Annotated in this window: 115 protein-coding genes, 1 tRNA gene and 1 riboswitch (1 of these 117 cut by a window edge); of the genes, 48 read left to right on the top strand and 68 right to left on the bottom strand. The window is 70.5% G+C overall.

Features of this window, described 5'->3' with window-relative positions; translation table 11 throughout:
- Positions 1 to 4: 4 nt before the first annotated feature.
- On the top strand, positions 5 to 1,141 hold the full coding sequence (locus C9J87_RS10970; RefSeq protein WP_010832423.1) for an AI-2E family transporter: 1,137 nt from the start codon (positions 5 to 7) through the stop codon (positions 1,139 to 1,141).
- On the opposite strand, the gene C9J87_RS10975 is transcribed toward C9J87_RS10970, so the two are convergent.
- Positions 1,119 to 2,117: an EamA family transporter gene (locus C9J87_RS10975; RefSeq protein WP_107705545.1), complete on the bottom strand. Its 999-nt coding sequence runs from the start codon at positions 2,115 to 2,117 to the stop codon at positions 1,119 to 1,121. The genes C9J87_RS10970 and C9J87_RS10975 overlap by 23 nt on opposite strands.
- Positions 2,118 to 2,155: 38 nt before the next feature.
- Between C9J87_RS10975 and C9J87_RS10980 the strand changes: the two genes are divergently transcribed.
- Entirely contained in the window at positions 2,156 to 2,689 is a 534-nt protein-coding gene (locus tag C9J87_RS10980) for a CGNR zinc finger domain-containing protein (protein ID WP_010832421.1), read from the top strand.
- A gap of 1 nt (position 2,690) precedes the next feature.
- Here C9J87_RS10980 and C9J87_RS10985 read toward each other — a convergent pair whose 3' ends face one another.
- A complete protein-coding gene (locus tag C9J87_RS10985; RefSeq protein ID WP_010832420.1) occupies positions 2,691 to 3,467 on the bottom strand; it encodes an alpha/beta fold hydrolase in 777 nt (258 codons plus the stop codon).
- Positions 3,468 to 3,514: 47 nt separating this feature from the next.
- Positions 3,515 to 4,276, bottom strand: a complete 762-nt coding sequence (locus tag C9J87_RS10990; RefSeq protein ID WP_107705546.1) for a hypothetical protein — start codon at positions 4,274 to 4,276, stop codon at positions 3,515 to 3,517.
- A 64-nt stretch (positions 4,277 to 4,340) separates the two neighbouring features.
- On the opposite strand from C9J87_RS10990, the gene C9J87_RS10995 reads away from it, so the two are divergent.
- Positions 4,341 to 4,835, top strand: coding sequence for an SRPBCC family protein (locus C9J87_RS10995; protein ID WP_010832417.1), 495 nt, complete (start codon positions 4,341 to 4,343; stop codon positions 4,833 to 4,835).
- On the opposite strand, the gene C9J87_RS11000 is transcribed toward C9J87_RS10995, so the two are convergent.
- Entirely contained in the window at positions 4,811 to 5,764 is a 954-nt protein-coding gene (locus C9J87_RS11000) for a helix-turn-helix transcriptional regulator (protein ID WP_010832416.1), read from the bottom strand. The two genes, C9J87_RS10995 and C9J87_RS11000, sit on opposite strands and share 25 nt — an antisense overlap.
- A 235-nt stretch (positions 5,765 to 5,999) precedes the next feature.
- Here C9J87_RS11000 and C9J87_RS11005 point away from each other — a divergent pair, with 235 nt between their 5' ends.
- A complete protein-coding gene (locus tag C9J87_RS11005) occupies positions 6,000 to 8,423 on the top strand; it encodes a helix-turn-helix domain-containing protein (RefSeq protein ID WP_157953176.1) in 2,424 nt (807 codons plus the stop codon).
- 4 nt (positions 8,424 to 8,427) lie between these two features.
- Positions 8,428 to 9,297 carry a DUF6910 family protein gene (locus tag C9J87_RS11010; RefSeq protein WP_107705548.1) on the top strand — a complete coding sequence of 290 codons (870 nt, stop codon included), beginning with the start codon at positions 8,428 to 8,430 and terminating at the stop codon, positions 9,295 to 9,297.
- Here the strand turns inward: C9J87_RS11010 and C9J87_RS11015 are convergent, their stop codons facing one another.
- Complete coding sequence (locus C9J87_RS11015) at positions 9,298 to 11,103, bottom strand: 3-hydroxyacyl-CoA dehydrogenase family protein (protein ID WP_107705549.1); 1,806 nt, start codon at positions 11,101 to 11,103, stop codon at positions 9,298 to 9,300.
- A gap of 88 nt (positions 11,104 to 11,191) precedes the next feature.
- Entirely contained in the window at positions 11,192 to 12,364 is a 1,173-nt protein-coding gene (locus tag C9J87_RS11020) for a 3-hydroxyacyl-CoA dehydrogenase family protein (RefSeq protein ID WP_107705550.1), read from the bottom strand.
- Between the two features lie 108 nt (positions 12,365 to 12,472).
- Between C9J87_RS11020 and nucS the strand changes: the two genes are divergently transcribed.
- From nucS to C9J87_RS11040, 4 genes are all read left to right on the top strand, one after another.
- Positions 12,473 to 13,159, top strand: a complete 687-nt coding sequence (gene nucS, locus C9J87_RS11025; protein WP_010832411.1) for an endonuclease NucS — start codon at positions 12,473 to 12,475, stop codon at positions 13,157 to 13,159.
- A 154-nt stretch (positions 13,160 to 13,313) separates the two neighbouring features.
- Positions 13,314 to 13,850, top strand: a complete 537-nt coding sequence (locus C9J87_RS11030) for a DUF952 domain-containing protein (RefSeq protein ID WP_198652334.1) — start codon at positions 13,314 to 13,316, stop codon at positions 13,848 to 13,850.
- Positions 13,851 to 13,915: 65 nt separating this feature from the next.
- Positions 13,916 to 15,775: a right-handed parallel beta-helix repeat-containing protein gene (locus C9J87_RS11035; RefSeq protein WP_107705551.1), complete on the top strand. Its 1,860-nt coding sequence runs from the start codon at positions 13,916 to 13,918 to the stop codon at positions 15,773 to 15,775.
- Positions 15,756 to 16,316 (top strand): hypothetical protein, encoded by a 561-nt coding sequence (locus C9J87_RS11040; protein WP_010832408.1) that lies wholly within the window; start codon positions 15,756 to 15,758, stop codon positions 16,314 to 16,316. The genes C9J87_RS11035 and C9J87_RS11040 overlap by 20 nt, the downstream gene beginning before the upstream one ends.
- A 1-nt stretch (position 16,317) precedes the next feature.
- Here C9J87_RS11040 and C9J87_RS11045 read toward each other — a convergent pair whose 3' ends face one another.
- From C9J87_RS11045 to C9J87_RS11060, 4 genes are all read right to left on the bottom strand, one after another.
- Positions 16,318 to 16,512, bottom strand: a complete 195-nt coding sequence (locus tag C9J87_RS11045) for a hypothetical protein (protein ID WP_036490460.1) — start codon at positions 16,510 to 16,512, stop codon at positions 16,318 to 16,320.
- Positions 16,513 to 16,563: 51 nt separating this feature from the next.
- Positions 16,564 to 17,178 (bottom strand): histidine phosphatase family protein, encoded by a 615-nt coding sequence (locus C9J87_RS11050; protein WP_107705552.1) that lies wholly within the window; start codon positions 17,176 to 17,178, stop codon positions 16,564 to 16,566.
- A 17-nt stretch (positions 17,179 to 17,195) separates the two neighbouring features.
- Positions 17,196 to 19,235, bottom strand: a complete 2,040-nt coding sequence (locus C9J87_RS11055) for a protein meaA (RefSeq protein WP_107705613.1) — start codon at positions 19,233 to 19,235, stop codon at positions 17,196 to 17,198.
- A 65-nt stretch (positions 19,236 to 19,300) separates the two neighbouring features.
- Positions 19,301 to 19,609, bottom strand: coding sequence for an STAS domain-containing protein (locus tag C9J87_RS11060; RefSeq protein WP_010832405.1), 309 nt, complete (start codon positions 19,607 to 19,609; stop codon positions 19,301 to 19,303).
- Positions 19,610 to 19,774: 165 nt separating this feature from the next.
- Between C9J87_RS11060 and C9J87_RS11065 the strand changes: the two genes are divergently transcribed.
- Positions 19,775 to 20,356: a cob(I)yrinic acid a,c-diamide adenosyltransferase gene (locus C9J87_RS11065; protein ID WP_010832404.1), complete on the top strand. Its 582-nt coding sequence runs from the start codon at positions 19,775 to 19,777 to the stop codon at positions 20,354 to 20,356.
- Between the two features lie 50 nt (positions 20,357 to 20,406).
- Here the strand turns inward: C9J87_RS11065 and C9J87_RS11070 are convergent, their stop codons facing one another.
- From C9J87_RS11070 to argS, 23 genes are all read right to left on the bottom strand, one after another.
- Positions 20,407 to 21,573, bottom strand: a complete 1,167-nt coding sequence (locus C9J87_RS11070; protein ID WP_107705553.1) for an MFS transporter — start codon at positions 21,571 to 21,573, stop codon at positions 20,407 to 20,409.
- A complete protein-coding gene (locus C9J87_RS11075; protein WP_010832402.1) occupies positions 21,573 to 21,986 on the bottom strand; it encodes a DUF2550 domain-containing protein in 414 nt (137 codons plus the stop codon). Before C9J87_RS11075 ends, C9J87_RS11070 begins: the two co-directional genes overlap by 1 nt.
- Positions 21,987 to 22,124: 138 nt before the next feature.
- On the bottom strand, positions 22,125 to 22,529 hold the full coding sequence (locus C9J87_RS11080) for a F0F1 ATP synthase subunit epsilon (protein ID WP_010832401.1): 405 nt from the start codon (positions 22,527 to 22,529) through the stop codon (positions 22,125 to 22,127).
- Positions 22,529 to 23,986, bottom strand: a complete 1,458-nt coding sequence (gene atpD, locus C9J87_RS11085; RefSeq protein ID WP_036490456.1) for a F0F1 ATP synthase subunit beta — start codon at positions 23,984 to 23,986, stop codon at positions 22,529 to 22,531. The genes C9J87_RS11080 and atpD overlap by 1 nt, the downstream gene beginning before the upstream one ends.
- A 5-nt stretch (positions 23,987 to 23,991) precedes the next feature.
- Positions 23,992 to 24,924, bottom strand: a complete 933-nt coding sequence (locus tag C9J87_RS11090) for a F0F1 ATP synthase subunit gamma (RefSeq protein WP_010832399.1) — start codon at positions 24,922 to 24,924, stop codon at positions 23,992 to 23,994.
- 2 nt (positions 24,925 to 24,926) lie between these two features.
- A complete protein-coding gene (gene atpA, locus C9J87_RS11095; RefSeq protein WP_010832398.1) occupies positions 24,927 to 26,570 on the bottom strand; it encodes a F0F1 ATP synthase subunit alpha in 1,644 nt (547 codons plus the stop codon).
- Between the two features lie 72 nt (positions 26,571 to 26,642).
- Positions 26,643 to 27,458, bottom strand: coding sequence for a F0F1 ATP synthase subunit delta (locus C9J87_RS11100; protein WP_010832397.1), 816 nt, complete (start codon positions 27,456 to 27,458; stop codon positions 26,643 to 26,645).
- On the bottom strand, positions 27,458 to 28,015 hold the full coding sequence (locus C9J87_RS11105) for a F0F1 ATP synthase subunit B (protein ID WP_010832396.1): 558 nt from the start codon (positions 28,013 to 28,015) through the stop codon (positions 27,458 to 27,460). The genes C9J87_RS11100 and C9J87_RS11105 overlap by 1 nt, the downstream gene beginning before the upstream one ends.
- A gap of 29 nt (positions 28,016 to 28,044) precedes the next feature.
- Positions 28,045 to 28,236, bottom strand: a complete 192-nt coding sequence (gene atpE, locus C9J87_RS11110; protein ID WP_166318585.1) for an ATP synthase F0 subunit C — start codon at positions 28,234 to 28,236, stop codon at positions 28,045 to 28,047.
- 83 nt (positions 28,237 to 28,319) lie between these two features.
- Positions 28,320 to 29,117 carry a F0F1 ATP synthase subunit A gene (atpB, locus tag C9J87_RS11115; protein ID WP_232211588.1) on the bottom strand — a complete coding sequence of 266 codons (798 nt, stop codon included), beginning with the start codon at positions 29,115 to 29,117 and terminating at the stop codon, positions 28,320 to 28,322.
- Positions 29,104 to 29,385 carry an AtpZ/AtpI family protein gene (locus C9J87_RS11120; RefSeq protein ID WP_010832394.1) on the bottom strand — a complete coding sequence of 94 codons (282 nt, stop codon included), beginning with the start codon at positions 29,383 to 29,385 and terminating at the stop codon, positions 29,104 to 29,106. Before C9J87_RS11120 ends, atpB begins: the two co-directional genes overlap by 14 nt.
- A gap of 30 nt (positions 29,386 to 29,415) precedes the next feature.
- The gene (locus C9J87_RS11125) at positions 29,416 to 29,859 is read right to left on the bottom strand and encodes a hypothetical protein (protein WP_010832393.1); all 444 of its coding nucleotides are present in this window, start codon (positions 29,857 to 29,859) and stop codon (positions 29,416 to 29,418) included.
- Positions 29,860 to 29,951: 92 nt separating this feature from the next.
- Positions 29,952 to 31,097 (bottom strand): MraY family glycosyltransferase, encoded by a 1,146-nt coding sequence (locus C9J87_RS11130; RefSeq protein WP_010832392.1) that lies wholly within the window; start codon positions 31,095 to 31,097, stop codon positions 29,952 to 29,954.
- A complete protein-coding gene (locus C9J87_RS11135; protein WP_051204141.1) occupies positions 31,097 to 31,753 on the bottom strand; it encodes an L-threonylcarbamoyladenylate synthase in 657 nt (218 codons plus the stop codon). Before C9J87_RS11135 ends, C9J87_RS11130 begins: the two co-directional genes overlap by 1 nt.
- 4 nt (positions 31,754 to 31,757) lie before the next feature.
- Positions 31,758 to 32,621 (bottom strand): peptide chain release factor N(5)-glutamine methyltransferase, encoded by an 864-nt coding sequence (gene prmC, locus C9J87_RS11140; RefSeq protein ID WP_107705554.1) that lies wholly within the window; start codon positions 32,619 to 32,621, stop codon positions 31,758 to 31,760.
- A gap of 10 nt (positions 32,622 to 32,631) precedes the next feature.
- Positions 32,632 to 33,705 (bottom strand): peptide chain release factor 1, encoded by a 1,074-nt coding sequence (gene prfA / locus C9J87_RS11145; RefSeq protein WP_010832389.1) that lies wholly within the window; start codon positions 33,703 to 33,705, stop codon positions 32,632 to 32,634.
- Between the two features lie 98 nt (positions 33,706 to 33,803).
- Positions 33,804 to 34,061 (bottom strand): 50S ribosomal protein L31, encoded by a 258-nt coding sequence (rpmE, locus tag C9J87_RS11150; RefSeq protein ID WP_010832388.1) that lies wholly within the window; start codon positions 34,059 to 34,061, stop codon positions 33,804 to 33,806.
- A gap of 136 nt (positions 34,062 to 34,197) precedes the next feature.
- Complete coding sequence (rho, locus tag C9J87_RS11155) at positions 34,198 to 36,114, bottom strand: transcription termination factor Rho (RefSeq protein ID WP_107705555.1); 1,917 nt, start codon at positions 36,112 to 36,114, stop codon at positions 34,198 to 34,200.
- Positions 36,115 to 36,296: 182 nt separating this feature from the next.
- On the bottom strand, positions 36,297 to 37,196 hold the full coding sequence (thrB, locus tag C9J87_RS11160) for a homoserine kinase (protein ID WP_107705556.1): 900 nt from the start codon (positions 37,194 to 37,196) through the stop codon (positions 36,297 to 36,299).
- A 2-nt stretch (positions 37,197 to 37,198) separates the two neighbouring features.
- On the bottom strand, positions 37,199 to 38,272 hold the full coding sequence (gene thrC, locus C9J87_RS11165) for a threonine synthase (RefSeq protein WP_010832385.1): 1,074 nt from the start codon (positions 38,270 to 38,272) through the stop codon (positions 37,199 to 37,201).
- The gene (locus C9J87_RS11170; protein ID WP_107705557.1) at positions 38,269 to 39,576 is read right to left on the bottom strand and encodes a homoserine dehydrogenase; all 1,308 of its coding nucleotides are present in this window, start codon (positions 39,574 to 39,576) and stop codon (positions 38,269 to 38,271) included. The genes thrC and C9J87_RS11170 overlap by 4 nt, the downstream gene beginning before the upstream one ends.
- Complete coding sequence (gene lysA / locus C9J87_RS11175; RefSeq protein ID WP_107705558.1) at positions 39,576 to 40,976, bottom strand: diaminopimelate decarboxylase; 1,401 nt, start codon at positions 40,974 to 40,976, stop codon at positions 39,576 to 39,578. The genes C9J87_RS11170 and lysA overlap by 1 nt, the downstream gene beginning before the upstream one ends.
- Positions 40,977 to 40,979: 3 nt before the next feature.
- A complete protein-coding gene (gene argS / locus C9J87_RS11180) occupies positions 40,980 to 42,635 on the bottom strand; it encodes an arginine--tRNA ligase (RefSeq protein WP_107705559.1) in 1,656 nt (551 codons plus the stop codon).
- 85 nt (positions 42,636 to 42,720) lie between these two features.
- On the opposite strand from argS, the gene C9J87_RS11185 reads away from it, so the two are divergent.
- Positions 42,721 to 42,793 (top strand) — tRNA-Arg (locus C9J87_RS11185).
- Between the two features lie 216 nt (positions 42,794 to 43,009).
- Positions 43,010 to 44,410 carry a hypothetical protein gene (locus C9J87_RS11190; protein WP_157953177.1) on the top strand — a complete coding sequence of 467 codons (1,401 nt, stop codon included), beginning with the start codon at positions 43,010 to 43,012 and terminating at the stop codon, positions 44,408 to 44,410.
- A 1-nt stretch (position 44,411) separates the two neighbouring features.
- Here the strand turns inward: C9J87_RS11190 and C9J87_RS11195 are convergent, their stop codons facing one another.
- Together C9J87_RS11195 and C9J87_RS11200 are read right to left on the bottom strand one after the other, a co-directional pair.
- On the bottom strand, positions 44,412 to 45,323 hold the full coding sequence (locus tag C9J87_RS11195) for an LCP family protein (RefSeq protein ID WP_232820029.1): 912 nt from the start codon (positions 45,321 to 45,323) through the stop codon (positions 44,412 to 44,414).
- The gene (locus C9J87_RS11200; protein ID WP_157953178.1) at positions 45,320 to 45,940 is read right to left on the bottom strand and encodes a hypothetical protein; all 621 of its coding nucleotides are present in this window, start codon (positions 45,938 to 45,940) and stop codon (positions 45,320 to 45,322) included. Before C9J87_RS11200 ends, C9J87_RS11195 begins: the two co-directional genes overlap by 4 nt.
- A gap of 165 nt (positions 45,941 to 46,105) precedes the next feature.
- Between C9J87_RS11200 and C9J87_RS11205 the strand changes: the two genes are divergently transcribed.
- Positions 46,106 to 49,864, top strand: coding sequence for a multifunctional oxoglutarate decarboxylase/oxoglutarate dehydrogenase thiamine pyrophosphate-binding subunit/dihydrolipoyllysine-residue succinyltransferase subunit (locus C9J87_RS11205; protein WP_408635549.1), 3,759 nt, complete (start codon positions 46,106 to 46,108; stop codon positions 49,862 to 49,864).
- A gap of 15 nt (positions 49,865 to 49,879) precedes the next feature.
- The gene (locus tag C9J87_RS19970; protein ID WP_198016959.1) at positions 49,880 to 50,056 is read left to right on the top strand and encodes a DUF6104 family protein; all 177 of its coding nucleotides are present in this window, start codon (positions 49,880 to 49,882) and stop codon (positions 50,054 to 50,056) included.
- An 86-nt stretch (positions 50,057 to 50,142) separates the two neighbouring features.
- Here the strand turns inward: C9J87_RS19970 and C9J87_RS11210 are convergent, their stop codons facing one another.
- From C9J87_RS11210 to C9J87_RS11220, 3 genes are read right to left on the bottom strand one after another with little or no spacing between them, the layout of a single operon-like run.
- A complete protein-coding gene (locus C9J87_RS11210; RefSeq protein WP_036492391.1) occupies positions 50,143 to 50,340 on the bottom strand; it encodes a hypothetical protein in 198 nt (65 codons plus the stop codon).
- A 10-nt stretch (positions 50,341 to 50,350) separates the two neighbouring features.
- Complete coding sequence (locus tag C9J87_RS11215; RefSeq protein ID WP_010832377.1) at positions 50,351 to 51,466, bottom strand: fatty acid desaturase family protein; 1,116 nt, start codon at positions 51,464 to 51,466, stop codon at positions 50,351 to 50,353.
- Positions 51,467 to 51,477: 11 nt separating this feature from the next.
- The gene (locus C9J87_RS11220) at positions 51,478 to 52,569 is read right to left on the bottom strand and encodes a ferredoxin reductase (RefSeq protein WP_107705562.1); all 1,092 of its coding nucleotides are present in this window, start codon (positions 52,567 to 52,569) and stop codon (positions 51,478 to 51,480) included.
- A 144-nt stretch (positions 52,570 to 52,713) separates the two neighbouring features.
- Here C9J87_RS11220 and C9J87_RS11225 point away from each other — a divergent pair, with 144 nt between their 5' ends.
- Entirely contained in the window at positions 52,714 to 53,343 is a 630-nt protein-coding gene (locus tag C9J87_RS11225; RefSeq protein WP_107705563.1) for a TetR family transcriptional regulator, read from the top strand.
- A gap of 20 nt (positions 53,344 to 53,363) precedes the next feature.
- Positions 53,364 to 53,891, top strand: a complete 528-nt coding sequence (locus C9J87_RS11230) for a nitroreductase family deazaflavin-dependent oxidoreductase (RefSeq protein WP_107705564.1) — start codon at positions 53,364 to 53,366, stop codon at positions 53,889 to 53,891.
- Here the strand turns inward: C9J87_RS11230 and C9J87_RS11235 are convergent.
- From C9J87_RS11235 to C9J87_RS11255, 5 genes are all read right to left on the bottom strand, one after another.
- Positions 53,860 to 54,552: an SDR family oxidoreductase gene (locus C9J87_RS11235; RefSeq protein WP_107705565.1), complete on the bottom strand. Its 693-nt coding sequence runs from the start codon at positions 54,550 to 54,552 to the stop codon at positions 53,860 to 53,862. The genes C9J87_RS11230 and C9J87_RS11235 overlap by 32 nt on opposite strands.
- A gap of 10 nt (positions 54,553 to 54,562) precedes the next feature.
- Entirely contained in the window at positions 54,563 to 55,531 is a 969-nt protein-coding gene (locus C9J87_RS11240) for a zinc-binding dehydrogenase (RefSeq protein ID WP_107705566.1), read from the bottom strand.
- A gap of 95 nt (positions 55,532 to 55,626) precedes the next feature.
- Positions 55,627 to 56,619, bottom strand: coding sequence for a serine hydrolase domain-containing protein (locus C9J87_RS11245; protein WP_157953179.1), 993 nt, complete (start codon positions 56,617 to 56,619; stop codon positions 55,627 to 55,629).
- Positions 56,620 to 56,621: 2 nt separating this feature from the next.
- The gene (locus C9J87_RS11250; protein WP_107705568.1) at positions 56,622 to 57,800 is read right to left on the bottom strand and encodes an NAD(P)-dependent malic enzyme; all 1,179 of its coding nucleotides are present in this window, start codon (positions 57,798 to 57,800) and stop codon (positions 56,622 to 56,624) included.
- A 52-nt stretch (positions 57,801 to 57,852) separates the two neighbouring features.
- Positions 57,853 to 58,203: a S26 family signal peptidase gene (locus tag C9J87_RS11255; RefSeq protein ID WP_232211587.1), complete on the bottom strand. Its 351-nt coding sequence runs from the start codon at positions 58,201 to 58,203 to the stop codon at positions 57,853 to 57,855.
- A 52-nt stretch (positions 58,204 to 58,255) separates the two neighbouring features.
- Here C9J87_RS11255 and sodN point away from each other — a divergent pair, with 52 nt between their 5' ends.
- The 3 genes from sodN to C9J87_RS11270 all read left to right on the top strand — a co-directional run bounded on the left by sodN (position 58,256) and on the right by C9J87_RS11270 (position 60,156).
- Positions 58,256 to 58,657, top strand: a complete 402-nt coding sequence (gene sodN, locus C9J87_RS11260; RefSeq protein WP_010832368.1) for a superoxide dismutase, Ni — start codon at positions 58,256 to 58,258, stop codon at positions 58,655 to 58,657.
- A gap of 202 nt (positions 58,658 to 58,859) precedes the next feature.
- Complete coding sequence (locus C9J87_RS11265) at positions 58,860 to 59,309, top strand: ATP-binding protein (RefSeq protein ID WP_107705569.1); 450 nt, start codon at positions 58,860 to 58,862, stop codon at positions 59,307 to 59,309.
- Between the two features lies 1 nt (position 59,310).
- Positions 59,311 to 60,156, top strand: coding sequence for an RNA polymerase sigma factor SigF (locus tag C9J87_RS11270; RefSeq protein ID WP_010832366.1), 846 nt, complete (start codon positions 59,311 to 59,313; stop codon positions 60,154 to 60,156).
- A 2-nt stretch (positions 60,157 to 60,158) separates the two neighbouring features.
- Here the strand turns inward: C9J87_RS11270 and C9J87_RS11275 are convergent, their stop codons facing one another.
- Positions 60,159 to 60,551, bottom strand: a complete 393-nt coding sequence (locus C9J87_RS11275) for a hypothetical protein (RefSeq protein ID WP_157953180.1) — start codon at positions 60,549 to 60,551, stop codon at positions 60,159 to 60,161.
- 221 nt (positions 60,552 to 60,772) lie between these two features.
- Between C9J87_RS11275 and C9J87_RS11280 the strand changes: the two genes are divergently transcribed.
- Entirely contained in the window at positions 60,773 to 61,024 is a 252-nt protein-coding gene (locus C9J87_RS11280) for a WhiB family transcriptional regulator (RefSeq protein WP_010832364.1), read from the top strand.
- Positions 61,025 to 61,041: 17 nt separating this feature from the next.
- On the opposite strand, the gene C9J87_RS11285 is transcribed toward C9J87_RS11280, so the two are convergent.
- Positions 61,042 to 62,535 (bottom strand): sensor histidine kinase, encoded by a 1,494-nt coding sequence (locus C9J87_RS11285; protein ID WP_107705617.1) that lies wholly within the window; start codon positions 62,533 to 62,535, stop codon positions 61,042 to 61,044.
- Between the two features lie 62 nt (positions 62,536 to 62,597).
- On the opposite strand from C9J87_RS11285, the gene C9J87_RS11290 reads away from it, so the two are divergent.
- Entirely contained in the window at positions 62,598 to 63,455 is an 858-nt protein-coding gene (locus C9J87_RS11290; protein ID WP_010832362.1) for a DUF2785 domain-containing protein, read from the top strand.
- A gap of 40 nt (positions 63,456 to 63,495) precedes the next feature.
- On the top strand, positions 63,496 to 65,154 hold the full coding sequence (locus C9J87_RS11295; RefSeq protein ID WP_107705571.1) for an acetolactate synthase: 1,659 nt from the start codon (positions 63,496 to 63,498) through the stop codon (positions 65,152 to 65,154).
- A 12-nt stretch (positions 65,155 to 65,166) separates the two neighbouring features.
- On the opposite strand, the gene C9J87_RS11300 is transcribed toward C9J87_RS11295, so the two are convergent.
- Positions 65,167 to 66,603 carry a hypothetical protein gene (locus C9J87_RS11300; RefSeq protein WP_107705572.1) on the bottom strand — a complete coding sequence of 479 codons (1,437 nt, stop codon included), beginning with the start codon at positions 66,601 to 66,603 and terminating at the stop codon, positions 65,167 to 65,169.
- Positions 66,600 to 67,121, bottom strand: a complete 522-nt coding sequence (locus C9J87_RS11305) for an RNA polymerase sigma factor (RefSeq protein WP_232820030.1) — start codon at positions 67,119 to 67,121, stop codon at positions 66,600 to 66,602. Before C9J87_RS11305 ends, C9J87_RS11300 begins: the two co-directional genes overlap by 4 nt.
- A 73-nt stretch (positions 67,122 to 67,194) precedes the next feature.
- On the opposite strand from C9J87_RS11305, the gene C9J87_RS11310 reads away from it, so the two are divergent.
- The gene (locus C9J87_RS11310; RefSeq protein WP_107705574.1) at positions 67,195 to 67,566 is read left to right on the top strand and encodes a thioesterase family protein; all 372 of its coding nucleotides are present in this window, start codon (positions 67,195 to 67,197) and stop codon (positions 67,564 to 67,566) included.
- A 58-nt stretch (positions 67,567 to 67,624) separates the two neighbouring features.
- On the opposite strand, the gene C9J87_RS20545 is transcribed toward C9J87_RS11310, so the two are convergent.
- The 5 genes from C9J87_RS20545 to C9J87_RS11330 form a co-directional block, all read right to left on the bottom strand.
- Positions 67,625 to 67,699, bottom strand: a complete 75-nt coding sequence (locus C9J87_RS20545; protein ID WP_397203189.1) for a 50S ribosomal protein bL37 — start codon at positions 67,697 to 67,699, stop codon at positions 67,625 to 67,627.
- An 87-nt stretch (positions 67,700 to 67,786) separates the two neighbouring features.
- On the bottom strand, positions 67,787 to 68,065 hold the full coding sequence (gene rsrA, locus C9J87_RS11315) for a mycothiol system anti-sigma-R factor (protein ID WP_036490430.1): 279 nt from the start codon (positions 68,063 to 68,065) through the stop codon (positions 67,787 to 67,789).
- On the bottom strand, positions 68,065 to 68,700 hold the full coding sequence (locus tag C9J87_RS11320; protein WP_036492383.1) for a sigma-70 family RNA polymerase sigma factor: 636 nt from the start codon (positions 68,698 to 68,700) through the stop codon (positions 68,065 to 68,067). The genes rsrA and C9J87_RS11320 overlap by 1 nt, the downstream gene beginning before the upstream one ends.
- A gap of 73 nt (positions 68,701 to 68,773) precedes the next feature.
- Positions 68,774 to 69,460: an alpha/beta hydrolase family protein gene (locus C9J87_RS11325; protein ID WP_010832355.1), complete on the bottom strand. Its 687-nt coding sequence runs from the start codon at positions 69,458 to 69,460 to the stop codon at positions 68,774 to 68,776.
- Positions 69,457 to 70,203, bottom strand: coding sequence for an SOS response-associated peptidase (locus C9J87_RS11330; protein WP_010832354.1), 747 nt, complete (start codon positions 70,201 to 70,203; stop codon positions 69,457 to 69,459). The genes C9J87_RS11325 and C9J87_RS11330 overlap by 4 nt, the downstream gene beginning before the upstream one ends.
- 132 nt (positions 70,204 to 70,335) lie before the next feature.
- On the opposite strand from C9J87_RS11330, the gene C9J87_RS11335 reads away from it, so the two are divergent.
- From C9J87_RS11335 to rsgA, 4 genes are read left to right on the top strand one after another with little or no spacing between them, the layout of a single operon-like run.
- Positions 70,336 to 72,066 (top strand): sigma-70 family RNA polymerase sigma factor, encoded by a 1,731-nt coding sequence (locus tag C9J87_RS11335; RefSeq protein ID WP_107705575.1) that lies wholly within the window; start codon positions 70,336 to 70,338, stop codon positions 72,064 to 72,066.
- Between the two features lie 47 nt (positions 72,067 to 72,113).
- Positions 72,114 to 72,644 carry a DoxX family protein gene (locus C9J87_RS11340; protein WP_036490428.1) on the top strand — a complete coding sequence of 177 codons (531 nt, stop codon included), beginning with the start codon at positions 72,114 to 72,116 and terminating at the stop codon, positions 72,642 to 72,644.
- A 23-nt stretch (positions 72,645 to 72,667) separates the two neighbouring features.
- Positions 72,668 to 73,960: a 3-phosphoshikimate 1-carboxyvinyltransferase gene (gene aroA / locus C9J87_RS11345; protein ID WP_107705576.1), complete on the top strand. Its 1,293-nt coding sequence runs from the start codon at positions 72,668 to 72,670 to the stop codon at positions 73,958 to 73,960.
- Entirely contained in the window at positions 73,957 to 74,949 is a 993-nt protein-coding gene (gene rsgA, locus C9J87_RS11350) for a ribosome small subunit-dependent GTPase A (protein WP_107705577.1), read from the top strand. The genes aroA and rsgA overlap by 4 nt, the downstream gene beginning before the upstream one ends.
- Here the strand turns inward: rsgA and C9J87_RS11355 are convergent.
- A complete protein-coding gene (locus tag C9J87_RS11355; RefSeq protein WP_107705578.1) occupies positions 74,943 to 75,413 on the bottom strand; it encodes a DUF2231 domain-containing protein in 471 nt (156 codons plus the stop codon). The genes rsgA and C9J87_RS11355 overlap by 7 nt on opposite strands.
- 42 nt (positions 75,414 to 75,455) lie before the next feature.
- Here C9J87_RS11355 and hisN point away from each other — a divergent pair, with 42 nt between their 5' ends.
- From hisN to C9J87_RS11370, 3 genes are read left to right on the top strand one after another with little or no spacing between them, the layout of a single operon-like run.
- Positions 75,456 to 76,355: a histidinol-phosphatase gene (gene hisN / locus C9J87_RS11360; RefSeq protein ID WP_107705579.1), complete on the top strand. Its 900-nt coding sequence runs from the start codon at positions 75,456 to 75,458 to the stop codon at positions 76,353 to 76,355.
- A gap of 34 nt (positions 76,356 to 76,389) precedes the next feature.
- Positions 76,390 to 76,821 carry a CBS domain-containing protein gene (locus tag C9J87_RS11365; protein ID WP_010832347.1) on the top strand — a complete coding sequence of 144 codons (432 nt, stop codon included), beginning with the start codon at positions 76,390 to 76,392 and terminating at the stop codon, positions 76,819 to 76,821.
- 24 nt (positions 76,822 to 76,845) lie between these two features.
- Positions 76,846 to 77,214, top strand: a complete 369-nt coding sequence (locus tag C9J87_RS11370; RefSeq protein ID WP_232211586.1) for an FKBP-type peptidyl-prolyl cis-trans isomerase — start codon at positions 76,846 to 76,848, stop codon at positions 77,212 to 77,214.
- Positions 77,215 to 77,217: 3 nt separating this feature from the next.
- On the opposite strand, the gene C9J87_RS11375 is transcribed toward C9J87_RS11370, so the two are convergent.
- The gene (locus C9J87_RS11375; RefSeq protein WP_107705580.1) at positions 77,218 to 77,463 is read right to left on the bottom strand and encodes an RNA-binding S4 domain-containing protein; all 246 of its coding nucleotides are present in this window, start codon (positions 77,461 to 77,463) and stop codon (positions 77,218 to 77,220) included.
- Positions 77,464 to 77,468: 5 nt separating this feature from the next.
- Entirely contained in the window at positions 77,469 to 78,740 is a 1,272-nt protein-coding gene (locus C9J87_RS11380) for a DUF445 domain-containing protein (RefSeq protein WP_010832344.1), read from the bottom strand.
- Positions 78,741 to 78,777: 37 nt separating this feature from the next.
- On the opposite strand from C9J87_RS11380, the gene C9J87_RS11385 reads away from it, so the two are divergent.
- From C9J87_RS11385 to C9J87_RS11395, 3 genes are all read left to right on the top strand, one after another.
- Positions 78,778 to 79,173, top strand: coding sequence for an adenylyltransferase/cytidyltransferase family protein (locus C9J87_RS11385; protein WP_107705581.1), 396 nt, complete (start codon positions 78,778 to 78,780; stop codon positions 79,171 to 79,173).
- Positions 79,173 to 80,636: an MXAN_6640 family putative metalloprotease gene (locus C9J87_RS11390; protein ID WP_107705582.1), complete on the top strand. Its 1,464-nt coding sequence runs from the start codon at positions 79,173 to 79,175 to the stop codon at positions 80,634 to 80,636. Before C9J87_RS11385 ends, C9J87_RS11390 begins: the two co-directional genes overlap by 1 nt.
- A gap of 63 nt (positions 80,637 to 80,699) precedes the next feature.
- Complete coding sequence (locus tag C9J87_RS11395) at positions 80,700 to 82,226, top strand: MXAN_6640 family putative metalloprotease (RefSeq protein WP_010832341.1); 1,527 nt, start codon at positions 80,700 to 80,702, stop codon at positions 82,224 to 82,226.
- Here the strand turns inward: C9J87_RS11395 and C9J87_RS11400 are convergent.
- On the bottom strand, positions 82,201 to 83,082 hold the full coding sequence (locus tag C9J87_RS11400; protein WP_010832340.1) for an aldo/keto reductase: 882 nt from the start codon (positions 83,080 to 83,082) through the stop codon (positions 82,201 to 82,203). The genes C9J87_RS11395 and C9J87_RS11400 overlap by 26 nt on opposite strands.
- Before the next feature lie 66 nt (positions 83,083 to 83,148).
- On the opposite strand from C9J87_RS11400, the gene C9J87_RS11405 reads away from it, so the two are divergent.
- Positions 83,149 to 84,645 carry a hypothetical protein gene (locus tag C9J87_RS11405; RefSeq protein WP_010832339.1) on the top strand — a complete coding sequence of 499 codons (1,497 nt, stop codon included), beginning with the start codon at positions 83,149 to 83,151 and terminating at the stop codon, positions 84,643 to 84,645.
- On the opposite strand, the gene C9J87_RS11410 is transcribed toward C9J87_RS11405, so the two are convergent.
- The 3 genes from C9J87_RS11410 to C9J87_RS11420 form a co-directional block, all read right to left on the bottom strand.
- Entirely contained in the window at positions 84,587 to 85,051 is a 465-nt protein-coding gene (locus tag C9J87_RS11410) for a VOC family protein (protein WP_036492374.1), read from the bottom strand. The genes C9J87_RS11405 and C9J87_RS11410 overlap by 59 nt on opposite strands.
- An 18-nt stretch (positions 85,052 to 85,069) precedes the next feature.
- A complete protein-coding gene (locus tag C9J87_RS11415) occupies positions 85,070 to 85,372 on the bottom strand; it encodes a hypothetical protein (protein WP_036490424.1) in 303 nt (100 codons plus the stop codon).
- 83 nt (positions 85,373 to 85,455) lie between these two features.
- On the bottom strand, positions 85,456 to 86,040 hold the full coding sequence (locus C9J87_RS11420; protein ID WP_010832337.1) for a TetR/AcrR family transcriptional regulator: 585 nt from the start codon (positions 86,038 to 86,040) through the stop codon (positions 85,456 to 85,458).
- A 40-nt stretch (positions 86,041 to 86,080) separates the two neighbouring features.
- Between C9J87_RS11420 and C9J87_RS11425 the strand changes: the two genes are divergently transcribed.
- The 5 genes from C9J87_RS11425 to C9J87_RS11445 are packed head-to-tail and all read left to right on the top strand — an operon-like array spanning position 86,081 to position 90,520.
- A complete protein-coding gene (locus C9J87_RS11425; protein WP_010832336.1) occupies positions 86,081 to 87,331 on the top strand; it encodes an acyl-CoA dehydrogenase family protein in 1,251 nt (416 codons plus the stop codon).
- On the top strand, positions 87,328 to 88,089 hold the full coding sequence (locus C9J87_RS11430; protein ID WP_010832335.1) for an SDR family NAD(P)-dependent oxidoreductase: 762 nt from the start codon (positions 87,328 to 87,330) through the stop codon (positions 88,087 to 88,089). Before C9J87_RS11425 ends, C9J87_RS11430 begins: the two co-directional genes overlap by 4 nt.
- Positions 88,086 to 89,126: a phosphotransferase family protein gene (locus tag C9J87_RS11435; protein WP_107705583.1), complete on the top strand. Its 1,041-nt coding sequence runs from the start codon at positions 88,086 to 88,088 to the stop codon at positions 89,124 to 89,126. Before C9J87_RS11430 ends, C9J87_RS11435 begins: the two co-directional genes overlap by 4 nt.
- Positions 89,123 to 89,776, top strand: a complete 654-nt coding sequence (locus C9J87_RS11440) for a histidine phosphatase family protein (protein WP_107705584.1) — start codon at positions 89,123 to 89,125, stop codon at positions 89,774 to 89,776. The genes C9J87_RS11435 and C9J87_RS11440 overlap by 4 nt, the downstream gene beginning before the upstream one ends.
- A gap of 9 nt (positions 89,777 to 89,785) precedes the next feature.
- On the top strand, positions 89,786 to 90,520 hold the full coding sequence (locus C9J87_RS11445) for an SDR family oxidoreductase (RefSeq protein ID WP_010832332.1): 735 nt from the start codon (positions 89,786 to 89,788) through the stop codon (positions 90,518 to 90,520).
- Between the two features lie 3 nt (positions 90,521 to 90,523).
- On the opposite strand, the gene C9J87_RS11450 is transcribed toward C9J87_RS11445, so the two are convergent.
- Positions 90,524 to 92,638: a DEAD/DEAH box helicase gene (locus C9J87_RS11450; RefSeq protein ID WP_107705585.1), complete on the bottom strand. Its 2,115-nt coding sequence runs from the start codon at positions 92,636 to 92,638 to the stop codon at positions 90,524 to 90,526.
- Positions 92,639 to 92,872: 234 nt separating this feature from the next.
- Here C9J87_RS11450 and C9J87_RS11455 point away from each other — a divergent pair, with 234 nt between their 5' ends.
- The gene (locus C9J87_RS11455) at positions 92,873 to 93,478 is read left to right on the top strand and encodes a TetR/AcrR family transcriptional regulator (protein ID WP_010832330.1); all 606 of its coding nucleotides are present in this window, start codon (positions 92,873 to 92,875) and stop codon (positions 93,476 to 93,478) included.
- Here the strand turns inward: C9J87_RS11455 and paaE are convergent.
- The 5 genes from paaE to paaA are packed head-to-tail and all read right to left on the bottom strand — an operon-like array spanning position 93,456 to position 97,155.
- Complete coding sequence (paaE, locus tag C9J87_RS11460) at positions 93,456 to 94,514, bottom strand: 1,2-phenylacetyl-CoA epoxidase subunit PaaE (protein WP_010832329.1); 1,059 nt, start codon at positions 94,512 to 94,514, stop codon at positions 93,456 to 93,458. The genes C9J87_RS11455 and paaE overlap by 23 nt on opposite strands.
- Positions 94,515 to 94,516: 2 nt before the next feature.
- Entirely contained in the window at positions 94,517 to 94,996 is a 480-nt protein-coding gene (gene paaD, locus C9J87_RS11465; protein ID WP_010832328.1) for a 1,2-phenylacetyl-CoA epoxidase subunit PaaD, read from the bottom strand.
- 4 nt (positions 94,997 to 95,000) lie between these two features.
- Positions 95,001 to 95,927, bottom strand: coding sequence for a 1,2-phenylacetyl-CoA epoxidase subunit PaaC (gene paaC / locus C9J87_RS11470; protein WP_107705586.1), 927 nt, complete (start codon positions 95,925 to 95,927; stop codon positions 95,001 to 95,003).
- 5 nt (positions 95,928 to 95,932) lie between these two features.
- Positions 95,933 to 96,223, bottom strand: coding sequence for a 1,2-phenylacetyl-CoA epoxidase subunit PaaB (gene paaB, locus C9J87_RS11475; RefSeq protein WP_010832326.1), 291 nt, complete (start codon positions 96,221 to 96,223; stop codon positions 95,933 to 95,935).
- Positions 96,223 to 97,155, bottom strand: coding sequence for a 1,2-phenylacetyl-CoA epoxidase subunit PaaA (gene paaA / locus C9J87_RS11480; protein WP_107705587.1), 933 nt, complete (start codon positions 97,153 to 97,155; stop codon positions 96,223 to 96,225). Before paaA ends, paaB begins: the two co-directional genes overlap by 1 nt.
- Positions 97,156 to 97,204: 49 nt before the next feature.
- Here paaA and paaZ point away from each other — a divergent pair, with 49 nt between their 5' ends.
- Together paaZ and C9J87_RS11490 are read left to right on the top strand one after the other, a co-directional pair.
- Positions 97,205 to 99,250 carry a phenylacetic acid degradation bifunctional protein PaaZ gene (paaZ, locus tag C9J87_RS11485; protein ID WP_232820031.1) on the top strand — a complete coding sequence of 682 codons (2,046 nt, stop codon included), beginning with the start codon at positions 97,205 to 97,207 and terminating at the stop codon, positions 99,248 to 99,250.
- A gap of 66 nt (positions 99,251 to 99,316) precedes the next feature.
- A complete protein-coding gene (locus tag C9J87_RS11490) occupies positions 99,317 to 99,958 on the top strand; it encodes a hypothetical protein (RefSeq protein WP_156887165.1) in 642 nt (213 codons plus the stop codon).
- A 3-nt stretch (positions 99,959 to 99,961) separates the two neighbouring features.
- Here the strand turns inward: C9J87_RS11490 and chrA are convergent, their stop codons facing one another.
- Together chrA and C9J87_RS11500 are read right to left on the bottom strand one after the other, a co-directional pair.
- Positions 99,962 to 101,317, bottom strand: coding sequence for a chromate efflux transporter (chrA, locus tag C9J87_RS11495; protein WP_107705589.1), 1,356 nt, complete (start codon positions 101,315 to 101,317; stop codon positions 99,962 to 99,964).
- Complete coding sequence (locus C9J87_RS11500; protein WP_010832321.1) at positions 101,314 to 101,868, bottom strand: histidine phosphatase family protein; 555 nt, start codon at positions 101,866 to 101,868, stop codon at positions 101,314 to 101,316. The genes chrA and C9J87_RS11500 overlap by 4 nt, the downstream gene beginning before the upstream one ends.
- A 16-nt stretch (positions 101,869 to 101,884) precedes the next feature.
- A riboswitch (cobalamin riboswitch) is annotated at positions 101,885 to 101,997 on the top strand.
- A 38-nt stretch (positions 101,998 to 102,035) separates the two neighbouring features.
- Here C9J87_RS11500 and cobN point away from each other — a divergent pair.
- Genes cobN through C9J87_RS11530 form a run of 6 tightly spaced genes read left to right on the top strand, consistent with a single transcriptional unit; the run spans position 102,036 to position 109,770 of the window.
- Positions 102,036 to 105,641, top strand: a complete 3,606-nt coding sequence (gene cobN / locus C9J87_RS11505; protein ID WP_107705590.1) for a cobaltochelatase subunit CobN — start codon at positions 102,036 to 102,038, stop codon at positions 105,639 to 105,641.
- Positions 105,638 to 106,357, top strand: a complete 720-nt coding sequence (gene cobF / locus C9J87_RS11510) for a precorrin-6A synthase (deacetylating) (RefSeq protein ID WP_107705591.1) — start codon at positions 105,638 to 105,640, stop codon at positions 106,355 to 106,357. Before cobN ends, cobF begins: the two co-directional genes overlap by 4 nt.
- Complete coding sequence (locus C9J87_RS11515) at positions 106,354 to 107,832, top strand: cobyric acid synthase (RefSeq protein ID WP_107705592.1); 1,479 nt, start codon at positions 106,354 to 106,356, stop codon at positions 107,830 to 107,832. Before cobF ends, C9J87_RS11515 begins: the two co-directional genes overlap by 4 nt.
- A complete protein-coding gene (locus tag C9J87_RS11520) occupies positions 107,829 to 108,563 on the top strand; it encodes a cobalt-precorrin-6A reductase (RefSeq protein ID WP_107705593.1) in 735 nt (244 codons plus the stop codon). Before C9J87_RS11515 ends, C9J87_RS11520 begins: the two co-directional genes overlap by 4 nt.
- Positions 108,560 to 109,078, top strand: coding sequence for a bifunctional adenosylcobinamide kinase/adenosylcobinamide-phosphate guanylyltransferase (locus C9J87_RS11525; protein ID WP_107705594.1), 519 nt, complete (start codon positions 108,560 to 108,562; stop codon positions 109,076 to 109,078). The genes C9J87_RS11520 and C9J87_RS11525 overlap by 4 nt, the downstream gene beginning before the upstream one ends.
- Complete coding sequence (locus C9J87_RS11530) at positions 109,075 to 109,770, top strand: (2Fe-2S) ferredoxin domain-containing protein (protein ID WP_232820032.1); 696 nt, start codon at positions 109,075 to 109,077, stop codon at positions 109,768 to 109,770. Before C9J87_RS11525 ends, C9J87_RS11530 begins: the two co-directional genes overlap by 4 nt.
- A 16-nt stretch (positions 109,771 to 109,786) precedes the next feature.
- Here C9J87_RS11530 and C9J87_RS11535 read toward each other — a convergent pair whose 3' ends face one another.
- Positions 109,787 to 110,400, bottom strand: the 3' portion of a protein-coding gene (locus C9J87_RS11535) for a CbtA family protein (protein WP_107705595.1). The gene runs 178 nt beyond the window's last position; 614 of the gene's 792 nt are visible here — the last part of the coding sequence; the start codon falls outside the window, past its right edge; the stop codon is at positions 109,787 to 109,789.

The raw sequence follows: 110,400 nt of genomic DNA on the forward strand, positions 1-110,400 counted from the left end.
CTCGGTGGCCGTCGCCGAGCGCATCGACGACGCGACCGACCTGGTCGTCGACGGCGCCAGCACAGCGGCGTACGCCGATCCCCCGGCCGTGCCCGCACCCGAGACGCCCTCGCTGCTGCGCCACTCTCCCTTCAACATCGGCTTCTTCGGGGCCCTCGGCGCGATCATCGCGGTGTTCTTGAGCCAGCAGCTGCTCAGCATCTCGTCGGTGCTGATCCTGCTCGTGATGGCGATGTTCCTGGCGATCGGCCTCAACCCCACCGTCGAGTGGTTCATGAAGCGCGGTGTGCGCCGCGGCATCTCCGTGCTGATCGTGCTGGCCGTCGTCATCAGCGTGATCGCGCTCTTCGTCATCGCCGTGGCGCCGGTGATCAGCGAGCAGATCGCCCAGATCACCGAGAACGCGCCCGGCTGGTTGCAGGACCTCCAGCGCAACCAGCGCGTCCAGCAGCTCGACGAGCGCTTCGCGGTCATCGACAAGCTGCAGGACTACGTCACCGAGGGCGACTTCGGCCAGCGGGTCTTCGGTGGCGCCCTGGGCGTCGGCCTGGCCGTGCTGTCGGCGCTCGCCAACGCGTTCATCGTGGTCGTGCTGATGGTCTACTTCCTGGCCTCGCTGCCGAGCATCAAGCACGCCGCCTACAACCTCGCGCCCGCCTCGCGCCGGGCCCGCGTCAGCGACCTGGGCGACCAGATCATCCGCTCCACCGGCTCCTACGTCGCCGGGGCCTTCCTCGTCGCGGTGTGCGCCGGTGTCAGCACGCTCATCTTCACGTTCGTCGTCGGCCTGCGCGACTACAGCTTCGCGCTCGCCTTCATCGTCGCGCTGCTGTCGCTCATCCCTGTCGTGGGTGCCGTCGTCTCCGGCATCATCATCACCCTGCTGGCGCTCACCGTCTCACCGACGGTGGCGATCATCTCGGCGATCTACTACGTCGCCTACCAGCAGGTGGAGTCCTACTTCATCTATCCGCGGATCATGAAGCGCTCGGTCGACATCCCGGGCTCCGTCACGGTGATCGCGGCACTCGTCGGCGGCTCGCTCATGGGCATCGTCGGCGCGCTCCTCGCCGTACCCGTCGCCGCCGCCCTGCTGCTGCTGCACCGAGAGGTGCTGCTCAAGAGGCAGGACGCTCGCTGAGGTCCTGCTCCTCCGGGAGCGGCTCGACCGCGAGAGCACTGGCGCCCTCGCCGAGCTTGACCACGACGACGCCGGCCAGCACCAGCACGCCGCCGAGCATCTGCACCGTGCGCGGCAGCTCGCCGAGCAGCACCCAGGCGAAGACCAGCGCCATCAACACCTCGAGCAGTGCCACGAAGGACGACAGGCGCGAGCCCAGGCGACGGCCGGCCGCGATGCCGGTGACATAGGCGAAGGCGGCGGTCACCAGGCCGAGCGCGAGCACCGGCACCCACCACACGACCACGCGCGAGTCGTAGACGACGTCCGCCGTCGTGGCCCGCATGGGCAGCACTCCGAGCCAGCCGGCCGCGAGCAGCACGACTCCCCCGACCACCAGTCCGGCGGCGGCGAGGCTGATCGGCGGCAGCCCGTTCTCGGTGTCGGCGCCGATGACGAAGTACGTCGCCGCGCCGACCATCGCACCGAGCGCCCAGAGCACTCCGGTGGTGCTGAGGTCGGCACCCGAGACGACGTCGAGCACGAGGACCAGCCCCAGGGCGGCGATGACCGCCCCGACGACGGTGAGCCGGGTGGGACGGCTGCCGTGGCGCAGCCACAGCCACATGACCACCGCAACCGGTGCGGTGTACTCGATGAGCAGCGCCACCCCGACCTGCATGTAGCTGACGGCGTAGAAGTAGCACAGCTGCGCGCCCGCGACCGCGGCGATGCCGTAGGTCAGCACGGTCAGGCGGCTGTCACGCACCAGGTGCCAGCGGCCGCGCAGCGCGAGGGCGCCCGGCACGACGAGCACCAGCGCGGCGATGGCGATGCGGGCCGACACCGCGGCGCCGGCCGTCCAGCCGGCGTCGAGCAACCCGCGGGCCAGCGCACCGGAGAGCCCGAACGAGACGGCCGACGCGACCGCGAAAGCCAGTCCGGTGGTCGTGCCGGAGCGGCCCGCCACCAGCCTGTCATGAGTCATGGTCGCCATGGGTCATGACGCTAGTCCGACATTGGTAAGGTGTCAATGTGGCTTTCACTCATGACACCGCGGCGGCTCTCCAGTCCGCCGTCGCCCTCGCCAACACGGCCCTGGAGCCGGACACCCTGACGACCGTCGAGGCGCTGTCGGAGTTCTATGCCGAGCACGAGTACTCCGGCGGGCACCAGCAGGACGAGGGCGAGCTGGAGGCCGTCCGCGCGATCCGCGACGCCCTGCGCGAGCTCCTCACCGCCGACCGCGCACGCTCCGTGGAGCTGGTCAACGCCATCCTCGCCGACGCCCGGGCCGTGCCCCGACTGGTGCGCCACGACCGACTCGACTGGCACATCCACGCCATCGACGACGAGGCCCCGCTCGCCCAGCGGGTGATGGTCGAGACCGCCATGGCGATGATAGACGTGATCCGCGCCGACGAGCACAACCGGCTCGACCTCTGCGCTGCCGACGACTGCAACGGTCTCGTGGTCGACCTGTCGCGCAACCGCTCGCGTCGCTACTGCTCGACGGCGTGCGGAAACCGCGAGGCCGTCGCGGCCTACCGCGCTCGGCAGAAGGCCTGACTCAGGCCGGCACGAACCGCTTCAGCACCTCGACGAACACCTCGGGCTGCTCGGAGTGCACCCAGTGCCCCGCGCCCTTGATCGTCACCCGGCGCACGCGCGGGAACAGCCCTTCCATCGCCGGGGCGTAGTCGTCGAGGACGTAGGGCGAGTTGGCTCCCCCGATCCACAGCACGGGCTTGTCGAAGACCCCCTCGACAGTCGGCCAGTCACCGAGCGCGCCGAGCTCGTCGCCGAGCAGCTCCAGGTTCAGCTGCCACTGCCAGGAGTCACCGTCCCGGCGCAGGTTCTGCAGGAGGAAGGAGCGCACCGTCGTGTTGGGTACGGCGCCGCGCAACGCCGCGTCGGCATCAGCCCGGCTCGAGAGCGAGCCCAGGTCGAGTGCCCGCATCTCCTCGATGTAGCCGGCGAACTCACGCCGCCCGGCGTCGTAGGCGACGGGCGAGACGTCCACCACGACGAGCTTCTCGACGAGCTCGGGGTGGCGCAGCGCCAGGGTCATCACGATCTTGCCGCCCATGGAGTGGCCGACCAGCGTCACCGGGTCGTCGGCGGAGAAGAGCGTGGCGACGGTGTCGGCCATGTCGGCGTACGAGAACTCCTCGGTCCACGCCGACCGACCGTGGTTGGGCATGTCGATCAGCAGCACCCGGTGGTCCGCGGCGAACGCCTTGGCGATCTGCGTCCAGTTCTTGCCCTGCCCGAAGAGGCCGTGGCAGAAGGCGATCTGGGGGCCCTGCTCCCCCAGCCGGGTCACGTTCAGCTGCGTCGCGCTCACCGGGTCAGTGTGTCAGCACGCAGCGATGCGCCAATCGGGAGGACCGACTAGAAGTCGAACCCGTCGAACATCCCGCCGATGCCGTCGCCGATGCTCCCGAACATGTCGCCGAGGCCCTCGCCCAACGCGCCGATGCCTTCGCCGAGGCCGTCGAAGCCACCGCCGAAGAGCATGCCCATGAACATCCAGTCCATCGGGCCGAAGCCGCCGAAGTAGCCCTGGGCGTAGGGCTGGTAGGCGCGACCGCCCTGCCAGTAGGGCACCCGCCGCGAGCCGACCATCACCTTGCGGATGTCGGGCTCTGCACCGACCCGCACCCGCTCGGCGTCGAGCTGGCAGGCCGGGACGTCACGCCGGGCGCCGCCGGGCGGGGTGTAGGGCACGTCCACCACGGACATGCCGTGGCGCGGGTCGAAGAAGCACGGCGGCCGCCGTGTCGGCAGCGGCCGGCCGTCGACGCGGGCGCGCACGCAGGCCATGGCATAGCGGCCGTCCTCGAGGATCTCGGTGACGTGGCGGATGTCGTCGGGCTTGCTCATCTTGGCGGCCGCGGTCTTGGACGACTCGTAGGCGTCCAGGGCGCGCTGGTAGTCGGCGTTCTCGCCGGCACCGAGGTCGCGACCAGCCATGTCGATGTCGAGGTCCTGCAGCTCCACGCCGAGGGCGGTGACGTCCTCCTCGGCCAACCGCTTGACCGGCTCGAGCTCCGCCTCGGCCTTGGCCAGCTGCCGCTTCTTCGCGGTCTGCCCGGCGGTCACAGCCGCCACCACGAGCCCACCCAGCACCACGAGCAGCAGCACGATCTCCATGCCCGCAGCCTACGCGGGCGCTCCACGTCGCGGCGGCGCACAGGCTGCCTGCCAGACTCCTCGCATGGCAACCGACGAGCGCTTCGAGGTCACCCGCTCCTTCCCTCATCCCCCAGCCGACGTGTTCGCGGTCCTGTGCGATCCTCAGGGCCACGTCGCCATCGACTCGTCGGGCATGCTCCAGGACGCCGAGGGCGATCCGGTCTCCGCCGTGGGCGACTCGTTCGTCGTCCACATGGATCGCGAGGCGCTCGGCGACTTCGACATGGGCCAGTACGACGTCACGGTGACGATCCGCACCTTCGAGGCCGACCGCGAGATCGCCTGGACGGTGCTCGGCCGCCTGCGGCCGCAGATCGGCCATGTCTTCGGCTACCGGATCGAGCCGACCGACGGCGGCGGCAGCCTGGTCACGTCCTACTACGACTGGTCCGACATCGCGCCGCACTGGCGGGAGGCCGGCATCTTCCCGGTGCTCTCCGAGAGCGCCCTGAAGGCGACGCTCGGCATCCTCGAGCGCACGGTGCGCCGCGGCTACCCGCTCGTGGCCGCCCGCTGAAGCCGCTCCCCCAGCTCGGCCGCGACGGTGGCCAGCTCGGGCGGTTGGAGGAACTCGCAGTCCAGGCCCGTCATCACGCAGTGGAACGCGAGGTACTCCAGTGAGTCGATGCCTGCCTCCAGCAGGGTCGTCGACTCGTCGATCGCCGTCAGGGTGACCCAGCGCGTGCTGACCTTCGCCGCCACCTCCTCGAGGCCCGCCAGCACGCGCACCTGGGCCTGGTTGCTGTACGGCGCCCGGCTGATCGCGTTCTGGACGTACTCCGACGGGTCGGGGTGCTCGCGGAGCGTGAACCGCCAGGTCGACGGCGTCACGGCGCGCATGCGGTCGAGCCGGAACGTCCGCCAGTCCTCCCGGTCGACGTCCCACGCCATGAGGTACCACCGCCGGCCGGTCGCGACCAGCCGCACGGGCTCCACCCAGCGCTCGCTCGCAGCGCCGTCGCGGGCGTCGTAGCCGAACCGCACCCGCAGCAGGTCGCGACAGGCCTTGGCCAGGGTCAGCAGCACGTCGCCGTCGACCAGGTCCGCGTTGCTGCTCAGCGTCTCGGTCGACTGGTGGATCGCCTTGACCTCCGAACGCAGCCGCGGCGGCATCACCTGGTCGAGCTTGGCGAGGGTGCTCAGGGCTGCCTCGCTCGCGCCCGTGACCGTGCCGCCGGCCGCGAGGCGCAGCGACACCGCGATGGCCACGGCCTCCTCGTCGTCGAGCAGCAGCGGTGGCAGGTCCTTGCCACGGCCGAGCTGGTAGCCGCCGCCGAGGCCCTGGGTCGCCAGCACCGGATAGCCGAGGTTGCGCAGGCGGTCGACGTCGCGCCGGATGCTGCGCGTCGTGACGCCAAGCCGCTCGGCCAGCTCGGGGCCGGTCCAGACCGGTCGCTGCTGGAGGAGGGACAGCAGGCTCAGCACCCGCTGGGTGGTGTCGCTCATGGCGTCATGCTGGCAGACAGGGCGGACAGATCCTGTCCGCGTCGCCAGCCGATCGGCACAAGCAGGCCGCGGGCTCACCCCCGCGAATCCCGCGGCCTGCTGTCTGCGCCGGCGGGTGGACTGTCCCCTGTGCGGTCCACACGCCTCGGCTGCAGGACTAGGTTCTCGCGCTCCGGAGGGCCCCGGCATCGGTAGTCCTACCTATTCAGTGGCGCATCACCGATAGATTCGCCCCGTGCTCACCCCATGTCTCGGTCGCGAGCAGACCCAGGCTCGTCTCGCGACGGCGTTGGCGGCCTCGCGCTGGGTCAGCATCGTCGGCCCGCCCGGCAGCGGAAAGACCCTGCTGGCACGACATGCGGCCGCCCGGGGCCACAGCACGTGGGTCAACGCGCGCGGGATGCTGCGCGCCGACGAGGTGCTCTCGGCCTGCCTGGACGCCCTCGACGTCCCGCCCACGCCCGGCGACTCCCCCGAAGGTGCCCTGTGCCGGGCGATGGACGGCCTCGACTCGCTGCTCGTCGTCGACGGCCTCGACCTCGATCCGGGTGTCCTGGGCCCGACCTTCCAGCAGGTCATGTCGTCCACCTCCGAGGCCCGGCTCGCCGTCACCTCGGTGACAATGGCCGGGCAACCGGCCGAACGCGTCGTGCGCGTCGCCCCGTTCATGGTCCCGCGCGACCACGAGCCCCTCTCGGGGCCGGCCGTCGACCTCTTCCTGCACCGCGTGGAGGCCGCCGGCGGACACCCCGTCGACCTCGAGGCGCACGCGGACGACGTACGTCGCCTGCTGCACGCCACCGGCGGGCTGCCGCTGCTCATCGAGCAGATCGCCGTGCAGATCGCGCTCGTCGGCGTCACCAACGTGGTGCCGACCGCCTCGCTGTCCGAGGCGGTGCACGGGTCCTACGAGCTGCTCGACGACGACCAGCAGCTCTGCTTCCGGCGACTGGCGCAGATGACCTCGCCGGTCTCCATCGACGTCGTCGCCGAGATCACTGGCGTCGACCGCGACCGGGCCAGCCTGCTCGCCGGCGGCCTGGTCCGCCGCAGCCTCCTGGAGCTGATGCCCGACGGCCGCTTCGACATGCTCACCCCGATCCGGCGCCACGGGCAGTTCCTCACCGCTTCCACCGACGACCGGGAGCGGGCCAACCGCGCACTCCTCTCGTGGGCCGATCGCATGGCCCCGGCCGACCACAACACCGGCGCCGCCGACGCAGGCTGGCTGGTCGACCTGCCGGTGATGCGGGCCGCGATCGCGGCGGCCTGCGCAGCGCCGGAGACCCGTGACCTCGGTTATGCCCTCGCCAACCGCATCTTCTCGTCCCTCTACACCTCGATGCGCGCCCGCGAAGCGGTGGAGATCCTGGAGGCCACCCTCGTCAGCGGGGACGGCCCGGCCGAGATCGGCGCCTCCGTGGCTCGCCGCGCCGGCATCGCCGCCTCCGAGGTCCGCGGCACCTACGAGGGACTGTGGCTGCTCGACCGCGCGGACGAGCACGCCCTCAGCGCCCCCGACCCCGACGACCAGCTGGCCAGGAACGCCTCCATCCGCGCCGAGATGCACCTCGACGCCGGCGCCCTCGTGAAGGCCGAGGCCGAGGCCCGCCGCGCCCTCGACCTCGGTGAGACCACCGTGATCACCCGGCAGGCCGCGCGCACCCTGGCCGATGTCCAGGTCTCGAGGGGTGCGTTCCGCGACGCGACCGTGACGCTCACCGACCTCCTCGCAGCGCGCGACCACAAGGACGAGCGCTGGATCTCGCTGTCGGCGCGCACGCTGCTCGCCCGCATCGCACTCGAGCAGGGACGCCCGACGGAGGCCACGTCCGCCGCCAGGGCGGTCGTGGCCGATGCCCGCGCGGTCGCCGAGGACCGGGTGGCGCTGATCGCCGAGACCCTCCTGCGTCACCTCGACCCGGACTTCACCCCGGTCGAGGTCGACCGCGAGTCGCTCCCCTGGGCCGTGCGCATCCCCGTGCTCGCGCAGGACGCGCGCGAGATGCTCCGCGACGGTGACCAGCAGCGCGCTGCCGGCCTGGCCGCCGACGTGGTCGTGCTGGCCGACAGCACCGGCCTGGGCCGCGACGCCGTCGAGGGCCGGCTCCTGCTCGCCCGGGCCCTGCTGGCCAGCGGTGACCAGGGACAGGCCATCACCACCTTCCTGGCCGCTCTCGACAGGGCGGCGGAGATGCCGATGCCGCTGCGCGTCGCCGACGCGCTCGACGGCCTCGCCTGGATCGGCCAGCAGCGCGATCTGCGCGACGCCCGCACCCTCGCCGCCGCCGCCGTTGCCCTGCGCGCACCCCGCCAGGCAGCGTCCTGGGGCTACGCCGCCGACCAGCCGCTGGGCGTCGGCCGCTCCGTTCCGACCGGCTGGATCGTGGACAACGACTTCACCCCGGCCGGCGTGGAGGCCGTCGTCGGCCTCTTCTCCGGGGCGACCGGTCCCGCGACCGGGAGCGTGCTCGACCTGCTCAGCAACGCCGAGCGCCAGGTCGCCGAGCGGGTTGCACTCGGGTTGACCAGCCGCCAGATCGCGGCCGACCTGTTCATCTCGCCGCGCACCGTGGACGCACACCTCACCCACATCTACCGCAAGCTCGACATCACCACTCGCGCCAAGCTGGCCGCTCTCGTCGTCGACCCGGGCTGAGCGCGTGCGCGTCGAGGTCACCGCGACCCGTCGACTCACCTTCGACGACGGGAGCCCGGTCCGCGCCGCGTCCGCGATCGTGTCGTACGGCGATGGCTGGCTGATCACCCAGGACGACTCGACGCTCGGGGCGCACTGGCGCCCGGGCAGCGTCCTCCCGCTCCGCCTGCTGGACCCCGTCGAGGGACTCGACACGTTCGCCTCGGCGGACGGGAGCAAGCACCTCAAGCCCGATCTCGAGGCAGCCTGCGTGCTGCCCGACGGCACCGTCCTGCTGCTCGGGTCGGGATCGACGCCCGCCCGGCGGCGCGGTGTCCGGCTCTCAGGGCAGGAGGCGGTCGTCGAGGACCTGACCGCCCTCCTCGGTCGGGTGGCCGTGGCCCTGGGTGTGCCGCACGACGTGCTCAACCTCGAAGGTGCCTGCCTGGTCGGTGACCGCCTGCGCTGGTTCCACCGCGGGCTGCCCGCGGCGGGATGGCCGAGCGCGAGCGTCGACCTGCCCCTCGACGTACCCCTGCACGAGGCGAGCCCGGACGGCGTCCTGCGCTACGACCTCGGCACCGTGGCCGGTGTCGGGCTCGCCGTCACCGATGCCGTGGCGCTCGGCGACGGGCTGGTGCTCGTCAGCGCGGCCGCGGAGGACTCCCCCAACACCTACGACGACGGACCGGTGGTCGCTTGCGCCCTGGTCCTGCTCGACGGCGACCGCGTGCTCGACCGCGCCCAGGTCCCCCTCGTCGACGACCGGATCGCGAAGATCGAGGGGCTGGCCGTCGTGGACGAGACAGGGTCGGGCGCACGGCTGGTGGCCACCATCGACGCCGACGACCACACGAGCCCGTCGCCGGTGCTGGAGCTCAGCGTCGGCTGGTGATCAGCGCCGGGTGTAGTCGCGGAAGCCGCGCTGGGTCTTGCGACCGAGGTAGCCCGCCGTGACGAGGTGCTCGAGCAGCGGGGCCGGGGCGAAGCCGGGCTCGCGGAACTCGAGGTAGAGCTCGCGCTGGATGGCCAGGGACACGTCGTTGCCGACGACGTCGAGCAGCTCGAACGGGCCCATCGGCAGCGCACAGCCCTGCTTCATGGCGGTGTCGATGTCGTCGGCCGTGGCGTAGTGGGCCTCCAGCATCTTCACCGCGTCGTTGAGGTAGGGGAAGAGCAGCGCGTTGACGATGAACCCCGCCCGGTCGCCGCAGGAGACGGCAACCTTGCCGACCTGGTCGCACAGGGCACGGACCGTCTCGGCGACGTCCTCGGCGGTGGCGACCGTGGAGACGACCTCGACCAGCTTCATGATCGGCGCCGGGTTGAAGAAGTGCATGCCGACGACGTCCTGCGGCCGCGCGGTGGCCTTGGCCAGCGCGATCACGGGCAGGGACGAGGTGGTGGTGGCCAGGATCGCGCCCGGCTTGCAGATCTCGTCGAGGTTCTCGAAGAGCGTGGTCTTGATCCGCAGGTCCTCGGCGATCGCCTCCACGACGAGGTCGACCGTGGCGAGGTCGTCGAGGGAGGTGCTGCCGGTGAGCCGGCCCAGCACCTCGGCCTTGGTGGCCTCCTCAAGCTTGCCGCGCTGTATCGCCTTGTCGAGCGAGCGCTCGATCGTGGCGCGCACGCCCTCGACCTTGGCGTCCGAGCGACCGACGTACACGACGTCCAGGCCGCTCTTGGCGAAGACCTCGACGATGCCGGCGGCCATGGTGCCGGTGCCGACGACGCCGACGGTGGCGATCGGGCGCCGGAGCTGGGGGACGTCGTCGGCCGACGGCGTGTGCACGTCGGCGACGACGGCGGAGCTGTCGACGCTCTCGTAGGTGTAGAAGCCCTTGCCGGTCTTGCGACCCAGCAGGCCCGCGGTCACCATCTGCTTCAGGATCGGCGCCGGGGCGTGCAGCCGGTCGCGGCCCTGCTTGTACATCGTGTCCAGGATCTCGTACGCCGTGTCGAGCCCGATCAGGTCCAGCAGCGCCAACGGACCCATCGGGTAGCCGCAGCCGAAGCGCATGGCAGCGTCGATGTCCTCGCGGCTGGCGTACTTCGTCTCGAACATCGAGGCGGCATGGTTGAGGTAGCCGAAGAGCAGCGTGTTGGCGATGAAGCCCGCCTTGTCGCCGCACACAACCGGGTTCTTGCCCAGGGTGCCGACCAGGCCCTCGACGTCGGCCAGCACGGCGGGCTCGGTGACGACGGTGCGGACGATCTCGACGAGGTTCTGCACCGGCGCGGGGTTGAAGAAGTGCACGCCCACGACCCGGCCCGGCCGCGTGTTGGCGGTGGAGATCTCGGTGACCGGCAGCGAGGAGGTGTTGGTGGCCAGGATCGCGTCGGGCTTGACGATGTCGTCGAGCCGGCGGAAGAGGTCCTTCTTGATCTCGAGCGACTCGATGACCGCCTCCACCACGAAGTCGGCCTCGGCGAGTGCCGACAGGTCGGTGGCGAAGGAGATGCGTCCGAGGATCTCGGCCTGGTCCGCCTCGGACATCTTGCCGCGCGACACCGCCCGGCCGGTGGAGTGCGCGAGGTGGCCGCGGCCGCGCTCGACCGCCTCATCGCTCAGCTCGACACCGATCACGCTGAAACCGTTGCGGGCGAAGACCTCGGCGATGCCGGCGCCCATGGTGCCGAGGCCGATGACCCCGATGGTGGTGAAGGTCCTCGGAGCGCGCTCAGATGATGCAGTCGTCATGCGGGCAGCATGCCATGCACGTACGGGCGCGCAACGAGGTCCCCTGGCCCGCACGGAGCGGGCCGAGGGGACCTCGAACGGCTACTTGTCAGTAGGTGCGGAAGCCCTCGCCGCTCTTGCGACCGAGCTTGCCCTCGGCCACCAGGGTCTCCAAGGTGGCCGCCGGCGCGAAGCCCTTCTCGCCGAACTCGGCGAAGAGCTCCTGCTGGATCGCCAGCGACACGTCGTTGCCGACGACGTCGAGCAGCGCGAAGGGTCCCATCGGGAAGCCGGCCTGCTCCTTGATCGCGTCGTCGATCTCGTCGATCGTCGCCGCGCCCGACTCGACCAGCTTGACCGCGTCGTTGAGGTAGGGGAACAGCAGGCAGTTGACGATGAAGCCCGACCGGTCGCCGCACGAGACCGCGACCTTGCCGACCTTGGCGCACAGCGCCAGCACGGTCTGGTTGACGTCGGCCGAGGTGGCCTCGGTCGTGACGACCTCGACCAGCTTCATGATCGTGGCCGGGTTGAAGAAGTGCATGCCGATGACGGCCTCGGGACGCGAGGTGACAGCGCCCAGGGCGGTGATGGGCATCGAGGACGTGGTGGTCGCCAGGATCGCACCGGGCTTGCAGATCCGGTCGAGGTCCTTGTAGAGGTCGGTCTTGATCGCGAGGTCCTCGGCGATCGCCTCGACGACGATGTCGACGTCCGCGAGCGCCTCGCGGTCGGTGGCACCGGTCAGGCGGGCAAGCGTGGCCGCCTTGGCGTCCTCGTCGATCCGGCCCTTCTCGACCAGCTTGGACAGGCCCTTGTCGATGAAGGCGACAACGCCGGCGATCTTGTCCTCGCCGCGACCCACGAAGACCACGTCGTAGCCGGCCTGGGCGAAGACCTGGACGATGCCGGAGGCCATGGTGCCGGTGCCGACGACGCCGACGGTGGTGATCTCCTGCTTCAGCTCGGGCGCGGCCGCGCCGGCCGCGTCACCGGACGCGGCAAAGGTGCCGTCCTCGGTCGCCAAGGTCGAGATCACCTGGGCCGGCTGGTGGAGCGGGTCACCCGAGTCGAGGAACCGAGCTGCCAGGCCCGCGCGCACGGCGGCGGCGCCCAGCTCGTCGACGACGGTCAGCGGTCCCTTCGGGTAGCCGCAGCCGAAACGCATGGCGTTGTCGATGTCGACGGCCGAGGCGTAGCCCGCCTCGAACATGCGGGCGGCGTGGTTGAGGTACGGAAGGACGAGCGTGTCGTGGATCTGCTCGTTGGTCAGCTCGGTCATGCGGCAAAGTGTGACATCGGTTTACACCGGCGGGTAACCCGTCCCACCTGAGACGTCGATCACCCGGGAGTCGGGAGCCGGCTCGAGGTGACTGTAGATTCACGCCCCGTGAGAATCGTCGTTGCGCGCTGCCAGGTCGACTACGCCGGGCGGCTGACCGCCCACCTGCCGATGGCGACCCGGGTGCTGATGATCAAGGCGGACGGTTCCGTGCTCGTCCACTCCGACGGCGGGTCCTACAAGCCGCTCAACTGGATGTCGCCCCCGGCGACCTTCCGCGAGGGCGCCACCGACGACGGGCAGGTCGAGTGGACCGTGACGGCGGCCAAGACCGACGACACCCTGCGCATCCTGATCGAGGAGATCCACAGCGACTCCAGCCACGACCTCGGCATCGACCCCGGCCTGCAGAAGGACGGCGTCGAGAAGCACCTCCAGGAGCTGCTCGCCGAGCATCCCGCCACCCTGTCCGACGGCCTGACCCTCGTCCGCCGGGAGTTCCCCACGGCGATCGGCCCGGTCGACCTCATGTGCCGCGACGACGCCGGCCTGAGCGTGGCCGTGGAGATCAAGCGCCGCGGCGACATCGACGGCGTGGAGCAGCTGACCCGCTACCTCGAGCTCCTCAACCGCGACCCGCTGCTCAACAGCAAGGGTCCCGTGCGCGGCATCTTCGCCGCCCAGGAGATCAAGCCGCAGGCCCGCGTGCTCGCCACCGACCGCGGGATCGCCTGTGCGCTCGTCGACTACGACCTGCTCCGCGGCATGGACGACTCCGAGCACCGGCTCTTCTGAGCCTCGCCAGAACTTCCACTCGCACGAGCGGAAGTTCATCCGCCGTCGAGCGTGCGGACACTGATCCCGGGCTGCATTTCCACTCGCACGAGTGGAAGTTCATCGGCGGCGAGGGCAGGGCCGCACGGCCCGGCCTGACCGCTACCCTCGCCCGGTGACCTCACCCCCAGACAGGCGGATCTACCACATCGCGACGCGCGCCGACTGGCTCGAGGCGAGGCGGACGGGCGCGTACACGACGTCCACCGCGGGTCGCACCCTCGACGAGGAGGGCTTCATCCACGCCTCGCGTCGCGAGCAGGTGCAGGCCGTCTTCGAGCGCTACTACGCCACGGCGGGCGAGCCGCTCGTCCTGCTCGTCATCGACCCCGCGCGACTCGAGTCCGAGGTCCGCGTCGAAGAGGTCGGCGACGACACCTACCCGCACGTCTACGGCCCGATCACGCCCGCAGCAGTGGTGGACGTGCTGCCGCTGGACAAGCGCGGGGGCACCGAGGCGCTCCTGGCCATCTATGCCCGCGAGATCGCCGTCCGGGTCGGCCTGGCCATCCTCGCGATGCTCATGGCGTACGGCGGAGCCGAGATCGGCGACGCCGTGTCGGACGCCGAGGGCGCCCCGCTCGTGGGAGCCGTCGCCGGGCTCGCGCTGGGGCTGGCGCTGATGGTCGTCGTGCTGCGCCGCAGGGCCTGATCACGTCGGACATAACCTGACGCCGAATCAGGTCGTTGACCCACCGACGAAAGGTCGGTCAACCGATGACGCGCTCCCAGCCCAGGTCAATTGCCATCGCGATCGCCGCGCTCCTGTGCCTGGCCGGTGGCCTGCTGGCGCTCTCGGGGGCACCCGCGTCGGCACACGAGGAGCGCCCGGCCGTCTTCCCCGACGGCTCGGGCTCGGTGCCGACTTTCCTGGGCCTGGACAATCCGCGACAGCGCGTGGTGTGTCGGCCCGACAGCGACGAACGCATCGCGCGCATGAAGGCGGGCGCGCTGAAGCGGCGCAACCAGTCGCTGCTGCGGCAGTGCGAGTTCCACTCCATCCAGGACGCCATCGACTCGATCAGCAAGCGTCGCACCTCGGTCTACGTCCTGCCCGGGCGCTACCTCGAGGCCAAGCACGCCTCCTCCGCTCGCAGCGACTACTGCTCGCACCTGCGGACCGAGTCGAACGACCCGCTGGACGTCTCGCAGTACATCGGCAGCATCGCCTCCAGCCTCTCCGCGGAGGAGGCGGCCGACGCCGGGGAGAGCAACCCGATCGCGCTGTCCTACGCAGACCAGCGGCGTTGCGCCCACAACCTCAACCTGATCGCGCTGTTCGGCGACCGCACACCCGCCGACGACGACATCGCCTGCGACAGCCACTTCTGCGGCACCCAGGTCGTGGGCACGGGACGCCGGATGACCGACGTGCTCGTGGACAATCGCTTCAGCAAGCTCAACGCGTTCCGCGCCGATCGAGCCGGCGGTGTCTACCTCCGCAACATGACGTTCCAGCAGGCCGAGTTCAACGCCGTCTACATCCTCGAGACCGACGGCTTCGTCGTGGACCGGGTGCTGACCCGCGGCAACGACGAGTACGGCGTGCTGGCGTTCGCGAGCGACCACGGCCTCATCAAGGACTCCGAGGCCTACTACAACGGTGACTCAGGGATCTACCCCGGCTCGGGCAGCGACCTGAACGGCGACAACCCCGACTTCGAGGTCTCCCGCTACGCCATCGAGATCCGCAACAACCGCAGCCACCACAACGCGCTGGGCTACTCCGGCACGGCCGGCAACTCGATCTGGGCCCACCACAACAAGTTCTACGCCAACGCCACCGGCATCGCGACCGACTCGCTGTTCCCCGGACACCCGGGCCTCCCCCAGGACCACGCGCGCTGGAACCGCAACGAGATCTACAGCAACAACATCAACTGGTACGAGAAGTTCGTCGACACCGGTGTCTGCGCGAAGCCGATGGAACAGCGCGGCTACCTCGACGGCACCGTCTGTCCGGTCATCCCGACGCCGGTCGGGACCGGCGTGCTCATCGCCGGAGGCAACTTCAACTCCACGGACCACAACTGGATCTACGACAACTGGCGCTACGGCACCATGCAGTTCTGGGTGCCCGCCCCGCTCCGTGACGAGTTCGACCCGCAGAAGCTCTTCGACACCTCGCACGGCAACCGCACCTTCGACAACCAGATGGGACTCGCGAAGGACGGCACCATCGCGCACAACGGCTCGGACCACTGGTGGGACGACCAGGGCACTGGCAACTGCTGGGAGGGCAACGCCTACTCCCGAGGCGCGCAGACCGACAACTTCACGATCCAGCCCCCCGGGTGCGCCGACGGCGGTTCGGTGCTCACGCCCGGGCTCCCGGTCAAGGACGCCGGGTTCTTGACCTGCAGCCAGTACGACCGCAACGACGAGGTCCTGCGTCACCCACCCGGCTGCGAATGGTTCGACACCCCCGCCAAGCCGACCGCGGCGGCGCCTGCGCGGGCCACGTCGCAGCCGGCCGGACGGAAGGTCGCGCCCGCGGCGCCGTACCTCGGGGTGCTCCCCGGGCTGCTGTTCGTCGCCGGGCTGGGGATGGTGCGCCGTGCCAGGCGTCGGTCGTAGGCGACTCGCCGGGCTGGTCGGCCTGCCGGCCGCGCTGCTGCTCGCGGGCGGCGTCGCCGTGGCGACCACCGGCAGCAGCGAGCCCGGTCACCTGCGGGCCATCGGGCCGGTCTCGGTGACCGGCACCGAGGGGACCGGCGTGTTCGAGATCGGCGACCGCACCATCCGCCAGGTCCGGTACGCCGACCGATCGGCGCTCGCCTACAGCTTCGTGCTGCACAACGGGACCGGCGACGACACGCACCTGCACTCCGACGCGGCAGACCAGACCGGCACCCGGCTGTTCCACTTCGCGGGGCTCACCGCCGACGGCGCGAACGCGTTCGTGGTGCCGGCCGGGGAGTCACGCAGCGTGACCCTGACGCTGACCATGAGTGGGTGCGAGACCCTCGCTGCGCGCTCTGGAAGCTTCTACGACACCGTGGTGCTGCGCACCGAGGACGGAACGGTCGAGCTCGACCTGCCCGAGGAACTGCACACGGGCTCACCGCGGGAGGCCGCGTGCCCCGACTCGACGGCCACGTCGCGACCGCAGGGATGACTCAGGCGGCCTTCTTGCCGGCCTTCTTCATCTTGGACTTCTTCACCTTCACGAGCTTGCGCTTGTGCACGGTGTAGCCGTCGGGCAGCGTGCCTTCCTTGAGCATGCGCAGGGGGCAGCGGTTGCACTTCGTCCTGGAGACGCAGCACTCCTTCTTCGGAAGCTTCGCGACCTTGCCGCTCTTGCCCTTGCCCATGATTGGCACGATACCCGAAGAAGGCTTGCCTTACCTAAGGTGTCCCGCACCTCACATCGGGAGCTGCTCGCCCGCCCAGGAGCGCACGATCCAGCCGTCCGCGTCCGCGGCGAGCTCGACCACGCCGCAGTTGGCCAGCGGTCGCGACAGCGGGAAGCGACGCTCGAGGTTGCGTGCGAGGTTGGGGATCGCCGTACAGATCGCGCCGCCGTGGCTGATCACGAGCACGGCCTCGCCGCGGTAGCGGTCGGCCGCCTCCTCCAGCACGCCGCACACCCGCGCCACCACCTCGGAGCCCGACTCACCCCCGGGGACCGGCGTGTCCAGCCTGCCGTCGATCCAGTCGTCGAAGACGGGCCGGAAGGGATCGGGGTCCGCCGGCTGTCCGGCGTGCGAACCGACTCCGAACTCGCGGAGGTCGTGCCGGACGGTGACCCCGACGCCAAGGCGCGCGGCGATGATCTCGCCCGTCTGCACGGCCCGCGACATCGAGCTCGTGTAGACGTGCGCGATCCGCTGCCCCGCGAGCGCGTCCGCCAGCCCCAGCGCCTGCTCGCGCCCGAGCAGGCTCAGGCTGCCGCCGGCGTCGGAGAGCAGCTCGGACTCGTAGTCGGCTTCACCGTGCCGGGCCACGAACACCCGGGCGGCACACTGCAGGTCACCCATGCAGGCGACCCTATCGATCAGGCGAGGTCGTTGGCCTTCCGGATGACGTCGACAATGCCACCCATGATCGCGGTCAGCCCGAAGTCCTTGGGCGTGTAGACGGCCGCGACGCCCTGCTCCATCAGGCGCTTGCCGTCGGACTCGGGGATGATGCCGCCGACGATCACCGGGATGTCGTCGAGACCCGCCTCACGCAGCCCGGCGAGCACGTCGGGCACCAGCTCCATGTGGGAGCCGGAGAGGATCGACAGGCCGACGCAGTGCACGTCCTCGGCGATGGCCGCCGCGACGATCTGCTCCGGCGTCAGGCGGATGCCCTGGTAGATGACCTCGAAGCCGGCGTCGCGGGCGCGGACGGCGACCTGCTCGGCACCGTTGCTGTGACCGTCGAGCCCGGGCTTGCCGACGAGCAGGCGGAGCCGACCACCGAGCTCCTCACCCGTGGCCGTGACCTTCTCGCGGACGGCGGTGAGCTCGGCACCGGCCTCGACCACGCCGACCGCGCCGGAGACACCGGTGGGAGCACGGAACTCGCCGAACACCTCGCGCAGCGTGCCGGCCCACTCCCCCGTGGTGGCGCCCGCGCGGGCCGCGGCCAAGGTGGCGTGCATCAGGTTCTTGTCGGTCTTGGCCTCCGCCGCCAGCGCCTCCAGCGCCGCGGTGACCGCAGCCTCGTCGCGCTGCTCCTTCCACGCCGTGACCGAGTCACGCGCCGTCTGCTCGGCCTTGGGGTCGGCAGCCATGATCGCGTCGTCGAGGTTCGCCGTCAGCGGCGACGGCTCGGTCGTGTCGAACTTGTTCACCCCGACGATGATCTCCTCGCCGGCCTCGATCCGGGCCCGGCGAGCCGCGTGGGCGCTGACCAGCGCCTGCTTCATGTAGCCGGACTCGACGGCCGCGATCGCGCCGCCCATGGCCTGCACGCGGTCGATCTCGGCCTTGGCACCCTCGACCAGCGAGGCCACCTTGGCGGCGATGACGTGCGAGCCGTCGAAGATGTCGTCGTACTCCAGCAGGTCGGACTCGAAGGCGAGCACCTGCTGCAGCCGCAGCGACCACTGCTGGTCCCACGGCCGCGGGAGGCCGAGGGCCTCGTTCCACGCCGGCAGCTGTACGGCGCGGGCGCGCGCGTTCTTCGACAGCGTGACGCCGAGCATCTCGAGCACGATGCGCTGCACGTTGTTCTCGGGCTGGGCCTCGGTGAGGCCGAGCGAGTTGACCTGGACGCCGTAGCGGAAGCGGCGCATCTTCTCGTCCTGCACGCCGTAGCGCTCGCGGGTGATCTCGTCCCACAGCTGCACGAAGGCCCGCATCTTGCAGGTCTCTTCGACGAAGCGGACACCGGCATTGACGAAGAAGGAGATCCGGCCGACGACCTTCTCGAAGTCGTCCTCGGAGACCTGCCCGGAGTTCCTGACCTGGTCGAGCACGGCGATCGCCGTGCACAACGCGTAGGCGAGCTCCTGGGTAGGCGTCGCGCCGGCCTCCTGGAGGTGGTAGCTGCAGATGTTGATCGGGTTCCACTTGGGGATCTCGTGGACCGTGTAGGCGATCATGTCGCTGATCAGGCGCAGAGAGTGCTCGGGCGGGAAGACGTAGGTCCCGCGCGAGAGGTATTCCTTGATGATGTCGTTCTGGGTCGTGCCGGCGAGCTGGGCGGCGACCTCACGAACGTCGACGCCGGGGTTCTGCTCCTCGGCGGCGACCTGGTACATCGCGAGCATCCACATCGCGGTGGCGTTGATCGTCATCGAGGTGTTCATCCCGGTCAACGGGATGTCCTCGAACAGGCGCCGCATCTCCCCGAGGTGCGGGATCGGCACGCCGACCTTGCCGACCTCGCCGCGGCTCAGCGGGGAGTCGGGGTCGTAGCCCGTCTGCGTGGGCAGGTCGAAGGCGACACTGAGGCCGGTCTGGCCCTTGGCCAGGTTGCCGCGGTAGAGCGCGTTGGACGCAGCGGCCGTGGAGTGGCCGGCATAGGTCCGCATCACCCACGGGCGATCCTTCTCGGGGCGTGCCGCCTCGGCGGGCGTGGCGTCGACCTGCTTGTCAGTCATGAGCACAGAGTATGGCCAGCGTTACCCATGAGTCACCGGATGGAAATGTGAAGAACCCCACCCGGTCAGGCGCTGGCGGCGGCCCGCTCGACCTCGAAGGAGTGCGCGAGCCGGGACAGGTGCATCATCCGTCGCACCGAGGGACCGCAGTTGCGCAGGGTGAGGTGGTGTCCCGCGCGAGTGGCCTGACGGGTCGCGACGGCCAGCACGCGCAGTGCTGTGACGTCGATGGTCCCCACCTCGGCCATGTCGACGACGACGTCCTGCTCGCAGCCCTCGAGCCGCTCGTAGATGGCGCTACGCACCACGAAGGTGCTGCGCACGTCGAAGTCTCCGTGCAGAACCAGTGTCATGCCGTCGAACGTGATGTCCATGGTGGTGCCCCTTGTGTCCCGAGATTGGACTTTGCCGTTCCCCCCGGAGCCGCGCAGCGGAGTGACCGTCGTCACGACTATGACGCAGTGATACCCGGAGGCGTTGCATTCATGCCACACCTTTTCGGTGTGTCTCACGGGCTGGGCCCCACTAGGCTCACCGTCATGGTCAACCTCACGCGCATCTACACCCGTACCGGCGACGCCGGCTCCACCCGCCTGGGTGACATGAGCGAGACCACGAAGAACGATCTCCGGCTCCACGCCTATGCCGATGTGGACGAGGCCAACGCCACCATCGGACTGGCACTGGCGCAGGGTCGGCTCGACGACGATGTCGTCAAGGTCCTCACCCACGTCCAGAACGACCTCTTCGACGTCGGCGCCGATTTCTGCACGCCGGTGGTCGAGGATCCCGAGTTCCCGCCGCTGCGGATCGAGCAGGACTACGTCGACCGGCTCGAGGCCTGGTGCGACCACTACAACGAGCATCTGCCCAACCTCCGCTCGTTCATCCTCAACGGCGGCACCGAGGGCGCGGCCCTGCTGCACGTCGCCCGCACCGTCATCCGCCGGGCCGAGCGGTCGGCCTGGGCGGCCTACGCCGAGCACGGCGAGTCCATGAACAAGCTGGCGATCACCTACCTCAACCGCCTCTCCGACCTCGTCTTCATCCTCGCGCGCCACGCCAACCGCGAGGACGGCGACGTGCTGTGGGTGCCGGGCGGCGAGCGCTCGACCGACTGACCTTTCCATTCCCGACCACCGCGAGACGCACTGCTGGTGCCTGCGCCTGGTCATGCGCCGGATGCTCGGTTGAGCTCCTGCTGCCTGGCTGCCGGCACGACCAGGGCCGCCGGGATCAGCAGTACGGCGACCACGAGCAGCGCCTTGAGGGTGCCGACCTCATCCCCGACGAACCCGAGCAGCGGTGGACCGGCCAGGAACGCGGCGTAGCCGATCGTGGAGACCACGCTGACGCGCGCGGCGGCACGCACCGGATCATCCGCAGCCGCGCTCATGCCGACCGGGAAGCCGAGGGACGCACCCGCTCCCCACAGCACGATGCCGACCACGACCAGCGCGGGGTGTGGGCCCAGGACGATCAGGACGACGCCGAGCCCGGCGACGGCCATCGTGCTCCACAACATCGCCACCCGGCCGAAGCGGTCGATCAGTGGGGTGCCGACCAGCCGACCCAGGGTCATGGCCGCGACGAAGACGGCGAAGCCGGCCACCCCGACCGCGTGCGAGGCACCGTGACCGTCGACCAGCGCGACGGCGAGCCAGTCGTTGGCCGTGCCCTCGGTGATCGCCAGTGCGAGCACCATCATGCCGATCAGCAGGGTGCGCGGCTCGAGCCACGCTTGGAGGGCGGACCCCGCGTGAGCCGGGTCGGTCCTGACGATCGGCAAGAAGGCGGGCGAGGTCAGCCACACGACCACCAGGGCCAGGACGGCCACGGCCGTCAGGTGCAACGAGGCTGGCACCGCCAGGTCGACCACGAGGGCACCCAGCAGTGCACCGACGACGGTGCCGCCGCTGAACCCCGCGTGGAAGCGCGGCATGATCGTGCGCCCCAGGCCGCGCTCGACCTCGGCGCCCTCGACGTTCATCGCGACGTCCCACACCCCGATGCCGACGCCGTAGAGGAACAGGCCGACCGTGGTGGCGGGCAGCAGGTCGCCGAGCCCGATCGCGGCCAGCACCAGGCCGACGGTGGCCGTCACCGCTCCGACGCGGACGACCCGCACGGTCCCCCACCGGTTGATCGCGGCCCCGGTCGTGGGCAGGGCGATCAGGGACCCGAGCGCGATCGCGAGCAGGAGCAGGCCGAGCTGGCCGTTGGACAGCGCGAAGGTCGACCGTGCCTCGGGGATGCGCGAGACCCAGCTGGCGAAGACCAGCCCGTTGAGGAAGAAGCTCAGCGCGACCGCGTTGCGAGCGGAGGTCAGCTCACGCATCAGGTGCGGTGACGGTCCCAGTCGGTGCCGGGCGGGCCGGCCTCCAGCCAGGACTGGAAGCCCGTCAGCGACGCCTCGCTCATGGCGAGCTCGACGGTTCCCTCCGGGGTGGTGCAGGTGACGATGACGTGGCCGGCATACAACGACATCTGCTCGGCGCCGTGGGCGTCGCGTCGACCCGCGTAGGAGAGGGACCGTCGCGACCAGACACGTCGCGGCTGGTGGGAGAGCGAGAAGATCCGGAACCACTCGAGCTGCTCACCGGTGTAGCGGCCCAGGCCGAGCAGCCAGCCGCGGCCGGGGTGGGCCGTGTGCAGGCGACAGCTGAGCTCGAAGGTGCCACCGTGACGCGACAGCACCCGACGGCGGACGATCAGCGCGAGCCCGTACAGCAGGGGAATGAGCAGGATCACGCCAGCAGACTCGAGAAGCCATTGCCAGACGGGCATCCACTCTCCTGCGTGATCGTTGCGGGTTGAGGCGGAAAACAGATGAGCGCACGAACCCAGGAGGTTCGTGCGCTCACCCTATCGGGCTGTGTGTGCAGGTGGTCAGGAAGCCCGTTCCACGGCACGGATCCGCGCCTCGGCGCGGCGTACGGCTTCTTCGGCATCGTCGTTGTTCTCGCCCGAGGCCTTGGCCCGTTCGAGGTCCTGACGGGCCTTCTCGAGGTCGATCTCGTGCGACATCTCAGCGTGCTCGGACAGGATCGAGACGCGGTCGTTGGCGACGGACAGGAAACCCGCGTCCACGGCCGCGACCCAGGTCTCGCCCTCCTCGGTCAGCACGTCGACGACACCCTCGATGATCACCGAGAGGATCGGCGCGTGCCCCGGCAGGATGCCGACGTCGCCTTCGGTCGTACGAGCGATCACGCGGCTCGCCGTACCGGACCAGACGAGCCGGTCCGCTGCGACGAGCTCCACCTGGAGGGTCGAGCCAGAGGTGCCAGCCATCAGAGGCTCTTCTGGATCTCGGCCCACTTGCGCTCGACGTCGTCGAGGCCACCGCACATGAAGAACGCCTGCTCGGCGACGTGGTCGTACTCGCCGTCGCAGATCTTGTTGAACGCCTCGATGGTCTCCGCAACGGGAACCGTCGAGCCCTCGATGCCGGTGAACTGCTTGGCAACGTAGGTGTTCTGCGAGAGGAAGCGCTGGATCCGGCGGGCCCGGGTGACGATGACCTTGTCCTCCTCGGACAGCTCGTCGACACCGAGGATCGCGATGATGTCCTGGAGCTCCTTGTTGCGCTGCAGGATCTGCTTGACGCGAACCGCGCAGTTGTAGTGCTCGGCACCGATGTACTGCGGGTCGAGGATCCGCGACGTCGAGGTCAGCGGGTCCACGGCCGGGTAGATACCGAGCGACGCGATCTCACGCGACAGCTCGGTGGTGGCGTCGAGGTGCGCGAAGGTGGTCGCCGGCGCCGGGTCGGTGTAGTCGTCGGCGGGGACGTAGATCGCCTGCAGCGAGGTGATCGAGCGACCACGCGTCGAGGTGATGCGCTCCTGCAGCTGACCCATCTCGTCGGCCAGGTTGGGCTGGTAACCCACGGCGGACGGCATGCGGCCGAGCAGCGTGGAGACCTCGGAACCGGCCTGCGTGAAGCGGAAGATGTTGTCGATGAAGAGCAGCACGTCCTGGTTCTGCACATCGCGGAAGTACTCCGCCATGGTCAGCGCGGACAGGGCGACGCGAAGACGCGTGCCCGGCGGCTCGTCCATCTGACCGAAGACCAGGGCGACCTTGTCGAAGACGCCGGCCTCCTGCATCTCGACGATGAGGTCGTTGCCCTCACGGGTGCGCTCGCCGACACCGGCGAACACCGACACACCACCGTGGTTCTTGGCGACGCGCGCGATCATCTCCTGGATGAGGACGGTCTTGCCGACACCGGCACCACCGAACAGGCCGATCTTTCCACCCGTGACGTAGGGGGTGAGCAGGTCGATGACCTTGATGCCGGTCTCGAACATCTGGGTCTTGGACTCCAGCTGGTCGAACTTCGGCGCCTTGCGGTGGATGCCCCACCGCTCCTGGACGTCGAGGGTCTCGCCCTCTTCGAGGTTCAGGCAGTCACCGGTCGTGTTGAAGACCTTGCCGAGGGTGACGTCACCCACGGGCACGGTGATGGACTCACCGGTGTCGACGATCTGGCCGCCACGGACCAGGCCGTCGGTCGGCTTCATCGAGATGGCGCGGACCATGCCGTCACCGATGTGCTGGGCGACCTCGAGGATGATCTTCTTGGTCTCACCCTCCAGCTCGAACTCGCAGGTGAGGGCGTTGTAGATGGGGGGCATCGCGTCGGACGGGAACTCGATGTCCACGACCGGGCCGATGACGCGGGCGATGCGGCCCACGCCGCCTGCAGACTTGGTCTCTGCGGACTCGTTGATGGTGGCAGTCATGTCTTTCACTCACTCCCGGCTTGGGCGTCGGCAAGGGCGTTCACGCCGCCGACAATCTCGCTGATTTCCTGGGTAATGCCAGCCTGGCGTGCCTGGTTGGCAATGCGCTTGTACTTCTTGATGAGCTCGTCGGCGTTGTCCGTCGCGGACTTCATCGCCTTCTGCCGGGCTGCCAGCTCGGAAGCGGCGGCCTGCAGGAGGGCGAAGAAGATCCGGCTCTGGACGTAGCGCGGCAGCAGCGAGTCGAGGACCTCACTCGGGGAGGGCTCGAACTCGTAGAGCGGGAGCAGGTCCTCCTCGGAGGGCTTCTCCTCACCTTCCACGACCTCCAGGGGCAGCAGCCGCACAGCGGTGGGCTCCTGGAGCAGCATCGAGCGGAACCGCGTGTAGACCACGTGGACCTCGTCGACACCCGGCGCGGTGCCGTCCTCCGCCGTCACGCCCGTCTCATTGAGGAACGCCGAGATCAGCGTCTCCCCGATGTCGCGAGCGACGTCGTAGGTCGGCTGGTCGCTGAAGCCGGTCCATGCCTGCACGATGGGGCGCTGACGGAACCTGAAGTAGCCCTCGCCCTTGCGGCCGGTGACGTAGATGTCAGCCGTCTTGCCCTCGCCCTTGAGCTTCTCGATGAGGCGCTCGGCCTCCTTGAGCACGCTCGAGGAGTAGGCACCCGCCAGACCACGGTCGGAGGTGACGATCAGGATCGCCGCCTTCTTCGGGTCCACGGGCTCGACCGTCAGTGCGTGGTCGACGTTGGAGAAGGTCGCCACGGCCGAGACCGCACGCGTGAGTTCACGCGCGTACGGTGCGGCCGCCTGGGCCCGCTGCTGCGCCTTGATGATGCGGGACGCGGCGATGAGCTCCATGGCACGCGTGATCTTCTTCATCGACTCCGTCGACTTGATCCGCGCGCGGTACTCGCGTACCGAGAGAGCCATCGTCAGCTCCGCTTCTGCTTGACGATCTGCTCCTGCTCGACGTCCGTGTCCTCGAGAGCGACGTGCTCTTCCTTGCCGGCCTTGATGCTCTGGCCGTCAGAGGTCTCGAACTGGTCGAGGAAGGAGTCGTACGCCTTGATGAGCTCGGACTCGGTGGAGTCCTCGAACTTCGACGTCTCGCGGATGCCCGCAAGGATGCCGGCGTGGCCGCGACGCAGGTAGTCCAGGAACTCGTTCTCGAAGCGCAGGACGTCGTCCGTCGGGACCTTGTCGAGGCGACCCGAGGTGCCGGTCCACAAGGAGACGGTCATCTCCTCGACGGGGTACGGCGAGTACTGCGGCTGCTTCAGCAGCGCCATCAGGCGCTGGCCACGGTCGAGCTGCTGGCGCGAGGCGGCGTCGAGGTCGGAGGCGAACATCGCGAAGGCCTCCATGGCGCGGAACTGCGCCAGGTCAACCTTGAGCGAACCCGTGACGGTCTTCATCGCCTTCGTCATGGCCGAACCACCCACGCGCGAGACCGAGACACCCACGTCGATGGCGGGGCGCTGGTTGGCGGCGAAGAGGTCGGACTGCAGGAAGATCTGACCGTCGGTGATCGAGATGACGTTGGTCGGGATGAACGCCGAGACGTCGTTGGCCTTCGTCTCAATGATCGGCAGACCCGTCATCGAGCCCTTGCCCATCTCGTCGGACAGCTTCGCGCAGCGCTCGAGCAGACGGCTGTGCAGGTAGAACACGTCACCCGGGTAGGCCTCACGGCCCGGCGGACGACGCAGCAGCAGCGACACGGCGCGGTAGGCCTCGGCCTGCTTGGTGAGGTCATCGAACACGATGAGGACGTGCTTGCCGTCGTACATCCAGTGCTGGCCGATGGCCGAGCCGGTGTAGGGGGCGAGGTACTTGAAGCCGGCCGAGTCGGACGCGGGAGACGCGACGATGGTCGTGTACTCGAGCGCGCCGGCCTCTTCCAGGGCGCCACGCACGGCGGCGATGGTCGAGCCCTTCTGACCGATGGCGACGTAGATGCAGCGAACCTGCTTGTCCGGGTCGCCGGACTCCCAGTTGGCCTTCTGGTTGATGATCGTGTCGATCGCGATCGTGGTCTTGCCGGTGGAGCGGTCACCGATGATCAGCTGGCGCTGGCCGCGGCCGATCGGCGTCAGGGCGTCGATCGCCTTGATGCCGGTGGCGAGCGGCTCGTGCACCGACTTGCGCACCATCACGCCGGGAGCCTGGAGCTCCAGCGCGCGGCGGCCCTCGAGGGGCGTGATCTCGCCGAGGCCGTCGATCGCGGTGCCGAGCGGGTCGACCACGCGTCCGAGGTAGCCGTCACCGACGGGGACCGAGAGGATCTCGCCGGTACGGCGAACCGACTGGCCTTCCTCGATCTTGTCGAAGTCACCGAGGACCACGACGCCGATCTCGCGGGTGTCGAGGTTCAGCGCAATGCCGAGGGTGCCGTCCTCGAACTCGAGCAGCTCGTTGGCCATGACCGAGGGCAGGCCGCTGACGCGGGCGATGCCGTCGGCTGCCTCAGCAACCGTGCCGACCTCTTCCTTGCTGGCCGCCTCGGGCTTGTAGTCGGACACGAAACGCTGAAGCGCGTCCCGGATCTCGTCCGGACGAATCGAAAGCTCCGTCATTTCCTCTTCCTCGTCTTCATCTGCTGCTGCTCGAAAGTAACTGTTGTCTGGGGGCGCTGGGTCATGGCCGAATCAGCCGGCCAGCTTGCGGCCGGCGTCGTCGATGCGGCTGGCCACGGTGCCGTCGATCACGTCGTCACCGATCTCGACGCGAATGCCGCCGATGACGCCCGGGTCGATGACCTCGTTGAGGTGGATCGGCCGGTCGTACTGGCGCGACAGTGCGTCGCTGAGCCGCTGCTTCTCGGCATCGGCCAGCGGGTGGGCGACCCGCACGGTGGCAACGCGCTCGCCGTGCACCTGGGCTGCCACCTGCTGGTAGTTCTTCAGGGCCACGGCCACGGTGCGGTAGGTGCCCAGGAGCGCCTGGAGGGCCAGCGTCACCGTTGCCGGCAGCGCCTTGCCCTCGAGGAGGCCGCGCACCAGCGTGGCCTTGTCGTCGAGGGACCGGGCGGGGTCGGACAGCGCGTCGCGCAGCGACGGGTTGTCGTTGACCGCCTGGGCGTAGGAGTGCAGCTCGTCCGCGAGGCGGGCCGAGTCGTCGCCGGCGGACCGGACGATCGCCACCTCACTGAGGTGCTCCAACACATCGCCGAGGTTGCGCGAGACGGTCCAGCGACGACCGACGGCCGACGCGAGGATGTCCAAGGAGACCTGGTCGAGCTTGCCACCGAAGATCTCGGTGACCAGCCCTGCCTTTGCCGTGGCGTCGACGGACACGTCCGTCGCCACCCGACGCAGGCCGGGCTCGGACCGCAGCAGCGTCGACACCGTGAACAGGTCGTCGCCGATGCGGCTCGCGTCCGCGCCTCCGCCCAGCTTGCTCTCCAGCTCGCTGGTGAGCGCGGCCAGGGCGTCGGCAGATGCTCCACGCAGGGCGATGGTCATCAGTTGACCCCGCTCCCGGTGGTGGTCGAGCCGTCGCTCTCGAGCTCGGCGAGGAAGCGCTCGACCACGCGGCTCTGGCGAGCCTCGTCGTCCAGGCTCTCGCCGACGATCCGACCGGCCAGACCGGTGGCGAGGGTGCCGACCTCGGCACGCAGGGAGGTGACCGCCTGCTGGCGCTCCGCCTCGATCTGCGTCTTGCCGTGCTCGACGATGCGCGTGGCTTCGGCCTGGGCCGACTCGCGCATCTCGGAGACGATCTGGGCGCCCTGCTCACGCGCTTCCTCACGGATGCGCGCAGCCTCGTGCCGGGCGTCGGCCAGCTGCTTCTCGAGCTCGGCGAGCTTGGCGTCGGCCTCAGCCTGCTTGGATTCAGCAGCGCTCAGGCCGCCCTCGATCGCCTGCGTGCGCTCGGCGAAGGTCTTCTCGAAGTTCGGCACGACGAACTTCTTGATCGCGAAGAACAAGATCGCGAAGACGATGAGCGCCAGCACGATCTCCGAAACGACCGGTACGAGAGGATTGTGGGCCTCTTCGGCCGCTTGGATAGCGGTGTTCACAGGTGATCTCCCTAATGCCGGGACGGTCGTCAGATGGGCAGGACGAACGCGAGCGCGACGGTGATGATGAAGAGCGCCTCAGCAAGGACGAAGCCAAGGATGGCGATCGACTGCAGGCGGCTCTGAGCCTCGGGCTGACGGGCAACGCCACTGATGAACGCGGCGAAGATCAGGCCGATACCGACACCGGGACCGATGGCGGAGAGGCCGAGGCCGATCATGTTGATAGAGCCTTCCACGGCTTTTCCTTTCGTCGGCGGCGCGCTTGTCGCACCGCTGTTTGGCGAAACTTGTGAGGGGTGGATCAGTGCTCGTCTGCGAGCGCTTCCCCGATGTACATCGAGCTGAGCAGGGTGAAGACGTAGGCCTGGAGGAACATCACGAGCATCTCCAGGAAGCTGACGCCGATTCCGAGGGCGAAGGACAAGATGCCCACGCCGCCGTACAACAGGTTGCCGCTGGTCAGGAGCGCGGCGCCGCCGGTGGCGAACAGGATCAGCAGCAGGTGGCCGGCGAACATGTTGCCGAACAGACGCAGCGTGAGCGTGACCGGGCGGACGAGGATGTTGGAGAAGAACTCCAGCGGGACCAGCAGGAGCAGGATCGGCCCGGAGACGCCGGAGGGCATCGTCGCGTGCTTGAGGTAGCCGAACAGGCCGTGCTTCCAGACACCGGTGCCGATGTAGACGAACCAGGAGATGATCGCCAGCGGGATCACGAAGCCGATGCGCGAGAAGCTCGAGAACTGCAGGAACGGGATGATCCCGTAGTAGTTGTTCACCAGGATGAACATGAACAGCGAGAACAGGTAGGGCACGAACTTCATGTAGTGCTCGCTGCCGATGTTGTCGCGCGCCAGCGTGTTGCGGACGAAGCCGTAGACGGCCTCGCCGGCGAACTGCAGGCGTCCCGGGACCAGCTGGCGCTTGCCCGATGCTGCGATCGTGAAGGCCAGGATCAGCACGGCCGAGAGGATCAGCAGCAGCATCGGCTTGGTCACGCCGAAGTCGGCGACGTGGAAGACCGGGGGGAGCTCGAAGCTGCCCGGACCGGGGGCGTGGAAACCGCCCTCAGCGGACTCTCCGCCCTCACTCAGACTCACGTGGAAGCTCATTCTCTCTCCTGCCTTCGCTCTGCTTGCCGTGACGCGAGGCAAGCCCGCCGAACCGTCCGAAAGTCATGTAGATCGCCAGCGCCACACCGAGCAGGATGCCGATGACGACGAGGTACTTCGTGCCCAGCCATCGATCGAGACCCCAGCCGATGAGGCCGTAGATCGTGGCACCCGAGACGAGGTAGGAAAACGCCAACCAGGGGTCGCCGTATGGGGGTTCGTCCGAGTGCTCCGAAGAGGCCTGCTGCTGAGCCATCGCGCCCCGGACAATAGCAGGCGTGTGAGGTCATCGCGCACCCGCCTCTGGCAGGTCGTAGATGGGGATCCGCGCCCGCACGTGGGCCACGATTTGGGCGATCATCCACGCCAGCGTGGCCACGGCCACGCCGCCGCCGAACCAGCGCCGGTCGAAGGTGCCGTCCATCATCCCGTTGCGCGCGAGCGTGAGCACCACTGCGGCGAGCACGACCAGCTGCAGCGTGTAGGTCACCAGCGCGACCAGCACGGTCGCGCTGGGCAGGATCGAGGCGACGACGTTGAGCACGTAGACGCCGAAGCCGATGACGGCCACGACGAGCAGGGTGCTGACCGCGACACTGCGGACGGCGGTCAGGTCGGAGACCAGCCACGCGACCAGGGCCATCACCAGGCCCGCCAGGAACGCCGCTCCAGCCGCACCGAGGAGCACGAAAGCACCGCGGCGGGTGTCCTGCTTCGACTCGGTCGTCATGTCGGCGGCCGTCCTGTGGAGGGGTCAGGTCGATGCGGTCGAAGTGCTGAATCCCTTGTTCTACGGGGCCTTCCGAGCGCTCGTGAAAACTATCACAAAGTCTGCGGCTGGTTCGAATCGGTCTTGCCGGAGTGCGGTCGGTGCATGATCGGGAGCACGAACGTCATCACTGCAGCCAGCACGAAGGCCGCTGCCAGCCCCACCCAGGTCGACGGCCCGCTGCGCAGGCTCACCAGCACCGATCCCCCGGCGACCAGCGCGGCCCACATCCACATGATGTAGACGGCACGGCGCTGGGAGTGACCGATCTCGAGCAGCCGGTGGTGCAGGTGCTGCTTGTCGGGCGCGAACGGCGACCTGCCGGCCCGCGTACGGCGTACGACCGCCAGCACCAGGTCGGCGACCGGCACCATCAGCAGCGAGGCCGGCAGCAGCACGGGCAGGAACGTGACCAGGATGCTGTTGCCGTCGGAGCTGATCTCGTTGCCGGCGAACTGCCCCGTCACCGTCAGCGCGCTGGCCGAGAGCACCAGCCCGATCAGCATCGAGCCGGAGTCGCCCATGAAGAGCCGGGCCGGGTGGAAGTTGTGCGGCAGGAAGCCGGCGCACGCGCCGGCCAGGCTGGCGGTGAGCAACGCCCCCGTCGTGGCGAGCGTGAGGTCGTTCTCGCTGGCCAGGAAGTAGCAGAAGAGGAAGAAGGCGACGGCGCCGATCCCGACCACGCCGGCCGCGAGGCCGTCGAGGCCGTCGACGAAGTTGACGGCGTTGATCGTCGCGATCACCACGACGACGCTCAGCAGCGCCCCCTGGGCCGGATCCAGGATGAACTGGCTGCTGCCGTCGAAGCCCGGGAAGTAGTAGAACCGCACCCCGAAGACCACCAGCAGCGAGGCAGCCAGCACCTGGCCTCCCAGCTTGGTGAGGGCGTCGATGTCGAAGATGTCGTCGAGCACCCCGACCGCGCACACGAGGGCCCCGGCGAGGAGCACGACCCCGGCATCCTGGAAGACGAATCCCTCGCTGCGCGAGAGGAACGGCAGCTCACGGGCGACGAAGTAGGCCGCCACGAGGCCACCGAGCATCGCGATGCCGCCGAGGTAGGGAATCGGCTCCGTGTGGACGTCGCGGTCACGCACGGCGGCGACCGCGCCGGTGCGCAGGGCGATCTCGCGGGCGATGACGGTCAGGAGGTAGGTGACGGTGCCGGCGACGAGGAAGACGAGGAGGTATTCGCGCATCAGTCGTCGTCCGTGATGCGGCTGCCCAGCGGCTCGAGGACGGCGTTCAGCGCGTCCAGCGAGATCGCCCCGAGCCGGAGGATGCGACCCTCGCTGCCGGTGCAGTCGACGATGGTCGAGGCGTCCGCCCCCAGCGTGGCGCCGGAGTCGACGATCACCTCGACGCTAGCTCCGAGCATCGACTCCGCCTCGTCGGCGGTGCGCGCGGCCGGGCGCCCCGACAGGTTGGCCGAGCTGACGGCCAGCGGGCCGGTCCGTTCGAGGACGGCCAGGGCGATCTCGTCGTCGGGCATGCGGACCGCGACGGTGCCGCGCGTCTCCCCCAGGTCCCACTGCAGCGAGGACTGCTGGCGGCACACGATGGTCAGCGCACCGGGCCAGAACTCCTCGACGAGGGCGCGCGCGTAGTCCGGGATGCCGATGGCGAGCGCGTCCAGCGTGGTCGGGGCGCTCACCAGGACCGGCGGCGGCATCTCGCGGCCACGGCCCTTCGCGGCGAGCAGCGACTGCACCGCCTCGGGCGAGAAGGCATCGGCGGCGATGCCGTAGACCGTGTCGGTCGGCAGCACGATCAATCGGCCCTGCCGGATCGCCATGGCTGCCGCCTCGATGGCGGCCTCCCGCTCGTCGGTGGTCGTCACGGGTAGGCGTTGCACCCGCCTATCGTGCCAGCCGCGCCGTCGTGAAGCGCGGACGACCTGCCAGATCGCGGTGGTCGACGATCTCGACCCAGCGGCCGGTCGCGGCGAACACGCCCGGAGCCGACTCCCCCTGCACGTCGGCGTGCTCCGCCCCGACCACTCCCCCGGGCCGCAGCAGGAGCGCCGCTCGCGCTGCCAGCACGCGGATCGCGTCGAGCCCGTCGTCGCCGGAGAAGAGCGCGAGGTGGGGGTCGTGGTCGCGCGCCTCGACCGCGACCGACTCCCACGCCTCGAGCGGGATGTACGGCGGGTTGCACACGACGACGTCCACGGTCCCGGCCAGGTCGTCGAAGGCCGTGCCCATGTCGCCGTGGCGGAGGTCGACGCCGGTGCCGGCGAGGTTGCGCTCGGCCCAGCCGTGGGCCGACTCGTCCAGCTCCACCGCGTGCACCTCGGCGCCGTCGACCTCGTCGGCGACGGACTTGGCGATCGCGCCGGAGCCGGTGCAGAGGTCGATGACGACCGGCGCCCGGCCGGCACCGTCGCCGACGGCGCGCGCGTGCTCGATCGCCCAGCCGGCCAGCAGCTCGGTCTCAGGTCGCGGAACGAAGACGCCGGGACCGACGGCGAGCTCGACATGGCGGAAGAACGCCGCGCCGGTCAGGTGCTGCAGCGGCTCGCGCGCGGCCCGCCGCTCGATCAGCGTGTCGAAGCGCGCGGCCAGGTCGTCGCCGACCGTGTCGATCCGGAACAGGTCGCGGCGCTCGAGGCCGTGCACGTGCGCGAGCAGCTCGGCGGCGTCGTGCTCCGGGCTCGCGACCCCGGCGGCGCGGAGCTGGTCGACGGCCGCTGCGAGGGCCGCGTGGCGGCGTACGGACGTCACGACTCCCTGCTCACGATTCCAAGGCGTCGAGGCGTGCGGCGAGGTCGGCGTCGACGCAGGACTGCACGACCGGGCCGAGCTCGCCGTCGAGGACGGTGTCGAGGTTGTAGGACTTGTAGCCCGTGCGGTGGTCGGAGATGCGGTTCTCCGGGAAGTTGTAGGTGCGGATGCGTTCGGAGCGGTCGACGGTGCGGATCTGGCTCTTGCGCGCGGCGCTGGCCTCGGCGTCGGCCTCCTCCTGGGCGGCCGCGAGCAGCCGGGCGCGCAGGATCCGCATGGCGGACTCCTTGTTCTGCAGCTGGCTCTTCTCGTTCTGGCAGCTCGCGACGATGCCGGTCGGCACGTGGGTGATGCGCACCGCCGAGTCGGTCGTGTTGACGCTCTGGCCGCCGGGCCCCGAGGAGCGGTAGACGTCGATGCGCAGGTCGCCGTCGTGGATCTCGACGTCGACGTCCTCCGCCTCGGGCATCACCAGGACACCGGCCGCGCTGGTGTGCACGCGTCCTTGCGACTCGGTCACCGGCACCCGCTGCACGCGGTGCACGCCGCCCTCGAACTTGAGCAGGGCGTACGGCGCCTCGCCGGGCTGTGCAATGCCCCTGGCCTTCACCGCGACGGTCACCGACTTGTAGCCGCCCAGGTCGGACTCGGTGGCGTCGATCACCTCCGTCGCCCAGCCGCGCTGCTCGGCGAAGCGGGTGTACATCCGCAGCAGGTCGCCGGCGAAGAGGGCCGACTCCTCGCCGCCCTCCCCCGACTTCACCTCGAGGATGGCGTCCTTGGCGTCCGTGGCGTCGCGTGGGACGAGCAGGTGGCGCAGTCGCTCGCGCGCCTTCTCCCGCTCGGTGCTCAGCTGGTCCGCCTCCGCCGCGAAGCTCGCGTCCTCGCCGGCCAGCTCGCGAGCGGCCTCGATGTCCTCACCGAGCTGCAACCAGTGGCGCCAGGTCGCGACGATGGCCGACAGCTCGGCGTAGCGCTGGTTGAGCTTCTTGGCCAGGCGCTGGTCGGCGTGCGTCTCCGGCTCCGCGAGGCGACTCTCGATGTCGGCATGCTCGGCGACGAGCCCTTCAACGGCCTCGAACACGGGCTCTCCTCAGGTGGTGGTGGAACGCGGCGGAGCAGGAGGGGAAATGCACAGCGCCGACCGCCCGCGCAGTGCGGGAGGTCGGCGCTGGAAGGGAGCTACTTGCTCTCGGCGGTCTCAGCCGTCTCGGCCGTCTCGGCCTTGTCAGCGGACTTCTTGGCGTAGCGGGCCTCGAAGCGGGCGACGCGGCCGCCGGTGTCGAGGATCTTCTGCTTGCCGGTGTAGAACGGGTGGCACTGCGAGCAGACGTCGGCCTTGAGGACGCCGGAGGTCGCGGTGCTGCGGGTCGTGAAGTTCGCGCCACAGGTGCAGGTGACCGTGGTCTCCACGTACTCGGGGTGGATGTCCTTCTTCATGGGGTGTCGTCCTTTCAAACGATGCTCCGGGTCGTCGATGCTTGGGTGCATCCACGTGAACCGGAGCCAGCGCACAATTGTGCCACTGTGCGCAACGCTGGTGTGAATCCGTGCATTCCCCTGCCGGGGCGGGCCGCTAGTTGCCGCGACCGGCGGCCGGCTTCTGCTGCTTGGTCAGGAACTCGATGTTGTTCTGCGCCTTGCGGATCTGGTCGAGGACCGCGCTCACCGACGCGATCGGCTCCGCCGACATCCGGCGCCGCAGCGACTGGACGATGCCGGCCTCCTGCTCGCTGGACAGCAGCGCCTCCTGGCGGGTGCCCGAGGCGACGATGTCGATCGCCGGGAACGTGTGGGCCTCGGCCAGCTCGCGGCGCAGCCGCAGCTCCATGTTGGCGGTGCCGCCGAGCTCCTCGAAGATCACCTCGTCGGTGGCCGAGCCGGTCTCGACGACGACCGTCGCCAGCACGGTCAGCGAGCCGCCGCCCTCGACCTTGCGGGCCGCGCCGAACAGCTGCTTGGGCGGGTGTACGGCGCCGGCGTCGACGCCCCCGGCCAGCGTGCGGCCGGTCGCCGGTGCGGACACGTTGTAGGCCCGGGCCAGGCTGGTCATGGAGTCGAGCAGCACGACGACGTCGTGGCCCAGCTCGACCAGGCGCTTGGCCCGCTCGATCGCGAGCTCGGCGAGCATGGTGTGGTCGCTGGCGGCCCGGTCGAAGGTCGAGGCGATGACCTCACCCTTGACGGCGCGCTGGAAGTCGGTGACCTCCTCGGGGCGCGCGTCGAGCAGCACCACCATGAGGTGGACCTCGGGATTGTTGCGCGAGACCGACTGCGCCACCGACTGGAGCAGGGTGGTGCGACCCGACTTCGGCGGGGCCACGATCAGGCCGCGCTGGCCCTTGCCGATCGGGGCGGCGATGTCGATGACGCGCCCGGTCAGGTTGGCCGCGTCGGTCTCGAGACGGAGCCGCTCGGTCGGGTGCACGGGCGTGAAGGTCTCGAACTCGAGCCGCTCGCGGGCGGCCTCGGGGTCGGTCCCGTTGACGCTGTCGATGCGCACCATCGGGTTGAACTTCTCCTTGCGCTCGCCCTCGCGGGGCTGGCGCACCTGGCCGACGACGGCGTCGCCGCGGCGCAGGCCGAACTTCCGCACCATCGACAGCGACAGGTAGACGTCGTCGGTGCCGGGGAGGTAGCCGGAGGTGCGCACGAAGGCGTAGTTGTCGAGGACGTCGAGGATGCCGGCCGCCGGCACGAGGACGTCGTCCTCGAGCACCGTGGTGTCCGGCTCGTTGCGCCCGCCCGGCACCCGGGTGGCCTGGCGCTCGCGGTCACGGCCACGGCGGCGGCGGTTGCGGCGGCTGCCGCCCTCGCCGTCGTCGTCGAAGTCGTCGAGCTGCTGCTGGCTGGCCTGCTGTCCGCCCTGCTGCTGGTTGCCTTGCTGCTGGTTGCGGTTCTGGGCCTGCTTGTTCTCGCCCTGCTTCTCGCCCTGCTTGTTGTCGGCCTGCTTCTCCGACTTCTCCGCCTGGCTGCCCTGCTTGGCGCCCTGCTTCTGCTCGGACTTCCGCTCGGGCTGCTCCGCCTTGCCGGACTTCTCCGACTGCTCGCCCTTCTCGGTCTTCTCCGGCTTGTCCGCCTGGGTGGCCTGCTGGCCGGCCTGCCGGTTGCGGTTGCGCTGACGGCTGGTGACCTCGACCGTCGGGGCAGCGGCCTTGGGCTCGGACGTGGGCTCGGACGTGGGCTCGGACGTGGCCTCGGCCTTGGGCGCGGACTCAGCCTTCGCCTGGGGCGCCGCCTCGGCGGGCTGCGCCTCGCGAGCCGGGGCGGTCCGCGGCGTACGCACCGTCGTCGTCACCTTGGGAGCCGTCGTGCTCGGGCCCGACTGGGCGGCCTTGATGGCCTCGACGAGCTGGGCCTTCTTCATCGATCCGGCGCCGGAGACACCCATGCCGCTGGCCATCGACTTGAGGTCGGCGAGCAGCATGGAGCCGAGGCCGCCGCCCTTCTTCTTGGCAGCGGAAGAGGCGGGAGCGTCAGTTGATTCAGTCACGTGAGTCCAACTCAGTTGTGGCGCCGCCGCTGCCACGAAGGTGGGCGGCGCGTGTCATCAGGACAGAGATCCGGCAACCAGACGGCCGGAGGAATGGAGTGGCACCCGTGCGGCGAAGCGCCGCGGATGCCCACGCCGTACGGCGCAGCGTGATGCTAACACCAGTGACACCGGCGCTCGCGTCACTCCCCGACGACGACGCCCGCGGCCTCGATGTCGAGCGCGTGGCAGGCCCACCCGCGCGGCGCACGCGCTCGCAGGTCGTGCCCGTTGCCGCCCGCGAACGCCAGCACCGTGGGCCCGGCGCCGCTGATCACGGCCGCGATGCCGTCGGCGCGCAGCGCGTGCACCAGCGCGAGCGACTCGGGCATGGCCGGCTCCCGCTGCTCCTGGTGGAGGTAGTCGCGGGTGGCGGCGAGGAGGTGCTCGGGCCGGCCGGCGAGGGCGGCCACGAGCAGCGCGGCGCGGCCGCTGTTGGCGGCGGCGTCCGCGTGCGGGACGACGTCAGGCAGCAGCCCCCGGGCGACCTTGGTCTCGACGGGGGTGGACGGCACGTAGACGACGGCGCTGACGCGCGGGTCGACACCGGCGGCCACGGCATACCACTGGTCGTCCTCGCGACCGGAGATCACGAACCCGCCGTAGAACGCGGGCGCGACGTTGTCGGGGTGGCCCTCGATGTCAGCGGCCAGCCGGAACAGCGCGTCGTCGTCGAGCAGCAGCTGGCCCCCGGCGACCAGCGCGCGTGCCAGCGTGACCCCGCCGACGATGGCAGCGGACGAGGAGCCGAGGCCGCGACCGTGCGGGATGACGTTGTCGCAGCGCAGGACCAGCCCGGCCGGCTCGGCGTCCATGGCGGCGAACGCTGCGCGCATCGACCGGACGACCAGGTGGGACTCGTCGCGGGGCACGTCCTCGGCACCGGCGCCGGTGACCTCGATCCGCAGGCCGCCCTCGGTGACCTCGGCCTCGAGGGAGTCACGCAGCGAGAGCGCGAGCCCGAGCGAGTCGAAGCCGGGGCCGAGGTTGGCCGACGTGGCCGGGACGGTGACCCGCACCGGGCCGGAGACGAAGGTCGCCATGCTCAGGCGAGACCGGCGGCCGTGGCCGCGGCGACGACATCGGCGTCGACGACGGTGTCGACGATGTCGGTGTGCGACTCCAGCGCCGTGGCGGTGTCCTTGAGCCCGTGGCCCGTGACGGTGATCGCGACCGTCGTGCCGGCATAGCTCTCGCCGGCGGCGAGCTCGGCGAGCAGGCCCGCGACACCGGCCGCGGACGCGGGCTCGACGAAGACGCCGTCACGTCGGGCCAGCTCGGCCTGCGCGGCCAGGATCTGGGCGTCGGAGACGGCCGCGAACCGGCCCTCGGACTCCTTCGCGGCCATCTCGGCCAGGTGCCAGGACGCGGGGTTGCCGACGCGGATCGCGGTGGCCTTCGTCTCGGGGTCCGGGAACGGCTCACCGGTCACCAGCGGAGCTGCACCCTCGGCCTGGAAGCCGCGCATGACGGGCAGCTTGGTGGCGCGGCCCAGCTCGGCGTACTGCTGGTAGCCCATCCAGTAGGCGGCGATGTTGCCGGCGTTGCCGACGGGGAGCAGGTGGTAGTCGGGGGCGTCACCGAGGAAGTCGCAGATCTCGAAGGAACCGGTCTTCTGCCCCTGGAGCCGGACCGGGTTGACCGAGTTGACCAGGGCGACGGGATAGTCCTTCGCCAGGCCGCGGGCGATGTCGAGGCAGTGGTCGAAGTTGCCGCGGACCATGATGATCTGGGCGCCGTGGACGACGGCCTGGGCCATCTTGCCGGCGGCGATCTTGCCCTCGGGGATGAGCACGAGCGGCTTGAGGCCGGCCTTGGCAGCGTAGGCCGCCATCGACGCGGACGTGTTGCCGGTGGAGGCGCAGACGACGGCCTCCGCACCCTCGTGCTTGGCCACGGAGATCGCGGCCGTCATGCCACGGTCCTTGAACGAGCCGGTGGGGTTGTTGGCCTCCACCTTGAGCCAGACCTCGGCGCCGGTCAGCGTCGAGAGCCAGTCGGAGTGCACGAGCGGCGTGCCGCCCTCGCGCAGCGTGACGGCCACCAGACCATCGGGCAGGTCGAGCAGGTCGCGGTACTCCTCGATGACACCGCGCCACTGACCGTTGGCCTGGCTCATTCGTCTCCTCCTTCAACGCGCATCACCGAGGTGACGTCGCGCACGATGTCCATGCTGCGCAGCTGCTGCACGGTTGCGCTGAGCGCGGCGTCGGTCGCCGCGTGGCTGACCACGACGAGCTGGGCGTCGGCACCGCGACCCTCCTGGCGGACGGTCTGGATCGAGACACCGTTGTCCGCGAACGCCGTCGCCACGGCGGCCAGCACCCCCGAGCGGTCGTCGACGTCCAGCGCCACGTGGTAGCGGGTGCGGGTCTCCCCCATCGGCAGGACCGCACGATCGGCGTACGCCGACTCGCCGGCGCCGCGCGTGTTGCTGAGCCGGTTGCGCGCGACCGTGACCAGGTCACCGAGCACGGCGCTGGCCGTCGGCGAGCCGCCGGCACCGGGGCCGTAGAACATCAGCTGGCCGGCGGCCTCGGACTCGACGAAGACGGCGTTGTAGGCGCCGCGCACGCTGGCGAGCGGGTGGCTGCGCGGGATCATCGCCGGGTGCACGCGCACGGCCACCTGGTCGTCGCCTCCGGGTCCGGGGCGCAGCTCGCAGATGGCGAGCAGCTTGACGACGGAGTCCATGTCGCGGGCCGACTGCACGTCGGCTGCCGTCACCTCGGAGATGCCCTCGCGGTAGACGTCCGAGGCGGTGACCCGGGAGTGGAACGCCAGGCTCGCCAGGATCGCGGCCTTGGCCGCGGCGTCGAAGCCCTCGACGTCGGCGGTCGGGTCGGCCTCGGCGTAGCCGAGGTCCTGGGCCTCCTCCAGCGCCTCGGAGAAGCCGGCTCCCGAGGAGTCCATCTTGTCCAGGATGAAGTTGGTGGTGCCGTTGACGATGCCGAGCACGCGGGTGACCTTGTCACCGGCGAGGGACTCGCGCAGCGGGCGCAGGATCGGGATCGCACCGGCCACGGCGGCCTCGTAGTAGAGGTCGCGCTCGGCCTTGGCGGCCGCCTCGAAGAGCGTGGGGCCGTCCTCGGCGAGGAGCGCCTTGTTGGCCGTGACGACGCTGGCGCCGTTGGCCAGGGCGCTGAGGATCAGCGACCGGGCGGGCTCGATGCCGCCGATCACCTCGACCACCACGTCGACGTCCTCGCGGGCGACGAGCCCGGCAGCATCCGTGGTCAGCAGGCCGGCCGGCACGTCCACGTCGCGCTGGGCGTCCAGGCGCCGGACCGCGACGCCGACCAGCTCGACCGGTGCACCCACCCGCGCCGTGAGGTCGTCGGCCTGCTCCATGAGCAGCCGCACCACCTGTGAACCCACAGAACCACAGCCCAGCACGGCGACCTTCAGTCGCTTGTTCTCCATCACGCACCCACGTCAGTAGCCAACAGGTCGTCTTCAGTCTCCCTGCGCAGCACGACGGAAATCTTCCCGTCCCGCACAGCGATCACCGGAGGTCGCAGCGCATGGTTGTAGTTGGACGCCATCGAGCGGCAATAAGCGCCCGTTCCCGGGACGGCGACGAGGTCGCCGGGAGCGATGTCGGAGGGCAGGAACTCGTCCTTGACCACGATGTCGCCGGCCTCGCAGTGCTTGCCGACCACGCGGGCCAGCGCCGGCCCCGCGGGCGAGACGCGGCTGGCCAGGGTCGCGGAGTAGTCGGCGTCGTAGAGCGCGGTGCGGATGTTGTCGCTCATCCCGCCGTCCACGCTGACATAGGTACGGCGGGCTCCGCCGTCGAGCGCGACCTCCTTGACGGTGCCGACGGTGTAGACCGTGCACATCGCCGGGCCGACGATCGCGCGGCCGGGCTCGATGCTCAGTCGCGGCTCGGGGATGCCGAGGGCCTTGCACTCGTGCTCGACGATCTTGGACATCTCGGTGGCGAGCTGCGCGGGGTCGCTCGGGTCGTCCTGGGTCGTGTAGGCGATGCCGAAGCCGCCGCCGAGGTCCATCTCCGGCATCTCGACGCCGATCTCCTCGCTGACGCGTGCGTGCAGCGCGAGCACGCGACGGGCCGCGACCTCGAAGCCGGAGGAGTCGAAGATCTGGCTGCCGATGTGGCTGTGCAGGCCGAGCAGGTCGATGCCTGCGGCGTCGTGCACGCGGCGTACGGCCTCGAAGGCGTCACCGCTGGTGATCGAGAAGCCGAACTTCTGGTCCTCGTGGGCGGTGGCGATGTATTCGTGGGTGTGGGCCTCGACGCCCGCGGTGACCCGGAGCATCACGCGCGCACGGACGCCCGTGTCCGTCGTCAGCCGCTCGAGGCGCTCGATCTCGTGGAAGGAGTCGACGATGATCCGCCCCACCCCCAGCTCGAGGGCACGGGCGAGCTCGGGCTCGGTCTTGTTGTTGCCGTGGTAGCCGATGCGGGCCATCGGGAACCCGGCCCGCTCGGCGACGGTGAGCTCGCCCGCCGAGCAGACGTCGAGGTGAAGTCCCTCCTCGGCCAGCCAGCGCACGGTGGTGGTGGAGAGGAAGGCCTTGCCGGCGAAGAAGACGTCGTAGGCGGCGAACGCCTCCTTGAAGGCGCGAGCGCGACCGCGGAAGTCGGCCTCGTCGAGGACGTAGGCAGGGCTGCCGACCTCGGCGACCAGGTCGGTCAGCGCGACGCCGCCGACGCTGAGCACGCCGTCGGTCTTCTCGGCAGTGCTCGACCAGAGCAGCGGGACGATCTCGTTGGGGTCGCTGGGCTCGCGCAGCCAGGACGGGCCGCGCAGGGCGCCGTCAGCGTGCGCCCAACCGGACGGGTGCGAGGTGGGCACGACTCACATCCGCTCGGGCGCGGAGACGCCGAGCAGGGCCAGGCCGTTGGCCAGCACGACCCGCGTCGCGTCGACGAGCACGAGCCGGGCCTGGTTGAGATCGGTCGTCTCCTCGTCGCCGCGCGGCAGCACGCGGCAGCTGTCGTAGAACCGGTGGTAGGTCCCGGCCAGCTCCTCGAGGTAGCGAGCGACACGGTGCGGCTCACGCAGCTCGGCGGCCGCCTTGACCACACGCGGGAACTCGGCGAGCACTCGCAGCAGCTCGCCCTCCTTCTCATGCGTGAGCAGCGCCGGGTGGGACTCGGCAACGACGCCGAGGTCGGCGGCGTTGCGCATCAGGCTCGCCACCCGGGCGTGGGCGTACTGCACGGTGAAGACCGGGTTGTCGTTGGTGGCCTTGGCCCACAGGTCGAGGTCGATGTCGATCGGCGAGTCGGAGTGGTAGCGCGCCAGGGCATAGCGGCTGGCGTCCACTCCGATGGCGCCGACGAGGTCGTCGATGGTGACGACGGTCCCGGCCCGCTTGGACATCCGCAGCGGCTGGCCGTCGCGCAGCAGGTTGACCATCTGGCCGATGAGGATCTCGAGGTTCTTGCCCGGCTCGTCGCCGAAGGCCGCGCACATCGCGTTCATCCGGCCCACGTAGCCGTGGTGGTCGGCGCCGAGCATGATGAAGCAGCGGTCGAAGCCGCGCTCCCGCTTGTCGAGGTAGTAGGCGAGGTCGCCCGAGAGGTAGGCGGCAGCACCGTTGGAGCGCACGATGACGCGGTCCTTGTCGTCGCCGAACTTCTCGGTCCGGAGCCAGAGTGCACCGTCGGCCTCGTAGGTGTTGCCCAGCTCGGTGAGCCGGTCGATCGCCTTCTTCACCGCACCGCTCTTGTGCAGGTTGTCCTCGTGGAAGTAGACGTCGAAGTCGACCCCGAAGTCGTGCAGGGACTGCTTGATCTCGGCGAACATCAGCTCGACGCCCTCGGCGCGGAAGACTTCCTGCGCCTCGGCGTCGGGGAGCTCGAGGACGTCGGGCCGCTTGGCCATGACGTCCTTGGCGATGTCCTCGATGTAGGCGCCGCCGTAGCCGTCCTCGGGCACGGGCAGGCCCTTGGCCCAGGCCATCAACGACGCGCTGAAGCGGTCGAGCTGCGCGCCGTGGTCGTTGAAGTAGTACTCCCTGGTGACGTCCGCCCCGGTGAGGGTGAAGATCCGGCCGAGCGCGTCGCCGACCGCGGCCCAGCGGACCCCACCGAGGTGGAGGGGGCCGGTGGGGTTGGCCGAGACGAACTCGAGGTTGATCTTCTCGCCTGCGAACGCGTCGGAGGCGCCGTACGACGCGCCGGCCGCCACGATGTCGGCGGCCACCTGTCCCTGGGCGCCGGAGTCGACGGTGATGTTGAGGAAGCCGGGACCCGCAACCTCGACGTCGCTGACGGCGTCGTGGTCGGCGAGCCGCTTCGCCACGAGCTCGGCGAAGGCCCGCGGGTTGGTGCCCGCCTGCTTGGCGAGCTTGAGCGCGACGTTGGTGGCGTAGTCGCCGTGTCCCTTCTGCCGCGGTCGCTCCACCGTCACCGTCGTCGGGACGCCGTCGGGCAGCGTCACGGCGCCGTCGGCCACGAGCGCTTGGAGGACGTCGACGATGATCAAGGAGAGCTGGTCTGGGGTCACCGACCCAGCCTATCGGCGCGGCACCGTCCCCCCCGAACCGGTTTCACGCTGCGGCGAACGGGGTTGTAGGGTCTGCTTCGCCCGAGCCTCCGTAGCTCAGGGGATAGAGCACTGGTTTCCGGTACCAGGTGTCGCAGGTTCGAATCCTGCCGGAGGCGCTCGTGTGTCATCGTCGTCCCGGAACTCCACGTCCTGCGTGGAGTTTCGGTCATTTCCGGGCGCGCCGCCTCGTCCGGGTCGGTAAAGATCCGGCACCTGTTCATGGACATTCGGGTTCAGGACGACAGTGATGGGTAACACTGAGTTACTCGCGGGGGCGTGTGTGTGTGCTTCTCGTGACCTCATTGAAGCGTCGACACCACTTGGAGCCCACCGTGAGCAAGCTGATCTCGGGTCTCGCCCTCTCCCTCGCCGGCACCTTGGTCGCATCGTCGGCCCTCGCTGTGACCGCCGCAGGCCTGGCCCCGGCCAACGCCGCGGGCGAGGAGCGGTCCGCCCTGACCCTGACCAACTTCGGCTACCGCGCCGACGTCTACGCCGTGAAGCTGGTGACCGACAACGTCGAGGCGTTCAACCTCAAGGACGCCCACGCCCAGCTCCGCTGCACGCGCGCCATCGGGCAGTCGGCCGAGGAGAAGTCGATCCTCAGCGTGCCGGACAACCCGTTGATCAACATCGCGGCGAGCACGAGCCGCACCGACACCTACAAGGACGGCGCAACCCACGGCGTCCGCGGTGTCAACACCATCGCTGACATCCGCATCGGCGGCCAGATCGGGGACGTCAAGACGCCCATGCTCGTGATCGAGGGCCTCACCACGACCGCCAACGCCTTCCACACCCCGCAGGGCTTCGGCCACGAGGAGACGTTCGACTTCGCGAGCATCAGGCTCGAGCTGCTCGAGGGCACGCCGCTGCAGGGCACGCCCCTCGAGGCCCTGGTCGAGCCCCTCAACCAGGTGACCGACACCGTCTTCGAGGGCACCAACGACGCCGCGAACGCGGTCTTCCAGGTGCTCCAGTCGGCCACCGCACCGATCCAGATCCCGGGCCTCGGCTCGATCGCCCTCGGCAAGATCCGCGGCACGGCGACGAAGAAGAAGGCGACCTCGGAGGCGATGGCGCTCGAGATCCTGGTCGAGGCCGGCGGCAGCCGCCAGCTGGTCGAGATCGGCTCGGCCAACGCCCGCATCGGTGCCCCCACCCCGGCCGGGGTCTTCCGCGCGGGCGGCACCGCCCTGGACCTGCAGGCCCTGCAGAGCCTGCTCCACTTCGGCAACGTCCAGCACAAGTCGATCCCCTGCGAGGGCACGCTCGGCCGGACCATGACCTACCGGATCCCCTCGGCCGGCGTCCTGCTCGGGCTCGTGGCCCGCGTCAGCGGCGTCACCTACGCCCACCGCGGCAGCCAGCACGCCAAGCGGGACCTCGCCAAGGGCTTCTCCTCGGTCCGCATCGCGCACACCTCGGTCCCCTCGGTCGGCCTGGAGATCAACGACATCTTCAGCCGGGTCAAGATGCGCGGCAAGGAGAACAAGCCGGTCAAGTCGACGATCTCCTCCAGCATCGGCTCGATCACCTTCCGCGGCCAGCCGGTCGCCGTACCCGCGGTCGGACAGACGGTCGAGCTCCCGGGCGGCGCCGGCCTGATCCAGCGCCAGCTGGTCAAGGACAGCCGCTACGGCGCGAAGTCGATCGGCCTGCGCGTCCAGCTGTTCGAGAACGCGGTCGTCCTCGACCTCGGCCTGGCCGACGGGCACATCTACCCGCGCTGACTCAGCAACCCTTCAACGTGGCGTCGTGCCTGGCGGCACTGCCGAGCCGCCGGGCCTGCGCCACGTCGGGGAAGACCACGCTCTGACCGGCCGTCGCGCCGATCCGGCCGCGGATCACGCAGGTGGTGATCTTGGCGGGCTCGACCTGCGCGACTGCCTGGGCGAGCTCGTAGAGCTCGGCCGGCCCGAGGTTGGTCGACATGTGCTTGAGCACCGTCATCACCCCGCGCTCGATGAAGCCGGGACGATCGGCCTGCGACCGGATGCGTGCGTGGATGCCGCGCAGGGTGCGCTGCTGGTTGGCGGAGCGGTCGAAGTCTCCGCCCGGCAGCGACTTGCGGATCCGGGAGAAGGCCATCGCGTCATAGCCGCCGAGGTGGATTCGACCGGCCTTGAACCCCTCCTTCTTGAGGTAGGGGTCGTAGAAGCGCCGCGGGTTGTGAACCTCGATGCCGCCGATGTCGTCGACCATGTCCTCGAAGAACGGGAAGCGCGTCACCATGACGTAGTCGGCCGTGATGCCGGTCAGGTTGGCCATCGCACCGGCCATCGCCTGCGGGCCGCCGAAGTAGAGGGCCGCGTTGATCTTCTGCATGCCGTGCCCCGGGATGGACACCCAGGAATCGCGTGGCACGCCGATCGCGGTCGCTGCGTCGGTCCGGGTGTTGATGCCGACCAGCTGCAGCGCGTCGCCGCGGCTGCGCAGCATGTCCTGGCCGGGCCGGGCGTCGGAGCCGACGGCGAGGATCCAGATCACGTCGGGTCCCACCGAGACGCCGCCGGCCCGCTTGATCCGGACGAGCTCGACGTCGGTGGGCTCCACGCTCGAGGTGGGTACGGCGAACGCCGCTGCTGCCAGGACGAGGGCCAGCACTCCGTGGCGCATCGAGCGCGCGAGCCGCGAGGACTTCACAGCCACCCCTTCGTGACGTCGTAGCCGAAGATCCGCCAGCCTGCGGCCCCGCGGGTCAGGAACAGTCGTCCACGCACCTGGAGCCGGCGGGTGCGCTCCCCGGTCGTGCGGACGCGCAGGTCGAAGCGGGCGGTCACGGACCGCGCGCGCTGGTCGACCGCGAGCAGGTCGAGGCGCACCTTGCGCATCAGCGGCGTGACGGAGTCGGCCGCCAGGTCGCGGTTGGTCATCAGCGCCCGGTCGAAGGTCGCTCGCCTGCGCGCGCCTGGGGTGAAGCCGGGGAAGGCCGCGGACAGCTTCGTCCCCGAGTCGGCACCGGAGAGGTAGGCCGCCTCCCACCAGCGATCGACGACGACGGCGATCTCCTTGCGCACGGCCTTGCGGCGCGTCCCCGGCAGGCGCCCGACGACGTGGCCGATCTCGGTCGTGGTCGTCAGCTGCGACGGCGTGGTGGCCCCGACGTGGCTCACCCTGGGGGCGTCGGGACCCGACGCCGCAGGCATGTCGGGACTGCAGCCGGTCAGGGCGACGCCCGAGAGGACAAGGGCAAGGCCCAGCGACAGGGAGCCGGCCAGGCCCCGGGCCCGCAGGGGTCGGCCCGGGATGGAATTACGCATGAAATCTCCAGTAGTGGCGCACGTGGTGCCGGTGGTGCATGTGGTCCTGATGACACCTTGCCCCAAACACCCCTCCCCGCCCTGCATTTGTGCGCGTGTGGGACTAGCCTTGACAACCGATCGCACATCCACTGACGTGCCTATCCGGAAGAGGCGAAGCAAGCCGTGCCGCAGTCCCCCACCGATCAGTCCGGCAACATGTCCGTTGCCCCGTCCTCCGACCTGGGAGCCAACGAGTGGCTCGTGGACGAGATGCGTGAGCAGTACGCCACGGATCCGGGCAGCGTCACACCGGAATGGGCCGCCTATTTCTCGGCCAACGGCACGACCACCGCCACCACCCCCGCCAGCTCCCCGGCCCCGGCCGCCCAGGCACCCGCCGCCCCGGCCCCGGCCGCAGCACCTGCCGCTGCGCCCGCCGCCGCTGCTCCGGCCCCGGCCGCCCAGGCCAAGCCGCGCCCCACCGCCGCCGCTGCTGAGCCCGCCGCCGGCACCTCCACCCCGGTCGCCAAGGACCCGAAGCCCGCCGCCCCGGCTGCCGCGAGCGACGAGCCGACCACCACCGTGCTGCGCGGCATCGCTGCGGCCACCGCCAAGAACATGGATCTGTCGCTGGCGGTCCCGACCGCGACGAGCGTGCGCAACATCCCGGTCAAGCTGCTGTGGGACAACCGCATCGTCATCAACAACCACCTCAAGCGGGCCCGCGGCGGCAAGGTGTCCTTCACCCACCTCATCGGCTACGCCATCGTCAAGGCGATCAAGTCGCAGCCGGCGATGAACAACACCTTCGCCGAGGTCAACGGCAAGCCGACCATGGTCACGCCGGCCCACATCAACCTCGGCCTGGCGATCGACCAGCAGAAGCCCGACGGGACGCGCCAGCTGGTCGCTCCGTCCATCAAGGGCTGCGAGTCGATGGACTTCGCGCAGTTCTGGACGGCGTACGAGGAGATCGTGCGCAAGGCCAAGGACAACAAGCTGACGATGGAGGACTACTCCGGCACCACGGTCAGCCTCACCAACGTCGGCGGGCTCGGCACCAACAACTCGGTGCCGCGGCTCATGCAGGGCCAGGCCGCGATCGTCGGCGTCGGCTCGATGGACTTCCCCCCGGAGTTCCAGGGTGCGTCCGAGGAGACCCTGACCCGCAACGCCGTCTCGCGGATCATGACGATGACATCGACCTATGACCACCGCGTCATCCAGGGTGCGCAGTCCGGCGAGTTCCTGCGCGCCGTGCACCAGCTGCTGCTCGGCGACGCCGGCTTCTACGACGAGATCTTCCGCTCACTGCGAATCCCCTACGAGCCCATCCGCTGGGCGCAGGACGTCTCGGCGAGCCACGACGAGGACGTCAGCAAGCAGGCGCGGATCCTCGAGCTGATCCACTCCTACCGCGTGCGCGGCCACCTGATGGCCGACACCGACCCGCTGGAGTACAAGCAGCGCAGCCACCCCGACCTCGAGGTCGAGCAGCACGGCCTGACGCTGTGGGACCTCGACCGCGAGTTCGCCACCGGTGAGTTCGGCGGCGCCCGCAGCTTCATGAAGCTGCGCAGCGTGCTGGGCATCCTGCGTGACTCCTACTGCCGCACCGTCGGCATCGAGTACATGCACATCATGGATCCCGAGCAGCGTCGCTGGATCCAGGAGCGCGTCGAGCAGCCGCACACCAAGCCGCCGCGCGAGGAGCAGCTGCGCATCCTGCTCAAGCTCAACCAGGCCGAGGCGTTCGAGACCTTCCTGCAGACGAAGTTCGTCGGCCAGAAGCGGTTCAGCCTCGAGGGTGGCGAGACCACGATCCCCGTGCTCGACGAGATCTGCGAGGCGGCCGCCGAGGCCGGCCTCGACGAGGTCACGATCGGGATGGCCCACCGTGGCCGCCTCAACGTCCTGGCCAACATCGTGGGCAAGAAGTACAGCCAGATCTTCCGCGAGTTCGAGGGCAACATCGACCCGCGCACGGTCCAGGGCTCCGGCGACGTGAAGTACCACCTCGGCGCGGAGGGCATCTTCCTCTCCGGGCTCGGCGACACCATCAAGGTCTCCGTCGCGGCCAACCCCTCCCACCTCGAGGCGGTCGACCCGGTGCTCGAGGGCATCGCGCGCGCCAAGCAGGACGTCCTCAATCAGGGTGCCGAGTACCCCGTGCTGCCGCTGCTCGTCCACGGCGACGCGGCCTTCGCGGGCCAGGGAGTCGTCGCCGAGACGCTCAACCTGTCCCAGCTGCGCGGCTACCGCACCGGCGGCACGATCCACGTCGTCGTGAACAACCAGGTCGGCTTCACCACCTCGCCCGGCTCGTCCCGTTCGTCGCTCTACTGCACCGACGTCGCGCGGATGGTCCAGGCGCCGATCTTCCACGTCAACGGTGACGACCCGGAGGCGTGCATCCGCGTCGCCCGGCTCGCCTTCGAGTACCGCCAGGCGTTCAACAAGGACGTCGTCATCGACCTGGTCTGCTACCGCCGTCGCGGCCACAACGAGGGTGACGACCCGTCGTACACCCAGCCGCTGATGTATGACCTGATCGAGCAGAAGCGCTCGGTGCGCAAGCTCTACACCGAGTCGCTCATCGGTCGCGGCGACATCACCGTCGAGGAGGCCGAGCAGGTCCTCAAGGACTACCAGCTGCAGCTCGAGCGCGTCTTCACCGAGGTCCGCGAGGCCAGCAACGACTCCGTCTCGGAGTGGACCACCGTCCCCGACTACCCCGACAAGCCGGCCGGCGAGTTCACCACCGCGGTCAGCCAGGACGTCCTCAAGCGGATCGCGGACTCCTACGTCACCCCGCCCGAGGGCTTCACCGTCCACCCCAAGGTCATGCCGCAGCTCCAGCGCCGCTCGACGGCGATCACCAGCGGCCCGATCGACTGGGGCACCGGCGAGATCCTCGCCTTCGGCTCGTTGCTGATGGACGGGCGACCGGTCCGGCTCGCCGGCCAGGACTCGCGTCGCGGCACGTTCGTGCAGCGCTTCGCGACCATCATCGACCGCACCAACGCCGACGAGTGGACCCCGCTGACCAACCTCACCGAGGACCAGGCGAAGTTCCACATCTACGACTCCCTGCTCTCCGAGTACGCCGCCCTGGGCTTCGAGTACGGCTACTCCGTGGCCCGGCCCGATGCGCTGGTGCTGTGGGAGGCCCAGTTCGGTGACTTCGTCAACGGCGCGCAGACGGTCATCGACGAGTTCATCTCCGCCGGCCAGACCAAGTGGCGCCAGCAGTCGGGCGTCGTGCTCCTGCTCCCCCACGGCTACGAAGGCCAGGGCCCGGACCACAGCTCGGCGCGCATCGAGCGCTTCTTGACCATGGCGGCCGAGGACGCGATGGTCGTGGCCCAGCCGTCGACGCCTGCGTCCTACTTCCACCTGCTGCGGCGTCACTCGCTCGGCGAGGAGCACCGCCCGCTGGTGGTGTTCACGCCGAAGTCGATGCTCAAGCGCAAGGAAGCGGCCTCGCAGCCCGAGGACTTCATCGGTGACACCACGTTCCGTCCCTTCATCGGCGACGAGACGGCCGACCCGGCCAAGGTCGAGACGCTGCTGCTCTGCTCGGGTCGCGTCACCTGGGACCTGATGGTGGACCGGGCCAAGCGCGAGAACGGCGAGACCTTCGCCATCGGCCGCGTGGAGTGCCTCTACCCGCGTCCGGTCGACGAGATCACCGCCGAGATCGCCAAGTACCCCAACCTCAAGGCGATCCGCTGGGTGCAGGACGAGCCGAAGAACATGGGCCCGTGGCCGCACTACCAGCTCAACGTGTGGCCGGGCTTCGACCTCACGGTCGAGCCGGTCACCCGGCCCGAGTCCGCGTCGCCGTCGGTGGGCACGATCAAGCGCCACGTCGAGGAGCAGAAGTCGCTGCTCGACGCCGCGTTCGCTGCCCCGACCGCGGCTCCGGCCCGGGACTACTGAGAGCCGTCGGGGCGGATGTACTTCACGGACCGAGGTCTGGAGGAGCTCGAGAAGCGCCGGGGTGACGAGGAAGTCACCCTGGCCTGGCTCGCCGAGCAGCTGCAGGTCTTCGTCGACACGTTCCCCGAGTTCGAGATCCCGATCGAGCGCTTCGCCACCTGGCTGGCTCGCCTCGACGATCCCGAGGACTGACGGAGCCGACGCCCCGTACACACAGAGAAGGAGACCGGTCGCAGGGCGACCGGTCTCCTTCTTCGTGTTGTGTCAGGCGGCGCCGCTCAGGCGTCGTCGTCCTGGGCTCGCCTGGCGGCGTCGCGGATCTCGAAGAGCTCCGTGGCGAAGCCCCCGAGCGACCCGGCGACGTCCTTCACGGCCCCGGTGATGATCGTCGTCACCTGGCCCACCGTCGTGGCAGCCGCGCCCACGACGTCTTGTACGGCGTCCTTGCGGATCTCGGTCCTGCTCAAGCGCGTCATGGCGCCAGTCTCACGCGGCGGCGGCACGCTCGGCAACCGGCGCCGGTTCCTGAGACGTCGAGCGCGTGGGCAGGGCCAGGCGACCGATCTTCTTCGCGACGCTCAACAGCTGCTTGTGCAGCGGTCCCGTGTTGTACGCCAGGCCGTAGCGCTCGCAGATCTCGCGCACCTCGACGGCGATCTCGGGGTAGCGCCGAGCCGGGATGTCCGGGAAGAGGTGGTGCTCGATCTGGTGGCTGAGGTTGCCGCTCATCAGGTGCATCAGCTTGGAGCCGGAGATGTTGGCCGAGCCGAGGAGCTGGCGGTAGTACCAGTGACCACGCGACTCCTCGGGCCCGTTCGGGCCCTCGATGTCGAGGCACTCCTCCTCGGTGAACGTCGCGACGCCCGCGGGGAAGTGACCGCAGAAGATGATGTTGAAGGCCCAGATGTTGCGGATCAGGTTGGCGCTCGCGTTGCCGGCCAGCGTCAGCGGGAACAGCGGTCCGGTCAGGGCCGGGAACAGCAGGTAGTCCTTCAGCGCCTGGCGCTTGACCTTGCGCATGATCCCCGCGTGCAGGGCCTTGTTCTGCTCCCACTCACGGGTGCCCTTGACGAGGTTCTCGACCTCGAGGTCGTGCATCGCGACGCCCCATTCGAAGAACAGCATCAGCGCGAGGGCGTAGACGGGGTTGCCGAGGTAGTAGGGGTGCCAGGGCTGGTCCTCGTCCATGCGCAGGATGCCGTAGCCGACGTCGCGGTCCTTGCCCAGGATGTTGGTGAACGTGTGGTGGATGTAGTTGTGGCTGTACTTCCACTGCTCGCCGGGGCAGACGTTGTCCCAGTCGTAGATGCGCGAGTTGAGCTTGGGATCGCCCATCCAGTCGTACTGGCCGTGCATCACGTTGTGGCCGATCTCCATGTTCTCCAGGATCTTGGAGACGGAGAGCGCGGCGACCGCGAGCGGCCACGCCGGCGGGACGTAGAAGAGCGCGCGGCCGGCGACCTCGAACTGCTGCTGGCGCTTGACGATGCCGCGGATGTAGGCCGCGTCCTCCTCGCCCAGGTCGGCGATGACCCGCTGGCGGATCGCGTCGAGCTCGCGCCCGAACTCGTCGAGCTGGTCACGGGTGAGTGTCGTGGTCATGTGACTTCCTTTCAGAGGTCCACGGAGCAGTCGCCGACGGGCGCGCTCACGCAGATGCGGATGTCTTCGTCGGGCAGGGAGGATTCCTCGCCCGTCAAGATGTTGCGGACGGTGCCGTCCGTCTTGGTGGCGGTGCAGGAGAAGCAGATGCCCATGCGGCAGCCGAACTCCGGGCGCAGGCCCAGCGCCTCGGCCTGCTCGAGCAGCGACGCGCCCGTGTTGGCGGCGGCGGTGCCCGCGCGGGTGAAGCTGACCTCACCCTCGGCCGTGCCGGTGGAGACCGTCGGCGGCTTGAAGAACTCGACACGCAACCGGTCCGCGCCGTCGTAGGCGTCCTGGACGAGGTCCACGAGCCCACCGGGGCCGCAGACCCACGTGTCGGTGCCGCGGTAGTCGGGCACCAGCCGACGCAGCTCGAACTCGCTGAACGTCTGGTCGCCGTAGCGCAGGTGCACGTCGACGTGGTTGTCGGCGGCGGCGATCTCGGCCAGCTCGGCGGCGAAGATCTGGTCGGCCTCGCTGCGCGCGAAGTGCAGGAACGTCACCTTGCGGTTGGCGCGGTCGTCGTACCCGTCCCTCAACAAGGTCCGGACGATCGACATCGCCGGGGTGATCCCGGAGCCACCGGTGATGAACAGGAGGCGGTTGTTGGTGGGGGTGGCCGCACTCTCGTGCAGCGTGAAGTCCCCTGCCGCCTGGCTCAGGTGCACCATCTGGCCGGGGCGCGCCTCGTGGACGAGGAACTTGCTGACCTGTCCCTCGTCGTGCGCACGGACGGTGAGGGTGATCTGCTCGCCCGGCAGCGACGCGGCCGAGGAGATGGAGAAGCAGCGGGTCATCCGGCGTGCGGAGCCCGGCAGGTCGACGCCGACCTGGACGTACTGGCCGGCGCGGTGCCCGCGCCAGGTGCCGGTCGGCTGCAGGGTCACGGTGGCGACGCAGGCGCCGGGCGTGTCCGTCTCGCGGTGTATGGCGACGACACGCGCCCGCACGTCGTGAGCGGCCCACATCGGGTTCAGCTGCTCGAGGTAGTGGTCGACGCCGTGCGGTGAGGCGAGCGCGGCGGCCGCACGGGACCGCAACAGGGTCGTGACGAGTGCCATCCGGGGCCTCCTTCCAAAGTTTGAGTGAACGTGTGTTCACTCAGATTCTGGCGGGCCCGGGGCTCCCGGTCAACCAGGCCCGAGCGTGATCCAGACCACCGTGTGCACATGCGTCCACCCAACGGCTGGACTAGGATCGCAGGCATGGCAGCACAGGTCGAGGTGATCGAGAGCCGCAGCGAGCGCAAGGAGCGCACCCGCCGCGCCATCCTCGACGCCGCGCTCCAGCTCACCGAGGACAGCAGCCTCGTCGCGATCTCCCTGCGCCAGGTCGCCAAGGAGGTCGGGATCGTCCCCACCGCCTTCTACCGGCACTTCGAATCCGTCGAGTCGCTCGGTCTCGCCCTGGTCGACGAGAGCTTCGAGTCGCTGCGCGGCCTGTTGCGCGAGGTCTGGCTCCGCTCGCCGCAGTTCCAGGACTACATCGACGGCTCGCTGCCGGTGCTGGCCGAGCACGTGCGCGCCCACCGCGCCCACTACTCCTTCATCGCGCGCGAGCGGGCGGCTGGTCCCCCGCGCGTCCGCGAGGCCATCCGGCACGAGATCGAGCTCATCAGCCGCGAGCTGGCCACCGACGTCGCCCGGCTGCCCGACGGGCAGGCGTTCTCCACCGACCACCTCAACCTGCTCGCCGACCTCATCGTGTCCTTCGTCGTCACGACGGCCGAGCGCCTGATCGAGGACCCGGGTGCGGAGGCGCGGATCCTGGCCGACACCCGCACCCAGCTGCGGATGCTGATGGTCGGCGCCATCAACTGGCGCTCTGCACGCTGAGGGTGTGGCACGCTCCGGGCATGGGCCTCGCGACCGACCTCGGCTACCACCACCGCTCCCCCGGCGCGTTCCAGCGCGCGATCCAGGCCTTCGCCTCGTCGCGACCCGGCGCGTGGGTGTTCTCGAAGCTGCTGCGACACCTCGACGCGGTCGTCCTGCGCGTGACCCGCGGCCAGCACACCGCGCCCGGCCTGCTGGCGGGACTGCCGGTGCTGGACCTGACGACCACCGGCAGGAAGTCCGGCCAGCCGCGCACCAGCCACCTCATCTCGGTCCCCGTCGGTGACGACCTGGCCGTGCTCGGCACCAACTTCGGCCAGCCCCGGACCCCCGCGTGGGTGCTCAACCTGGAAGCCGACCCGCGCGCCGTCGTGACCTACCAGCAGCGCACCGTCGAGGTCGTGGCCCGCCCGGCGTCGCCGGACGAGGTGCGCGAGGTGATGGAGCGTGCGCGCGCGATCTACGGCGGCTACGAGAAGTACCAGCAGCGCATCAGCGGTCGCCGGGTGCGGATCTTCAGGCTCGAGCCGGCGCCGGCCGCACGGTGACGTCGGGGATGGTCGCGTCCCCGGGCAGGTCGAGCACGTGCAGCACCGTGCTCACCACCGTCTCGGCGCGGAGCCACCGCGACGCGTCGTAGGCGCTCCCCTCCTGCTCGTGCACCTTCTCCTGCATCGGCGTGGCGGTGCGGCTCGGGTAGACGGTGGTGACACGGACGCCGTGCTCCGACTCCTCGGCGCGCAGCGCGTCGGCCAGGGCCCGGAGGCCGAACTTGGACGCGGCGTACGACGACCATCCGGCGCTCGCACTGAGGCCAGCCGACGAGTTCACGAACACCGCGATGCCCCGGCTCGCACGCAGGTGAGGGAGCAGCTCGCGGGTGAGCACCGCCGGTGACGTCAGGTTGACGGCGAGCTGCTCCTCCCAGTCGTGCAGGCGAAGGCGCGACACCGGGCTGAGCTCGACGACGCCCGCGACGTGCAGCAGCGAGTCGACCGGGCCGTCGACCTGCCGGCCGAGACCGTTGAGCGTCCCCGGGTCGGCGAGGTCGGCGACCAGCACCTGCGCCTGAGGGAAGTCGGCCGTGAGCGCTGCCACCGCCTCGTCGCCGCGCGCCAGCAGCACGAGCCGGTCGCCGCGCTCGGCGAGCGCCCGGGCGAGGGCGGCGCCGATGCCCGAGGTGGCACCGGTCAGGACATGGGTCCTCATCGGCTCGTCCTCATCGGGTCAGGACGATCTTCCCGAACACGTCCCCCTCGGCCATCGCCGCGAACCCGTCGCGAGCCTGCTCCATCGGCAGCACGCGGTCGATCAGCGGCCGGGTGCCGGTGGCGTCGAGCAGGTTGACCAGCGATGCGAGCTCGCTGCGGGTGCCCATGGTGGAGCCGATGACCTGCAGCTGCAGGAAGAAGATCCGGGTGAGCTCGGCGTCGTCGAGGTTGGGCCCGCTCGTCGTGCCGCTGATCACGATCTTGCCGCCGGGGCGCAGCGACCGCACGGAGTGCGACCACGTCGCGCGACCGACGGTCTCCATCGCGGCGTCGACCTTGACGGGCAGCCGGGCCCCGGACTCGAAGACCTCGTGGGCGCCGATCTCGAGGGCGCGGGCGCGCTTGGACTCGTCACGGCTGGTGGCCAGCACCTTGAGCCCGCCGGCCCGGGCGAGGGTGATCAGAGCAGTCGCGACGCCACCGCCGGCACCCTGCACCAGCACGGTGTCGCCGGCCTTCAGCCCGCCCTGGGTGAAGAGCATGCGGTAGGCCGTGAGCCAGGCCGTCGGCAGGCACGCGGCCTCCTCGAAGCTCATCGAGGCGGGCTTGGGCACGACGTTGGCCCGCGGCACGACGACCTTGTCGGCGAACGTGCCCTGGTGGCGCTCCGAGAGCAGCGACCGCCTCGGGTCCAGGGTCTCGTCGCCGCTCCAGTCGGGGTCGCTGATGACGGCGTGCACGACGACCTCGTTGCCGTCCTCGTCGAGGCCGGCCGCGTCGCAGCCGAGGATCATCGGCAGCGACTCCTGCTTGAGGCCCACCCCACGCAACGACCACAGGTCATGGTGGTTCAGGCTCGCGGCCTTGACGGTGATCGTCGTCCAGCCCTCAGGGGGCGTCGGGTCGGGGCGCTCACCGACCACGAGGCCGGACAGCGGGTCGTCGGAGGAGAAGGCATCGGCGTACACAGCGAACATGGGTCCGACCCTAATGGGCTCCCAAGATGGCGGTGTTCCGCAGCCACCTGATGACTGGGGAGTACCGCTGTGCTCGGCGAACCAGCGGGTGCGAGTCAGTCGAGCGAGCGCAGGACCCGGATGCCGAGCAGGTCGACGCTGCGCGACTGGTTGGCCAGCACCACGACGGCGTCGCGCCGATCAGGCCGGAAGCCCGCGAAGGAGCGGTAGCCGCCGGTGCCACCGTTGTGCCACCAGAGCCGCTGCGGCTTGTCGATGCGCATCCACCCGAGGCCGATGGTCAGCTTGGGGTCGTCGCGCAGGACGTGGGTCAGCCGGATCGCGTCACCCAGCGGCGTGTGGTCGGGATCCAGCTGCGCCGCCAGGAAGCGCAGCATGTCGTCGGCCGTCGAGCGCAGGGCGCCGGCGGCGGGCATGCCCTCGAGCGGCCACGGCGCCGCCGGCCTGCCACGACCGCGGTGCCCGGGCACCACCCGGGACCGCTGGACCACACCGAGGTGGCCGTCGACCACGGTGTCGACCAGGCCGAGGGGTGCACAGATGCGCTCGACCACGAGGTCGGCATAGGTCCGCCCGGTCGCGGTCGCCAGGGCGAGGCCGAGCACGCCGACCCCGAGGTTGGAGTAGTGGACCGGGCCGGTGCCGGGAGTGCGCTTCAATGTCGCCGCGCCCAGTGCCCGGAGCAGGCCCTCGGAGGTGAGGCGCGCGTAGGGGTCGCGACCGCGCAGCATCTCGACGGATCCGGCGACCACCGGGATCGGGGCGTTGGGCAGACCCGAGGTGTGCGTCGCCAGGTGCTCGAGCGTGATCTCGACACCCGAGCTCGACGGGACCGTCGTGCCCGCCGGCAGGAGGTCACGCACGGGCGTGTCCAGCGACCACTCCCCCCGCACGACCCCGTCGGCCAGCAGCAACGACGTGAAGGTCTTGGTGATCGAGCCGATCTCGAAGATCGACTGGCCGTCCAGGAGCCCGCCGTCGGCCGTACGCCCACGCACCGACGTCTCCCCGTCGCGCAGCACGCCGATGACGAGACCGGCGCGGCGGCGTACGCCTCGCTCCAGCTCGGCGAGGACGCTCGACTCCACGTTCAGAGGCGAGCGACCCCGTCGCGACGAGCGGCCTCGGCCACCGCCGTGCGTACGGCGTCGGGAACCCGCGGATCGAACGGCGACGGGATGATCAGGTCCTCGGCCAGGCCGTCGCCGACGAGGTCGGCGAGCGCAGTCGCGGCGGCGAGCTTCATGTTCTCGGTGATCGCCGTGGCGTGCACGTCGAAGGCACCGCGGAAGATCCCGGGGAAGGCCAGCACGTTGTTGATCTGGTTGGGGAAGTCGGAGCGACCCGTGGCCACGACGCGGGCGTACTTGTGCGCGACGTCGGGGTGCACCTCGGGCATCGGGTTGGCCAGGCCGAAGATGATCGCGTCGGGCGCCATCGTCGCCACGATCTCCTCGGGCACGGTGCCGCCGGACACACCGATGTAGACGTCCGCACCGTCCATCGCGTCGGCGAGGGTGCCGCTGCGACCGAAGTTGTCGGCCGTCTCCTTCGCAAGGGCGGCCTTGACGGGCGTGAGGTCGGAGCGGGTGGAGCTCAGCACGCCCTGGCGGTCGATGACCGCGATGTCGCGCACGCCGGCACCCAGCAGGATGCGGGCGACGGCCACGCCGGCAGCCCCGGCGCCGGAGATGACGACACGGGTGCCCTCAGGGGTGCGACCGGTCAGGCGCAGCGCGTTGGTCAGCGCGGCCAGGGCGACCACGGCTGTGCCGTGCTGGTCGTCGTGGAAGACGGGGATGTCGAGGCTGGCCTTGAGCCGGTCCTCGATCTCGAAGCACCGGGGTGCGGAGATGTCCTCGAGGTTGATCCCGCCGAAGCTGGGAGCGAGCCGCTGGACGGTCTCGATGATCTCCTCGACGTCGGTGGTGTCGAGGCAGATCGGCACGGCGTCGACGCCGCCGAACTGCTTGAACAGCACCGCCTTGCCCTCCATCACCGGCATCGCGGCGGCGGGCCCGATGTCGCCGAGGCCGAGCACGGCGGTGCCGTCGCTGACGATCGCGACGACGTTGGGCACCCAGGTGTAGTGCTGGGTCATGCCCGGGTCTGCCGCGATTGCTTCACAGACGCGGGCGACGCCGGGGGTGTAGGCCAGTGACAACTCGTCTCGACCGGTCAGCTCGACGGTCGAGACGGTCTCCATCTTGCCGCCGAGATGCAGGTCGAAGACGGGGTCACCGGCGAAGGGGTGCGACTCCGGTTCCATGCCCCGATCCTTCCACAGCCGTGGTCCGCGACAGGCGGCGTCCCACGCACCATCACATCCGCCGTGGGGAAGGCCACAGTCGTAGTCGCACGACGCCGAGCACCGCGTCGTCCGCGAACGGCCCCCGGTGGCGGGAGTCGACTCCCTCGTCGGGGTTGTCGCTGAGCAGCCACCAGCCCTGCCCTGCGGAACGGTGGGAGCGTCGCTCCGCGGCGCGTTTCACCGCCACCGTGCCGTCCGGGAAGCGAGCCACGACCAGGTCTCCGGCGGTCGGTACGGCGCCGTACGACACGACCAGGCGATCGCCCTCACCCAGCGTCGGCTCCATCGAGCGACCGCGCACGACAGCCATGCCGTAGCGGCCACCCGTCCGGGTGGAACCCCGATGAATTGGGTCCTTCACGCGGAGTAGTGTCGCAGCGAACGTGAGAACTCACCTACCTGAGAGGACTGCGATGTTCCCCCAGCTCTTCGCTCCCACCATCGATGTCTCCGCCCACTGCGACCTGCCGTGCGGCGTCTACGACCCCGCCCAGGCGCGCATCGAGGCCGAGTCGATCAAGGCGATCATCGCCAAGGTCGCCGACAACGACGACCCCGACTTCCGCACCCGCGCGGTCCTGATCAAGGAGCAGCGCTCCGAGCTCGTCAAGCACCACCTCTGGGTGCTGTGGACCGACTACTTCAAGCCGCCGCACTTCGAGAAGTACCCGCAGCTGCACACCCTCGTCAACGAGGCCACCAAGCTGGCCGGCGCGGGCGGCACCAAGGGTGAGCTCGACGCCGGCAAGGCCGACGAGCTGCTCGCGAAGATCGACGAGATCGCGGAAATCTTCTGGGAGACCAAGAAGGCCTGAACGTAGTGAAGGCCTTCGCGGTCCGAAGCGCGACTGAGCTCGCGAAGTCGCGACCGCTCAAGAAGGCCTGAGCTTCGTTCAGCCCTTCCTGCAAACGATCGGGGCCGGTTCCTCCACCGAGGAGCCGGCCCCGGTTAGTGTGTCCGCACCGCCACCTGGACGGACCACCTGGTCGAACCATCTCGAGAACGGGACGCAGATTGTGAGTGCCCCCACCAGCGACGACAGCGCGACCGGCGACCGTACCCGCGCAGACGTCGAGCTGCGGCTGCCCGCCGACGGCGCCTACGCCTCCGTGCTCCGCACGACGACGGCCGCGCTGGCGGCCCGCCTGGACTTCACCATCGACGACATCGAGGACCTGCGGATCGCGGTCGCCGAGGCCGGTGCGATGGTGCTGCCCGCGGCCGACCCGGACGCCGACCTGGTCGCGCGTTTCCACCTCGGCCGCGGCACCATGACCGTCGAGGTCTCGACCGACGCGATGGACAACCCCGAGCCCGACCTCGACAGCTTCGCGTGGCAGGTGCTCGACACCTTGGCCAGCGACGCGACGGTCGTCTCGGAGCAGGGCGTGTTCCGGGTCCGGTTCACCATGGCGTCCCAGCTGGCCGCGAGAGCGGCCGGCCAGCCGACGGGTGCCGAGCTCTGAGATGACCCAGGACGCGACGGGGGACGGCGCGGTGGTGGGCGGTGCGGAGGCCGTCTACGACGACGCGCCGGTCGAGCTCACCAAGATCGAGATCACGCGCCAGCGCAGCGCGGAGTTCTTCGTGACCTTCCGCGACGAGGACTCCTCGGAGGCTGTGCGCGCGGGCGCGCGCGAGGACCTGGTGCACCTGCACCTGCCGCTGGTCGAGCACTGCGCGCGCCGGTTCCGCAACCGCGGCGAGCCGCACGAGGACCTCGTGCAGGTCGGCACCATCGGCCTGATCAAGGCCGTGGACCGCTTCGAGACCGACCGCGGCGTCGAGTTCTCGACCTATGCCACCCCGACGATCATCGGCGAGATCAAGCGCTACTTCCGCGACAAGGGCTGGGCCATCCGCGTGCCTCGGCGCCTGCAGGAGCTGCGGATGCAGATCACCGCGGCCACCGCGGAGCTGACGCAGAAGCTGGGCCGCTCCCCCACGCCGCGCGAGCTGGCCGAGCTGATCGGTTGCACGGTGGAGGAGATCATCGAGGGGATGGAGTCGAGCAACGCCTACTCCACGCTCAGCCTCGACGCCAGCGGCGACAGCTCCGACGACGGGCCACCGAGCCTGCTGGACTCACTCGGCGTCGACGACCACAACCTCGAGCACGTCGAGATCCGCGAGTCGATCAAGCCGCTCCTCGAGGGCCTCGACCCGCGCGAGAAGCGGATCCTGCTCCTGCGGTTCTTCAAGAACATGACGCAGTCACAGATCGCCGAGGAGATCGGGGTCTCGCAGATGCACGTGTCGCGGTTGCTGACCAAGACCCTCAAGCAGCTGCGGACCTCGCTCGAGCAGGACTGACCTCAGCGACCGTCCGCGTCGTTGATCGCCTCGATGCTCGCGGGGTGCAGCATCCCGGCGATCACGATCAGCGCGACGACGCCGATGGCCACCGAGATGAGCGTCGTCTCGCCGCCGCGCAGGTTCCAGGCCAGGCCCAGCGCGATCAGCTGCGCGAGCAGGATCGGTCCCCGCGTCCAGGTGTGTCCGCGCGTGATCAGCCAGCCGCAGGCCAGCAGCAGCAGCCCGAACGCCGCGAAGAACACCGCCGTGGTCAGGCCCATGGTGAGCCGGCCGCCGGTGAGGCTGGCGACCTCCAGCACGGCCAGGCACATCAGCACGAGGCCTTCGACGGCCGTCACGGAGGCTGCCGTCACGAGGGGCGGCGGCGCGGTCGGCGGCATTTCGCTGTTCACGAGGGCAGCCTATGCGGCATCATGGCGGGGTGGCCGTCGGCCCGATGTAGTGACTTTGTGACGGAAGTGACCCTGACAGGGGTTGTTAATCGATCCACTTCTTGCCACGCTGGGCACGCGCTCGTGAATGCGTTCACACTTTCGTGCCCACACCACGACGCCCGGGCTCCGCTGACCGCCCGCACACAGCCTGCAGATGATGAAAGAGGAACCCCCACTCCATGGATTGGCGCTCGCGCTCTGCCTGCCTCGACGAGGACCCGGAGCTGTTCTTCCCGATCGGCAACACCGGTCCGGCCATCCTCCAGATCGAGGAGGCCAAGCAGGTGTGCCGACGCTGCGAGGTGCGCGAACAGTGCCTCGCGTGGGCGCTGGAGGCCGGTCAGGACCACGGCGTGTGGGGCGGACTCAGCGAGGACGAGCGCCGCTCGCTCAAGCGCCGCAACGCCCGCGCCCGCGTCCGCACCGCCTGAGGGTCACCTCCGAGCCGTCAGTCCAGGGGTACGTCCACCTGGACCCGCGCCCCGGTGCCGTCGCTGGCCGGGCCCATCTCGATCATCCCGCCCAGCTCTGACTCGACCAGGGTGCGCACGATCGAGAGGCCCAGGCTGCTGGTGGCGTCCGGATCGAAGTCGGCCGGCAGGCCCACACCGTCGTCCTGTACGGCGAGGTGCAACCGGCCGACGATGCGGCGCGCACTGACCTGGATCAGGCCGGTGCGCGCGGGATCGGTCTCGGCGAGGTCGGCCATCCCGGGATAGCCGTGCTCGACGGCGTTCTGCAAGATCTCGGTCAGCACCATGGCCAGCGCCGTGGCGGTCTCCGAGGCGAGCACGCCGAAGGATCCGTCGCGCGCGACACGGACGCGTCCGCTCACGGCACTGACGTCGGTCACCAACCGGGAGAGCCGGTCGGCGATCTCGTCGAAGTCGACGGTCTCCTCGACCGCTTGGCTCAAGATCTCGTGCACGATCGCGATCGAGCCCACGCGCCGCACCGCCTCCTCGAGCGCGGCCTTGGCCTCCGGCTGGCCGATCCGGCGGGCCTGGAGGCGCAACAGCGCCGCGACCGTCTGCAGGTTGTTCTTCACGCGGTGGTGGATCTCACGGATGGTGGCGTCCTTGGTGACCAGCTCACGGTCGCGCCGGCGCAGGTCGGTGACGTCGCGGAGCAGGATCACCGCACCGATGCGGTCGCCGTGCGGTCGCAGCGGGATGCTGCGCACGATCAGGGCGACGTCCTCGGCGGCGATCTCCGTGTCGCGGTCGGCGCGCCCGCTCAGCACCGCGCTGAGCGACTCCTCGTCGGGACGGCGCCGCGGTGGCACGAGCTCGCGGGTCAGGTCGGCCAGCACGAGGTTGGTCAGGTCGCCGTGCAGGCCGAGGCGGCGATAGACCGACAGCGCGTTGGGGCTGGCGTAGGCGACCTTCCCGTCCGCGTCGAGGCGCAGGAACCCGTCGCCGACCCGCGGCGAGTCGGCGTGGTCGCTGCGCTGGCCCGCCGGCGGGAACCAGCCGCCCGCGATCATCTGTGTCAGCTCGGCGGCCGTCTGCAGGTAGGACAGCTCGAGCCGGCTCGGGGTGCGGACGCCGAGCAGGTTGGTGTTGCGGGCCACCACCGCGATGATCCGGCCTGCCCGCCGTACGGGAATCGCCTCGACCCGGACGGGGACGTCGTCGCGCCACTCCGGGTCGCCCTCGCGCACGAGGCGACCGTGCTGGTAGGCCTCGTCCACCATCCGCCGGCGCCCGACCGGGACGAAGGTGCCGACGACGTCGTCGGGCAGCGACGTGGGCCCGGTCGTCGGGCGCATCTGCCCGCAGGCCCAGAAACCGTGGCCCTCCCGGTCGGGCAGCCACATCACCAGATCGGCGAACGAGAGGTCGGCGATGATCTGCCAGTCGGCCATCAACAGGTGCAGCCACGCGACGTCGTCGTCGTCGAGATCGGTGTGTGCTCGGACGAGCTCGAGGAGAGACGGCACGACCACACCCTAGTGAGCGTCCCCGGTTCGCCCCACGGACGATCGGCTGGCAGGATGTGGCCATGGCCACTGGGTACTGGCAGGAGATCCTCTCGAAGGGTCTCGCCGTCCCCGATGACAGGCCTCTGGACGACCTCACGGCCGAGCTCACGACCATGCTCGGCTCCCCCGATCCGGAGCAGCGCGACGGCACCGCCTACCCCGCGCTGGCGACCTGGATCGACCGCGGTGTCTACGACGACCTGCTCTCCGGCCTCGGCGACGGCATGGCTGCCGGCCTGGTCGTCGGGCTCGGTGAGAGGGGCACCGACACCGTCTTCCGTCGCAGCTTCTCGGTGCTCGCGCTGGCCGAGTGCCTGGCCCGCGACAACACCAAGCTGCTGCTGCCGGGGGCCCGCGTCTTCGACTGGGGCGACCGGGTCGCGTCGTGGTTCCTGCGTGAGCGCGACACCCGCGGCTTCGTGCCCGGCAAGGGCTGGGCGCACGCGATCGCGCACGGTGCCGACGCGATCGGGATCCTCGCCCAGTCGCCCTACTTCGCCACCAACGAGCTGACGGTCTTCCTCGACGTCATCGCCGACCGGCTGCTGATGATCGACACCCCTCTCCTCGTCGCGGGCGAGACCGACCGGATGGCCGCGGCCACGATGCAGATCCTGCGCCGCAACGTCGTCAGCCTGAAGGTGCTCGAGCCGTGGGTGTTCCGCATCGCCGCCGGTGCCAACCCGTTCGGCAGCAGCGGCGACCACGACCCCTACCAGCTCGCGGGCAACGCCCAGGCCTACCTCCGCTCGCTGCACGTGCAGCTGACGCTGGCGAGCAACCCTCCCGGCGTGCGCCCCGACCTGATCCTGGTCCTGGTCGAGGCACTGAAGGCGACGAACTTCCCGTTCCTGTCGCTGCCCACCGCCTCCGCCTGAAACCCGCGTCCGTGTTGGGCGCATGCTCTAGCGTGCGGGCATGAGTGAAGACATCGCGGGCCACAGCGGCGAGCTGGCGGTCTCCGTCGCGCGGGCACACGGCGTGCAGACCATGTTCACGCTGTCGGGGGCACACGTCTTCCCGATGTACGACGGGGCCGTCAAGGCCGAGCCGCCGATGCGCCTGCTCGACGTGCGCCACGAGCAGACGGCGGCCTTCGCGGCCGAGGCCACCGGCAAGCTGACCCGGGTGCCGGGGCTGGCCGTGCTGACCGCCGGCCCGGGCGTCACCAACGGCATCTCCGCGATCGCGCAGGCGCAGTTCGCCGGCTCCCCGATGGTCGTGGTCGGCGGTCGCGCCCCGGCCAACCGCTGGGGCAGCGGCGCCCTGCAGGAGATCGACCACCTGCCGATCGTCGCCCCCGTCACCAAGCAGGCTCGCACCCTGCACACCGCCGCCGACGTGGCCGCGGGCTTCGACGACGCCTTCAGCGTCGCCCGCTCCTCGCACCGCGGTCCGGTGTACGTCGACATCCCGATGGACGAGTTCTTCAGCTCCGGCTCCGGACCGGCGTCCGCGGGGTCGGCCGCGGCCGTCCTCGAGCCCGACGGCGACGACATCGCCCGGATCGCCGCCCTGCTGGCCGAGTCGCACCACCCGCTGCTGATCCTGGGCACCGACGTCTGGGCCGACCACGCGGAGGACGCCGCCCTGCGGCTGGTCGAGTCGCTCGGCATCCCGACGCTGACCAACGGCATGGGGCGCGGCCTGCTGCCTGGCGGTCACCCGCTGCTCGTCACGAAGGCCCGCGGCGCCGCGATCAACGGTGCCGACCTGGTCATCGTGGTCGGCACCCCCCTCGACTTCCGGCTCGGCTACGGCATCTTCGGTGGCCCCGACAAGAGCCCCAGCGGCGCCTTCGCCAAGGTCGTGCACGTCGCCGACTCCCCCGGCCAGCTCTCGACGCACGCCGAGCTGGCGGCCTCGGTCGCCGGTGACCTGTCCGCGGTCCTCGACGGGCTGGTGGTCGCCGTACAGGGAAGGACGCGTGACTGGTCCGGTTGGGCAGCCGAGCTGGCCGACGTCGTGAAGGCCGCGACCGCGCGCGACAACGAGCTGCTGACGGCCGAGGCCGACCCGATCCACCCGGCGCGCATCTACGGCGAGCTGGTCCCCCGGCTCGCGGACGACGCGGTCGTGATCGGGGACGGCGGTGACTTCGTCAGCTTCGCCGGCAAGTTCGTCGAGCCCCAGCGCCCCGGCGGCTGGCTCGACCCCGGTCCCTACGGCTGCCTGGGGGCGGGTCTCGGCGCCGCCATCGCGGCCCGCATCGCCCGGCCGTCCGCACAGGTCGCGCTGCTGCTCGGCGACGGCGCCGCCGGCTTCTCGCTGATGGACGTCGACACCCTGGTCCGCCACGACCTCCCCGTCGTGATGGTGATGGGCAACAACTCCGCCTGGGGCCTGGAGAAGGGTCCGATGCAGATGCTCTACGGCTACGACGTCGCGGCCGACCTGGCCCAGCAGACGGCCTACCACGAGGTCGTCAAGGCGCTCGGCGGTGCCGGGGAGAAGGTCACCGACCCGAAGGACATCGGCCCCGCGCTCGACCGGGCCTTCGACTCGGGCGTGCCCTACCTCGTCAACATCATCACCGACGTCGAGGCCGCCTACCCGCGCAGCACGTTCGGGATCTGAGCGAGCCGGGCCTCAGCAGCGGCGGGCGGTGGCCGGGTCGGCGATGTCGTCGAAGCAGAGCTGCTCGACCGGGATGGCGCCGAGCTGGCCCTTGGCCACCAGGGCCCAGGTGTAGACCTGCCACGGTCCGTCGTCGCCGGACGTTGTCGTCTGGGCGGTGTAGAGGGCGCCGTTCGCAGTCAGCCAGCTCCGGAACGCCCGGCCGTCCTCGGTCTCGCCGCTCCCCAAGGTGACGCCACCGATCTCCTCGAGCGCGACCATCCGGTCGCGGACCTGCCCGAGCACCTGGAGGTCCGCAGGCTGGTCGGCCTCCCCGGAGGTGACCACGACCGCCACCCCGTCGTAGGCGAGGTTGGGAGCGAGGGTGAGGACTCGCGGGTCACCGAGCTCGAGACCGTGGTTGATCCGAGTCCCGTCCGGCATCTCGACGACCAACGAGACGTCCGCGAAGGCCTCGAGGCCGACCGTGAACGGGAAGGGGAACTCGGAGCTGAACTGCTCACCGATGCCGATGCGTTCGTCCGCGAAGGGCGCGAGCGGAGGCAGGATGTCCTGCTCACCCTCCGCACACGGATGTGCACCCTCGGGCACCCCGATCAGGCAGGGCGTCTCCGCGGGGACCGGCGACAGCACGCCGTCGTCAGCCAGCCGCCACTCGACCACGTCGACCCGATACTCCTCCGGGATGACGAGGTTCATCAGGTACGCCGGGTAGCTGCGCTCGGAGCGGCTCGTGAACAGCGAGCCGTCCTCGATCCAGAAGCCCTGCATGTGCACGAGCTCGTAGTAGTCCTGCGTGGCCCCCGGCACCACCAGGTTGCCGCTCCACAGCAGGTCCGGCTCCGTCGCCGGCGCCCTGACCAGGAGGCCGTCTCGGAGGTCGAGGACGACGAGCTGGGTCGGCGGCGGGCCGGCGGCGGCGGGACCGCCGCCTTCGGCGTTCTCGTTCACGATCACGAGCTCCTGGTCGCCGTCGCTGTCCGCATCGATCGGCTCCAGGGCGATGACGCTCAGTGTCTGGTCGAGGTCGACGATGCCGTGGGCGCTCGAGCCGTCGCTGCTCAGCGTCGTCTGCAGCCGCAACCGGCCGTCGTAGCCCTCACTGGGCTCGGCGAGGAAGTGCACCTTCTCGGGCCTGCCGTCACCGTCGAGGTCCAGCTCGGCCGGGGGTGTGTCCATGACGCGGTCCCAGTCCCGGCCGACGTCGGCCGGGAGCTCGAGCGTCGGGCGGGGCTCGGCAGGCTGCGGACCATCCTGGTCACGGTCGCCGAGCAGCGCGACCGAGGCCGCCACCACGGCCAGGCAGGCTGCGACCGCCAGCAGCACCGAGGTGCGGCGCCACAGCTGCACCACCGGCGCGGGCAGGGGCTCGTCGCGGAGGTCCTCGGGCTGCACCAGGTCGGCGCGGGCCGCGAACGCCTCGGCAAGACGCGTCTCGAGCTCGTTCATGACCGGCCACCCTTCTCCTCGATGATCCGCTCCAACGCGTCGAGCGCGCGGCTGGCGGTGGACTTGACGGTGCCGGGACTGATCTCGAGGGTCTCGGCGATCTCGGCCTCGGAGAGGCCGCTCCAGTAGCGCAGCGTGAGCACCTCGCGCTGGCGCGGGGCCAGGGACCTGACCGCCTCGAGCACCTCACGGTGCTCCTCGGCGACCACGACCCGGTCCTCGGGTCCGGCGGTCTCGACAGAGCGCGGCGGCGTGTAGCCGCGTACCGTGCGTCGCCGGCGCAGCATCGACCGGGCGCCGTTCACGACCGAGACCCGCAGGTAGCCGACGGCCGCGGACGGGTCACGCAGCCCGTTGCGGCGGCGAGCCAGCGCGGTGAACGCGTCCTGGACGACGTCCTCGGCGCTGGCCAGGTCGTCCACCAGCAGCACGGCCAGCCGCACCAGGGCGAGCCGGTGCGCGGCATAGAGCTCGGCAAGCTCCACTGCCTGGCCAGGTCGCTCCACGTCGATGCTCACACCCTGATAGACGCCGCCGCGGCCGCGAGGTTGCTCCAAGGCCACGACTTCTTTGCCACCGTAGGCTCTGCGCATGTCCGAGCAGCAGGCGACACTCACCTTCACCGTGACCGAGTCCGACACCGCGATCGCCGTCGGCAGCGGGTCGCTGCCCGTGCTCGGCACCCCACGGCTGCTGGCGTGGTGCGAGGCCGCGACCTGCGCGGCCCTCGAGGGCTCACTGCCCGCGGGCGGCACCAGCGTCGGCACCCGGATCTCCCTGGAGCACCTCGCGGCGAGCCCGGTGGGCGCCGTGCTGGAGGTGAGCGCCACGACGGCGTACGTCGATGGGCGGCTGCACAGGTTCACGGTCTCCGCCCGCCATGTCGACGGCGGTCGCGTGGTCGGCGCCGGCGAGGTGACCCGGGTGGTCGTCGACGCCGAGCGGTTCATGTCACGCGTCTGAGAACAGCGAACCCCCGGCCTTCACGATGGAAGGAGCCGGGGGTCTGCTTGGAATGCGCTCAGGCGTTGGGGCGCTTGCCGTGGTTCGCCTTCTTCTTCTTGCGAGCGCGGCGCTTGCGTCCGGTCTTGCCCATGGTGTTCCTCCAGAAATTGATAGCCCTGCTCGTTGCCCGTGACAGGGCTGAGGGTCATCCTCTCAAATGTCGGCCAGCGGGGCGAATTCAGCCCTCGCTGATGCGGACCTGGACCTCGCGGATCTGGATCCGCACCCGCTCGCGCAGGCCGTCGGGAGCCGATTCGGAACACGATCGGGCGACGATCTGCTTGACCGTCCGCTGCAGGTCGTACTTCTCCAGGCACGGGCCGCACTCGTCGAGGTGCATGCGCACCTCGGAGCAGTCGGCCTCGTCGAGCTCGTTGTCGAGGAAGAAGACGATGCGTTCGAGGTAGTCGGAACACTCGTCCTTGCCGTGGCTGTGTTCGCTCGTGGGCTCGCTCATCACTTCGCCTCCGTCGCGCCGCTGGGCAGCAGGTCGTTGGCGCGCACGTGGTGGGAGAGCATGTCGCGCAGCTGGCGCCGGCCACGGTGCAGGCGGGACATGACGGTGCCGATGGGGGTGTTCATGATCTCGGCGATCTCCTTGTACGGGAAGCCCTCGACGTCGGCCAGGTAGACCGCCAGACGGAACTCCTCGGGCAGGCGCTGCAGCGCGTCCTTGACCTCGGAGTCGGGAAGGTGCTCGAGCGCCTCCATCTCGGCGGACTTCAGACCGGTGGAGGTGTGCGACTCGGCACGGGCCAGCTGCCAGTCCTCGACGTCCTCGGCCATCGACTGCTGCGGCTGGCGCTGCTTCTTGCGATAGGTGTTGATGTAGGTGTTGGTGAGGATGCGGTAGAGCCACGCCTTGAGGTTGGTGCCGGGCTTGAACTGGTGGAACGCGGAGTAGGCCTTCGCAAAGGTCTCCTGCACCAGGTCCTCGGCATCAGCCGGGTTGCGGGTCATGCGCATCGCAGCGCCGTACAACTGGTCGAGGAACGGCAAGGCGTCGCGCTCGAAGCGCGCCGAGCGTTCCTCGGCGGTCTCGGTCGCGAGCAGGTCGTCGGCAGCCGAAGTTTCGGAGAGTGATTCAGTCATCGTCTTCCACACTACCGCCGCTTCGGCGTCGCCCAATTCGATCGGGCGGGGTCGGGTTGCCAGCATGTCGTCCTCAACGCGACTTCTCCGGTCTTGATTCCCGAGCCCGGCTCGAACCGGCGATGTCGCGGATCAGCCACTCCAGCGCCGACTCCACGACGATGCCGAGCGCCTCCTGCTGCGAGACCGCGGCCCGCTTGGGCACTGCCAGACCGTGGTCGGCCTCCGGGATCACCGTCATGTCGAGGCCCGTGACGTCGGCGGGGAACTCCTCCGGCCGTCCCATCGGGTCGCGCTCCCCCTGCACGACCAGCATCGGCAGGCCGGCACCGCGCAATTCCTCGACCCGGGTCTTCTCCGGCTTCCCGGGCGGGTGGAGCGGGAACGACAGGGCGAGCACGCCGCGAGCCCCCAGCGCCTTCGCGCAGCGAGCACCTGAGCGGGCACCCGCGGACCGACCCCCGACGACGAGCGGTGTCTGGGTCCGCAGCGCGTTGGCAGCCGCCGTCAGGCCGACGTCGAGGGTGGCGGGCGGGGTCGCGACCTTGCGCCCGGCGACGTGCCAGGGCTGCTCGAAGAGCATCACGCTGATGCCGTGGCCAGGGAGCGCGGCAGCGAGCGCCATCAGGTCGGGGGCGTCGACGCCGCGGCCCGCACCGTGGCTGAGCAGCAGGGTCGCGATGGGGCTCTTGGCGCGCCGGACGTGCAGGCGGCCCTCGCCGTACGCCGTGGCGATGGGGCGGATCTCGGCCTTCATCATGAGAGTGCATCCTCCAGCGGGAGTGGCTCGACGAGCTCGGGTCCGTTGTTGCGCACGTTGCTCACCAGCGGCGGGACGGGGTAGGCCTCGAGCCTGCCGGGCGCGGCCGGCACGAGCAACGACACCTCGCCACCGACGCGCGGGTCGAGCCAGTCGCCCCAGCGCTCGCGCTCCACCATCAGCGGCATCCGGTCGTGGATGTGGCCCAGGGAGTCCTCGGCCGCGGTCGTGAGCACCGTGCAGGTCCAGCGGAAGCGGTCGGGATCGTCGTCGGCCAGGCTCTGGTCGCGCCAGATCTCGTAGAGCCCCGCCATGGCCAGCACGCCGCCGTCGGCGGGCCGGATGAAGTAGGGCTGCTTGACGGGCTTGCCCTTGGCGTTGGACTGCGAGGTGGGATACCACTCGAAGTAGCCGTCCGCGGGCAGCAGGCAGCGCCGAACGGCGAAGGCGCGCTTGAAGGCGGGCTTCTCGGCGACGGTCTCCATCCGCGCGTTGATCATCCGGTTGCCGATGCTCGGGTCCTTGGCCCACGACGGCACCAGGCCCCACGTGAAGACCCGCAGCTGGCGCTCGGGCGGCTCCGGGCTGTCCTTGGCCGGTGGCCGCTCGACGACGGCGTAGACCTCCTTGGTCGGCGCCACGTTGTAGTCGGCGGCCAGGGGCGCGGGGGTGCGGTCGGTGACGACCTCGAACTCCTCGATGAGGTCTTCGGGACGTCGGGATGAGGCATAGCGGCCGCACATGCGTCCCAGACTAGTGACAGCGCCTCGACAGATTCGTGCGAGACGTCTGACCCGGAATCGGAGTCAACGGGCCCGGACGGTCCTAGAGTGACTTCCACTGACGCTCCACACCCGAACGAACGTCGAGAACCCATGACCACGGTTGCGATCGAAGAGTCCCGCGCCGACGCCGAGCTGATCTCGGCCGTCCGCGGGGGCGACGCCGACGCCTACGGCGTGCTGTTCGAGCGCCACTCGATGGCGGCCCGGCGGCTCGCCCGCCAGCTGGTCTCGCCGGGCGACGCCGACGACCTCGTCTCCGAGGCCTTCGTCAAGGTGCTCGCGGTGCTGCAGCGCGGCGGCGGACCCGACGTCGCTTTTCGGGCCTATCTCCTGACGGCCGTCCGGCGACTGCGCGTCGACCGGATCAGGGCGACCTCCAAGCTGCACAGCAGCGACGACATGGAGATGTTCGACCCCGGGGTCCCCTTCCGCGACACCACGATCGAGGGCTTCGAGAACGCCGCGGCTGCCCGCGCCTTCGCCTCGCTGCCCGAGCGCTGGCAGCTCGTGCTGTGGCACACCGAGGTCGAGGAGCAGAAGCCCGCCGACGTCGCTCCCCTGCTCGGCATGTCCGCCAACTCGGTGTCGGCGCTCGCCTACCGCGCCCGTGAGGGCCTGCGCCAGGCATTCCTCAACGAGCACGTGGCCGAGATCGAGGGCGACGACTGCCGCTGGACGCACGACCACCTGGGTCCCTACATCCGCAACGGCCTGTCCAGGCGCGACGTCACCAAGGTCGACCAGCACCTCCAGGAGTGCCGGCCGTGCGCCGCGATCTACCTCGAGCTCGTCGAGGTCAACTCCAACCTCGGCGCGATCCTCGCGCCGCTCCTGCTGGGGTCCGCGGCCACCGCCTACCTCGCCAGCACGGCCTCGGCCGTGACCGCGGGCGGGCTCCTCCTCGGACTCCTCGACCGCGCCAAGGACGTCGTCGCCGCGCATGCGCCCGTCGCCGCCGTCGGCGGGGTCGCCGCCGCCGCGGTGGTCGCCGGCGGCGTCTTCGTCGCGCTCCAGGACGATCCGACCGAGCGGCTGGCAACCGCCGACGCCGCCGTCATCTCCACCACCCGCGAACCGGGCGGGTCGACCTCGTCCCCGACCAGGTCCGAGACGACGGCAGCCGAGCGCCGTACGCCGCTGGGCTCGACGACCACGGCCGCGTCCACTGCGCCCGCGATCACCGCGGGTCTGCCGCTGACCACCAGCGCGCCGGCCGGCTCGCCCTCCTCGACGTCGACGCCCAGCAGCCAGCCGACGTCCGCACCCACGTCCGACCCAACGAGCGCGCAGCCGACGAGCACGGTGCCGACGCCCACCAGCAGCAGCCCCACCGCGACTCCCACACACACGAGCACGCCGACGGCCTCGCCGACGACGAAGCCGTCGCCGCCCTCGGCGCCCACCTCGACGGCCACGCCCACGCGGGCCCCGACGCAGTCCCCCACCGCTGCCCCGACGCCCTCCCCCACGTCGTCGCCGACGACCACGTCGACGCGCGACCTCTCGGTCGCCATCGCCTCGACCGGCCGCAAGGCGCTCTACGAGGACCTTGCCGTGACCACCACCGGGATCCCCGCCGGCGAGAGCGCCACCGTCACCATCTCGGGCATCAACGCCATGGTCCTGACCAGCAGCGACGAGCGCTGCCAGAAGCAGGACGGGCGTCTCGTCTGCACGGTGTCGGGCTCGGCACCGATCGCCGTACAGGCCCAGCGGATCCCCAACGGCAACGCCAGCGTGACCGTCGTGGTGACCAGCAACGACGGCCCGGACAGCAACCCGGCCGACAACTCCAGCTCCTTCGTGCTCGACTCCAACTGACACGCAGGGGTGGACTCGACCACCCGTGGATCGTGTAGGAAGGAGACATGACCGTCACGAGACTGATCGCCCGTCCGATGCTGGCTTCCATGTTCGTGGTGGGCGGCGTCAACGCCCTCAAGAACGCCGGCGCCCTCGCCGGCAAGGCCCAGCCCGTCACCGACCGGTTCGTGCCGATGGTGCAGCGGGTCGTGCCGCAGGCGCCGATCCCGACCGACGCGACCACGCTGGTCCGCCTCAACGCCGGGGTGCAGATCCTGGCGGGTGCGGCCCTCGCGACCGGGCACGCGCCGCGGCTGGCCTCGACCGCCCTCGCGGCCACCCTGGTCCCGACGACGCTGGCCGGCCACCGCTTCTGGGAGGAGACCGACCCGGCCCTCAAGGGCAACCAGAAGGTGCACTTCTTCAAGAACGTCTCGATGTTCGGCGGGCTGCTCATCGCCGGCGCCGACACCGACGGCAAGCCCGGCGTGGCCTGGCGTGCGCGGCACGCCGCGACCGACGTCAAGCGTGAGGCCCGGCGCCTGGCCAAGGATGCCCGCCGCGAGGCGAAGCTCGCGAAGGCCCAGATCGGCTGATCGTGCCCCGATAGGGTGCCCCGGTGACTCTTCTCGCTGACCCGTGGCCGGCCCCTCGTCCGATCGCGCCCGTCGAGCGGGTCGTGTCGCTGCCGGGCAGCAAGTCCCTGACCAACCGGGCGCTGGTCCTGGCCGCGCTCGCCGACGGCCCGTCGGTCCTGCGCCGACCGCTGCGCTCGCGCGACACCCTGCTGATGGTCGCCGGGCTGAGGGCGATGGGCGTGGGAGTGACGGACGAGGGTGACGACTGGCGGATCACTCCGGGCCTGCTGACCGCCGACGCCGAGGTCGACTGCGGCCTGGCCGGCACGGTGATGCGTTTCATGCCGCCGGTGGCCGGTCTCTCGAGCGGCGCCATCGCCTTCGACGGCGACCCGCACATGCGCCAGCGCCCCGTCGGCGAGGTGCTCACGGCGCTCGCCGGACTGGGCGTGGACATCGACGACGGTGGCCGCGGCTCGCTGCCCTTCGTGGTCCGCGGCCAGGGCTCGGTGCCGGGCGGCACGGTCGTGATCGACGCCAGCGCGTCGTCGCAGTTCATCTCGGCGCTGCTGCTGGCCGGTGCGCGCTACGACTCCGGCGTCGACATCCGCCACGACGGCAAGCCGGTGCCCTCGCTCCCCCACATCGAGATGACCATCGCCATGCTCCGCGCCCGCGGCGTCGAGGTCGACGACAGCGACGCCAACCGCTGGGCGGTCGCGCCCGGCCCGATCGCGGCCATCGACGCGGCCATCGAGCCCGACCTGTCCAACGCGGCGCCCTTCGTGGCGCTGGCCGCGACCACCGGTGGTGTGGTCACGATCCGTGACTGGCCCGCCAGCACGACCCAGCCCGGCGACGAGCTGCGCGAGGTGCTGACGCGCATGGGCTGCGACGTGTCGCTCGACGACACCGGGCTCACGGTCCGGGGCACCGGCGAGATCCACGGCGTCGACCTCGACCTGCACGACATCGGCGAGCTCACACCCGCGATCGCCGCGCTCTGCGCCCTGGCCGACTCGCCGTCCCACCTGCGCGGCGTCGGCCACATCCGCCACCACGAGACCGACCGGCTGGCCGCGCTCGCCGCCGAGCTCGGCAACCTCGGCGCCGACGTCACCGAGCACGCCGACGGGCTCTCGATCCGGCCGGCACCCCTGCACGGCGGCGTCTTCCGGACCTATGCCGACCACCGCATGGCCCACGCCGGCGTGATCATCGGCTCGGCGGTCGACGGGGTTCTGGTGGAGGACATCGCCACCACCTCCAAGACCTTCCCCGACTTCCCGGGCGCCTGGCTCGACCTGCTGGGGCTCGCTCGGGTGGACCAGTGAGCAACCGCTACACCGATCACGACCAGGAGCACTACGAGCGACCGCGCCGCCGCACCCGCCCCCGCACCAAGGACCGCCCGACCTACGACGACGCCGTTCCCGGAGTCGTCGTGACCGTCGACCGCGGCCGGTTCACGCTCCTGATCGACGGCCGGACCGTGATGGCGATGAAGTCGCGACCGCTCGGCCGCAAGGGCGTCGTCGTGGGCGATCGCGTCCGCGTCGTCGGCGACGTGTCCGGGGTCGACGGATCGCTCGCGCGGATCGTCGAGGTCGTGCCGCGCACGACCACGCTGCGCCGTACCGCCGATGACGACGACCCGGTCGAGCGGGTCATCGTCTCCAACGCCGACCAGCTCGTCGTCGTCACCGCGCTGGCCGATCCCGAGCCTCGGCCGCGGCTGATCGACCGGGCACTGGTCGCTGCCTTCGATGCCGGTATGGCGCCGCTCCTGTGCCTCACCAAGGCCGACCTCGCCGACCCGGAGGTCCTGCTCTCCACCTATCGCTCACTCGGCGTGCCGTGGGTCGTCACCGAGCGCGGCGGCGATCTCGCTGAGGTGCGCGACCGCCTGCGCGGGCGCACCAGCGTCTTCGTCGGGCACTCGGGCGTCGGCAAGTCGACGCTGGTCAACGCGTTGATCCCCACCGCCAACCGCGACGTCGGCATCGTCAACGCGGTCACCGGCCGCGGCCGCCACACCTCGACGTCGGCCTACCTCCTCGAGCTGCCCGACGGCGACGGCTGGATCATCGACACCCCCGGCATCCGCTCCTTCGGGCTCGCGCACGTCCAGCCCGAGGACCTGATCAGCGCGTTCCCCGACCTCGAGGAGATGACCGAGGACTGCCCCCGCGGCTGCACCCACGGCACCGACGAGCCCGAGTGCGGGCTCGACGTCGCGGTGACCGACGGCGAGGCCGACCCCGATCGCGTCGAGTCCTTCCGCCGGCTCCTCGCCGCGCGCGAGGGTGCGGCGGACTACTGACCCCAGACGGCCCGCGACCCGGAGTCGCCGGCCAGGAACACCAGCACCAGCAGCCCGATCGCGCCGACGACGAGCAACGCCATCGCGATCCAGCCGAGGACGCCCTTCGTCTCGCGGGCGCCGCGCCCCGACGCCAGCGCGGACGGGCCACCCAGCGCCCAGGCGGCAAGCAGGGCGTCGACGACGAAGGTCAGCGACCAGGTGCGCAGCAGCTCGCCCCACTCCTCGTGGTCCTCGACCAGCGGCTCCAGCTCGGGCCGGGCGTCGAGCAGCGACTCCCCCGCCTGCACCGCGACCACGGCGCTGATCGCGACGGCGACGGAGAGCGCGACGAGCGGCCAGCGCAGCAGCCAGCGCCACCTCGGGAGGAGGGCGTAGGCGAGGCCGGCGAGGGCGGCGAGCGGTCCGAGGACCACGACCGCGTGCACGACCAGGGGGTGCAGCGGCAGGCCGTTGATCTCCATGGGTTCACGGTAGTCGGCATGGGTGGCAATAGCCTGTGGACCATGCCCATCAACGGCCCCACCGACTACACCGACGACCTGCGCCTCGCGCACGTGCTGGCTGACGACGCCGACTCGCTGACGATGTCACGGTTCAAGGCGCTGGACCTGCACGTGATGAGCAAGCCCGACCTCACTCCCGTGACGGACGCCGACCAGGCGGTGGAGGAGGGCATCCGCCGTACGCTCTCGCGCGCCCGGTCCCGTGACGCGGTCCTCGGCGAGGAGCAGGGCTCCTCCGGGCACAGCCAGCGGCAGTGGATCATCGACCCGATCGACGGCACCAAGAACTTCGTCCGCGGGGTGCCCGTCTGGGCCACCCTGATCGCGCTGGCCGTCGACGACGAGGTCGTCGTCGGGGTCGTCTCGGCGCCGGCCCTGCAGCGACGCTGGTGGGCCGTCAAGGGCGGCGGTGCATGGACCGGGCGCTCGCTGATGAAGGCGACGAAGTGCGAGGTCTCCGACGTCCGCCGGCTCGAGGACGCCTCCTTGTCCTACAGCTCGCTCTCGGGCTGGGACGAGCGCGAACGGCTGCAGGACTTCATCTCGCTCTCCCGGCGCTGCTGGCGCACCCGGGCGTACGGCGACTTCTGGTCCTACATGCTCCTGGCAGAGGGGACCGTCGACCTGGCGGCCGAGCCGGAGCTGGAGCTCTACGACATGGCGGCCCTCGACGTGATCGTGCGCGAGGCCGGCGGCCGGTTCACCGCCCTCGACGGCACGGACGGGCCGTACGGCGGCAACGCCATCGCCAGCAACGGCCACCTGCACGACGCGGCGCTGTCCTTCCTCGGTTCGATGTCGCACGACGACACCGATCCGGACTCGCGTCCGAGCGGCTCGGGGTCGGTGCACGACCTGCGGGCGAGATGGCCACTGTCGCCCGACGACGCAAGTGACTAGCGTGACGGGAGACACACGACCCGCGGAGGAAGCCATGCGCATCAACGACGTACTCAAGGGCAAGCCCAGCCACGACGTCATCACCATCAGCCCCGAGGCCAGCGTGCGGGAGCTGGTCGCCCTTCTGTCCGAGCACAACGTCGGAGCCCTGATCGTCAGCACCGACGGCGAGACCGTCGAGGGGATCGTGAGCGAGCGCGACGTCGTGCGCCGGCTCAACGATCGCCACGACGTCCTCGACGCGGCCGTGGCCGAGATCATGACCACGACCGTGCGGACCTGCGAGGGCGAGGAAGCCCTCACCGAGCTGATGCAGGTCATGACCGAGCACCGCATCCGGCATGTGCCCGTCGTGACCGCCGGCAAGCTGACCGGCATCATCAGCATCGGCGACGTGGTGAAGAATCGCATCGGCGAGCTCGAGTTCGAGCGCGACCAGCTGGACAACTACGTCCACCAGACCTGAGCACACCAACCGGAAGGTATGACCATGGACAAGCCCGACGTCGACCCGCACATCGGAGACGCCCCCGCCGACCTGGAGATCACCGACCTCGTCGAGGGTGACGGCGCGGAGGCCACTTCCGGCTCGACCGTGTCCGTGCACTACGTCGGCGTGGCCCACTCGACCGGCGAGGAGTTCGACGCCTCCTACAACCGCGGCGACGCGCTCAACTTCCGCCTCGGCATCGGCCAGGTCATCCAGGGCTGGGACACCGGCGTGCAGGGCATGAAGGTCGGCGGTCGTCGTCGCCTCGTGATCCCGCCGCACCTCGGCTACGGCGACCGCGGAGCCGGCGGCGCCATCAAGCCCGGCGAGACGCTGATCTTCGTGGTGGACCTGCTCAAGGTCAGCTGAGTGCTACCAGGGGACGTCGATCTCGGCGTCCCCTGAGGCCACTCGGGCCGACTGGCCCGCGAGCGTCACGACGTCGCCCGCCACGAGCTGGCGGCCACGTCGCATCTCGACCTCGCCGTTGACCCTGACCTGGCCGTCGGCCAGCACCGGCTTGGCGTCGGATCCCGACTCGACCAGGTTGGCGAGCTTGAGGAACTGCCCGAGCCGGATCTTCTCGTCACGGATGGGCACGTCCACGGGTTCACTCATGGGACTCAGTGAACCAGCAGGCTGATCGCGTGGATCAGCACACCCACGAGTCCACCCACGATCGTGCCGTTGATCCGGATGAACTGCAGGTCGCGGCCCACGTGCAGCTCGATGCGGCGCGCGGCCTCCTTGCCGTCCCAGCGCTCGATGGTGTGGGTGATGACGGCGGTCAGCTCGGCGCCGTACCGCGAGACCGCGAAGACCGCGATGTCGGCCGCGGTCCGGTCGAGCTTCTCGCGCAGCTCGGCGTCGGTGCGCAGTCGCTCGGCGAAGGCACTGAGCTCGAGGAGCATCCGCTCGCGGACCGCGCCCTGGGGGTCGCGCACCGATGAGAGCAGCGCCGCGCGCATCGCCTTCCACAGCGAGATCGCGGTGCTGACGACCTGCGGGTGGTCGAGCAACCGCTCCTTGAAGCGCTCCGCGCGCTCCATGGTCCGCGGATCGGTGAGCAGGTCCTGGCCCAGCTGGGCGAGCATCGAGTCGATGGCGCCGCGGGCGTGGTGGCCGGGGGTGTCACGGATGTCGGCGATCCAGCGGATGGCCTCGAGGTGGAGGCGCTGGGTGACGGCCTCGTTGAGGCGCGGTGGCGCCCACCACGGCGCGCGCTCGCTGAGCACCTCGGTGAACGTCTCGCCGTTGTGCACCAGCCAGCGGTGCAGCTCCTCCAGCGCGAGGTCGACGACGCCGTGGTGCAGGTCGTCGCGCACCGCCTCGGTGATGAGGCTGCCCAGGATGGGCGCGATCGGCTCCTCGCGGAAGCGGGGCACGAAGGCGTCGGTGACGAGGTCGGCGATGTGCTCGTCGCGGACCTTGCCGAGCGCGATCGCGGCGACGTCAGAGACCTCGTCGACCACGCGCCGCGCATTGGCGGGGTCGGAGAGCCAGTCGCCGACGCGGGCCGAGATCAGCGCCGCGGCCGTGCGGTCGCGGATGATGTCCTCCTGGAGGAAGTTCTCCCCCACGAACTCCTCGAGACCCTTGCCGAGCTCGTCCTTGCGCTTGGGGATCAGCGCAGTGTGCGGGATCGGGATGCCGAGCGGGTGCTTGAACAGCGCCGTCACCGCGAACCAGTCGGCGATGGCGCCGACCATCGACGCCTCTGCGCCGGCGTTGACGAAGCCCCAGGCGCCGTCGCGCCCCAGCGTGGCGACGTAGACGATCGCGGCCAGCACGAGCAGCGAGACGGCGACGGTCCGCATCTGCCGGAGCCCTCGACGCCGTGCCTCGTCGGCGGCGGGGTCGGGGGTGATGATCGAGATCGGTGCGGGGATGGCCACGCCGAGATCCTCTCAGGCGTGCCGATACTCTTCGCGCATGTCCCGCACCGTCATCACCTTCGGCACCTTCGACGTCTTCCACGTCGGACACCTGCGGGTCCTGGAGCGCGCCGCCGAGCTGGGCGACCGGTTGGTCGTGGGCGTGTCGGCCGATGCCCTGAACATGAAGAAGAAGGGCCGGGTCCCGGTCTTCAGCGAGAAGGAGCGGCTGGCGATCGTCGCCGCCCTCCGGGTCGTCGACGAGGTCTTCGTCGAGGAGAGCCTGGAGGCCAAGCGCGACTACATCGTCGAGCACGGCGCCGACGTCCTGGTGATGGGCGACGACTGGGCCGGCAAGTTCGACGAGTTCTCCGACGTGTGCAAGGTCGTCTACCTCACCCGCACTCCTGCCATCTCCACGACCGCGATCATCGAACACATCGCGGACATGTAGTGCGAGCCGTTGCCGGCCTGGTGCTGGCGCTCCTCGCGGTCCTGCTGCCTGTCGGCCAGGCGCCGTCGACAGCCGACAAGGCCGCGCCCTCGTCGCGCGACCTCACACTCGACCTGCGCGACGCCTATCTCGACGCCTCTTCCGACGCCTCTCACGACGGCGCCGCCCGGTCCGCGCGCGGCCGCACCTCGGCACGGCCGAGCGATCCCGCCGACGGCTCCGGTGAGTTCTTCTGGGACCCCGCGGCTCCCCGCGGCCAGGTGTGCGGCGCCGCCGCGTGCGTGCACTACGTCACCACCACCTCGGACGCCCCTCCGCTGGCGTCCTCCGACGGCGTGACACCTGACTGGGTACGCCGCAGCCTGGACGTCACCGAGCTCGCGCTCGCTCGGATGGCGGAGCTCGGCTATCCGGGCGTGCCCTCCGACGCCGGTCGCGGCGGCAGCCCGCACTTCGACGTCTACCTCGCCGACATCAGCCGGGCAGGGCTCTACGGCTACTGCGCGCCGGAGGCCCCGGTGCTGGGCGCGTCCGGTCAGGCCTCGTCCTACTGCGTGTTCGACGACGACTTCACGGGCTTCCCCAAGTCTGCCGACGACAGCCTGCGGGTGACCGCCGCTCACGAGCTGTTCCACGCGGTGCAGTTCGGCATGGACGTGCACGAGGACCGCTGGTTCCTCGAGTCCACGGCCACCTGGATGGAGGAACAGGTCGCAGACGACGTCGACGACAACCGCCAGTACCTCTCCGCCGGCCAGCTCGGCCGACGCCACGTCCCGCTCGACCACTCCGCCGCCGACCTCGGCCTCTACGGGAACTGGATCTTCTTCCAGTTCCTGGCCCAGCGCTACGGCGTCGATGCCGTGCGGCAGGTCTGGGAGCTCGCGGCCACCGGTCCCGGTCGCCGCGACGACTTCTCGGTCAAGGCGGTCCGCCGGTTCGTCGAGAGCCGGGGCGGCTCCTTCCCCTCGGTCTACGCCTCCTTCGTGCACGCCAACCTGACGCCCCAGCACGGGTACGACGAGGGGCGGGCCTATCGCAGACCCGCGGTCGACGACTCGGTGGGACTGGGGCCGGCCCGCCGTTCGTGGCGAGAGGAGCGCATCGCCGTACCCCACCTCACGGGGCATGCGATCTCCCTCCGACCGAAGTCGGGGCTCCGGGGCCGGGTCAGGCTGCGGCTGTCCGTGACGACGACCCGCTCCAGCGGTGCGGCGGCGACGGCGCGCGTGTTCCTCGAGTCCGGCAAGGTCGTCACGCTGCCGATCCGGCTGCGGCGCGGCCACGGCGACCGGGTCGTGAAGTTCAGCGACAGGCGGGTGCGGCGTGTCGTCGTGGTGCTGGCCAACGCCTCGACACGCTACGACTGCCGTCAGCGCACCCACTTCGCCTGCCAGGGCACGCCTCTCGACGAGGCCCAGCGATTCGGCCTCACCGCGAGTCTGCTCCGCGCGCACCGTTGACGTAACCTCGATCGCGAACTGGGGTCAGCGATGAAGGGGATGTTCTGCGTGCGTAGGTCAACCATGCTTGCCGTGCTGGTGGGGCTGCTGCTCTCACCCCTGCCCGGTGCGATGCCCGTGGCGAGTGCCGACGACACGATGCTGCCGCCCGATCCCCATGCGAGGGTCGCGCTGAGCGCCCTCGACACCGCCGGACGCGTGCTGGCCGGCGACGCCCGCCCGACCGATCCCTCGGCGACGATCGCGCTGCGTGACCTGTGGGTCGCGCGCCCCGACCTCAGCGGTTCGGAGGCGGTCGAGGCCAACGCCCTGCTCGCCCGGCCGACCGACGGCTCCGCCGACCCGTTCGGCAACGGCTACACGGTGCCGTCGGAGAAGCAGTGCGGCGCCCATGTGTGCGTGCACTACGTCCCGACGACCGCGGACGCGCCGCCCAGTGTCGACTGGGTCGCGCTGAGCCTGGCCACGATGGAGGCCGTCTACGAACGCGAGGTCACCCAGCTCGGCTACCGCGCGCCGCGCAGCGACGGCAACGCCGGGGGCGACGGCAAGCTCGACGTCTACCTCAAGGACCTCGGCGCCGGCCTCTACGGCTACTGCGCGGCCGAGTTCCGCAAGAAGGGCCGCACGGCCAGCGGCTTCTGCGTCCTCGACAACGACTACGCCGCTTCGCAGTTCCCGAGCCAGACGCCCGAGAACAACCTCACGGTGACCGCCGCCCACGAGTTCTTCCACGCGGTGCAGTACTCCTACGACTACAACGAGGACCCGTGGATGCTCGAGTCCACGGCCACCTGGATGGAGGAGCAGGTCGCCGACCACATCAACGACAACCGGCAGTACCTCCGCTACAGCCAGCTGCAGGCAGCGTTCGTCCCCCTCGACGCGTTCAGCTCGACCTACGGCTTCCAGTACGGCAACTGGATCTTCTGGGAATACCTCACTTCGCGCTTCGGCACGAAGTTCGTGAAAAAGGCGTGGGAGTCGGCCGGCAGCCTGCGCCGCGACGGCGGTCGCTACTCGACCGACGCGATCGCGTCGGTGCTGCGCAAGAAGAAGAAGTCCTTCACCGACGTGTACGCCGACTTCGCGGCCGCGAACACCCACCCCACGAGCACCTACCCCGAGGCGGCCGGAGCGCCGGAGTATGCCGCGCCGTCCGTGCTCGCCGACGTCACGCTGACGCGCGCCGACAAGAGGCACACGCAGCGCGCCAAGCTCGACCACCTCTCGGCCGACGCGATGCACGTGCGTCCCGGCGCCGACCTGGGTGGCAAGAAGTGGCGGCTGCGCGTCATCGTCCGCGGCCCCGGCCGCGCCACCAGTCCTGCTGCCCGCCTCGTGCTCCACCGGACCGACGGCACGATCGGCACCCGCAAGATGCGCTTCAACCGGCGCGGCCGGGCTCAGGCACTCGTTCCGTTCAGCTCGGCGAAGGTCGCCGCGGTGACGGTCTCGATCGCCAACGTCTCGACCCGCTTCCGGTGCAACAAGGGCACCAACTTCGCCTGTCACGGCCGGGCGATCGACGAGAACAAGAAGTTCGCGATCGTGACCAAGGCCGTCAAGAAGCGGAAGCGTCGCCGCTGAGGCTGGCCAGCTCCTCGTCGCTCAGCACCAGGTCGGCCGCCTGCGCGGAGTCGCGCACCGAGGTGGGTCGCTTGGCGCCAGGGATCGGGATCACGCACGGCGACTGCGCCAGCTCCCACGCGAGCGCGACCTGCTGGGCGCTGACCTGACGGTCCTGCGCGACCTGGGCGAAGGCCGGGTGCTGGTCCGCCAACTCCTTCGCGTCCCCCAGTCCGCCCAGCGGGCTCCAGGGCAGGAAGGCCAGGCCGAGCTCCTCGCAGACGTCGATCTCCGGGCGGCTGCTGCGGAACCGAGGGCTGAACTGGTTCTGCACGCTCACCAGTGAGGCGCCGAGCACGGCGTGGGCCGCCCGGATCTGGTCGGGGTCCGCGTTGGACAGCCCGATCATGGCGACCTTGCCGCTGCCCGCGATCTCGTGCAGCGTGCCGATGACCTCGTCGTAGGGCACCTCGGGATCCGGCCGGTGGTGCTGCCACAGCTCGATCTGCTCGACGCCGAGGCGAGCGAGGCTGGCGTCGACGGCGCTCCTGAGATGCTCCGGTCGGCTGTCGAGGGCCCAGCCGCCACCCTCGGTGCGGACGTGACCGCCCTTGGTCGCCAGCAGCACCCGGTCCCGCACGCCCAGCTCGTCGAGGAGGGATGCGATCAGCCGCTCGTTCTCGCCCTGGGCGTCGACGCCGCGCTCGTCACCGGGCCCGTAGGCGTCCGCGGTGTCGAGGAGGGTGATGCCCGCGTCCAACGCTGCGCGGACGGTGTCGAGCAGCTGCTCGCGCGGCTGGGTGCCGCTCTGGTCGAAGGTCATCAGGCCGAGTCCGATCGCGCCGACCTGGTGCTTGCCGAGGGTGCGTGTGTGCATGCGTGCGACCTTAGCGGCGTCACGCACACCTCTTGACTCGAACATTTGTTCGAGCGACAATGGGACATGGCCCCGCCCATTCCGCCCCAGACCGCCGCTCCGGCGGCGCTGACGGACGCACGGGCAGCCGGTGATGAGCAGTCGGACCGGGACTTCCTCGAGGCAGCAGCGGCCGATCTTCGCGCCCGCCGCCTGGCCGAGGTCGCCGAGCTGGTGCGCGCCGCGCAGTGGGCAGTCCGTTCAGGTCACCCGCGCGACGGGCGCGATCCCATGACGACTCCTGGCGGCGACGGCACGCCGTCCGTGCGCGAGCTCGCCGTCCCCGAGCTCGCCATGGCCCGCGAGACTCATCCCGCCACGACGCGCGCATTGATCGCCGACGCGCTCGACCTCCAGCACCGTCTCCCCCGCACGTGGGCGATCGTGGCTGCCGGTGCCTGCGAGCCGTGGGTCGCGCGCAAGGTCGCGGTCATCTCGCGCGGGCTGCTGCTCGACGCCGTCGGCCTCGTCGATCGTGCGGTGGCCCGGGCGATCGCGGGCCACGCACCATCGACCGTGCTGGAGATCGCCCGGGCGAAGGTGATCGAGGCCGACCCGGAGACCCATGCCGGGGAGCGCGAGCGGTCGCGGCACGAGCGCTACGTCTCGATCTCCCGGGCCGACGAGTTCGGCTACCGCTGCATCATCGCCCGGGTCACCGCCGGCGACGCCGTCTGGATCGACGCGATGGTCGACCACGTGGCCGACATCCTTGCGCTGACCCAGGGACATGACCACAACCACGACGAGCTCCGCTCGCTGGCGATGGGCTGGCTGGCCCGCCCGGTCGACCTGCTCAGGCTGCTGCTCGAGCACAGGGATTCCGATCCGGGTGCAGACCCGGCCGAGCAGCCTGCATGGGCGCCCGACCACACGCGCGACACGGTCGAGCGGCTGTGCGCCCTGCCCGCCAGGCGTCTCGCCTCGTTGCGCGGGCGCGGTCGGCTGTTCGTGCACCTCACCGACGCGGCCCTGCGGTCGGGCCGCGGCGTCGCGCGGATCGAGGGCGTCGGCCCGATCGACGTGGCTCAGCTGGCCGAGGTCCTGGGCCACGCCGACGTGACCGTCACTCCGGTCCTCGACCTGTCGACGCGCCCCAGGTCCGACGCCTACGAGCACTCCGAGGCCGTCAAGGACCACGTCTGGTCACTCGCCGGCGGCGACGTCTTCCCCTTCTCGCCCCGCACGGCCACCCGGTCCGATGTCGACTTCGACCACTCGTCGCCGTACGACCCGACCGGGCCGCCGGGCCAGACCGGACCGCACAACTCCGGGCCACTGCGAAGACGCCACCATCGTTGGAAGACCCACGGCGGCTATCGCTGCCGGGTCGCGAGTCCCGGTCGCCATCTCTGGCAGACGCCGAACAACCTGACCTACCTCGTCGACCGGTCCGGCACGAGGCGGCTCAGCGACGACGACGCCGAGGTCATGCTGAGCGCGCCGGAGGGCGTCGAGATCTACCTCAGCGACGCGGCGTTGTCGGTGGAGGGCTATTCCTCGTCAGGTCCTGGGCGAGCATGACGAGGATGCCGCTCGGACCACGGAGATAGGTGAGCTTGTAGACGTCGCCATAGATCGCCACTCCTCGCAACGGATGGCAGTCGTGCCGCGCGGCGATCGCGAGGGCCTCGTCGAGGTCGTCGACCGAGAAGGCCACGCGGTGCATACCGATCTCGTGGGGCAGGGTGGGCTCCGTCTCGATCGCGTCGGGATGGATGTACTCGAAGAGCTCGAGACGACCGTTGCCGTCCGGCGTCTGGAGCATGGCGATCTTGGCGTGGTTGCCGTCGAGGCCGACGGCGGTGTCGGCCCACTCCCCGCTGACCGTGTCGCGGCCCAGCACGGTGAGGCCGAGGTCGGTGAAGAAGGCGATCGCAGCGTCGATGTCGCGTACGGCGATCCCGACGTTCTCGAGGGTGATGGGCATGCGCAGCACGCTATCGAGTCAGCGGTGCTGCATCTCCCACGCGAGCTCGATGGCCCGGCACACCGCGGGTGTTGATGCTTGTTCCAGATAGGCCTCGACCTTGTGGTGTGCCTCCATGCGAGGCGGCACGCCGAAGGTGTCCGGGTGGCTGTCGAGGAGAGCCTCACGCTGGCTCAGCGGGACCCGGATCACGAGCGTGTTGGCGTCGTGAAGACGCACGACCAAGCGGTCGTGGACGTACCACGCCGGCCGCGACTCGGTTCCCTTGCGCTTGACCTGCGGGAGCGACTCCGCGTAGCGGCCGACCTCTTCCGGGGTCACCGGGCCAGTTTATGGTGACCGTGCTGGTGCCGGCGTGGGCCTGCTGGCCTGGTTCGCGGCAGCAGGGTTATCAGTTGTTGCGGTCAGCTCGACCGACCGCACAGCGCAGCGAGCGCGCGCTCACAGTGCGCCACGAGCTCGCCGAGGGTCTCGGTGCGCTCAGCCGAGGCAACGCCGCTCCACGTGAGCGCTCGGTCCTCGACGTACGCCCACCAGGCATGCACGACGGGTTGCAGGCCTGGAGCCAGGCCGAGCGCCCGGACCACCCGGTCGGTGGAGACGGAGCGGACGCTCTCGTGCACGTCGGCCAACCGGGGGTCGGCGACACCGCTGCCGTGCACGAGCGTGAGGTAGAACGCCCGGCGCCGGTCGATCTGCTCGATCATCGCGGTGACCATGGTGCGCACCTGGACCTCCCCCGGGTCCGACTCGGAGGGGGCCGTGTTGCGCAGGATCCGCCGCCCGGCCGCGGCGATGCAGGCGAGGTAGAAGTCGGTCTTGGTCGGGAAGTAGTGGAACAGCAGTCCCCGCGAGATGCCGGCCTCGGCCGCGACCTGGTCGAGCGACAGGTCCTGGATGGGGGTGTCGATGATCCGGCTCAGCCCGATCCCCACGAGCTGGCGGCGGCGGTCGTCGGCGCTCAGCCGTCGACGTACAGGATCGGACACGCTATTGAGCATTGCTCAACAGTGTGGTTATGGTCAACCCATGGACTTCTCCCTCTCCCCGCGCGCAGCGGACCTGCAGTCCCGGGTGCGCGCCTTCCTGGACACCGAGATCGAGCCGCTCGAGGCCGACATGCACCAGCGGATCACGCAGGCGCGCGAGAGTGGGGGCGACAACTGGACGCCGGACCCGCGGATCAAGGAGCTGCAGGCGAAGGCCCGCGAGCAGGGGTTGTGGAACCTCTTCCTGCCTGCGGAGCACGCCGGGTCGTACGCCGCTGACTTCGGCACCGACGGCGGCGAGGGACTGAGCAACGTCGACTACGCACCGCTCGCCGAGGTGATGGGGAGGTCGTTCCTCGCCCCGCTGGTCTTCAACTCGAACGCTCCCGACACCGGCAACATGGAGGTGCTGCTGCGCTACGGCACCGACGAGCAGAAGAAGCAGTGGCTCGAGCCACTGCTGCGCGCGGAGATCCGCAGCGCCTTCTGCATGACCGAGCCCGACGTCGCGTCCTCCGACGCGACCAACATGGAGGCCACCGCGGTCGTCGACGGCGACGAGGTCGTCATCAACGGACGCAAGTGGTTCTCCACCGGCATCGGCAACCCGGAGTGCAAGGTCCTGGTCTTCATGGGCCTGACCAACCCCGACGCAGACCGGCACTCGCGGCACACGATGGTGCTGGTCCCTCGCGATGCTCCGGGCGTCAAGGTCGAGCGGATGCTCAGCACGATGGGCTACTACGACGAGCCGCTCGGCCACGGCGAGGTGTCCTTCGACAACGTGCGGGTGCCGGTCGCCAACATCCTGCTCGGTGAGGGCCGCGCGTTCGAGATCGCCCAGGGCCGCCTCGGCCCCGGCCGCGTCCACCACTGCATGCGCGCCGTCGGCCTCGCCGAGCGCGCCCTCGAGCTCGCCTGCGCCCGGGCGACGAGCCGCACCGCCTTCGGCAAGCCGCTGGCCAACCTCGGCGGCAACCGCGAGCGCATCGCCGACGCCCGGATCGCGATCAACCGCTCGCGCCTCCTCGTCATGCACGCCGCCTGGCTGCTCGACCAGGGGATGTCGATGGCCGCACTGTCGGCCGTCAGCGAGATCAAGGTCGAGGTGCCCAACATGGCCCTCGACGTCATCGACATGGCGATCCAGCTGCACGGCGGCGGCGGCATGACCGACGACTTCCCGCTTGCGGGGGCGTACGTCGGAGCCCGCTCGCTGCGCCTGGCCGACGGCCCCGACGAGGTGCACCGCAACGTGATCGCCAAGATCGAGCTGGGCAAGACCCGATGAGCCGGCGGGTCCTGGTCACCGGCGCCGCGTCCGGCCTCGGTGCCGCGCTCACCGCCGCGTTCCGCGCTCGCGGCGACGAGGTGCTCGCCACCGACCGGGTGACCGGCGACGGCATCGACCTCGTCCTCGACATCACCTCCGACGACGACTGGGCTGCTGCCAGGACGACCGTCGAGGAGCGCTGGGGCGGGCTCGACGTGCTGGTCAACAACGCCGGCGTCGCCGGTGGCGGCCGGATCGAGCTGTGCTCGATCGACGACTGGCGCTGGATCACCGAGATCAACCTCTTCGGGGTGGTCCGCGGCGTGCAGACCTTCACGCCGATGCTCAAGGCCCAGCGCTCCGGCCACATCGTCAACGTCGCCTCGCTCGCCGGCCTGGTGCACCCGGGTGGGATGGGCTCCTACAACGCGGTCAAGGCCGCGGTCGTGGCGTTCACCGAGACTTGCGGGCACGAGCTCGCCGGGTTCGGGGTCAAGGCAAGCGCTGTGTGCCCGTCCTACTTCCGGACCAACCTCGTCGACTCCATGCAGGGCGCCGATGAGGCGGTCGGCAAGGTGATCGGCAACCTCGTGGCCACCTCGAAGGTGAGCGCGGACGACATCGCCTCGGCCGTCCTGGCGGGCATGGATGCCGGTGAGGACGTGATCGTCCCCGACGAGGCAGCTCGCCAGGCCTACTTCCTGAAGTGGGCCGACCGACCGGCGTACGACGAAGTGATGAGGCACCAGGCCGCGCGACTGGAGGAGCTGTCATGACCTCTGCCGTACGCGACGAGGACGCCTTCGACGTCGACGCGGTCGCGCAGTGGCTGAAGGCGCAAGGTGTCGAGGGACCGATCGAGGAGGTCCGCCAGTTCTCGGGCGGGGCCTCCAACCTGACCTACCTGCTGCGGGTCCCCGGGCGCGAGCTGATCCTGCGCCGCGCACCGCAGGGGACGAAGGCCAAGGGCGCGCACGACATGCGCCGCGAGTTCACGATCCAGTCGGCGCTCGCGCCGGTCTTCCCCTACGTCGCCCCGATGGTCGGCTTCTGCGACGACTCTTCGGTCATCGGCGGCGACTTCTACGCCATGGGCCGCATCGACGGCCTGATCCCGCGCAGCACCTGGCCCGCCGACGTCCCGCTGTCGCCCGAGCAGGCCCTGCAGCTGTGCCTCAACGTCGTCGAGGTGTACGCCGAGCTGCACACCGTCGACGCCTCGGCAGCCGGTCTGAGTGATCTCGGGAAGGGCACCGGCTACGTCCGGCGGCAGGTCGAGGGCTGGTCGACGCGCTACCGCAACGCGCACACGCCGGACAACCCGGAGTTCACCGAGGTGATGGCCTGGCTGGACGCGAACCAGCCCGAGGACATCGCCAACTGCGTGATCCACAACGACTTCAAGGTCGACAACATCGTCTTCTCCCACGACGACCCGACGCGCGTCATCGGCGTCCTGGACTGGGAGATGGCCACGCTCGGCGACCCGTTGATGGACGTCGGCGGAGCACTGGCGTTCTGGATCCAGGCCGACGACTCCGACGAGCTGAAGCTGACCAAGCGGGTGCCGACCGATCTGCCGGGGATGATCACGCGTGAGGAGTTCGTGCAGGCCTACTGCGAGCGGATGGGCTTCACGCTCACGCCCGAGCAGTGGCGGTTCTACGAGGTGTTCGGACTGTTCCGCAACGCCGTGATCGCCCAGCAGATCTACTACCGCTACTTCCACAAGCAGACGAGCAACGAGATGTTCGCGCTCTTCGGACCGGGCGTGCAGATCCTGGACCGCCGGATCGCGGAGCTGCTCACGTGAGCCGGATCCTCCTGGTGCGGCACGGCCAGGCGTCGTGGGGTGCGGCCGACTACGACCAGCTGTCCGACCTCGGCGCTTCCCAAGCGCGTACGCTCGGCGCCGCCCTCGCAGCGCAGGGCATCACGCCCGACGTGCTGGTCTCGGGTGGGATGAAGCGGCACTCGCAGACGGCCGCCGGGGTGTGCGACGGAGCCGGATGGGACCTGCCGGTCACCGTCGACACCGGCTGGGACGAGTTCGACCACCTCCAGGTCCTCGAACGCCACCCGGCCCCCGAGGGCGTGGACATCACCTCCGACCCGCGCGCGTTCCAGCGCTGGTTCGAGGGCGCCACGTCCCGCTGGACCGGCGGCGAGCACGACGACTACGACGAGTCCTTCGCCGACTTCTCCACGCGCGTCTCCGCCGCTCTCGACCGGGCCGTCGCCGCGCTCGAACCGAAGGCCACGGCCGTCGTCTTCACCAGCGGCGGCCCGATCGCGTGGGCGGCCGCAGCCCGCCTCGACGGCGGCGCGCACCTGTGGCTGCGCCTCAACCAGGTGACGATCAACGCCTCCGTCACCAGCTTCGTCGTCGGCGCCCGCGGCGCCACGATGCTCGCCTACAACGAGCACACGCATCTCTCCCCCGAGCACCAGACCTACCGATAGGACCCCCGCATGCCCACCGTCTTGATCACCGGCGCTTCCGCAGGACTCGGCGCCGAGATGGCGCGCCAGTTCGCCGCGCTCGGCTACGACCTCGCGCTGTGCGCGCGCCGCACCGACCGGCTCGAGGAGCTGGCCGCCTCGCTGACCGACGTCAAGGTGTCCGTGAAGGCGCTCGACGTCAACGACCACGACGCCGTCTTCCGGGTCTTCGACGAGTTCAAGGCGGAGTTCGGCACCCTCGACAAGATCGTCGTCAACGCCGGACTCGGCAAGGGCCAGCCCCTCGGCACCGGCCGATTCGACGCCAACCTCGAGACCGCGCAGACCAACTTCATCGGCGCGCTCGCCCAGACCGAGGCGGCGGCGAAGATCTTCCGCGAGCAGAACGCCGGCCAGCTGGTGATGATCTCCTCGATCTCCGCCCTGCGCGGGATGCCGAAGAACATCACCACGTACGCCGCCACGAAGGCCGCCGTCGCGCACCTGGCCGAGGGCTTCCGCGCCGACGTGCTGGGCACCCCGATCAAGGTGACGGTGCTCTACCCGGGCTACATCGTCTCCGAGATGAGTGCCACCTCGAAGACCACTCCCCTCGTCGCCTCGACCGAGAAGGGCGTGCGCGCCATGGTCTCGGCGATCGAGAAGCAGAAGGCGTCGGCCCGTGTCCCGAGCTGGCCGTGGGTGCCCGTCGGGTTCGCGCTCGAGCACCTGCCCCTCCCGCTCGCGCGGAAGCTGATGGGCTGAGGCTCAGCGACCGCCGCGGGCGTCGAGGGCGTCGGTGAGCAGGCCGACCAGCGCTTCGAGCTGTACGTCGACGGACGAGGCGATCTCGTCGGCGCCGTCGAGCGCCCGGGCGGCGAGTCCGGCCTTGGAGTCGATCAGCTCGGCGATCTTGGAGTCGATCGTCTGCGCGGCGATGATCCGCCACGCGGTGACCGGCTCGGACTGACCGATGCGGTGGATCCGGTCGATCGCCTGGGTCTGCTCGGCGTCGGTCCACGACAGCTCCGCGAGCACCATGTTGGAGGCGACCTGGAGGTTCAGGCCGACACCGGCAGCGGTGAGCGAGCAGACGATGATCGAGGTCTCGGGGTCGTTGGTGAACGACTCGATGGCCGCGGCGCGGGCCTTGGCGGTCTGGTCGCCACGGATGGAGACGAAGTTGATCCCGCGCTTGGCGAAGCTCGCCTGCGCCTCGTCCATCACGTCGATGTGCTTGGCGAAGAAGACGACCTTGCCGACGTTGCGCGCCAGCTGGGCGGTGTAGTCGGCGGCGAGACCGGCCTTGGCCTGGCCGATCCGGCGCATCATCGAGAAGACGTTCTCGCCGTCCTTGGCCGACTCCATGTCCTCGCGCTCCCACTTGGCGACGCGGCGGACGAGCTCGGTGTCGATGCCGTCGAACACGACGTTGGTGGTGCGGGCCTCGAGAGCCGCGTCGTAGCGCTTCACCAGACGACGCGACAGCTCGCGCTCGGCGTCGCGGATCGAGCGACCCTCGGCACCCTCGAGCTCGACCGGGAGATCGGCCACCCGGCGGGCAGGGATGTCGGCGGCGACGTCGATCTTCTTGCGACGGACGATGCCCATCTCGATCACGGAACGTCGCGCGTTGGGGTAGAACCCCGGCTCACCCGGCATCAGCCCGGTGTCCTCGAGCTTGTTCATCAGCTCGGCCAGCGGCTTGTGGTCGTCGATCCAGCCGAGGAACTGCCAGATCGCGCGGAAGTCCTCGATGTCGTTGATCAGCGGCGTGCCGGTCAGCGCCATCAGCAGCGGCCGCGCGATGCGGGTGCGGATGCGCTGCGAGAGCTCGAGGACGTGCTGCGAGCGCTGCGAGGACTTGTTCTTGATGAAGTGGGCCTCGTCGACGACCATGCCGCGGAAGCCGTGGTTGCCGAGCCAGCCGACGTGGCGGTCGAGGACCTCGTAGTTGACGACCACGATGTCGGCGAAGCCGTCCATCTCCTCGCCGTCGCCGTGGATCACGGTGACGGAGCGGTTGGGCGTCCACAGGCTGACCTCGTGGGCCCAGTTGGCCTTGACGACGTTGGGTACGACGACGAGCAGCGGCCAGGCCTGGGCGGCCTGCGCAGCGAGCAGCGCCTGGGCGGTCTTGCCCAGACCGGGCTCGTCGGCGAGCAGGAAGGTGCGGTGGCCGGCTGCGGCGGCGGCCACGAGCTGGGCCTGGTGGGCCATGAGCGGCACGCCGGGCACGGTCACCGGGTCGGGCAGCCGCATGCAGGCGGCGGCCCCGCCCCCGACGTACTCGAAGGACTTGAAGAGCGGCTCGAGCAGCTCCCAGTTGGCGAGGCGTCGCGCCTCGACGCGGCGCGCGTCGGCGGCGGAGAAGTCGGGGGCCAGGAACGGGTTGGCGAGCTGGCGGGAGATCACGGACTGCGGGGTGACCCGGCGCCCGGTCGTGGTCGCGGCCGTCTCGGGCTTGGGCGGCTCGACCTCCTCGGGGACGTCCATGCCGCCCGACTTGAGCATCTGGCGCTTGAGGGCGCGGGCGCCCTCGGAGATCTCGGCGTCCTCGGCCAGCAGCTGCAGCAGCGAGGTGTCGCGCGCGGCGGTCTTGGCCAGGATCGTGGCGATCCCGTCGAGCCGCTTGAGCTGCTCGGCCTTGCGCGCCTCGCCGATCTCGGTCTCGGCGTTGAGGCGGTTGCGCTCGTCGCGCACCAGCAGCGCCACGACCTGGAAGGTCGCGCGGCCGTGGGGGGCGACCTTGCCGCGCTCGGCGGCCTGCTCGACCTCACGGACGGAGCGCGCGAGCACCGGGATGATGCCCTCGTTGTCCTTGCGGATCACCTTGGTGCCCCCGCGACGTGCGGTGGATGTGCGTCGGCTTCGCTGAGCCACTCAATTCCTCCTCGAGATGCTCGCCACGCCCCACGGCGGGCAAGCACTACCTGCGTCGCAGGAGACCCGGGGCGACGCTTCGGGCCTCGTGACAGAGCGCCACGTGCGGCACCGGATGAGCCGGGGCTCCGTCACCTGATCGGGTTGATCGAGCGACGAAGGCGGTGCCCATACTACCTCCCCACCATCTGAAAGCGTGCACCCCCGCACACGCGGGCGTGCGAGGCTGAGCCCATGACCGATGCGGTACGGCGCGGGCGGCCCGGCTACGACCAGGAGACCGTGCTCCGGCGCGCGATCGACCTCTTCAACCGGCAGGGCTACGACGCGACCAGCATGGGCGACCTCGCCCGCGAGCTCGGCCTGACCAAGTCGGCGATCTACCACCACGTGCCGAGCAAGGAGCACCTCCTCGCCTCCGGTCTCGACGAGGCGCTGGACGCGCTGAGCAGCACCGTGACCGCCATCGCGGCCACCAGCGAGCGACCGGCTGAGGCCCGCCTGCGGACCGCGATCCGCTCCTCGGTCGAGATCCTGGTCGATCACCTCCCGGCGGTGACCCTGCTGCTGCGCGCCCGCGGCAACAGCGAGGTGGAGCAGGCCGCCCTCGACCGGCGCCGGGCCATCGACGACGCGCTCGCCGAGCTGGTGCGCGACGCCGTACGCGAAGGCAGCCTGCGCACCGACATCGATCCGGAGCTGATCAGCCGGCTGCTCTTCGGGATGGTGAACGGCCTGGTCGAGTGGTTCCACCCGGACGGCGAGGTCGCCGCCGAGGTGCTCGCCGACGCGATCACCGGGATCGCCTTCGACGGGCTCACGCGTCGAAGTCGACACTGACCTCGTCGGAGACCGGGAACGTCTGGCAGGTCAGGACGTAGCCGCGCGCGACCTCGTCGTCGTCGAGGGCGTAGTTGCGGCGCATGTCCACCTCGCCGCTGACGAGCTTGGCCCGGCAGGTGCCGCACACGCCGCCCTTGCAGGCGAAGGGCAGGTCGTTGCGCGTCGCGGCGGCGCCGTCGAGGATCGTCGACCCGCACGGCATCGGCGCGGTCGTGGTGCGAGCGTCGAGGGAGATCGTCACGTCGCTGACGTCGCCCTCCGCGACGGGTTCGAGCCGCTCGAGCTCGGGCGGCGGCTCGTCGACGTAGAACAGCTCGAAGTGCACGCGCTCGGCCGGGACGCCGAGCTCGGCGAGCACCTCGCGCGCATCGGCGATCAACCCGAAGGGACCGCACAGCCAGACGTGGTCCACTCCCCCGACCGGCACCAGCGTGGTCAGCAGCCGCCGCAGCCGGTCGGCGTCGAGCCGGCCGGAGAACAGCTCCACGTCGCGCGGCTCGCGCGACAGCACGTGCACGAGCTCGAGCCGGTGGCGGTAGCGGTTCTTCAGGTCCGCCAGCTCCTCGGCGAACATCACGGTGTTGGTGTGCCGGTTGCCGTACAGCAAGGTCACCTGGGAATCGGGGTTGCGCAGGACGGTCGAGGCGATCGAGAGCATCGGCGTGATGCCCGAGCCGGCGGCGATGCAGAGGTGGCGCCCGGGCAGGTCCTCGCTCGCGGCGAACGAGCCGCTCGGCGTCTGCACCTCGATCACGTCGCCCGGCTTCACGTCGCGGATCAGCCAGCGGGAGAACAATCCCTCCGGGATCTCGCGTACGCCGATGCGCGGGGCCGCTCCCGCCGGAGCGCAGATGGAGTAGGAGCGTCGGTGCTCGGTGCCGTCGATCATGCGCCGCAGCGTGAGCGACTGGCCGGCGTCGAAGTCGAACTCATCGCCCAAGCCGTCGGGCACGTCGAAGGTGATGGCCGCCGAGTCGTCGGTCAGGGGCTCGACCTTGGCGACGGTGAGCGGGTGGAAGGTGCCGCGCGCCATCCTCAGATCTCCTTCACGTGCTCGAACGGCTCGAGGCAGTCAGTGCACTGGTAGAGCGCCTTGCAGGCGGTGGGTCCGAACTCGGAGGTGAGCCGGACGGCCGCACTGCCGCAGCGTGGGCAGTCGATCGCCCGCCGGGTCGGAACGAGGGTCAGCGGGATCGGGCCCGTGGGCGCCGGGCCGGGCGCGGAGAGCCCGTGGGCCTTCAGTTTGCGTCGCCCGCGCTCGGTGATCCAGTCGCTGGACCACGCGGGGCTGAGGCTGACCCGCACGTCGACGTCGGCATAGCCGGCGGTGTGCAAGGCATGGCGTAGGTCGTCCCGCATCGTCGCCATCGCCGGGCAGCCGGAATAGGTCGGCGTGATGGTGACCGTGACGTGCTCGCCGTCCTCGGCGACGTCGCGCAGCACGCCGAGGTCGACGAGGGTCAGCATCGGCATCTCGGGGTCGGTGACGGTGGCCGCGACCGCTAGCGCGCTCATGACGTCACCACTTCCCCATCGGGTGGGCGCGGGCGACGACCTGCAGCTCGGCGAGCAGGTGTCCCATCGCCTCGGTGTGCTGGCCCTCGCGGCCGAGCGGGCGGGTGCCCGACGGCGGCAGGTCGGGACGCTCGAGGCCGCTCGTGGCGAGGACGTGGTCAACGACGGCGTCGACCTCGGGCTCCAGGACTCGCGGGTCGACCCCGAACGCCTGCCTCGCGGCCACGGCCTCGACGTCGGAGCAGCGGAACAGCTCGGCGTACGTCGGCCAGACCGTCTGCAGCCCGGCGAGCAGCCGGCGACGCGACTCGTCGGTGCCCTGGGCGAGCGTGACGAACCAGCGGGCGGCGTAGTCGCGGTGGTAGGTGACCTCCTTGACGCCCTTCGCGGCGATGGCGGCCAGCACCGGGTCGACGCTGGGGACCAGGCCTTGCAGCAGCGCGAGCCGGTGCGTCGCGAACAGCAGCAGGCGCGCGATCGTGACGGCGAAGTCGCCGTTGACGGCCTCGACGAAGCGGACGTTGCGGAAGGCCAGCTCGTCGCGGAAGAACGCGAGCGCGTCCTCGGCCGGGACGGGCGAGCCCTCGGGCAGGCCCGGCACCACGCCGGCGTCGGCAGCCGCCGCCCGGGCGAGCAGGAGTCGCGCCTGGCCGAGCAGGTCGAGCGCGATGTTGGCCAGCGCGATGTCGTCCTCGAGGTCGGGCGCGTTGCTGGTCCACTCCGAGAGCCGGTGGGCGTAGACCAACGCGTCGTCACCGAGCATCAGGCAGTAGGCCGCCAGCGTCGCGCCGTCGACGCCCGCGGGGATCGTCGTGTCGACGCCCGCGAGCGGGTCCTCGAAGTCGGTCCCGAAGGCCCACTGCGAGGGGTCGCCGCCGAGCAGTCCGTCGTAGACGGAGTCGTGGTCGAGGTCGAGGTCGTGGGATTCCATGGCGTTCACATGTGGGGGACGTCGTCGGGGATGGCGTAGAAGGTCGGGTGCCGGTAGACCTTGTCGCCGGCCGGCGCGAAGAGCGGGTCCTTCTCGTCGGGGCTGGAGGCGACGATCAGGTCGGCGCGGACCGCCCAGATGCTGACGCCCTCGTTGCGGCGGGTGTAGACGTCGCGGGCGTGGCGCAGCGCCATCTCGTCGTCGGCCGCGTGCAGCGAGCCGACGTGGACGTGGTTGAGGCCGCGCTTGCCGCGCACGAAGATCTCGTAGAGGGGCCACTCGGGCTGGACGGTCATCAGGCCTCCTTGGCAGCGAAGGCGGTGGCTGCTTCGCGCACCCAGGCCCCTTCGTCGTGGGCGCGCTTGCGGTGCGCGATGCGCTGGGCGTTGCAGGGGCCGGAGCCGGCGACGACGGCCGCGAACTCGTGCCAGTCGGGCTGGCCGAAGTCGTGGTGGCCGCGCTCCTCGTTCCACGCGAGGTCCGGGTCGGGCAACGTGACACCGAGGGCCCTGGCCTGTGGGACGGACATGTCGACGAACTTCTGCCGCAGGTCGTCGTTGGTGTCGCGCTTGATCCCCCACGCCATCGACTGCGCGGTGTTGGGCGACTCGGCGTCGGGCGGGCCGAACATCATCAGCGCCGGCCACCAGAAGCGGTCGACCGACTCCTGCACCATCGCGCGCTGCTCGTCGGTGCCGCTCATCATCGTCATCAGCAGCTCGAAGCCCTGGCGCTGGTGGAAGGACTCCTCCTTGCAGATGCGGATCATCGCGCGGCCATAGGGGCCGTAGGAGGTGCGGCACAGCGGCACCTGGTTGCAGATCGCTGCGCCGTCGACCAGCCAGCCGATGGTGCCGACGTCGGCGTAGGACAGGGCGGGGTAGTTGAAGATCGAGGAGTACTTCTGCCGGCCGTCGATCAGCTTCTGGGTCAGCTCGCCGCGGGTGACGCCGAGCGTCTCGCAGGCGGAGTAGAGGTAGAGCCCGTGTCCGGCCTCGTCCTGCACCTTGGCGAGCAGGATCGCCTTGCGACGCAGGCTCGGGGCGCGGGTGAGCCAGTTGCCCTCGGGCTGCATGCCGATGATCTCGGAGTGGGCGTGCTGCGCGACCTGGCGCACGACGGTGGCGCGGTACTTCTCCGGCATCCAGTCGCGCGGCTCGATGCGGTCGTGGCGCTCGATGGTGCGCTCGAAGTCGGCTTGCCTGTCGGCTTGCACGGTGTCCGTCACGGCGACCTTCCTTATTTACAGACCGATCGGTCGGTAATAGTCTGGCACGGTGACCTCAGACACCGCAATGCTCGCCAGCTACTCCTGCGGCACCTGGTTCCGCGCGACCGACGAGGGCGAGCCCCTCCTCGACGCGAGCACCGGGGAGGAGGTCGCGCGGATCTCCTCGACCGGCCTCGACCTCGCCGCGATGACCGCCCATGCGCGCGAGATCGGCGGGCCCGCGGTCCGCGCCCTGACCTTCCACGAGCGCGCCGCCGCCCTCAAGGCGATGGCGAAGATGCTCGGGGAGCACAAGGACGAGTTCTACGCCCTGTCCGCCCGCACCGGCGCGACGCAGCGGGACTCGATGGTCGACATCGACGGCGGCATCGGCACGGTCTTCTCGATCGCGTCGAAGGGCACCCGCGAGCTGCCCAACGACGTCGTCGTCCTCGACGGCCAGCCCGAACGGCTCGGCCGCGAGGGCACCTTCCTGGGGCAGCACCTCTACACGTCGCGCCCCGGCGTCGCCGTACAGATCAATGCGTTCAACTTCCCGGTCTGGGGCATGCTCGAGAAGCTCGCGCCGGCCTTCCTCGCCGGCCTCCCGACGATCGTCAAGCCCGCGAGCCAGACGGCCTACGTGACCGAGGCCGTCGTCCGCCGCATCATCGACTCGGGACTCTTGCCGGAGGGCAGCCTGCAGCTGCTGTGCGGGTCGCCGGCCGGGTTGCTCGACGAGCTCGGTGCGCAGGACTCGGTCGCCTTCACCGGCTCCGCCTCGACCGGCGCCCACCTGCGCCAGCACCCGTCGGTGCTGCACGGCGGCGTGCAGCTCGGCATCGAGGCCGACTCCCTGAACTGCTCCATCCTCGGCACCGACGTGGGTGTCGACGAGCCCGAGTTCGAGTTGTTCGTCAAGGGCGTCATCACCGAGATGACGGTCAAGGCCGGCCAGAAGTGCACCGCCATCCGGCGGGTGCTCGTGCCGGAGACCATCGCCGACGACGTGGTGGCCGCGATCTCCGCGCGACTCGCGGAGATCACCGTCGGGCACCCGACCAGCGACGGCGTCCGCATGGGCGCCCTCGCCTCGCTCGCCCAGCGCGACGAGGTCCGCAAGGCAGTCCAGGCGCTGCGTGCCTCCGCCGAGATCGTCTTCGGCAACCCCGACGTCGTCGAGGTCGTCGACGCCGACGCGGAGACCGGCGCCTTCATGTCACCGGTCCTGCTGCGCGCCCACCCCGGCGCCAGCGAGCCGCACGACATCGAGCCCTTCGGCCCGGTCGCGACGGTCATCTCGTACGCCGACCTCGACGACGCCGTCCGGCTGGCGGCGCGCGGACAGGGCAGCCTCGTGGGTTCGATCGTCACCCACGACCCGGCCGTCGCGCGCGCCGTCACCCTCGGCCTCGCGCCGTGGCACGGGCGGCTGCTCGTGCTCGACCGGACCAGCGCGGCCGAGTCGACCGGACACGGCTCTCCCCTGCCTGTCCTGGTGCACGGCGGGCCGGGCCGGGCCGGCGGTGGCGAGGAGCTCGGCGGCATCCGGGCCGTGCTGCACCACATGCAGCGCTCGGCAATCCAGGGCTCCCCCGACATGCTCACTGCGATCACCGGGCAGTGGATCAGCGGCTCCACCCGCACGGAGACCGACGTCCACCCCTTCCGCAAATCGCTCGCGGACCTCGCGATCGGCGACACGATCAGCTCGGCGACGCGCACGGTCACGCTCGACGACATCGAGCACTTCGCGGAGTTCACCGGCGACACGTTCTACGCCCACACCGACGAGGAGGCGGCTGCCAAGAACCCGCTGTTCGGCGGGATCGTGGCCCACGGCTACCTCGTCGTCTCGCTCGCGGCCGGCCTCTTCGTCGACCCCGACCCGGGCCCGGTGCTCGCCAACTTCGGCGTCGACCGGCTGCGGTTCCTGACGCCGGTCAAGGCCGACGACTCGATCCAGGTCACCTTGACGGTCAAGCAGATCACCCCGCGATCCAATGCCGACTACGGCGAGGTCCGCTGGGACGCGACGGTCGTCAACGCCTCCGGAGAGCCCGTGGCGACGTACGACGTGCTGACACTGGTCGCGAAGACCTGGCCCGCCTGACGCCTTGTTTCTCTGCCAGATCGGAGGACACTGGAGGCACACGGTCCGCCGAAGGAGATGAGCGCCGTGATCACTCTCGGGCACGACCTGGACAGCATCCACCGCGACCTCGAGCACCGGCTCGACCAAGCTTCCGCGGCCCGGCCCGACGTGCGACATCCTCGTGACCACTACGGCGCCATCGACACGTTCCTGGCGGTCGCCAGCCGGCACAACGCCGGGATGGTCGACGCGATCGCGCCGCTCGTGCACCGGCTCCCCGGTGGCCACGACCTCGCCGTCGACTTCGTGCACGCGAGCCGCCGCTACGAGGAGACGCTCGCCCAGGTGAAGGCCAAGCTCTACGGCTCGACCTACGCCGTACGGCGCAGCTGGCCGTCCATCTGGACCGACGTGCGCCGCGAGTTCGACACCGTCGTCGACCTGGAGCACCAGCTCGTCGCCGCCCTGGTCGACGAGCCTGCGGAGGAGGACCTCGCGACCCGCCTCCACCATGCCACCGTGAAGGCGCCGACCCGGCCGCACCCATTCATCCCCCACCGGGGCGTGCCGGGTCGGGTCGCACGGATGGTCGCTCGCCGCATCGACCAGTTCTGGGACAGCGCGGAGGGGCGGATGGTGCCCGAGCCGGTCCGCCACCACGACCGCGAGCACCAGGGCAAGGTCACGCAATATCTCCTGGCTGACCCACACCTCTCGGAGGACTGAGGGTCAGGACAGGAGGGTGACCAGCAGCCCCAGCGCGGCGCACACCCCGAGGACCCGCAACGTCGACCACTTGAGCCAGAAGACCATCGCCAGCGCGACGCCGGTCAGCGCGAACGCGACCGGGTCCCACGACGACAGGACCGGCACCGACAGGTCGACCGGGCCCCAGCCGATCCGGCGCTGCAGCTCGAAGAGGGTGTGCAGCGCGAAGAACACCGCGAGGTTGGCGATCACCCCGACGACGGCCGCGGTGACCCCGGTGAGCGCGGCGCCGAGGTGGGTGTTGCTGCGGAGGCGCTCGACGTACGGCGCCCCCAGGAAGATGAACAGGAAGCACGGCACGAACGTCACCCACGTCACGAGCAGCGAGGCGAGGACGGCCGCGACCCACGGATCGAGCGACGCGGGGTTGCGGTAGGCGCCGACGAAAGCGACGAACTGCACGACCATGATCAGCGGTCCCGGCGTGGTCTCGGCGAGCGCGAGGCCCTTGACCATCTCCCCCGGCGCCAGCCAGCCGTAGACCGTGACGGCCTGCTGGGCGACGTAGGACAGGACGGCGTAGGCGCCGCCGAAGGTGACGACCGCGGCGCCGGAGAAGAACAGCCCCTGGTCCACGAAGACGCTGTCGCGGGAGAAGACGAGGGCCGCTGCGGCGACCGGGGTGAACCACAGCACGACGCCGAGTCCCAGGATCGTCAGCGAGCGACGGCGCGACGGCGGGTCGTGGTGGAGCGCCTCGTCGCTGATCAGCGGTGGGGGTACGTCGCCCGCCGCCCCGTGCCCGGACGGTGCCGTGCCGATGAGGCCCCGCAGCAGCCACCCGACCACGCCCGCCACGACGATCACCACCGGGAAGGGGACGCCGAAGGCGGTCAGCGCGACGAACGACGCCACCGCCATCACGACCAGCAGGGGGTGGTGCAGGGCGCGACCGCTCACCCGCCGGACCGCGTGCACGACGATCGCGATCACCGCGGGCGCAAGGCCGACGAACAGGCCGGTCACGACCGAGGTGTCGCCGGCGCCGATGTAGACCGCGGAGAGGGCGAGCATCGCCAGCACCCCGGGCAGCACGAACAGGATGCCGGCGATCAGGCCGCCGAGGCTGCCGTTGAGCAGCCAGCCGGTGTAGATCGCGAGCTGCTGGGCCTCGGGGCCGGGCAGCAGCATGCAGTAGTTGAGGGCGTGCAGGAAGCGCTGCTGGCCGATCCAGCGCTTCTCGTCGACGAGCTTGTACTGCATGACGGCGATCTGGCCGGCCGGGCCGCCGAAGGTCTGCAGCGAGATCGCGAACCAGGTCCGCGTCGCCTCGCCGAGGGGGATGACGTCGCCCGTCCGATGGCGCAGGCGGTTCATGCCAGGACTCCTTCGAGGCGGGTGATCGATCCGTTGGGCACGTCGACCCACGGCGCGTCGGTCAGCGAGTGCCCGCGGAGGTGGGCCAGGGCGGAGCGGATCGCGTCGCCGTGGCTGACGAGGATCGTAGGGATGGCCGGGTCGAGGTCGGCCAGGACCGCGGCCATCCGTCGCCGTACGTCCGCGACGGACTCGCCGCCCGCGAGCGGGAGCTCGGGGTCGGACCAGTCGTGCCGCTCGGCCTCGGCCCAGGTCTCCTCGTAGCCGCGCCCCTCCAGGGACCCGAGGTGCTGCTCCCGGAGCCGCTCGTCGAGCACCGGAGCGACACCGAGCCGGTCGCCGATGATGCGGGCGGTCTCGACGGCGCGCACGAGGTCGCTGGTGAGCAGGCGCACTCCCCCGGTCAGCTCGTCGGCGAGGTCCTCGGCCGCTGCGGCCGCCTGCTCGCGTCCCAGCGCCGTCAACGGCGGATGAGTCGTCTGTCCCTGGGTCAGGCGGAGGACATTCCACTCCGACTGACCGTGCCTGACGAGGTAGACCGGCTGCTGCACGACGGACAGTCTCCCGTACGCTGGCAGCGCCCTAGGCATGAGGAACCCGGTGAGACTCCGGGGCGGTTCCGCCACTGTGAAATCCCGTAGGGGATTCAGCCAGACACTCACCTCGGGCACATCCGACCGTTAGCCGGGGCGAGAACCCCGGAGGAGGAACTCCGGCTGTGCGCATCGCCCTGCTCTCCACGTCCGACACCGACCTGCTCTCCGCGCGGGCCTCGGGGGCCGACTACGTCGTCGCCAACCCGGCGCGTCCGGGCCACCAGTCGATGGCCGAGGTGATCGAGGGCTGCGACCTGGTCGTCGGCCGGCTGCTCGGCTCCCCGCAGGACCTCTGCTCGGGCTTCACCCGGGTCGCCGCGACCACGACGCCGGTCGTCGTGCTCGGCGGCGAGCAGCAGCCCAACGCCGAGCTGATGGAGCTCTCGTCGGTGCCGATCGGTGTCGCCGCCGAGGCCCACCGCTACCTCGCCGAGGGCGGCCCGGACAACCTGCGCCAGCTGCACGCCTTCCTCTCCGACACGGTGCTGCTGACCGGCGAGGGCTTCGACCCGCCCGCCGTCCTGCCGTCCTGGGGGTACGCCGCCCGCCCGACGGTCTCGGACACGCTCCCGCGCATCGGGGTGCTCTACTACCGCGCCCACGAGGCGAGCGGCAACACCGCCTTCGCGCACGCCCTCGCCGACGCCGTGGACGCGACCGGCCAGGCCGTCGGCGTCCCCATCTTCGCCGGCTCCCTGCGCGCCGCACCCGACGAGCTCTTCACCGAGCTGGGCACCCTCGACGCACTGGTCGTGACCGTGCTCGCCGCCGGCGGCAGCGTGCCGTCGACCGCCAGCGCGGGTGGCGACGACGAGGCCTGGGACGTCGCCCGGATCGCCGCGCTGGACATCCCGGTGCTGCAGGGGCTGTGCCTGACCAGCAGCCGGGCGGACTGGGAGGCCTCCGACGACGGCGTGACCCCGCTCGACTCCGCGACCCAGATCGCGATCCCGGAGTTCGACGGCCGCATCATCACCGCGCCGTTCTCCTTCAAGGAGATCGACGCCGACGGACTGCCGTCCTACGTCGCCGACCCCGAGCGCTGCGCCCGGGTCGCCGGCATCGCCGTGCGGCACGCGCGGCTGCGCACCGTCCCCAACGCCGAGAAGAAGCTGGCGCTGGTGCTCTCGGCCTACCCGACCAAGCACTCCCGGATCGGCAACGCGGTCGGCCTCGACACCCCGGTGTCGGCCGTCCGGCTGCTGCGGCGCCTGCGGGACGCGGGCTACGACCTCGGCTCCGACAACGCGATCCTCGACATCCTCGACGGCAGCGGCACCGACACCGAGTCCGGCGACGCCCTCATCCACGCCCTGATCGCCGCCGGCGGCCAGGACGAGGAGTGGCTGACGTCGGGGCAGCTGACCGACGCCCACGTGCGCATCAGCCCAGCGGCGTACGACGAGTGGACTCGTGACCTGCCCGCCGACCTGCGCGACGCGATGGTCGAGGCGTGGGGCCCGGCCCCGGGCAAGCTGTTCGTCAACGACTCGGGCGAGCTGGTGCTCGCCACCCTGCAGGCCGGCAACGTCGTGCTGCTGATCCAGCCGCCGCGCGGCTTCGGGGAGAACCCGGTCGCGATCTACCACGACCCCGACCTCGCACCCAGCCACCACTACCTCGGCGCCTATCGCTGGATCGAGCGGGGATTCGGGGCCGACGCCGTGGTCCACCTCGGCAAGCACGGCTCGCTGGAGTGGCTGCCGGGCAAGAACGCCGCACTCTCCGCGTCGTGCGGCACCGACGCCGCGCTCGGCGACCTGCCGCTGATCTATCCCTTCCTCGTCAACGACCCGGGCGAGGGAGCGCAGGCCAAGCGCCGCGCCCACGCGACGATCGTCGACCACCTCGTGCCGCCGATGGCCCGCGCCGAGGCCTACGGCGACATCGCGCGCCTCGAGCAGCTGCTCGACGAGTACGGCAACATCGCGGCGATGGACCCGGCCAAGCTCCCGGCCGTGCGCGGGGAGATCTGGACCCTGATGCAGGCAGCCCAGCTGCACAAGGACCTCGGTCTCGAGGAACGCCCCGACGACGACGACTTCGACGACTTCATCCTGCACGTCGACGGCTGGCTGTGCGAGATCAAGGACGCGCAGATCCGCGACGGGCTGCACATCCTCGGCGAGGCACCGGTCGGTGAGCCCCGGGTCAACCTGGTGCTCGCGATCCTGCGCGCCGCCCAGGTGTGGGGCGGGGTCGGCAACGCCGTCCCCGGCCTGCGAGCGGCCCTGGGCCTCGTCGACGTCGACGCCGCCACGGGGGCGGCTGTCGACGTCTTCGAGGCCCAGGCCCGTGGTCTGGTCGAGCAGATGGAGAAGGCCGGCTGGGACCCTGCGGCTGCCGTTGATCTCCACGAGGACGCGGAGGTCCAGCGGGTGCTGGCCTTCGCGGCCACCGAGGTCGTGCCCCGGCTCGCCGGCACGGCCGACGAGCTGACCGCCGTGCTGCACGCCCTCGACGGCGGCTTCGTGCCGGCCGGCCCCAGCGGCTCGCCGTTGCGCGGGCTGGTCAACGTGCTGCCGACCGGGCGCAACTTCTACACCGTCGACCCGCGCGCGGTGCCGTCGCGGCTGGCGTGGCAGACCGGCCAGTCGATGGCCGACTCGCTGCTGCAGCGCTACCTCGACGAGACCGGGTCCTACCCCGCGTCGGTGGGGCTCTCGGTGTGGGGCACCTCCGCGATGCGCACCTCCGGCGACGACATCGCCGAGGTGCTCGCGCTCCTCGGCGTACGCCCCGAGTGGGATGCCGAGTCGCGCCGCGTGCGCGAGCTCATCGTGGTGCCGCTCGCGGAGCTGGGTCGCCCCCGGATCGACGTCACGGTGCGCATCTCGGGCTTCTTCCGGGACGCCTTCCCGCACGTCGTGGCGATGCTCGACGACGCCGTGCAGATGGTGGCTTCGTTGGAGGAGTCGGACGAGGACAACTACGTGCGGGCGCACGCGCAGGCCGACCTGGCGTCGCACGGCGACGAGCGGCGGGCGACGACGCGCATCTTCGGTTCCAAGCCGGGGTCCTACGGCGCCGGCATCCTGCAGGTCGTCGAGTCCGGCTCGTGGCGCGACGACAAGGACCTCGCCGAGGTCTACACCGCGTGGGGCGGCTTCGCCTACGGCCGGGGCCTCGACGGCGCCCCGGCGGCCGACGACATGCGCGCCAACTACCGCCGGATCAAGGTCGCGGCCAAGAACGTCGACAGCCTCGAGCACGACATCGCCGACTCCGACGACTACTTCCAGTACCACGGCGGCATGATCGCCACGGTCCGTGCGCTGACCGGATCCGACCCGAAGGCCTACGTCGGTGACTCGACCACGCCCGACGCGGTCCGCACCCGCACGCTCGCCGAGGAGACCGCGCGCGTCTTCCGCTCCCGCGTGGTCAACCCGCGCTGGATCGCCGCGATGCAGCGCCACGGCTACAAGGGCGCCTTCGAGCTGGCCGCCACCGTCGACTACCTCTACGGCTTCGACGCCACCGCCGGGGTCGTGCACGACTGGATGTACGAGAAGCTCGCGACTGAATACGTCCTCGACGAGACCAACCAGGCCTTCCTGCGGACGTCGAACCCGTGGGCGCTGCGCGGCATCGTCGAGCGGCTCCACGAGGCCGCCGAGCGCGGGCTGTGGGAGGCGCCGGATCCCGACGTCATGGCCGCGATGCAGCAGGTCTACCTCGAGGTCGAGGGTGACCTCGAGGATGACGGAGCGGACTCCCGCGCGTGAGGCTCCGGGTCCTCGGCGTGGGCATGGGACCGCAGCACGTGACCCTCGAGGTCGCGGACGCGCTGCGGTCGTGCGACTACGTCATCGCCGCCGACAAGGGCCCTGACGACGACCTGCTCGCCGCTCGCCACGCCATCGCATCGGCGTACGGCGTCGAGGTGGTCGCGGTCCCGGATCCTCCCCGTGACCGGGCCGACCCGGCGGACTACCCGGCCGCCGTGCGCGACTGGCACGAGGCGAGGGTGGCTGCCTACGAGCAGGTGCTGCGCGAGCGCGGCGGCGGCGCGGCGTTCCTGGTGTGGGGCGACCCGTCGTTCTACGACTCGACCATCCGCATCGTCGAGCAGCTCGCCGCCCGGCTCCCCCTCCACTGGGACGTGCTCCCCGGCATCAGCGCTCCGCAGCTCTTGGCCGCACGCCACCGGGTGGTGCTGCACGAGGTCGGCCAGCCGGTGCACGTCACCACCGCCCGGCGGCTGCACGACGACATCGACGCGGGGCAGGCCAACCTCGTCGTCATGCTCACCGGTCAGCTCGACCTGACCGGACTCGACGACTGGTCGATCTGGTGGGGCGCCAACCTGGGCACGCCGTCCGAGGAGCTGGTGGCGGGCCGGGTCGGTGAGGTGCGCGACGACGTCGTCGCTGCCCGGGACCGCGCCCGCGAGGCGGCCGGCTGGGTGATGGACGCCTACCTCCTGCGGGCACCTTCATGAGCGGGCTGCTCGTCGCCGGCACCACCTCCGACGCCGGCAAGAGCGTCGTGACGACCGGCCTGTGCCGCGCCTTCGCGCGGCGCGGGGTGAGCGTGGCGCCGTACAAGGCCCAGAACATGTCGAACAACTCGATGGTCTGCGAGGCGGCCGACGGCACGACCGCGGAGATCGGCCGCGCGCAGTGGGTGCAGGCGCTCGCCGCGAAGGTGACGCCCGAGCCCGCGATGAACCCCGTCCTGCTCAAGCCCGGCTCCGACCGCCGCAGCCACGTCGTGCTGATGGGGCAGCCCGCGGGCGACGTCTCCTCGAGCGACTGGCAGACCGGCCGGCGGCACCTCGCGCAGGCCGCGCACGCGGCGTACGACGACCTGTCCGCGCGCTTCGAGGTCGTCGTCGCCGAGGGCGCCGGCAGCCCGACCGAGATCAACCTGCGCGCCAGCGACTACGTCAACATGGGCCTCGCCCGGCACGCGTCGATCCCGACCGTGGTGGTCGGCGACATCGACCGGGGCGGGGTGTTCGCGGCGATGTTCGGGACGGTCGCGCTGCTGGACGCCGCGGACCAGGCGCTGGTCGCGGGGTTCGTCGTCAACAAGTTCAGGGGCGACCTCGACCTGCTCTCCCCCGGGCTCGATTCGCTGTCGTCGCTGACCGGGCGGCGGGTCTACGGCGTGCTGCCGTGGGACCCGACGCTGTGGCTGGACTCGGAGGACGCGCTCGACCTCGACGGGCGGCGCAGTGACTCCGGCGCACGCTGCCGCGTGGCGGTCGTGCGACTGCCGCGGATCAGCAACTTCACCGACGTCGACGCGCTCGGGCTCGAGCCCGGTCTCGACGTGGTGTTCGCCGCCGACCCGCGCGACCTCGCCGACGCCGACCTGATCGTGCTGCCCGGCACCCGCGCCACGATCAGCGACCTCGCCTGGCTGCGCTCGCGCGGGCTCGACGTCGCGATCCGCGCCCACGCGGCTCGTGGCCGGCCGGTGCTCGGCATCTGCGGCGGCTTCCAGATGCTCGGTGCGTCGGTCAGCGATCCGTCCGGTGTCGAGGGCGCTCCAGGCGTCACGGTCGACGGGCTCGGGCTGCTCGACGTCACCACCTCGTTCTCGCCCGAGAAGGTCCTGCGCCTTCCGGTCGGTACGGCGCTGGGCGTCGACGCCTCGGGCTACGAGATCCACCACGGGCGGATCACGGTCGGCTCCGGCGAGGCGTTCCTCGGCGGAGTGCGGTCCGGCTCGGTCTTCGGCACGATGTGGCACGGCAGCCTGGAGGGCGATGACCTCCGGCGCGCGTTCCTGTCTTCTGCGCTCGGCCTGGAGCCGTCCGCTGTTTCCTTCCCCGCTGCCCGGTCGGCCCGGCTCGACCGGCTCGGCGACCTCGTCGAGGAGCACCTCGACGTCGACGCCTTGCTCGCGCTCGCCCGCTCCGGCGCCCCGTCGGGGCTGCCGGTCCTGCCTCCCGGAGGTGCCGCATGAGGTTGCTGCTGCTCGGTGGCACGAGCGAGGCCCGCGCGCTCGCCGCCGATCTCGTCGACGCCGGCATCGACGTCACCTCCTCGCTCGCGGGACGAGTCGCCCGGCCGCGCCTGCCCGTCGGGAAGGTCCGCATCGGCGGCTTCGGCGGTGTTCTCGGGCTCCGTGCGGCGCTGGCCGACTACGACGCCGTCGTCGACGCGACCCACCCGTTCGCGCTCGGGATGAGCACCAACGCCGCCGCCGCGTGCACGGACGTCCCGCTGCTGCGCCTCGAACGTCCCGGCTGGGCGCCCGACCCGGCCTGGCACCACGTCGACACCCACGCTGCGGCCGCGACCGCGGCGGCCTCGCTGGGATCGCGTCCGTTCCTCACCGTCGGGCGGCAGGAGCTGGCCCGCTTCGTCCCTGCGCTCGGGGGCCTCCCGGCGCTGGCGCGCGTCGTCGACGTACCCACGATCCAGCTCCCGCCTGCCTGGCAGCTGGTCACCGACCGCGGGCCCTACACGCTGGCCGCCGAGCTCGACGTGCTGCGCGAGCACCGCACCGACGTGCTGGTCACCAAGGACTCCGGCGGGTCCTACACCCGGCCCAAGCTGGACGCGGCGGCCGAGCTCGGCGTCGCCGTCGTCGTCGTACGCCGACCGCCCGCCCCCGCAGGGGTGCGGACCGTGCACGACGTGGCCGACGCGGTCGCCTGGGTGAAGTCCTTGTCATGCAGGGAGCTGGCATGAAGGTCCTCGTCACCGGCGGCGTGCGCTCGGGAAAGTCGCGGCACGCGGAGTCGCTGCTGTCGTCGTGCACGACGGTCACCTACGTCGCGCCCGGGCCGAGCGACGACACCGATCCCGACTGGGTCGCGCGGATCGCCGCGCATCGGGTGCGCCGGCCCTCATCGTGGGTGACGCTCGAGACGTCCGACCTGAGCGACGCCCTGGCCGTCGACGGGCCGGTCCTCGTCGACTGCCTCGGCACCTGGCTGACCGCCGTGCTGGACGCGCACTCGTTGTGGGACGCGCCCTCCGACTCCGTGACCGCAGTCGTCGACGGCCTGCTCGACGAGGTCGTCGCGGTGCTGGCCACGCGGGGAGACGTGGTGCTGGTGACCAACGAGGTCGGGCTGGGCGTCATCCCGTCCCACCGCTCCGGACGGCTCTTCCGCGACCTGCTCGGGCTGGTCAACCAGCGGCTCGCGACGGCCTGCGACGAGGTGCACCTCGTGGTCGCCGGTCGGGTGCTGCGGCTGTGAGCGCGCTGGTGCTGGTCGGGATGTCGGTCACCGACGTGGACCGCCGCTCGTCGTTGCTGGCTGAGGCCGCCTCCCGACAAGCCTCCGTGGCCTTCCTGCAGATGGGCGACCCGTCGCTGTCGCTGGAGCTGACCCGGTTGGCGGATCTGGGGGCCTCCTCGATCACGCTGGTCGGGGTCAACCTCGGGCCGCTCGCGCCCGCGCACTCGTGGCTGCGGCGGATCGCCGGCCACTGGTGGCGTGAGCGCGCGGGCGCCCGCCCGGTCGTCACCGTCGCGACGCGGCTGGTCACGTCACTGTCGTCCGTCGACGACGTGCTGCTCGAGGTGAAGCCGATCACCGGGGCCGAAGCCGGCGTCATGTCCGCCGCCTGGGAGTCCGTCCCGGGCCATGTGCGGCAGGTGCTGATCTGCCGCGGGCCGCGCTGCACCGCTGTCGGGTCGGAGGAGTCCATGCGCGCGCTGGTCCTCGGGCTGGCGCAGGCCGGGCTGGGCGACGACGACGTGCTCGTCACCCACACCGGCTGCCAGTTCCCCTGCAACCAGGCTCCCGTCGTCAGCGTCCAGCCCGACGACGTCTGGTACGGCGCCGTCGACCCTGCCGCCGCCGAGACGATCGTGCGCTCGCACCTGGTCGAGGGCGTGCCCCTCGAGAGCCACCGGCTGCCGCGCGAAGTTCATTTACGTAAATGAACTTCGCGGGACACCCCTAGAGGCTGGCGGCGAGCTCCCGCCGCTGCGCGACGGCGCTCTCCTGCGCGTAGAGCCGGATGACCAGCCCGGTCAGCGCCACCCCGAGGACGCCCCAGAGCGTGGCCAGCGTCAGCACCGACGACAGCCGGAAGGACCACAGGGTGTCGGCGGGGAAGTCGCCCAGCTCGTTGACGGGGGCGAACACCAGCGCGGCGACGACGACCACGACGAGGTAGGCGGCGGCACCGAGGACCACGCCGCCGAACGTCCCGATCCTCGTGCGCAGCCGGCAGGCGGCGTACGTCGCCAGCGCGGCCGCCGCGACCGAGAGCAGCAGGAAGCCGAAGTAGAGAGCGGTCCGGTCCCCGATGGTGTCGCCGCTGCCGACGGCAGGCGGGGTGGCGGGGTACTTCAGGAACGGCACCAGCGCGACCGCCACGAAGCCGATCAGCGCGACGAGAGCCGTCGACTGCCCGGGCAGCAGCCGGCCGAGGCGACCGAGGGTTCCAGCGGCGACCAACGAGACCAGGCCGCCCAGGGCGACGCCGATCGCGAGCGAGCCGGTCAGCAGTCCCCAGGTCGACTGGTTGGTGCGGGAGACCTCGAAGACCTCGTCCTCGGCGCCGGCAG

The sequence above is a fragment of the Nocardioides allogilvus genome (genome assembly GCF_003047285.1).
GTDB classification, from domain to species: domain Bacteria; phylum Actinomycetota; class Actinomycetes; order Propionibacteriales; family Nocardioidaceae; genus Nocardioides; species Nocardioides allogilvus.

Bases quoted from the DNA above. Each gene is read 5' to 3' on its own strand.
- C9J87_RS10975 (WP_107705545.1), bottom strand. From the start codon at position 2,117: ATGGCGACCATGACTCATGACAGGCTGGTGGCGGGCCGCTCCGGCACG.
- C9J87_RS10990 (WP_107705546.1), bottom strand. From the start codon at position 4,276: ATGGAGATCGTGCTGCTGCTCGTGGTGCTGGGTGGGCTCGTGGTGGCG.
- C9J87_RS10995 (WP_010832417.1), top strand. From the start codon at position 4,341: ATGGCAACCGACGAGCGCTTCGAGGTCACCCGCTCCTTCCCTCATCCC.
- C9J87_RS11000 (WP_010832416.1), bottom strand. From the start codon at position 5,764: ATGAGCGACACCACCCAGCGGGTGCTGAGCCTGCTGTCCCTCCTCCAG.
- C9J87_RS11015 (WP_107705549.1), bottom strand. From the start codon at position 11,103: ATGACGACTGCATCATCTGAGCGCGCTCCGAGGACCTTCACCACCATC.
- C9J87_RS11020 (WP_107705550.1), bottom strand. From the start codon at position 12,364: ATGACCGAGCTGACCAACGAGCAGATCCACGACACGCTCGTCCTTCCG.
- C9J87_RS11035 (WP_107705551.1), top strand. From the start codon at position 13,916: ATGACGCGCTCCCAGCCCAGGTCAATTGCCATCGCGATCGCCGCGCTC.
- C9J87_RS11045 (WP_036490460.1), bottom strand. From the start codon at position 16,512: ATGGGCAAGGGCAAGAGCGGCAAGGTCGCGAAGCTTCCGAAGAAGGAG.
- C9J87_RS11050 (WP_107705552.1), bottom strand. From the start codon at position 17,178: ATGGGTGACCTGCAGTGTGCCGCCCGGGTGTTCGTGGCCCGGCACGGT.
- C9J87_RS11055 (WP_107705613.1), bottom strand. From the start codon at position 19,235: ATGACTGACAAGCAGGTCGACGCCACGCCCGCCGAGGCGGCACGCCCC.
- C9J87_RS11060 (WP_010832405.1), bottom strand. From the start codon at position 19,609: ATGGACATCACGTTCGACGGCATGACACTGGTTCTGCACGGAGACTTC.
- C9J87_RS11065 (WP_010832404.1), top strand. From the start codon at position 19,775: ATGGTCAACCTCACGCGCATCTACACCCGTACCGGCGACGCCGGCTCC.
- C9J87_RS11070 (WP_107705553.1), bottom strand. From the start codon at position 21,573: ATGCGTGAGCTGACCTCCGCTCGCAACGCGGTCGCGCTGAGCTTCTTC.
- C9J87_RS11080 (WP_010832401.1), bottom strand. From the start codon at position 22,529: ATGGCTGGCACCTCTGGCTCGACCCTCCAGGTGGAGCTCGTCGCAGCG.
- atpD (WP_036490456.1), bottom strand. From the start codon at position 23,986: ATGACTGCCACCATCAACGAGTCCGCAGAGACCAAGTCTGCAGGCGGC.
- C9J87_RS11090 (WP_010832399.1), bottom strand. From the start codon at position 24,924: ATGGCTCTCTCGGTACGCGAGTACCGCGCGCGGATCAAGTCGACGGAG.
- atpA (WP_010832398.1), bottom strand. From the start codon at position 26,570: ATGACGGAGCTTTCGATTCGTCCGGACGAGATCCGGGACGCGCTTCAG.
- C9J87_RS11100 (WP_010832397.1), bottom strand. From the start codon at position 27,458: ATGACCATCGCCCTGCGTGGAGCATCTGCCGACGCCCTGGCCGCGCTC.
- atpE (WP_166318585.1), bottom strand. From the start codon at position 28,236: ATGATCGGCCTCGGCCTCTCCGCCATCGGTCCCGGTGTCGGTATCGGC.
- C9J87_RS11120 (WP_010832394.1), bottom strand. From the start codon at position 29,385: ATGGCTCAGCAGCAGGCCTCTTCGGAGCACTCGGACGAACCCCCATAC.
- C9J87_RS11125 (WP_010832393.1), bottom strand. From the start codon at position 29,859: ATGACGACCGAGTCGAAGCAGGACACCCGCCGCGGTGCTTTCGTGCTC.
- C9J87_RS11130 (WP_010832392.1), bottom strand. From the start codon at position 31,097: ATGCGCGAATACCTCCTCGTCTTCCTCGTCGCCGGCACCGTCACCTAC.
- rpmE (WP_010832388.1), bottom strand. From the start codon at position 34,061: ATGAAGAAGGACATCCACCCCGAGTACGTGGAGACCACGGTCACCTGC.
- thrB (WP_107705556.1), bottom strand. From the start codon at position 37,196: ATGGCGACCTTCGTCTCCGGCCCGGTGCGGGTCACCGTCCCGGCCACG.
- thrC (WP_010832385.1), bottom strand. From the start codon at position 38,272: ATGAGCCAGGCCAACGGTCAGTGGCGCGGTGTCATCGAGGAGTACCGC.
- C9J87_RS11170 (WP_107705557.1), bottom strand. From the start codon at position 39,576: ATGGAGAACAAGCGACTGAAGGTCGCCGTGCTGGGCTGTGGTTCTGTG.
- C9J87_RS11200 (WP_157953178.1), bottom strand. From the start codon at position 45,940: ATGCGTAATTCCATCCCGGGCCGACCCCTGCGGGCCCGGGGCCTGGCC.
- C9J87_RS19970 (WP_198016959.1), top strand. From the start codon at position 49,880: ATGTACTTCACGGACCGAGGTCTGGAGGAGCTCGAGAAGCGCCGGGGT.
- C9J87_RS11210 (WP_036492391.1), bottom strand. From the start codon at position 50,340: ATGACGCGCTTGAGCAGGACCGAGATCCGCAAGGACGCCGTACAAGAC.
- C9J87_RS11215 (WP_010832377.1), bottom strand. From the start codon at position 51,466: ATGACCACGACACTCACCCGTGACCAGCTCGACGAGTTCGGGCGCGAG.
- C9J87_RS11220 (WP_107705562.1), bottom strand. From the start codon at position 52,569: ATGGCACTCGTCACGACCCTGTTGCGGTCCCGTGCGGCCGCCGCGCTC.
- C9J87_RS11225 (WP_107705563.1), top strand. From the start codon at position 52,714: ATGGCAGCACAGGTCGAGGTGATCGAGAGCCGCAGCGAGCGCAAGGAG.
- C9J87_RS11230 (WP_107705564.1), top strand. From the start codon at position 53,364: ATGGGCCTCGCGACCGACCTCGGCTACCACCACCGCTCCCCCGGCGCG.
- C9J87_RS11235 (WP_107705565.1), bottom strand. From the start codon at position 54,552: ATGAGGACCCATGTCCTGACCGGTGCCACCTCGGGCATCGGCGCCGCC.
- C9J87_RS11240 (WP_107705566.1), bottom strand. From the start codon at position 55,531: ATGTTCGCTGTGTACGCCGATGCCTTCTCCTCCGACGACCCGCTGTCC.
- C9J87_RS11250 (WP_107705568.1), bottom strand. From the start codon at position 57,800: ATGGAACCGGAGTCGCACCCCTTCGCCGGTGACCCCGTCTTCGACCTG.
- sodN (WP_010832368.1), top strand. From the start codon at position 58,256: ATGTTCCCCCAGCTCTTCGCTCCCACCATCGATGTCTCCGCCCACTGC.
- C9J87_RS11270 (WP_010832366.1), top strand. From the start codon at position 59,311: ATGACCCAGGACGCGACGGGGGACGGCGCGGTGGTGGGCGGTGCGGAG.
- C9J87_RS11280 (WP_010832364.1), top strand. From the start codon at position 60,773: ATGGATTGGCGCTCGCGCTCTGCCTGCCTCGACGAGGACCCGGAGCTG.
- C9J87_RS11290 (WP_010832362.1), top strand. From the start codon at position 62,598: ATGGCCACTGGGTACTGGCAGGAGATCCTCTCGAAGGGTCTCGCCGTC.
- C9J87_RS11295 (WP_107705571.1), top strand. From the start codon at position 63,496: ATGAGTGAAGACATCGCGGGCCACAGCGGCGAGCTGGCGGTCTCCGTC.
- C9J87_RS11300 (WP_107705572.1), bottom strand. From the start codon at position 66,603: ATGAACGAGCTCGAGACGCGTCTTGCCGAGGCGTTCGCGGCCCGCGCC.
- C9J87_RS11310 (WP_107705574.1), top strand. From the start codon at position 67,195: ATGTCCGAGCAGCAGGCGACACTCACCTTCACCGTGACCGAGTCCGAC.
- rsrA (WP_036490430.1), bottom strand. From the start codon at position 68,065: ATGAGCGAGCCCACGAGCGAACACAGCCACGGCAAGGACGAGTGTTCC.
- C9J87_RS11320 (WP_036492383.1), bottom strand. From the start codon at position 68,700: ATGACTGAATCACTCTCCGAAACTTCGGCTGCCGACGACCTGCTCGCG.
- C9J87_RS11325 (WP_010832355.1), bottom strand. From the start codon at position 69,460: ATGATGAAGGCCGAGATCCGCCCCATCGCCACGGCGTACGGCGAGGGC.
- C9J87_RS11330 (WP_010832354.1), bottom strand. From the start codon at position 70,203: ATGTGCGGCCGCTATGCCTCATCCCGACGTCCCGAAGACCTCATCGAG.
- C9J87_RS11335 (WP_107705575.1), top strand. From the start codon at position 70,336: ATGACCACGGTTGCGATCGAAGAGTCCCGCGCCGACGCCGAGCTGATC.
- C9J87_RS11340 (WP_036490428.1), top strand. From the start codon at position 72,114: ATGACCGTCACGAGACTGATCGCCCGTCCGATGCTGGCTTCCATGTTC.
- C9J87_RS11355 (WP_107705578.1), bottom strand. From the start codon at position 75,413: ATGGAGATCAACGGCCTGCCGCTGCACCCCCTGGTCGTGCACGCGGTC.
- hisN (WP_107705579.1), top strand. From the start codon at position 75,456: ATGCCCATCAACGGCCCCACCGACTACACCGACGACCTGCGCCTCGCG.
- C9J87_RS11365 (WP_010832347.1), top strand. From the start codon at position 76,390: ATGCGCATCAACGACGTACTCAAGGGCAAGCCCAGCCACGACGTCATC.
- C9J87_RS11370 (WP_232211586.1), top strand. From the start codon at position 76,846: ATGGACAAGCCCGACGTCGACCCGCACATCGGAGACGCCCCCGCCGAC.
- C9J87_RS11375 (WP_107705580.1), bottom strand. From the start codon at position 77,463: ATGAGTGAACCCGTGGACGTGCCCATCCGTGACGAGAAGATCCGGCTC.
- C9J87_RS11385 (WP_107705581.1), top strand. From the start codon at position 78,778: ATGTCCCGCACCGTCATCACCTTCGGCACCTTCGACGTCTTCCACGTC.
- C9J87_RS11395 (WP_010832341.1), top strand. From the start codon at position 80,700: ATGCTTGCCGTGCTGGTGGGGCTGCTGCTCTCACCCCTGCCCGGTGCG.
- C9J87_RS11400 (WP_010832340.1), bottom strand. From the start codon at position 83,082: ATGCACACACGCACCCTCGGCAAGCACCAGGTCGGCGCGATCGGACTC.
- C9J87_RS11405 (WP_010832339.1), top strand. From the start codon at position 83,149: ATGGCCCCGCCCATTCCGCCCCAGACCGCCGCTCCGGCGGCGCTGACG.
- C9J87_RS11410 (WP_036492374.1), bottom strand. From the start codon at position 85,051: ATGCCCATCACCCTCGAGAACGTCGGGATCGCCGTACGCGACATCGAC.
- C9J87_RS11425 (WP_010832336.1), top strand. From the start codon at position 86,081: ATGGACTTCTCCCTCTCCCCGCGCGCAGCGGACCTGCAGTCCCGGGTG.
- C9J87_RS11430 (WP_010832335.1), top strand. From the start codon at position 87,328: ATGAGCCGGCGGGTCCTGGTCACCGGCGCCGCGTCCGGCCTCGGTGCC.
- C9J87_RS11435 (WP_107705583.1), top strand. From the start codon at position 88,086: ATGACCTCTGCCGTACGCGACGAGGACGCCTTCGACGTCGACGCGGTC.
- C9J87_RS11445 (WP_010832332.1), top strand. From the start codon at position 89,786: ATGCCCACCGTCTTGATCACCGGCGCTTCCGCAGGACTCGGCGCCGAG.
- C9J87_RS11455 (WP_010832330.1), top strand. From the start codon at position 92,873: ATGACCGATGCGGTACGGCGCGGGCGGCCCGGCTACGACCAGGAGACC.
- paaE (WP_010832329.1), bottom strand. From the start codon at position 94,514: ATGGCGCGCGGCACCTTCCACCCGCTCACCGTCGCCAAGGTCGAGCCC.
- paaD (WP_010832328.1), bottom strand. From the start codon at position 94,996: ATGAGCGCGCTAGCGGTCGCGGCCACCGTCACCGACCCCGAGATGCCG.
- paaC (WP_107705586.1), bottom strand. From the start codon at position 95,927: ATGGAATCCCACGACCTCGACCTCGACCACGACTCCGTCTACGACGGA.
- paaB (WP_010832326.1), bottom strand. From the start codon at position 96,223: ATGACCGTCCAGCCCGAGTGGCCCCTCTACGAGATCTTCGTGCGCGGC.
- chrA (WP_107705589.1), bottom strand. From the start codon at position 101,317: ATGAACCGCCTGCGCCATCGGACGGGCGACGTCATCCCCCTCGGCGAG.
- C9J87_RS11515 (WP_107705592.1), top strand. From the start codon at position 106,354: ATGAGCGGGCTGCTCGTCGCCGGCACCACCTCCGACGCCGGCAAGAGC.
- C9J87_RS11520 (WP_107705593.1), top strand. From the start codon at position 107,829: ATGAGGTTGCTGCTGCTCGGTGGCACGAGCGAGGCCCGCGCGCTCGCC.
- C9J87_RS11525 (WP_107705594.1), top strand. From the start codon at position 108,560: ATGAAGGTCCTCGTCACCGGCGGCGTGCGCTCGGGAAAGTCGCGGCAC.